Here is a 107583-nt window from a genome sequence, read left to right as displayed (position 1 = left end):
AGGGCCGCTAGCGCCATCTCCAGCAAAACTGAAGTGACTGGGTAGGTGCTGCCGCTGCCGGCTAGGGCGGGGACCCGCGTTGATAGCAGGGCTGCCACCGTGCCGCCGATGGCGAAGAAGCCCGGAGTGGCGAGGGAGAGCTGGCCGCAGCGCAGGGGCAGGTACACCGACAGGCCCAGTAGGGCCCCCAGCAGCATTTGTTCGAGCAGGCCGGCGTCCATGCTGATCAAACCTTGTTTGCCTGGGGTCGGCCCAGCAGACCCTGGGGCCTGATCAACAGCACCAGGAACAGGAAGCCAAAGGAGACCGCATCTTTGTAGCCCGATAGATCAGCGGGCACGCAGGCCTCGGCCAGGCCGATGATCAAGCCGCCAAGCACGGCCCCAGGCACGCTGCCGAGCCCGCCCAGCACCAGTACTCCCAGCCCCTTAAGCCCGTAGCCAATGCCGAAGTAAGGCCCGGCGATGCTGATGCTTAACCCCACCAGGCCGCCGGCCATGCCGGCCAGGAAGCCGCTGATGCCAAAGGCGATCTGGATCACGCGAGCGCTGTTGATGCCGAGCAGCTGGGCGGTGACCGGGTCTTCGGAAACGGCTTGCAGCGCCTTGCCGCTGCGGCTGCCGTTTATCCAGATCGAAAGGGCTGCCAGCAGCAGGCCGGAGATGGCCAGCAGCATCACCTGCACGGTGCGCACCTTGGCGCCGGCGATGCTCAGCGCCGCCGGCAGGGAGCCAAGGGTGCCCACAGGAATCGAATAGCTCTCGGCTCCCACCAGCAGCTGGATCAGGTTCACCAAAATCACACCGGCCCCAAGGCTGGTGATCAGGGCCAGCAGGGGATCCGAGCCTCGATCGCGCAGGGGGCGGAAGGCGATGCGCTCCACCACTAGGGCCACTGCGGCTGCGGCTATGCCCGCCAGTGGCAGAGCCAGCCAGAAGGGCAGGGCAAAGGGGAACTGCAGGCCGGCCAATAAACCATTAGCACCCACCGCGCCACCAATCAGCAGATAGGTGAAGTAGGCCCCCATGGTGAAGATCGCCCCGTGGGCGAAGTTAATCACCCCCAGTACTGAAAACACCAAGGTGTAGCCAAGGGCAAACAGGGCGTATACAGCTCCTACCGAAAGCCCGTTGAACAGCAGTTGCAGCAGGCCTTCCATGCCGCTTCCCTACGGCAGCAGGCTAAAGCGTCCGCTTTTGCCCCCAGCATTCATGCGCACCTGGGCGACAAAGAAGTTTTTCTGAATCACCTCGCCCTCGGGCGTGAAGCGGATTTCACCGAGGGGGGTTTGGTAGGTGCCGCCGAGGATTTCAGCCATCAAGGCCCGGCGGGCCTGGCTGACGCTGAGGCCCTTGAGCGGTTGGCTGCGATCGAGGCGAGCGAGCGCTTCGCCGATCACCTGCATGGCGGTGTAGGCCTGGGCGGTGAGCTGGGGTGGGATCGGGCTGACCTTGGGATTGCGGGCCTGGGCTGCAGCGAAGGCGGCATTAAAGCGCTGGTTGGCGGGCGTGGCCAGCTCCGGGCTGTAGGCCTGGGCGATCAAGATGCCGTCGCAATACTTCTGGCAGATCGGGTAGATGTTTGGCGTGTTCATGCCATTGCCCACCACGATCGCGCCGCGGTAGCCGAGCTCCCGCAACTGGCGGATCAGGTTGCCGCCATCCATCGCCTGCAGCGACAGCACCACCAGATCAGGCTTCTGATTCAGGGCGGCGGTGATCTGGCTTTGGAAGTCTTGGTCGTTGAGCTGGGTGCGTTGCACCGTGACTGGCTTGAGTCCCTTGGCTGTGAGGGCCTGCTGGAAGATCACCGTCTCTGCGGTGCTGTATGCGTCGTCTTGGGCGTAAAAAACCGCTGCCCGGCGGATGCCCGGGTTGAGTTGCAGGGCCTTGGCAATCGAGAGCGGCGCGATCACCGAGCTTTGGGCTGATACCCGGCTAATGAAATAGCCGATCTCCGGAATGCCGGTAGCGGTATTAGAAGGAGCCACCAAGGGCACGCCCCGGCGCTGGGCGATCGGACCGGCAGAAAATGATTGCTGGGAGAGGGTGGGGCCAATCAGGGCAAGTATGCCCCGGTTGATCTGCAAGGAGACGGCAGCGTTGGCACTGGGCTCCGCGCTGCCCCCGTCTTCGATGCTTAGGGATAGCGGTTTGCCGTTAACGCCGCCGGCGCCATTGAGGGCTGCCAGGGAGAGCTCGATGCCGATTTTCTGGTCTTGGCCGTAGACGTTGGCATTGCCGGTGAGTGCCAATACGGCCCCAACGGGAACGCCCTTGCTCAGATTGACTGGACCCTGATCCTCTGAGCCCTGGCAGGCGCTGAGTGCTGCCGCAGCAGAGAGCAGGGCGGCCAGGCTGGAGGCAAGACGACGCTTCATGGGAGCCAGGGTCAAGCCACCGCTGCGAAGCATGCGCGGAAGGCCGCGATGGTGGCATCGATGTCTGCGTCGGAGTGGGCCAGGGAGGTGAAGCCCGCCTCGAAGGCGCTTGGGGCCAGGTAGACGCCGCGCTCGAGCATGGCGCGATGCAGTTTGCCGAAACGCACGGTGTCAGACGCCTTGGCATCCTCGAAGTTGCGCACCGGGCCATCGCAGAGGAAGAAACCAAACATGGCGCTGATCGAGCCGCCGCAGATTGGCAGACCGGCGCTGCGGGCAGCATCAAGGATACCGGCGACCAACCGCTTGGTGATTACCTCTAGGCGCTCGTAGGTGCCGGGCTGCTGCAGCAGCTGCAGGGTCTTGATGCCGGCGGTCATCGCCAGTGGATTGCCGCTGAGGGTGCCGGCTTGATACATGGGGCCGGCTGGGGCCACCATCGACATGATGTCGGCTCTGCCGCCGTAGGCCCCCACGGGCAGGCCGCCACCGATCACCTTGCCCATGGTGGTGAGGTCGGGGGTAATGCCGAATTTGGCCTGGGCGCCGCCGTAGCTGATGCGGAAGCCGGTCATCACCTCGTCAAATACCAGCAGGGCGCCGTTCTCCTTGGTGAGCTCGCGGATGCCCTCGAGGAAGCCAGGCTCGGGGGTGATGAAGCCCGCATTGCCCACCACAGGCTCAAGAATCAAGCCGGCGATTTCACCGGGGTTCTCGGCGAAGAGCTGCTTGACGGCTTCCAGATCGTTGTAGGGGGCGGTGAGGGTGCTGGCGGCGGTGCTGCGCGGCACGCCAGGGGAATCGGGCAAGCCCAGGGTGGCCACCCCGGAGCCGGCCTTCACCAAAAACATGTCGGCGTGGCCGTGATAGCAGCCCTCGAACTTGATGATCTTTTCGCGGCCGGTGAAGGCGCGCATCAGGCGCAGCACCGACATGCAGGCCTCGGTGCCGCTGTTGACGAAGCGCACCATCTCTACCGAAGGCACGGCTGCAATCACCATCTCGGCGAGGGTGTTTTCCAGGGCGCAGGGGGCGCCGAAGCTGGTTCCCTTGTCGAGGGCCTCATGCAGGGCTGCGATCACCTCGGGGTGGGCATGGCCGCAGATGGCCGGCCCCCAGCTGCCGATGTAATCGATGTAGCGATTGCCGTCCACGTCCCAGGCGTAGGCGCCCTTGACCCGGTCGAACACGATCGGCTGACCGCCGACCGACTTGAACGCCCGCACCGGGGAGCTGACGCCACCGGGCATCAAGCTCTGGGCAGCATTGAAGAGCTCCTGGGAGCGGCTGGTGTTGTGGGCAGAACCCGAGGCCGGAGCGGAGGTGGCAGCCGAGGTCAAAGCGGAACCCGCAGAGGGACAAAACCGTCAACCATCCTGACCCAAAACAGACCCCTGGTGCTTGCTCGGTAAATTGAGCCTCTTGCGATGGGTCATCTGGGCATCAATTGGCCAGAGATGGAGCGGCAGTTACGCCAGTTCCTGCCACTCCGCGCCGTGGTGTCGGCGCGCCAGGAATTGCTTTCCTACGACTGCGATGGCCTCACCCTCAGCCGGCACCAGCCGCCTCTAGTGGTGCTGCCTGAGACGACTGCCCAGGTGGCTGCCGCGGTGAAGCTCTGCCATCAAAAAGGAGTGCCGTTTGTGGCCCGGGGCAGCGGCACCGGCCTCTCCGGCGGCGCCGTGGCTGAGATCGAGGCCCTGGTGATCGCCACCAGCCGCATGCGCCAGGTGCTGGCCATAGACCTGGAAAACCAGCGCATCACGGTGCAGCCCGGTGTGATCAACAGCTGGGTGACGCGGGCGGTGGCCGGCGATGGCTTTTATTACGCCCCAGATCCCTCCAGCCAGGTGGCCTGCAGCATCGGCGGCAACGTGGCCGAAAATTCCGGTGGTGTGCACTGCCTCAAATACGGCGTGACCAGCAACCACGTGCTGGGTCTGGAGGTGGTGCTGCCAGATGGCAGCACCACCTGCCTGGGCAGCGAGCTCGACGAAACCCCTGAACTCGATTTACGGGGCGCCTTTATCGGCAGTGAGGGCACCTTGGGTATCGCTACGGCGATCACCCTGAGGCTGCTACGGGCGCCCCAGAGCGTGGCCGTGCTGCTAGCTGACTTCACCAGCATGGAAGCGGCCGGCGAGGCGGTGCGTCAGGTGACTGCCGCCGGCTTGCTGCCTGCTGGCATGGAAATGATGGATCGCCTCACGATCGAGGCGGTGAACGACTACTTCGGCGTTGATGAATACCCCCGCGATGCGGCGGCACTGCTGTTGATCGAGCTGGATGGTCAGGAGGGGGAGGTGGCAGCGGCGGTGCAGCTCGCCACCCAGCTCTGCTCCCAGGCGGGCGCCCGCACCGTGCGCCAGGCCACTGATGCCCAGGAGCGCGCCCTGCTGTGGAAAGGGCGCAAATCGGCCGTATCAGCCTTGGGTCGCCGCTTCCCCAGCTACTACCTCCAGGATGGCGTAGTGCCCCGCAGTGCCCTGCCCCGGGTGCTGGCGGCGATTGAGCAGCTCAGCGCCAGCTACGGCTTGCCGGTGGCCAATGTTTTTCATGCCGGTGACGGCAACCTGCACCCCTTGATCCTTTACTCGGCCCAGGAGCCCGGCATCGAGGAGCGGGTGAAGGCCCTGGGCGCAGACATTCTGCGGCTGTGTGTGGATGAGGGGGGCAGCATCAGCGGCGAGCACGGCGTGGGTAGCGATAAGCGCTGCTACCTCGACTGGATGTACGGCCCCGATGACCTGGCCACGATGCAGCTGGTGCGCCGGGCCTTCGATCCGCTGAATATTGCTAATCCCGGCAAGATCTTCCCCACCCCAAGTAGTTGCGGCGAATCGGCTCGCAGGGTGGCGGTGTTGCAGGCCCAGGGCCAGGCGCTGCCCGATGAAGCGGTGGTGTTCTGAACGGGCTCAGCTCCAGTTCTTAGTTCCAGTTGTCGGTTTCAGGCGGCCACACCAGATTCACCACCACTGGGGCGTGGTCGCTGGGCTGCTCATTGCCGCGGGTGGCCTTGTGGATCACGCAGCTGGTGGCGCAGGCGAGCAGTTGTTCGCAGAGGTAGATGTGGTCGATACGCCAGCCCCGGTCCCGGTCCCAGGCGCCGGTGCGGTAGTCCCACCAGCTCCAGTGCCCGGCCTCTGGCTCGAACACCCGAAACACGTCTGTGAGCCGCTCGCCCAGCAGCAGCTGCAGGCCTGAGCGCTCCGCCGCGCTGGCCATGATGCCGCCGCTGAGTCGCTCCGGATCGTGGATGTCGCGGGCCTCGGGGCCGATGTTGAAGTCGCCCACCATGCAGAGGGGATCTCCCTGGCGCTCCTGCTCCTCCAGGTAGCGCCGCAGGCAGGCCAACCACTCAAGCTTGTAGGCGTACTTTTCGCTCTTGAGCGAGCTGCCGTTGGGTAAGTAGAGATTCAGCACCCGGATGCCGTCGATCAGGGCGCTGATCACCCGTTTCTGCTCGCTGAGACCGACCGCTTCTTGCTCGGCGGGCAGCAGGGCCTCAAAGCCGATCTGCACGTCCTCGAGGGGCAGCAGGCTGAGGATGGCGACGCCGTTGTAGGCCTTCTGGCCGCTGATGGCCACCGCGTAGCCAAGGGCCTCAAAGGCTTCACGCGGAAACAGCACATCGGTCACCTTGGTTTCCTGCAGGCACAGCACATCGGGGCGTTCCTGTTGCAGCCAGGCCAGCACCTGCTCGAGGCGGGTGCGCACCGAGTTGACGTTCCAGGTGGCGATCTTCATAGGTAGGGGGTCAGCAGGGAGGCGGCCGAAACCCACCCTGGGGAACGCACCTAGGATGGGGCTCGGAGAGTATCGGAGTGCATAACCCATGGCCGCTGATAGTTCGCCGCTGTCCAGCACCCGTTCTGCCAGTGCACTGGGAAGCAAGGCCCTGGGATGCAATTCCCTGGGCTACTTCGGCGCATCGGTTGCTTTGGCCGCGGCTGTTGCTTCGGTACTTGGAGTTGCTTCTGTAGTTGGAGTCGCTTCGGTAGCTGGAGTTGGAGCGGCCAGGGCCCAGGAAAAGGGCTACGGCCAAACGATCAGCAGCCCCCAGCAGGAGCGGGAGCTCGATTACGGCACCGGAACCAATCGAGGTGGTTCGGCGCTCGATTCCGCCAACCCAATCGACTTGATGAACAAGCTGCGCAAGGCCACCTCCATGGATAACGCCACCAACCCTGGCGATGCGGTGGACGCGGCCCTCAGGGATTTCCACTCTCCGCCTGCAGCGCCGGCGTCGGCTGCCCCGGCGGCAACGGTGAAGGGTCCCTGAGCGGCGCCAATCCCCAGGCGGCGGCAACCTGATCCAGGCGCGGGTCGCTTGGGCCAGGTTTACGGGAGCGTGCTAACGCCAGCGACTCCTGGGCCCCTTTGATATCGCCGCGCTCCTGCTGCAGCATCGCCCGCGCCAGCAGGGGGCGTTGGTCGGTGGGGAATTCTGCGGCCAATTTGAGCAGCACGGACTCGGCCTGGCCCGCTTGACCTCGCTTCTGCAGCAGGTTGGCAAGCAGCAGGCCGATCGGCAGGGCCTCCGGTTTCAGCTGGGGTTTGCTAGCCCTCTGCAGCGCCGCCTCCAGCTGGCTCTGGGCCTGGTCTCCACGCCCCATTTCCAGTTGCAGCAGGGCCATCAGCTGCAGGCCCTCGATCTGGTCGGGCCGCAGGTTGAGCAGTTGGCGCACCTCCCGCTCAGCGCCGCTGCGGTCCTGCTGGTCGCGGCGCAGCTCGGCCAGCAGCAGCCGCAGCGACCACTGCTGGGGTTGCTGGTCGGCTAGGCGCTCCAGCAGCGCTGTGGCCTCCGCTTTGCGATCCAGAGCTACCAGTAGCTCCAGCAGCCGCTGCTGTTCGGCCTGGCTGGCCTCGCCCTGGTTGAGCCGCTGCTGCAGGGAGGAGGCCTGACGCTCCAGGGCCGTGCGGGAGGGATCGGATCCAGCCGAACCGGCCTGTAGCTGTCCCAGCCACCAGCCAGCGGCGATGCACAGCGCTCCTGCCCCCGCAATGGCGAGCCCAGTCCAGATCCCGGAACGGTTGGGAGCGGCGGGCATTTGCAAGCGGCCAGCGATGGGCTGCCAGTCTGCCCTTTGTGCCTTTGCCCTGGGGCACTTAAAGTTCAGCCCATGCGCCAACACCCGATTTCTCCGGTAACCGAACCCACGCAATACCGGGCCATTGGCGTGGTGCGTGGTGTTTATGTGCCCACCGATGCTGAGCAGCTCACCCGGGGGGTGATCCGCACGGCTGATGGCACCGAGCTGGAGGCCGTGGTGCTGGGCCGGCTGCTCACTTTGATGCGCCGCCACCTCAACCTCGAAGAGCCCCATCTCTGGGTGGTTTACCCCCGCTCGAGGGAGGAGGAGGGGTTGCACCTGCAGATGGTGGGTGTGTGGGAGCCCAGCACCCTGGCCGCGGCTGAGGAAGCTGAATTACCTGTTGCCGAAAGTCCTGCTGCGGATAGCCCTGAAGACGCCCTGCCAGAGGGAGACGATTACTTCTCGGTGCGCGGTGAATTGATTTACACCCGCCCTGAAACCGGCGATCTGGTGGTGAAGGTGCGGGTGATGCCCCGCCCGGATGGCAGCCGCCCCGTGCCCTTCAAGCTGCAGCTGAAGGGTGATGTGCCCCTCGAGCATTTGCGCCACTTCGTGGCGCTCAACCTGCGCCGCCAGGCCCAGCAGCTGCAGCTGGAGAGCTTTGAAGTGATCGGCCCTGTGGCCCAGCGGGGTAACCGGGGCGGCAAGGGGCGCCGCGATGGTGCTGCAAGCAAGGGTGGTAAGGGAGGCAAGGCACGGCCGGCGGCGGCTGGTCAGGGCGGCCCGCGCCGGCCATGAACCAACCCCTGGCGGCTGGCCTGGCCGTGGGCTTGATCAGCTTGGCGGCGATTCTTGGCCCCGCCCTAGGCCTTTCGCCCTGGATTGTGACCCTGATAGCGGGCCTGGGCTTGGGCGGCCTCACCTTGGATGCGGCCCGCTTCGGTGGCCGCGGCGGCCATGTGCTGGCCGAAGCCCTGCCAGGGGGCCGCGCCCGCCTGCGGCGGATTGCGATTCATGAGGCGGGTCACCTTCTGGTGGCGCGTCAGGAGGAGATGGCGGTGCGTCAGGTGCTGGTGGGTTCCCTGGCCTGCCTGCGGGCCGGCCTCAACACCAGCGGCAGCACCGAACTGGAGCCGCCGGCCCATGCCAAGTTGCCGGCCGAGGAGCTGCGGCGCTGGAGCCGGGTATTGCAGGCGGGCATGGTGGCCGAGCAGCTCATCTACGGCCAGAGCGTGGGCGGCACGGACGACCGGGCCCTGCTGGGGAGGCTCTGGGGCCTCTCCGGCCAAGACGTTGACACCGCCCAGCGGGAACAGCGCCGGGCCCGCCGGGAGGTGGAGGCCCAGTTGCGCGCCAGTCAACAGCAATTACAGAGCGAGGCCGATGCCTTGCTGGCTCTAGCGCCAAGGCTGGGACGCCCCCTGGCTGGGGAGGCCTGAGGCGGTGCTGGCGCTGCTGGATGCGCCCACGGGCCTAGCCGGCAACATGCTTTTGTCAGCCCTGCTGGATCTGGGGCTACCGCAGGCGGAGATCCATGGCCCCCTGGCCGCCCTCGGCCTGGCCGGGACCTACCGCTTGGAGCTTGAAGAGCGCCGCAGCGGTGGCCTGCGCGGCCTGCATTTGGAGGTGGTGAGCCTGGAGCGCCAGCCGGCCCATCGGCTCTGGGGCGATCTGCGCCGGCAGCTGCAAGCTGCCCCTTGGCCCGAGCCCTTGCGGCAGCGGGTGCTGGAGGTGTTTGGCCTGCTGGCGGCGGCGGAGGCGGCGGTGCACGGCCACAGCCCCGAGCAGGTGCACTTCCACGAGGTGGGCGCCCTCGATGCCCTGGTGGATGTGGTGGGGGTGTGCGCCGGGCTGCTGCACTTCGGGGTGGAGCAACTGGTGTGCAGCCCGCCGCCGGCGGGTCATGGCCTGGTGGCAACGGCCCACGGCACCCTGCCCCTGCCGGCGCCTGCCGTATTGGAGCTGGCCCGCTTGCGGGCGATTCCCCTGGCCTCAGCCGAGGGCTTCCCCCCCGGTGAACTCACCACCCCCACCGGTCTGGCATTAGCGGCCTGCTGGGCGACGCGCTTTGGCCATGCACCCACCCACGTGCCTAAGCGGGTGGGCGTGGGGCTGGGCTCCCGCAGCCTGGATCGCCCCAACCTGCTGCGACTCACCCTGGCCGATTGCGGCGGCTCCGATCCTGCCCAGCTCGAAACCGTGCAGCAAGAAACCGTGCTGGTGCAGCAGGCCCAGATCGATGACGCCACGGCGGAGGATCTGGCTTTTCTGGCTGAGGAGCTGCGCCAGGCCGGGGCCCTGGAGGTGTTCAGCCAGGCGATCGCCATGAAGAAAGGACGCACCGCCCAGCTGCTTACGGCCCTTGTCGCCCCCGAGCAGGCCGAGAGGTTGCGCCGGGTGTGGTGGCGGCAGAGCACCACCCTGGGCTTGCGCGAACATTCCCAGACCCGCTGGGTGCTGCCGCGCCGCAGCCTGGAGCTGGCCACTCCCTTGGGGCCCGTGCGGCTCAAGCAGGCCCAGCTTCCCGACGGCCGCTGGCGCAGCAAGCCTGAACACGACGATCTGGCAGCTCTTGCGCGCCAGCACACACTGGGGATCGATCAGGTGCGGTTGGTTGTGCAGCAGGCCCTCGAGGCCCAGCCTGACGCCAACTTGCCCAGCGAGCCCTAAGCCAACCAGCCCCAAGCATGCCGACTTTTGCCCAAGCCCTGCTTCAGCGCTGCCGCCGCGGGCTGACTCGTTTGGCCGCCTGGTGGGAGGGCTTGCCGCCCCTGCCCGGCGGCTTGAAGCTGTGGATCAGCTTGCTGAGTTTCGGTTTTCTGCTGGCGGCCCTAGTGGGCCACGGGCGCCAGCTGCTGCAGCTCAGCCTCGATCGCCAGGGCTGGCTGTGGTTGCTGCTGGGGGTGGGCGTGAGTTTGCTGAGCCTGGTGGCCAACGGCCTGGCCTTCGGCGTGGTGTTGCGCTGGCTCGGGCTGCGCCCCCGCTGGGGCGAGCTGGTGCGGGTCTACCTCGATACCAACCTGCGCAAATTCCTGCCCGGTGGCATCTGGCACCTCACCAGTCGCGTGCAGCTGTTGCGCAGCGCTGAGGCCCCCTTGGCGGCCCCGGCCCCGGGCGCTCTGGCCCTGGTGGCGGTGCTGCTGGACCCCTTGGTGGCGGCGGTGGCGGCCCTGGCGCTGATGTCTGCGGGCGGCTGGCAACAGGGCCTGGCTTTGTTGGGGTTGTTGCCCTTGGCCTTGCTCTGGCCCAGTTGGCTTAACCCCCTGCTCAGTCGCCTGGAGCGCCGCAAGGTCTCGGCGCTGGGCATGGACATCGAGGCGGCCGCCACTGCGCCGATTCGCTCCTATCCCTGGCCGCCGCTGCTGGTGCAGTTTGGATTTGTGCTGCTGCGCTTTGGCGGCTTCGCCTGCTGCGTGCACGCCTTCGACCTCTCCTACAGCCTCAGCTGGGGCGGCTGGCTGGCGGGCTTCGCCCTGGCCTGGACCTCTGGGCTGGTGGTGCCCGGCGCCCCCGGAGGCCTGGGCGTGTTCGAGTCGGTGCTGCTGCTGCGCCTCGGCTTCGCCATCCCCGAGGCGCCGCTGCTGGCGATTGCGATCAGCTACCGGCTGGTTGTGACCATCGCCGATCTGCTGGCGGCGCTCACGGCCAGGCTGGATCGGCCGCGGCAGTCCCAGTTGTCGGCCTAGGGAGATGGGCTTGCTGCTGGATGGATCTTTGGTAGAGCCGGTGGCCCGGGGCCTGCTGGGATCTATCTCCTGCAGCGGCGGCCCGACCGTGGAGCAGCGGCGTCTACTGCAGGCACTGCTCAACCACCTTTGGGAGCGCCCAGACCTGCGCGTTTCAGCGCTGGAGCCGATCGCTCCCGAAGAACTGGCGGCAGCGCTGAATGATCTGCCGACGCGGCGGGTGGCCCATCTGCTGCAGATGACCCTCGAGTTTTGCCGACATCCGCAGACGGATGCTCAGCTCGCGCTGGGCTGGGCCTATGCCGAGGCGTTGGGGGTGAGCAGCGCGGTCCTGGAGGTGAGCCGTGATTGGTTGCGCCAGGGGGTCGACCAGGCGGCGGCGGATGTGGGCAGGATCTTCACGACCTTCCTGCCCTTGCGGAGTGAGCCCGGTCTGGCGGATCCGCTGGCTTCTGGTGACCAGCCAGAACCGGCGCTGGTGGCGCGGATTGAGGGCTTCGCCCAGCTCCCGGAGGCCAGCCTGGGTCGGGCGTTGCTCGTTTATTACGACCGCTTCGGTTTCCCCCTGCCCGGGCGGGATGCCTGCGCCCTCAATCACCTCTACCTGGCCCACGACATGACCCACGTGATTGCGGGGATTGCGGCGACCAGTGCCGGCGAGATCGCCCTCAGCGCTTTTCAGTGGGCGATGCAGGACAACCCCATCAATGAGAGTGCCCTACTGGCATCTTTGGTGACCCACGAAGCGGGCTTTGTGAGCGCCAATCCCACCCTGGCGCCCGATCACTCCAGCCTGGACAGCCCTTCGGCGGCCTATCTGCTGGCTTCAGAACTCAAGCGTGGCAGTGCCTGCAGCGCCGATTTCTCCCTGGTGGACCATTTCGCCCTGGCCCCCTTGCCGTTATCGGAGGTGCGGCAGCAGTTCAACGTGTGCCGGCCCCATCGGCGCAGCTCGGTGGATCACCTGTTCTGGGAGGACGAGGCGTCAGCAGCAGCTTCCTGAGTCCACCACGCCTGTGGTTTCTTTGGTTGCGGCGACGCCCGTGAAGGGCAGGCTGCTGCCGCAGCCGGGGAACAGGCCGAAGTGGCGGCTGAAGTCGCCGATGAACGTGAAATGGGGCGCAAACCGGGTGGCCTGCAGCATCCGGAAGCTGTTGCCGCACACCGGAAACACCCGGCCGGTTTCGATGGCGTGGTGGCCATCGAGGTCGAAGCGGTAGGGGTGATGGGGGATGGTGCCTCGGTAGATCACGGCCTGGCCGTGGTCTTCGCAGGCATCTTCCAGCTCGGCGATGTGGAACAGGCGGTAGGTGGCGGCATAGAAGCGGGCCTCGCCCACCAGCGGCGCCAGGGCTGGCTCAGTGATCTGGAGCTCGCGGTCGCTCACCAGCCGTGGGTCGGGGAAGCCGGCGCCCTTGGCGAGGCGCAGGAAGTCGTTCCAGTAGAGCGCTCCGCCCAGGCATTCGCCGTAGAGCACCGGATCGCGCCGAACCGCTTCAGGTAGGCGCCGATCGACGTACACATCGGAGAAGTACATCTCTCCGCCCGGCTTGAGCAGCCGTTTCACCCCCTGCAGCACCGCCGCTTTGTTTGTGGAGAGGTTGAGAACGCAGTTGCTCACCACCACATCGAAACTGCCGGGCTCCAGGGGCAGCGCCTCGAGGGCTTCGATCGTGCCTTCCTGAAACGACACGTTGGCGTAGCCGAACTGCTCGGCATGGAAGGCCAAGTGCTCGCGGGCCACCGCCAGCTGCTCCGCCGTCATGTCGACCCCCACCACCGAGCCGCTGGGGCCCACCAGCTGGGCCAGGGCGTAGACGTCCCGGCCCGTGCCGCAGCCCAGATCGAGGATGCGGCAGCCCTCCAGCAGGGGCGGGCACACCAGGCCGCAGCCGTAGTAGCGCGCCAGCACATCGGGGTGGATCCGGGCCAGCAGCGGCCGCAGCCAAGCCGGCACCGCGTCGGCATCGCAGCAGGCGCTGGTTTTGAGGTCGGCCGTGCCGGTGAGCTCCTGGCCGTAATAGGCCTGGACGGCGGCTTGGGTGGGCATGGCAGCTCGCGGCCTGCTGTAGATGGGTTCAGTTTGCCTTCGGCGCCTCGGCGGCGGTGCAAGCCCGATCCAGGGCCTGCAGGTAGCTATCCAGCCGTTCGCGTGCCATTAGGCGTGTCTCCGCCTCCCGCGGCCATTGGTCGGGGCGATAGAGCAGCTGCAGCTCGCGGCGATCCCGACGCCCCAGCTGGTGAAGTAGGGCATCGCTGCCCAGCAGGGGGGTGCCGCGCTGGCATAGCGACTGCACCGCATGCCAGCCCTCGTGCAGCCGGGCTTCCAGCTGGTTACCCCTGGGGCAGACCACCACCTCGCGCTGGCCGCGCACGTACAACCCAAAGAGCTGGGGCTCGGCGCAGCGGGGATGCTCCCGGCGGATCACGAACCCCCGCTGCTCAAAGGCGGCGATGGCCTCCTGCAGCTTTTCGCCCCTGGCGTTGGCCCCCAGGGGCTGCAGGAGCACCACTCCCAGCAGGGCGGCGCGGAATATCCCTGTACCCAGACTCCACCTTCGGCACGACATCTCAGTAGGTGTCGACCCGCATCGGCTTCAGCTGCCAGCTCGCCTCTCCCGGCACGAGCTTGTAGCTGATCTGCCGGGTGCCCCCAGTGGGCTTGGCATTGCTATCGCCAGGGCGGTAAATCGGGAATCGGCGGGCCAGGTTGAGCTCCACCACCGCGAATTCATCGTGGCCCTGGTAGCCCTGGGCCGCCTGCCCGCTGAGCTCCGGCATGTGAATCGTGGAGAGTGAGCGCCGCCCCTTGTTCAGGGCCCAACCCTCCACCGAGCCGTAGCTGCCACTGCCGGCACTGGTGATGAATACATACACCTCGGGCAGTCCGTTGGCATCGAGGTCGGCCCCCTCCACACCGCTGACGCTGCCGAGAATCTCCTGCCGAATCGGGGCAATGGCCTGGGGGGTGCCGCTGGTAGCGATGGTGAGTTGGCGCACCGAGCCCTTCCCCTTGCTGCTCACTGTGAAGGTGACTCCTTGAAGGGAGGCCCGGGTCGGGTTGGCGGGTGCGGCCAGTGCTCCACCGAGCAGGCGCGGATGGGAGTGGGTCATGGCAGGGGCATGAATTCCCTGCAGTGTTGGTGACCCGCTGCGGCCTGTCATTCCTTGTGGGGCGTCAGGATCAGATTTGGCACCTCTTCGCAACTGCACCTATTGTTGAGAAGCCCGGGATCCCGCTGTGACCGCCCGACTCAGCCCTGGAGCCCAGCCCCCCGCTGCAACCCTTCCCGCCGGTGGAGATGGCCTGCGCTCCAGCCTGCACGATCGCGGCCAGAGGCTGACGCCCCAGCGCCAGCGGGTGTTGGCCTTATTTGAGCGCATTGGTGAAGGCAGCCACCTGGGCGCTGAAGAGGTGCACCAGCGCCTGCTGCGCAGCGAGGAGCGGGTGTCGCTCGCCACCGTGTATCGCACTCTGCGGCTGCTGAGCTCCATGGGGCTGCTGCAGGAGCTGGAGCTCCCAGAGGGTGGTCGCCGCTTTGAGTTGGCCAGTGACGCCCACCGCGACCATCACCATCTGGTGTGTGTGCGTTGCGGCCGCACTGAGGAATTTGAAAATTCAGCGGTGCTCCAGGCTGGCGAGCAGGCCGCGGGCGCCTATGGCTTCCGCTTGCTTGAGTGCGTGCTCAACGTCCGGGCCCTCTGCCCCAGCTGTGCGGCGGCTGAGTAGTCCCGCATACACATAAAGGCAATCCCTAAGCGCAGCGTTTTGCAAATGCGTCGGCACAGCTGACGGCAGCGGCAGTGCTCCTTAGCTTTGGGAAAGCGAATGCATCCATGCTTGCCAGCTGCCTTCGATGCCTAGCTCCGAGCCCAGCTTGTTGGTTGTTTTTGATCAGGGACTTGCCACGTTGGCCATGGCCCTGCGCAGCGTGCTTGAGGCCCTCTCCCTGGGCACGGTGCTGCTCGGTTTGTTGATCACCCTGGGCCAAGCCTGGCAGGGCTGGCGTGCCCGGCGGCGCGGCTCCACTGCTTTTCAGGCGGTGAGGCTCACCTTCGGCAGCTGGTTGGCGATGGCCCTGGAGTTTCAGCTCGGGGCAGACATCGTGGCCACCTCCACTTCCCCCACCGGCGCCCATCTGGTGCAATTGGGCGTGGTGGCCGTGATCCGCACCTTGCTCAATGTGTTCTTGGCCCGTGATTTGGAGGCTGAAGCATCCCATCAATCCCTGAGCCCGGAGGGGCGCCGATGAATCTCACCAACGAACTTGCCAAGCAACGCAACCGGGATGCGGCCGAACGCACCCTCATGGCCTGGATCCGCACCTGTCTCTCGCTGATCAGCTTTGGCTTCGGCTTAGACAAGATCGTGGGAGCAATTGATCGTGCCGCAGGTGGCCAAGGTGCCCAGGTGGAGTGGGGAGTGCAGCTAGTGGCGGCGGCCTTCACGATCACCGGGATTCTCGCCATGGCGGGAGCCACGGTCCAATACCGCAAAGAGCTGCGCCGTCTCCATCAAGACGACTACGTCTACCGAGACAAGCCCCAAATAGCTGCCGCTACAGCTGTGATGCTCACTTTGATCGGTGTGCTGGCACTGGGGCTGATTGCTGCCCGCGCCGGCAGCTAGGCCCTAGCCCGCTTGCTCCTTTTGATCTGCTGTTCCGCGCCTTGCTCCGATGGCTCAATCCCCGCCCCTGTTGGTTACTGCCACCCTGTTCGCGATCATGTTTGCCCTGGGGGTGGGCTTGCCCCTCGATGGCTTAGGTCGCTGGCAGCAGCACCGGGGTCTGCTGCTGCGTGGTCTCATCGGCACCTGCCTGCTCGTGCCTGTGGCAGCTGTGCTGTTGCTGTTGCTGCCGCCCACCATGGCCCTCTCCCAGCCGGCTCGATTTTCTATCGCCCTGATGGCTGTTTGCCCTAGTGCCCCCCTGCTGATGCGCAAGGCAGGCAAGCAAGGAGGGGATCGGATCCTGGCCGCCCTGCTCCAAGTGGCCGCAGCACTGGCGGCGATCATCACCATTCCCCTGCTGGCGAGCGGCTTCACCCGCATCTTTGGAGTTGAGGGTTGGCAGGTTCAGTCGCACCATGTAGCCGCGCAGGTGGCTCTGGTTCAGCTGCTCCCCCTGTTGCTGGGCTTGTTAGTGAGGCGCTTTGCGCCCAGCTGGGCAAGCCGACTAGAGACCCCCCTCGATCGCCTCGCTAATGGGCTGCTGCTGCTGCTCGTGTTGGTGGTGCTCGGGAAAACGGCGCCGCTTTTGGTTACCTATGTGGGCGCCAATCTGATTGCCCTGCCGGTTATGGCGGCTCTGGTGTTGATCAGCCTGGCTTTGGGCTATGGCCTCGCTAACCGAGAGCCCTGCCTGGGGGTCACCCTGGCATTAGTAACATCAATGCGTAACCCGGGTCTTGCGTTGTTGCTGGCTGGCATTTATGCCCCGGAAATGCCAGCCGTCAAACTTGGAATTCTGGTGTATCTATTGATAACTGTGCTGCTATCGATTCCATTTCTGAGATGGCAGCGCAGTCTTCAGTCCTGAAATATGTTGGACGGCAATCGAGCTGGCGGATTTGCCCCTGGTATTGATTTTTTGCGTTTACGCCAATATTTGCATTTGCGCAAATAAATACTGGTCTGAATATTTGGGTGTGAAGAAGTGCATAGCTTTCCAGCGATGTGCTGCAGGCAATCCATCCTTTAAGCAGGCGTATTCGTCTTCTTGCTTCCCATGCCAAACGGAAAACCCAACGTTCTCATCCTCTGGGGTGACGACATCGGTCAAAGCAATCTGAGTTGCTACAGCGATGGCTTGATGGGCTATCAGACCCCCAATATTGACCGCGTAGCCAAGGAGGGTGGTCGCTTCATCCACTACTACGCCGAACAGAGCTGCACCGCTGGTCGTGCGGCTTTCATCTCCGGCCAGAGCGTCTTCCGCACCGGTCTCAGCAAGGTGGGGTTGCCTGGCGCCGAAGCTGGCTTTAAAGCGGAAGATCCCACCATCGCTGAACTGCTCAAGCCCCAGGGCTATCGCACCGGCCAGTTTGGCAAAAACCACTTCGGCGATCGCGATGAGCATCTGCCGACCATGCATGGTTTTGACGAGTTTTTCGGCAACCTCTATCACCTCAACGCCGAGGAGGAGCCGGAGCTGCGCGACTATCCCAAGCCTGAGGATTTCCCGAACTTCAAGGAGCGCTTCGGCCCCCGCGGTGTTTTGCATTGCTGGGCAAATGGTGATGGCAGCCAACGGATTGAAAACACCGGCCCCCTAACCCGTAAGCGGATGGAGACGGCCGATGATGAATTCATGGCTGAGGCAAAGCGTTTCATTCGCGATGCCGTTGCCTCTGGCGAGCCCTTCTTCGTCTGGTTCAACACCACCCACATGCACTTCCGCACCTATGCGCGTGCCCAGGATGTGGGCCGCAGCGGTCGCTGGCAGTCGGAGTATCACGACGTGATGATCTATCACGACGAGTGCATTGGTGAAATGCTCAACCTGCTCGACGAGTTGGGTGTCACCGACGACACCATCGTGATGTACGGCACCGATAACGGTCCCCACATGAACAGCTGGCCTGATGCCGGCATGACACCCTTCCGCAGCGAGAAGAACACCAATTGGGAAGGGGCTTATCGGGTGCCGGCCCTAGTGCGCTGGCCGGGGCACATCGCTCCAGGCACAATCTTCTCGGGTATCTGTAGCCACCTCGACTGGCTGCCCACTATCCTTGCCGCGGCCGGTGAGCCTGAGATCAAGGAGAAGCTAAAAGCGGGCTATCAGGTCGGTAGCAAGACCTTCAAGGTGCACCTTGATGGTTACAACATGCTCGACTACTGGACCGGCCAGGCGGATAAGAGTCCCCGGGTTGAGTTCTTCTACTTCTCCGACGACGGTGACCTCACAGGCCTGCGTTACGACAACTGGAAGTTTGTGTTCATGGAGCAGCGCTGCCAGGGCACTTGCCAGATCTGGGCCGAACCGTTTACGGCTCTGCGGGTACCCAAGATCTTCAACCTGCTCACCGACCCCTATGAGCGCGCTGATGTGACATCAAACACCTATTGGGACTGGATGTTTGATCACATTTTCCTTCTGGTACCAGCCCAGACCTACGTGGCCCAGTTCCTCGCCACCTTCGCAGAATTCCCACCCCGCCAAAAGGCTGCCAGCTTCTCGCTGCAGCAGGTGATGGAGAAGATGGTGAATACTGTCGGCGGACCCTGATCCTGCCGCCATGTCAGCCGGCACCGCCCGATCCCCCGGTCGTCCCCCATTCCCTGGAATGGTGTGGATACCGGCGGGCGGCTTCCGGATGGGGTCAGACCACCACTACCCCGAGGAGGCTCCGGCCCATGACGTCGAGGTGGCTGGCTTCTGGATCGATCGCACTCCCGTAACTAACGCCCAGTTTCGGAACTTTGTGAAGTCCACCGGCTACCGCACGCTGGCGGAGCAGCCAGCAAATCCCGCTCACTATCCCGGCGCCAATCAGGAACGATTGGCGCCGGCATCTATTGTTTTTGTTCCGCCTCCGGGCCCGCTGGGGCCTGGAAGCCACTACCGCTGGTGGCAATATCTTGCCGGAGCAAACTGGCGTCATCCGGAGGGACCGGGCAGCTCGATTAAGCGCCGCGAGCAGCATCCGGTGGTCCATGTCGCCTGGGACGACGTTTTTGCCTACGCCAGCTGGTGCGGCAAACAGCTGCCTACGGAGCAGGAATGGGAGCGGGCTGCTTGGGGCGGCCTGTGCAATGCCGAGTTTGCCTGGGGTGAAGAGCTCTATCCCGGTGGAGTTCCCCTAGCTAATACCTTTCAGGGTGATTTCCCTCACCACAACAGTCGCTTAGATGGCTACGAGCGCACCTCCCCTGTAGGTGCTTTTCCTACCAACGGCTATGGGTTAGTCGACATGATCGGCAATGTGTGGGAGTGGACCGATAGCTGGTATGGCCAGCACCAGCAGAGCACGGGAGCCTGTTGCGCCGATGCCGCCCAAGCCAAAGCGCGTGAAGCAAGCATCGATAGCCACTCCCAGCACGGCGAGCAACCACGCAAAGTGGTTAAGGGTGGTTCTTATTTATGTGCACCTAGCTATTGCCGTCGTTACCGACCAGCAGCCCGCATGGCCCAGGGGCTTGATACCTCCACGGGCCATATGGGTTTTCGCTGTGTGGTGAGGCCCTCAGAGCTGGCGACGCTCTAAAGCTTCTGCCAGGCGGGTAGCGGCAGCAGCGAGTTGAGCCTGGGGATCGGGAGCGGAGATCGGTCGTTCGCCACGCTTCATGGCTTCAATGCCGCGCACGATCAGGAACACCACGAAGGCGATCACGATGAAATTGATCAGCGCCACTATCACAGCTCCTGCTGGCCAAGCGCTGATAGCCGATACATTGGCAGCTTTCAAGGCAGGAGCAAGCAGTGAGGTCATCACAAGACTGACGACCGCATCGACTACTTTGCCAAAAGCTCCACCGATAACCACGGCAACAGCGAGATCTACAACATTGCCTTTGTTGACGAAGTCCTTGAAGTCTGAGAGAAAAGTGCTGCGGCGTTTCATTGAATTAGAAGAAGAATTTCAGACCAATTTCAAAGCCATTTCGATAGCTGCTGTAGCCACTATCGGGAATGTCGCCAGTATTGTAGTTGATCCCCGCATACCGCCAGGAAATATTTAGATCTGTGTTGTTGCCCACTGCATAGCCAAGGCCAACTTGGGCGTTTCCGGAAAGATCTTCTGATCCACTTAGCCCAAAGCCACCGATGTCGGCGCGGGCAAACGCGCGTAAGCGGGGAGACATGAAAATCGTAGCCTGGGTTCCCAAAAGAGGTTGAACCCAGGTGCGTCCAAAGTTGCCTTGTTGTTGGAAACTGACTCGACCTCCACTGCCTTGAATCTGGGCTGCCACATCCAACTGGGCATCGATTATGCGTATGCCGGCATAGGGGATTAGGCTGAATTGCCCCGGCTTGCCCACCGCAGCTTCTCGATCCCCAAAGCGATAGCGCAGGGCAAGGTCGTAAATACCCTGAGTAGCTGTGACTTCAGCGCTCCCCGTGAAGATTCCACGCCGGCCGGTCGTTGATTCGTATTGCCCAAGTTTGACGTAATCCAGATCGACCAAAAGACCAAGGCGATCCTTTTCGATGCTGCCGCGTAGGGAAGTGGCCCACTTCAGTTTTGAAAGAACATCACCAAGATTTAGATCGGTGTCGGCACTGAAGTTTCTTGTCCCATTTGAGACAGTAGTTGTTCCAGTAGTGCTGATCGGCGCAAAGCCATATAGCTCGATGGTGCTCGCCCAAGGGGAGGCGGGTTGCGCTGGCTGGTTGCTGGAGGCAGCGGGATCAGACGGCTGTGCACGTAGTTCACTTGTTAGGCCACCGACCAGGGTGAGCCCTATCAAGATGGGTATGGCTTTGCTCCGGTGCATGGCTTGCATTTTTGCCATCAAAATAATTGGATCTGCCGCTGCTAGGACGACAGATCCATGGTTTGTTAGCCGCTTAAACCGATCCGTATGCCACTTGGCAGGCGGCATTTAGCAGTTCGGCTTCTTCGGCGTTGCTGGGCTCTTGACCGTTGATTGTGCCCTGGTTGCAGTTGGCAGTCAGTTGGTAGTTGCTGCCATTGGCCTGCATTACAAAACTAACTGAATTGCTGCCGGATGGTTGAACCGTTCCGTATAGCAACTGGTAGTTTGTGTTGGGTACCACAATGTAAGTGGCATTGCTGCTAACAGCATTGTCAACGGCGTTGTTGATAACTGCTGCAGTGGCGAGAGTTGCCACGCCCCAGGCCGCTGCCCGAGCACCCCACCAGCCCCAAGTTGGGACGGGCCAGCCGCCGTACCAGCCGTGGTTCCAGGGCCGCGCCACTCCCCATCCTGCCCTTGCCCAGCCGGGACGAACGTTGACATTATTGATATTGACGTTGCGGTTCCAGTTGCGATTTACATCCCGGTTTACGTTCCGGTTTACATTTCGGTTTACGTCGCGGTTTACATCGCGGTTGAGGTTGCGATTGCCATCGCGGTTGGCCATCCGGTCACCTCCCTGGCCAGCGCCTGGTAGCTGACGTGTGCCTGCCGCCGGTCGGTTAACTGCCGCTGGTCGGTTCAAGGAAGGTCCCCCGGCCCCACCTGCGCCAGCACCAACTCTTGCGTTGTTGCTCCAGCCACCTGCTGGTTTGGTCGAACCGCGGTTAAGGCCCGCTCCGGCATTGCTGAAGCCGCTGTTGCCACCGGCGCGCATGCCACTGCCACCTCCACGGGAGCCACCACCGCCGCCGCCACGGGATCCACCACCACCTCCGCGGGCAAGCAGTTGGGCTGTGCCGCTATCCAGCATGGCGTTATTCAGCATGGACCGATCGAAGGCAAACGCTGTGCCGATCGGTAGGGCCAACACTCCCGCCAGCGCCAGTCCGAGGCCGCTCCACGGTGTGTTCAGAGCACGGGTCATTTGCCCACCCCCTTGCAGCCGTCGTCGTAGCAGGTGAGATCTATGCGGCCATCAGCGCCGAACTGGACCTTGATCAGGTCGCGGCCTGCCGTTGAGTCAGGGCGATCTTCCTTAACACTGTTGAGGTAATTGGGGTTGATCACGCACAGGTCACGCCCGTTAAAGCAGATCGTGTTCGTAGAGAAGCGGGCCGCTGCTGAGTCGAGGTTTTTCCAGGTTTTGGTGCTGTCAACCCAGACACTCATGCGCACTGGGCTATCGGTTATTCGAATCGTTTCGACGTTTTTGCCGATTCTGTGCCGGTAGAGGGTTGCCTTGCCCTCGTTTACTGCTTCCACCACGCAGGCCTGCGGTTCACCGCCTTTGATGCTGCACTTGGTGTCGAGTTTGTAGAGGGTTTCTGTTTGGGCCAGGGCTGGAGCTGCCGCCAGCAGGCTCGCGGCAGCGGCCAGCAGGCCGATGCGGCTGCACATGGGGTTGCGATTCAACATGAAGGGAAAATCCCCAACGTCGGTGGGAAGCAGTTCCAGGATGCCTATGGCCGAGGATTTTGGCCGCAAGTTGTTGCCCATAGCTACAAATGCTGACTTTGCATGCGCTACGGGATGCCATCGGTGAATAAGTAGACAAAAAGCGCAATTGCAAGTGTGCTGGCCTGGAGCGCGCGCTCGGCTCACTTGCAATTGCTTGTTGTTATTGAGAATCGCTTGCAAAAGGCGGCGTTCTTGTTTAGGTTGCGAGTCATTCGCAATAAGCCTTGCCGCGGCTATGAGTTTTCGCTTTCTGCCAACCGATTCCCTCACCGCCGTGCGCATGCCGGTTGGGCAAACCGTGCTGCTAAACCCCGCCCTGCTCCCCTCTGGCAGCTGCATTGAGGTGCTGGATGGTGTGGCTCGCGTTTATTGCCCCTGCGAGGAAACCGAGGGGATGACCTTGGCTTTCCTGCAGGCGGGGGATCAGCTGTGCACCGAGCGCCTCTGCAGTGAGGGCGTCTGCGTTGAGGCGCTCACGCCTTTGAGTTTCCGCAGTGACGCCACGCTCCGACAGGGCGATGGCTTTGATGCCGTCAATGAATGGACCTTGCAGCTACTGCGCATCCGTCACTTAGGCAGCGCTGATCAGCGGCTACATGCATTGTTTGGTCTGCTGGTGCGCCGACTCGGTCGTCGCTGCGGTAGCTGGTGTGATCTGCCGTTTCGTCTCACCCATGAACGGATTGGTGAATTGATCGGTACCACCCGGGTTACCACCACGCGGCTGATTTCGCGGATTCGCCAGGCCCAACTGCTCGAGGCCCCCGTTGGCGAGGCCGGCATGCGCCTGGCACCGGAATTAGTTGAATCCGCCCCTTTGGCTGCGGCCTGAGTCCTGCGATGACCAGTCGTTTGGCCCACGTCACCGCGCAGCCATCGGCCAGCCTGGTGGCCAGCCTGTGCCATGAAATGGATCAGCTGCGCTGCCGCGGCGCGCTGGTGATGGCCGATCTAGGTCGTTGTCGGGAGGAGCGCTTGGTGCAGCGTTTGAAGCGGGAGCTCCAGCAGCTGCAGGGCCGTCGCCAAGAGCTGCAGGCCTGCGCTAGCCAGATGCGCCGCAGCGTTGGACTTCGCGACAGTCTTGCTGTGGAGTTCCTTGAGGAACTGACCCGGCGCCCCTTGCCCTGCTGAGACTTACTCCCCCATTCTTTGGTGGTTTACGAAGCTAGCGATTCAGGAGCGTGCTTCCCTTCGCTTAGCTCCCCATCGATCACAAGCATGGCTGCGGGATTGCCCTGGGCGAAAAGGATCCGCCCCAGCAGGTGGGCGGCCTCGTTTTCGGAGTCGATCTGCCCCTGAACGATTGGATCGAGGAACACGGTGGTGCGCACATCGCCGGATCGCTCCGCTAAGGCATACAGCTGTTGGAGGGAGCTGGTTACCTCTGCCTCCATTTGGAAGATTGCGGAGAAAACCTCTTCGGCGCCTGACCAGTGCTGGCGGGGTGGTACCACCGCTTCCAGCAGCACGGTCTGGCCGCGGGCGACTAGATAGTCAGCAACAAGAGCGGCGTGGTGTTGCTCGTTGCTCGCCTCACCCTTTAGGTAGTGGCAGAAGCCCCGCAGCTCCCGCTCGCCAAACCAGATCGCCATGGCCCAGTACGCCGCACTGGCCTGGCGTTCCATCGTCAGGTGCTGCTGCAGGCCCTCCAGCAGGGCGCCATCCATTGGTTGGGCCATTGCCCGTCCGGCGGGCCCAGTGGCCACGGGGCTGCTGGTGGTAGTGCTGGTGGTGGACTGGACCATGGTGTTGTCGATTAGCTTTTGCACCGTAGCCACAGAGTTCCCAAAGGATTCAAAGGAAAGGTGTTGCAAATGGCACAACAGCAGGTAATTCTGCGTCCAATCAGCGCTGTTGGCCGTCCGTGGCAGGCATCAGCGTCCATAGGCTGATTCAAGAGTTAGACCTCACCGCAGAGGTTGTCGCCATGCCCAAGCCCATCGGCCCCAGCAACGACGCCCCTTCTCCCCTCGGCCAGCGCGGCCCCAGCGCTGACAAGAAAAAGGGCTGCAAGCAGAGCAAGTGCTCCCACTGGAAGGGCGGGAAATGCCGATGTGGCCGCGACTAGTCGTGCTGTTCCAGGGTTGGTACCAGCGCTAATGCCGCAATCAGCCCAAAAACCATAATTAATAATGCCGGCGCCATGGCTGAGCCCACTCGCTCATCACTGGCGTATTGGAACACCCGCACCGCCAGGGTGTCGAAATCGAACGGGCGCAGCGCCAGGGTGATCGGTAGCTCCTTCACTACATCAACAAACACCAGAAGCGAACCCACCATCAGGGGGCCTCTGAGCAGGGGCAGGTGAATGCGGCGCAGCACCCCCAGCCAGTCGCAACCCAGGCTGGTGGCTGTTTCGTCGATGCTCGGAGGGATTCGCTCCAGAGCAGCATCGAGCCCTTGTTTGGACACGGCGATGAAGCGATCGCCATAGCCCCAGAGCAGCAGTAGCACCGGGCTGAACCCCAGGGGGCCGCCCAGGATGATCAGACCAAGCGCCAGCACGCTGCCGGGAATGGCATAGCCGAGCCCGGCCACGAAGCTCAGCTGTCGCACCAGGGGTTGGGGGCTCCAGCGTCTGGAGATGGCCAGCAGCAGGGCGGCCAGGCCGGTGACGCCGGTGGCCAGCAGGGCCAGGCCCAGGCTGCGGCTTGCTAGTTGGCCCAGTTCGGTGATGGATTCGGCCTCAAGACCTTGCCAGCCCTCCTGCACCCAGAGCACTGGAATCGCCAATGCGCCAAGTGGTGGTAGGGCACAGAGGAGTTGGGCGAGCGCCGAGCGCCAGCCCGTTAAGGGCCAGACGTGCCCGCCACCGCCGCTGCCATCAAGATTCCAGCGGCGGCTGCGTTGGCGGAGCAGGCGCTCGGTGGCGATCAGCACAGCCACGATCCCCAATGCAACCAGCGACAGGAGGGCGGCGCCCTGGGGATCCCCATCCACCTGCCAGCGATCAAGGATTCCGGCCGAGAGGCTGGGCACCCCCAGCAGGCGTACAGCGCCTAACTCATTCACCACCTCCATGGCGCTGAGGGCGACGCCAGCTCCGATCGATGGCAGGGCGATCGGCAGGGCTACCCGAAAGAAGCTGCTCCACGGTCCCACCCCAAGGCTGCGGCTGGCTTCCAGTAGGCGCCGGCCACTCACCGAGAAGCTTTCGGTGCTCAGCAGAAAGACATAGCTGTAATTGGCAAGGGTGAGCAGCACGATGGCCCAGCCCAGGCCGTGAATGCGCATCCCTCGCTGGCTGCCCCAGTCGACCAGGCTTGCGGCCAGCAGGTAGGCCGGAAACGCCATCGGCACCAGCTGGGCAATGCGCAGCCAACGGCGGCCCGGGAAGCGGCAAACCGCCGTGAGCCAGCCAATGGCCGTTCCCAGAATCGCGCCTAGGAGGCCTTCGCCGGCAACCAGTTGCAGGGTGCCCTGCACCTGACGGGCCCCATCGAATCCGAGCGCCAATGGCGCATTGCCGCCACTGATCAGTGCATCCTTCAGCAGGGTCAGTAGTGGCAGCAAGGCAAGACCGCACGCCACCATGACAACCACAAAGAGCCCGGTCCGGCTGTTGGAGGGGACCGGGCTTTGGGATGTTGCGCCTTGGGTCGTGGAGGGCGTCAACGCTTTGAGCGCTCGTTACTCCCAGCCAGCCTCGGTCATCAGTTGCACCGCCTCGCGGTTGCGCAGACCTAATTGCTCCATCGATACCGTAGATGCCTTGAACGTTCCGAAGGCCTTGAGGGTGGTGTTGTTGCCCCAGCCCTTCAGGGGGTACTCGTTGTTGGCGGCGGCATAGCCCTCTCCTGAGGTGGGAGAAGCGAGGAATTCCAGCAGGCGACGGGCTGCTTCCGGGTTGCGGGAGCTGCGGGTGACTCCGCCGGCGGTCACATTGACGTGGGTGGGGTTGGGCCACACCACGCGCACCTTCTTGGCGGTTGCGCGGTCGGCTGTGTTGTCGCCGCTGAGCAGGCGGGCCAGGTAGTACTGGTTGGCGATGGTGGCCCCGCACTGCCCCTGGCCCACGGCCCGCACCATGGTGGTGTCGGAGGTGAAGAAGGGTTCCTTCATGTTGGCAACAACGCCTCGGACCCATTTCTGGGTTGCCGCTGCACCGCGACGCACCAGTTCATCGGCCACGAGCGACTGGCTGTAGACGCTGGCCCGGTTGCGAAGACAGAGCTTGCCCTTGAACTCGGGCTTGGCGAGATCGGCATAGGTGCGGATCGACTTGGGGTTCACCGCGGCCGTGTTGACCATCACTGGGCGGGCGCGGCGGGTCAGGGCAAACCAGCGCCCACCGGGATCCCGCAGGTTGGCGGGCACGTCCTTTTTGAGTTCCGGTGAAGAGATTGACCGAAACAGATTGGCCTCCTGGGCTCGATAGAGCCGGGCTGCATCCACAAGCACCAGCAGGTCGGCCTTGCTCTTGCTGCCTTCGCTCTTCAGGCGTTGAATAAGTTCGTCATCCTTCCCTTCGAGCAAGTTCACCTTGATGCCAGTGCGTCTGGTGAACTCGCTGTAAAGCTGTTTGTCGGTGTTGTAATGGCGACCCGAGTAGACATTCACTTCCTGGGGCCGGTTCTGGGCCATGCTGGCCACACCGATAGCACTGGCCAGGGTGGTAGCGGCGAGAGCTGTGGTGGCCAGAGCTGTGGTGGGAATGGCGGTGAGTTTGAAACGCATAACAACCAATGTCAGATGGGTTGAATCGGGACTATCTCAATCATGTCGAGTGCCGTCGGATAGCCCCGTAATGAATGCAAGGGGCCGGCGTAGCAATTGATACGCCGGCTGCGTCGTGACGCGATCAGAAGCGGAACGTGGTCTGAATTACGCCACCCCAGGTGCTGTCGCCACCAGCAGCTTGATAGCTGGGGGCATAGAAAATGCCCGGCGTGATCGAGATCTTGTCAGTAACTTGGTACTTATAGAAGATCTCCCAGAGGAAGCTTTCAGATGATTGCTTTGAGGTCGCATTGCTTGCAAACGGGGCTTGGCCGAAGGCAAAACCAGCGCTGTTGCCCTTCTGGAAGACATCCTTCCACTGGAAGCCAACCATCCAGGACTGGATATCGCCAGCGCTAGAACCACTCACATCAGAGAAGCCATAGCCGGCGGATATGGAGGGCATCCAGCTGGCATCAGTGGGCTGCCAGAACGCTCCAATGGAAACGCTGTTAGAGGTTTGACCAGTTGTTAGAGAAACCAGGCTGGAAGCCAGGTTACCGTCGCGACCCACCTGGGAACCTTCAGTTCCGTAGCGATAGGCAAGAGCAGCCCCCCAGTTTTCGCCACGGGCGCCTAACTGGGTTGTAACGTTAATTCCAGAGTCTTCGCTAAAAGCGCCAATCGAGGAATCGCCAAAGCCTCGAGACGAGATGTAGCTGGCGTCGAAGGTCAGGAAGGGATTTCCTTTCTTAACATTTTGCTTCCACTGGAACCCGAAGCCGGCGCCTGTGGCCTTGTTATAGGTGCCAGTAGCGCCCGACAGACCGAAGAAATCAAGTAGGCCTGAATCGTAAACCTGTGGACGGAAGGACAGTAGTTCGGTGTTGCGAACCAGAGCACCTGCTGTCAGTTTGACCTCGTTGCCCACCGGGAAGGTGTAGAAAAGACGGTCAATTCTGACGTCAGAATCTGTTCCAGTGGCTTTGTCAAGATGGAAGATATTGCTGCTGGAGCCGAAAGGGGTAGTAAAATTTCCACTACGAAGACGGCCCCGCAATAAGTCCTTGCCTGTATAGCTGGTGTCGAAGCTCAGGCGATAATCGTAGTTGAATGTGGTTGCGTTCCGACGATTATTCTTGTCGGCTCCTGTCCCACCCACTGTTGCATTGTTGTTAGGTAGGCCGGCAATTATGAAGCTGGCTTCACCACGCAACTTGGTGGTGGTAGAAAACTGCTGGCTCTCCAGAGTCCCCACCTTCGCCTCGAGGCCATCCACGCGGCCCTTAAGCACGGCGAGTTCTTTGTTGAACTCATCCATCAGGCGTTGCAGTTCATCGGTCACCTCGGTGACGCGGTCGAGGCAGGCGTTGAGCAGGGCAGCCGCTTCAAAGCGGGTCATGGCCTGGCCACCCTTGTAGGTGCCATTGGGATAGCCGGCCACGCAGCCGTATTTCTCCACCAGGTTGCTCAAGGCCTGGTAGGCCCAGTCGGTGGGCCGGATGTCGGAGAACTGGTTGACGCTGGTTACCTGATTTTTGGATCGCCAGGCCTTGAGTTCGTCGATTTCTTGCTGCTCCATGTAGGCGCTGATGTCCTCACGGCTATGCAGCGACGCGAATTCACCCGCGGCTGCGGTTTCGGGGGCGATGACGGCAGGCAGCACCAAGCCAAGGGCGGCCGGTGCTAGCAGCATGCGCTGGAATGGATTCATGAACTCCTCACAACAGAAGTAAGTAAGTCGATTCCCAACGGAAGGAAATCAACTGAGCTACTTCTATTGGATGCCACAGCATCGATGGACTGGTATTGATTCAAATCTGGGTATCAAAAGTCACCTATCCTGGTGCGGAGGGTTATCTGTGGACAATATTGCCTTTGTAACGCCATCTGCTTTTGCATCATGGTTGCGAGCTGCTGCAAGGCAGGCGTTCTGCCATGGATGTGTTGTGGAGATCAAAGTCGCTCAATCGGTGCTGCTGTCAACTGACACAGCGGGCACCTGGCTGCAACTTTCGTTCATCAGTGGTTTTGGCCGTCTGTCTGATTCAGAACTCACACTGGCCTTTGTTGGCCCTGGTGATCTGCAATTGATTCGGATCCCTGCGGGTTGTGCAGCTTGCCTGGAGGCGTTGACGGATCTGTCGGTGGTCTGGGGTGATTCGCCAGAGGTTTGCGGGCTTGGCGACGATCTGATCGGGGACTGGATGCTGCGTTTGTTGCGGCTACGCAGCCACTTCCAGGCTGATCGGCGTCTACAAAGTTTGTTTCAGGCGCTGATCTGGCAACACGGTTGCAGGATTGGCCAGGGATATTGGCTGCCGTTTCCTTTATCTCATGAGCGATTGGCCGAGCTGATCGGTTCAACGCGCCCGACGGCAACGAGAGCTTTGCAGCAACTGCGGCAATCTGGGCAGCTCTGGGATCACCCTGATCAGCCTGGCTGGTTGTTCCGACCGGAGTTTCTGACGCTGGCTTAGCGGCTGCGCTGGACGCGCACGGGCACCAGCACGGGTTGCATCAGGCCGCCACCACCGTTGTCATCATCGGAATCAGTGGCGAGCCAAAAAGCCAAGCCAAACAAGGCGACAACGCCGGAGAAAAGGATCAGCTCGGTCATGGCGTTTGATTTCGCTTTGCTAAGCGTAGCTAGCTCAGCGAGGTGTTTGTGTAACAAAAGCGTCCGCCTCGGACGGTTCTCACGCCAACGGCGCAAGCGCTAGCAGCGCTCCGCCGATGCTGAGGGCACCTGCCAGGCGCCGTCTCCAGCTGGGGGCCAGCTGGCGGATCACGGCGAAACTTGCACCCACCACCGCCGCTGAGCTGAGGCTCGCCCCCAGCCACCAGCCCAGCAGATCTGCGCTGCTGCCTGTGGCCTCCTGGCCATGCAGCATGGCGTGAATAGCCACTCCACTTGCCAGCACTACGGCCAGCAGCTGGCCCTGGCGAGCAGCCAGCGCTAGGCCAAGACCAGACACCATCAAGGCTGCTAACACCTCGGCGCCTGGCAGGTTGCCCCCTAAGGCCCCATACAAGCCGCCAGCAATCGCAGCGGCTAGGGCCACCAGCAATAGCGATGGGCCGGCCAAGGCTGCAGCGCCGCCAACGCCAAGTAGCAACAGCAGGTGGTCTAGCCCAAGCAGCGGGTGGCTTGCTCCTGCGGCCAAGCCCGCGCTTGCCAGGCCATGGGCACCCGCTGGCAGGGTCGACAACAGGCTGAGGGCCAGGCCAGCGGCGGCGGCCGGGGCCAGTTTGCGCAGGGTGGTGGACATCATGAAATTGGCTGGATCCTCTGAGTCAGTATTCCGCTCAAGCGAAGCCCTTGCCGGGATCTTTGGCAACGCACACCTGCAGTTGCCGGCGCAACTGGGCGTGGTCGAGATTTTTACCGATCATCACGATCTTATTCTTGTGTCCTGAGCCCTCTGGCCAGTCGGAATCGTCGATCGAGAAGCGCTTGCCAGCCAGGTGGAATACATGGCGGCGCTCACTTTCGTTGAACCAGAGGATCCCCTTGGCGCGAAACACCTCGGCTGGCAGCTGGTTGTCGAGAAAGTTCTGAAATTTGCGCAGGGCAAAAGGCCCCTCTGACGCAAACGACAACGAGGTGAATCCCTCGATGGCGGCGTGGTCGGGGTCATCGGCGTGATCGTGCTTGTGATGGTCGTGATCGTGGTGCTCATGATCATGCTCGTGCTCGCAGTGGCCGTGATCGTGGTCGCAGGAGCTGTGGTCTGGCTCGGCGCTGAGCTGCTGCTGGGCAACGATTTTGTCGCTTTCGAACAGCCCCACGCTGAGTAGTAGGGGCAGGGGCACTTCGCCCTTCACCGAGCGCAGGATGCGGGCATCGGTCTTGATCTCGCGCAACTGGGCCTCCAGGGCCGCCAGCCGCTCTTCAGCTACCAGGTCGCATTTGTTTAGCAACAGCATGTCGCTGTAAACGATCTGGGCTCGGGCCACCTCGCCCTCCAGCAGCTCGTCGCTGAAGTTTTCGGCGTCTACCAAGGTGATGATCGAATCGAGCCTGGTGGCATCTCGCAGGTCGCTGCCGAGGAAGGTCATGGCCACCGGCAGGGGATCGGCCAGGCCGGTGGTCTCCACCACCAGATAGTCCACCGGATCGGGGCGCTCCAGGATGCGGTACACCGCCTCGAGCAGTTCGCCGTTGATTGAGCAGCAGATGCAGCCGTTGCTCAGCTCCACCATGTCTTCGCCGGTGGCAACAATCAGGTCGTTGTCGATGCCGATTTCACCGAATTCATTGACCAGCACGGCGGTTTTGACCCCCTGCTGATTGCTGAGAATGTGGTTGAGCAGGGTGGTCTTACCCGCCCCCAGAAAGCCGGTGAGGATTGTCACGGGCAGGCCCGTGGGGGTGGCACTGGCGGTCATGGAATGGGGCATGGCTTGGCTGTGATGACCCTAGGAACCCTTTGCAACAATCCATTGGGGCAGGGGTTAGCTCGACTCAAAACTGGAAGCTGGTTTTGATCAGGGCGCCGAATTGGTTGGCACCACCCCCATTACCCCCAGGATTGTTGAGCACGAAGATCGCCGGAGTCACGGAGATGGCGTCGGTGACCTGCCACTGGTACCACCACTCCCAAGCCCACACGCCGGATTCGCTGGCAGCCCCATTGCGGGTGGCACTTGCAAAGGCGGGTTGGCCCACTCCCATGCCAAAGCTGTTGCCTTCAGCCAGCACATCGCTCCATTGCAGGCCCACCATCCACGACTGGCTGGTGCGCAGGTCTGAGCCGGAGCTGCCGTTGACGCCGTAACCAGCGCTGATCGAGGGCAGCCAGCCACTCTCGGCCGGCTGCCAGAAGCCGCTGATGCCAAAGGCATTGGTGTTGACGCCGTTCGCCTCGATCTCGGTGGTGATGAAGGGGGTGGCACCCGGCACACCCACACCGGCCTCGACATAGGAATAGAGCGCGGCGATGCCCCAGTTCTCCTGGCCGTAGCCCAACTGCACCGTGCTGGTGCCGGCTGAGCTGCTGCTGAACAGACCCTGGGAGGAATCGGCACCATTACCTGCCACGTAGTTAGCGCTCACGCTCCAGCCGTTGTCTTGCCACCACAGGCCAAAACCGGGGCCGAGGTTTTTGTTGTAGGCCAGCGGTGCACCGTTGAGGGTGAGCGCGTTGAGGATGGTGTCGGCTGGATAGGCGCTGGGCCAGAGGGCGAGCATGTCTTCTTGGCCCACCCGGCCGCCGAGGGTGGCGGTGAACTGACCACCGATCGGAGACTGCCCAAGCGGGAACTGGTAGAAGAGCTTGTCGATGCCCACCACGTCGGGGCCGCCCTCCTCCTGGAAGGCGATCTCCAGGGTGGAGAGGCCGCCACCGAAGGCATTGCGATCGCCATCGAAGTTGCCAGCCCGCAGCACCGTGCGCAGCAGATCCTTGCCGCTGAAGCTGGTGTCGAGGTTGAGCTGCAGGTCGTAGTTGAACGTGACCTGCTCACCGGCGGGGTTGTTGCTCACCCCACCCACCACAAAGGTGGCCAGGCCGGAGAGCTTGGTGGTGGTGGAGAACTGACTGGCTTCCAGTTCCCCAGCCTTGGCCTCGAGGCCATCGACGCGGCCCTTGAGGATGGCGAGTTCCTTCTCGAACTCCGCCATCAGGCGCTTGAGCTCGTCGGTGACTTCAGTGACGCGATCGAGACAGGCGTTGAGCAGGGCGGCGGCCTCAAAGCGAGTCATGGCCTGCCCACCTCTGAAGCTGCCGTTGGGGTAGCCGGCCACGCAGCCGTAGCGCTCGACCAAGTTGCTGAGGGCCTGGTACGCCCAGTCGCTCGGGCGCAGATCGGTGAATTGGCTGATGCTGCTCACTTGCTCCTGGCTGCGCGCGTAATGGTTGACGCGCTCAAGGTTGAGCTCGGCTGCTGCAGCCGCGTTAGGCGTCAGTAGGCCCAGGACTGCCGGTGCAGCCATTAGTTGTCGGATCGATGCCATTCCGTTGATCACCCAGGCTTGCGGACCCGCCACGAGGGGCGTTCCAGGGATGATAACGGTTCTCATTCATGTTTTGATCAAGTCGCGATCCGGTCGCGATCCGCGCTTCCGCCCTTGTTGTCCCCTTGTTTCAGTGAATCGCCTGCCAGCTTTGGATCAGGGCCTGTTGGCTGGCCCGGCAACATCCGCCCTGAAGGCCGTTCACGATCAGGCATGTGTTGGCGCTGAGGGTGGCCACCAGGCTGCTGGCGGAGCCATCGCCAGCTGGAGCCAGGCCGTCGGCCACCAAGGGCTCGGCTGAAAGGGGAACGCCGCTGAGGGAGCTGATGCGCTGCAGGGCCTTGCTGGGCGGCAGTTGTTCGCTGAACAGCATCGGAACCTGCTCCTGCTTGAGCTGCTGCACCACGGACTGGAAGGCCTGGGGCCGCAGGTTGTCGCTGCTGCTCATGGAGTCGACAAGGGGCAGCTCCTGGAGCCCGTAGGCCCGCGCCAGGCTGGCGAAGGCGCGATGCCCGCTGGCCAGGGGCCGGGCCACGGGGATGGTGGAAAACTGTTGGCGGTTCCAGCGGTCGAGCTGGCCGAGCACGGTTGTCATCGCCCTGGCCCGGGCGGTGATGCGGGGGCTGGCAGCGGGTTTGAGCTGCTCGAGCTGCTTGGCCACCAGCTGCACCATGGCGCTGGCCTGGCCGGGGTCGTGCCAAACGTGGGGATCCCGATCGCCGTGATCGTGGAGATCGGCGTGGGCGTGGCCAGCGGCGTGCCCTTCCTCCTGGTGGTCGCCTTGGCTGTCCTGCAGCACTTTGAGTTCGGGGCTCCCCGGGACGGCCCGCTCGGCCACCGCCACCGCCTTGCTTTGCTCGGCCAAGGAGGGGGTGAGTCCATACCCATTGATCAGCACCAGCTGGGCCTGGCTGAGGTCGCGGCTCTGCTGCGGTGTCAGCCGGAACTGGTGCGGGTCATCTCCCGGTTGCAGGAGGCAGCGCACCCGCAGGTCGTCTGCGGCTAGGCGCTGGGTGATGTCACAGAGCACGCCATCGCCGGCGATCACTTCGGCGGGTGGGGTGGATCCGCAGACGGCCAGGGCCAGAGCCCCGGCCAGAGGCAGCGCCAGAGCAACGGTGAGGCGGAGTGGCGTGTGAGATCGGTGCGTCACAGAGACAGACCAGCCAGGCCCAAAGTTTGTTGAATAATAAAATGATAATGGTTCTCAAGTTGTACCGGCTGCCCGCGGCTGGTGCTGGGGTGGCTGCTGATGGTGCATGGGTGGCTGTTGAAGGTGCGGGGACGGTGGGCCACGCAGAATCGACGGGTTTGCGTTCCCCCCGCCATGACCAGGCCCCACGCCTTGCTGATGGCCGGAGTGCTGCTCGTTTTCTATCTGGATGGCTTTGTGCTGGGGGCGCCCGTGGCTCTGCTGCTGGTGTGGGCTCTGCTGGGCGTGTTGGTGCTGGTTGGTTTTCTGCGGCATGCCGGCCATGGCCCTGCCGGCAGGGTTCAGTGGCCAGCAGTGGCCCTGGCGGCCCTGGCCGCCCTCGGGGTGCTGGCCCTGACGCGCGGCGCCTCTGCCTCGGTGGTGCTGGCCACCGCCCTGGTTGGGGCGGCCGGTGGAGCGCTGGAGGCGGCAGGCCGATCCAGGCACCGCTGGCAAGGGGTGGCAGCCCCGGTGTATTGCGGAGCCTTTGCCGGCATGACCTCCCAGCTGGTGCTGGGCCATCCGGCCTGGGTTGTTCTGGCAGGGGGCCTAGCTGGGCTGGTGTTGTCGGTTCTGAGCGACAGCTGGAGCGGCATCGGCGGCAAGCTTGGCACCACCGCATTCCTGGGGGTGGTTGGCGTCATGGGCCTGGCCGTGGCTGCTGGCGCGATGGGCTCGGGCGCCAGCCTGCATCCCTTCACTGCCGTCGAGCGCAGCTTGGTGCTGATCCTGTCACTGCTGTCCCCGCTGGTGACCCACGCCCTCAGCTACCGCTTGGGCCTGGGTGTGGTGCTCGGCTCGGCCCTGCCCTCGATGCTGCTGGCCATCCTGCTGGGGGCTCTGCCAGCTGCCCTCCAGCTGGAGCCGGTGCCCCTGAGTGATGCCTGGCTGGGCGCCAGTTTCGTCGGCATGACAGCTCCAGAGCAGCTCGCCCCGCGCCCGGTGCCCCTGCTGCTGGCGATGGGTCTGCTGTTCGCCCTGCTGAGCTTCAGCTTCGCTCCGCGATTGGCGGGGATCGGCGGAGACCTCGGGGTCACGGCGGCGGTGTCGGTATTTGCTGTGCTGGGAGCGCGGGTGCTGGTGCTCGACCGTCGTTAGGTTTGCGGTTGCCCTGATGGTGTTGCGTGTCGCTTGAGGTGAGTGAGCTGCGGGTGCGCCGCGGCGGCGAGCTGGCTCTCGACGGTGTGGCTTTTGAGCTCGAGCCCGGCACGCTCACCGCCCTGGTGGGCCCCAACGGCGCTGGCAAAAGCACCCTCCTGCAGGCCATTGAGGGTCAGCTGCCAATCGAGAGCGGTTCGATCCGGCTCGATGGGGTGCCCCTCACCTTGGCCCTGGCGCGGCAGCAGTTGGCCCTGATGCCCCAGCGGGGGGAGATCGCCTGGCACTTTCCGATCACTGTGCGGGAGTTGGTGGCCCTGGGGCGGATGGCCGCCAAGCGTCCTGGCTGCTGCGATGTGGAAGCCGCCCTGCAGCGGGTGGGCCTGGCTGGGTTGGCGGGCCGGCGCCTGGATCAGTTGTCCGGTGGCCAGCAGCAGCGAGCCCTGCTGGCCCGCACCCTGGTGCAGCCAGCCAGGCTGCTGCTGCTGGATGAGCCCTGCGCTGCCATCGACCCCCCTTCACGCACCCAGCTGCTCAAGGTGATGGGCCAGCTGCGCGATGCCGGTCTCACCCTGCTGGTGAGCAGCCACGACTGGGGCCGCGACCTCGACGCCTACGACCGGGTGCTGGTGCTCGATCGCTCCCTGCTCGCCGACGGCAGCCCCCAGCAAGTGCGCCAGGCCCTCGGCGACCTGCGGGTAGGCAACCACTGCTGCGGTTGATGGCCTGCTGCTGCTAGCTGGCCTGGCGCTGTTGACAGCTTCCGCAGAGCCCGAAAAATTCCAGGGTGTGAAATAGCAGCTGGAAGCCTGCGCTCTGGCCGCCGTCTAGGTGCACGTCGTGCATGGGGCAGTTATTAAGAACCACCGTGGCGCCGCAGTCGACACAGGTGAGGTGGTGTTCGTCGCGCTCTGTGGGGGCGAACAGAGCCTCGCCGCTGGGCAGGTGGCGGCAGCGGATCCAGCCCCGCTGCTGCAGCTGGCGCAGGTGGCGGTAAACCGTAGCCAGCCCCATGGGCTGGGAGCCTTGGCGCAGCAGGGCGTGCAGGTCCTGGCCGGAGAGTTCCCGGTCGGCTTGGCGCAACGCCGTAAGCAGTAGCTGCTGGCGGTCGCTTGACGCGGCAACCTGGGTGGGCATGGCCAGAGTGGCTGGGGCGTAGTTCGCTGATCCTATGGAGACTCTTTGGTGGCTGCTGCCCCTGGTGCTGGCGCTGGTGATCGGCGGCCTCTGCCCATTGGCCGGCACCTTGCTGCTGGTGCAGCGGCGCCTGTTCCTGGCCAATCTCGTGTCGCACGCGGTGTTGCCGGGTTTGGCCCTGGCGCTGGCCCTGCGGCTTGATCCGGGCCTCGGTGGGGTGATCAGCGGCCTAGCCGGTGCCCTGTTGGCGGAGCGGCTCAGCCGTGGTGATCGTTCTGGGGAAGGGGGCGATGAGGCGGTGCTCAACACCGTGCTGGCTGGCTTTCTCGGTTTAGGGGTGCTGTTGATTCCCCTGCTGCACATCCGGGTCGATCTGGAGGCGGTGCTGTTTGGCGATCTGCTGGCCGCCGCTCCTGCCGACCTGCTGCGCAGCCTGCTGGCCCTGGTGGCAGTGCTGCTGCTGCTCGCCTGGCGCTATCACCACTACGTGTATCTGGGGGTGGATCCCCTCGGCGCCGCCAGTGCTGGTTTGCCGGTGCAGCGGCTGCGGCTACTGCTCACCCTGGTGACGGCCTTCACGGTGGTGAGCGCCATGACCGCCGTGGGGGTGGTGCTGGTGATTGCCTTGATGGGTGCTCCGGCCCTAGTGGCTTTGGCTGGAGCCGCCAGCCTGCGCCGAGCCCTCTGGCGCTCAGCCCTGGTGGGTATGGGGATCAGCGGTGGCGGCTTTCTGTTGGCGATCCAGCCAGCTGTGAACCTGCCGCCCGGTCCCTTGATCGGGGTGCTGTGCATGGGCCTGCTGCCCCTGGCCTCACTGCAGCACCGGCGCCTATCAGCCAGCGGGTAGCCACAGGGCCAGGCGCACCGGCTTGGCCAGGGGTTGCAGGCTGAGGCTGCTGCCATCCACCAGCACCGGCTTGGCGTGGCTGCCTGAGCGCAGGGTGAGCAGCAGCTGCTGGCGGGTGGGATCAAACAACATCGGCGCTGCCGGCTCCACCTCCCAGCCCTTCAAGGAGCGTTGCTTGAGCAGTTGGCCGCGGCGATCGAGGGCCAGCATCAGGGGCTGGGATCCCTGCGCCCAGTTGCTCACTACCAGCCAGACCCGATCCCCACCCCGGTCGCAGGCGCTGGCCAGGACGGCTTCGCTGCCGATCCAAAGCTGCCGCGGCGGTTGACCCGGCTCCACCAGCTCTAGGGAGCGCCGGTAGTCGGGCCAGTGCCGCACAAGTAGGGCGCGGCCGCTCACGGGGCAGAAACTGCTGAGCTCCCTACTGCCGGGCAGCAGCTGGCGCCGGCGGGGCTGGCCCGGCAGGTTGTGCAGGGTGAGGCCTTCCAGTTCAGGCACCACCACCCCGCCTCCCTCGGGGATCAGCTGCATGGGGCCAGAAGCAGAGTGGGGCAGGGGCCATTGGCGCCCCTGGGCGGTACGCACGCTGGTGCTCCCCGGATCCAGGGCGGTGGTGGACGATTGCACCAGCAGGTCGCCGCGTCGGTTGCTACTCAGGTGGGCAAACAGCAGGGCTGCGTCGTCTAGGGGTTGAAGCCCACCCGCCACCGGTTCCGAGAGGCGCCGCGGTTCGCGCACCAGGTTGTGTTGCTGCAGCGGCAGCAGCCAGAGACGGTGGCTGCCCATGCCATCACCACTGAGCACGGCCACACCGGCACCGTTGCCGAGGGGCTGCACTTGGGCCAGCTGCGGCCACACCGGGGTTAGCGCCTGCCAGCTGCCATCGCGCCGTTGCAGCTGCAGCTGTTCGCCGCCGGCCACGGGCACCACCGCCAGCAAGCGCGGCCGGGGGTCCCAGAGCCACTGCTGGCGGCCCAGGGGCAGGTTGCGGCGGTCGACCCCTGCCAGCAGCAACCGCAATGGTCCGGGGATGGTTTGGCCTGGAAGCAGCAGCAGGCGCAGGGGGTTGCTTTCCCCCAGCCACATCCAGGCCAGCTGGGGCTGCAGGCTGCTGGAGCCCACCAGGCTGGATCTGCTCATCGGTCGGCTGAAGCGCAGGTCTAGGGCTGCTGGACCGGAGCTGGCGCTGCTTGACTCCAGCTCCAGCAGCCGTGGTGGGCGTCGTAGCAGTAGTTGTTGCTGCAGCAAGGCCAGGGCGACTCCTGCCGCCAGCACCAACGTGATCCGTTGCCCCGTTGCCGTCATGGTTCCAGGGGGCGCTTGGGCCGGGCAATCGGAGTGATTCGCTGCGCTACCACCACGCTGCGGCTCTGGCCGTTGCCTTCTTCAATAGCCATGGTGCCTTCCACCGCCAGCCATTGATCCGCCCGGGGCTGCCGGCCGGCCGGCCAGCGCACCGGCAGGCCCACCGGGGTGGCATCGGCGAGGCAACAGCGCACCAGCAGCCTGGCCAGCTGGGGGGGCTCACCTGGCTGGGGCAAGACAAAGCCGCTGATCCGCACGGGATCACCCGCGTAGAGGCTGGGGTCGGGTTGGCTGCGCAGCAAGCGCACCCAATCGGTGAGGCTGCGCTGGGCTGGCGGCAGCACGAAGCTCAGCTCAGTCTCATCGCCCAGCTCGGCGGGCCGGTTGGCGGCCAGGGTGCTGAAGGAGGGGTTGGGGGGAATCGCCAACACCAGCAAAGCCACTGCGGCGCTCAGCCACCAGGTTTTGGGGATGGCTTGGCGTCGCGATGGGGCTGGACTTTCCCGGCCCCTTAGCGCCAGTTCAGCCAGCAGCAGGCCCGCCAGCAGCAGCAATGCCACACCGCTCAGCGCCACCAGTGGGTGGAAAACGCCGCTGAGCAAGAGATCCAGCCTGCCGCTGAGGCTGCTTTGCAGCAGCACGGCTCCCCAGAGCCCCAGGGCGAAGGCGCGCATCACAGCAGCAGCAAATTGACCCATTGCCCCAGCACCAGCACGGCCACCGCTGCGGCGGCACTGGTGAGGGCGATGGCCTTGGGCTTAAACAGCACCCGGAACAGTCCCAGCAGCTTCAGGTCGACCACCGGGCCCAGCACCAGAAAGGCCAGCAGCGCTCCCGGGGTTACCTGGGCAGCGAAGCCCAAGGCGAGGAAGGCATCGACGCTGGAGCAAACCGAAACCACCACCGCCAGCAGCATCAGGCTCAGCACAGAGATGGTTGGTGCTCCCCCCACCGCCAGCAGCCAGCTGCGCGGCAGCAAGGTTTGCACCGTGGCGGCGATGGCACAACCCAGCACCAGCAGGGCGGCCAGATCGAGAAATTCGCGGCTGCCGTGCTGGAGCACCTCCTGCAAGGGCGGCCGCGCTACCTGGGCGGGCTGCACCTTGGCGCCGATGGCACCCACAAGCCCGCTGCGACGCTCCAGCAGCCCCACCTGGGCCAAGGGCTGGCTCAGCCGCCGTTCTTCGAGCAGCACTGGATCTAGTAATTCGGCCTCGGGCAGCAGGCGCAGCACCGTGGCCAGCAGCACCGCCAGCAGCAGGGCTGCTCCGGGGCGGGCCGCCAGCAGCCAGGGCTGGTTGGGGAAGGCTGCCCAGGTGCTGGCCAGCACAATTGGATTCAGCACCGGCGCGGCAAACAAAAAGCCCAGGGCCGTGCCAACCGGGGCACCACCGGCCAGCAGCCGCCGTGCCACCGGCACGTTGCCGCATTCACAAGCGGGTAGGGCAAAGCCAAGGGCGGCACCGGTGAGGGGCCCGAGCAGGGGGTGGGCGGGCAACTGCCGCAGCCAGGCACCTCCAGGGGCCAGCCAGCGGGCCAGGCTGGCGATACCGACGCCAATCAGCAGAAACGGCAGGGCTTCGAGCAGCAAACCCTGAAAAATTGCCCAGGCGGTGGCCAGCTGTGCCAAGAGCAACCCGCAGGGATGGCCATCATGGACGCTGATTCAGGGCCTTTGGCTTTGCGCAGCTGGGGGTGGCTCGAGCTCGGGATGGGTGGCGCAGGGCATCCACATCGAACCCATCGCATGGACGCCGTTGCAGCCCAGCTGTTTGGCTTTGATCAGGGCTTCCTGCTTGCTTGGGTAGGCGTAGATATTTGGGGTATGGGTTCCGGTGGCCGCTTGGTGGTGCTGGTGGGGGGTGCTGGCTCCGGGGTTCCAGATACCCATCACATTGACGCCAGCCACCACGATGCCCATGCCCACCACGCAGATATTGATCACCCCCATGCCCACGGCACCGAGGCTCAGCACGCCCATCGGCACCACCCCAATGCTCACGACCCCCATTGGCACGATGCCGATCGAGATGATGCCCAGGGGTGCGATGCCGATGGCCAGCAGCTTGGGTTTGTCGCCGCACTTGGGCATTAATGAGCCGGCGTATGGCTGCCATGGCCATCGCCATGTTTGGCGCAGGGCATCCATTTATCGCCCATCTGGTGCGCTCCGGTGCAGTGGAAATGTTTAGCGGCTTTTTCGGCCGCGGCCTTGCTGGGATATAGCGCCTGAACCCCACCTCCACCTGGGCTGGTCTGAGCCAGGGCGGCAGCGGGCAGCATCAGGGCAGCGGTCAGCAGTTGGAGCAAGCGGCCCATCGGGCGGTGGCGGTTCATTGAGGCGCAAGATAGGAGCCCCGCGCCCCTGGCCCAGTCGTTGCTGGCTTGATGTCAGGGTTTGAACCACCCGGGAAGGGCTTCAAAACAGGCGGCATTTTTCTCGTTTTCCCTCGCCTCCACCTTCCAGCAGCAGCTGCGGCCGCTGTCGCGGCCGTGCAGCAGTTCGTTTGCCCAGCCCCACACCAGCTCCGCGCTGGCCTCCATGCCCACATTGGCCATCACGCGCAGGTCGAGGGCGCCCTGGTCGTGCAGCTGGCGCCAGGTGGAGAGGAGGGGGTCATCGGCATTGGCCAGAAAGGTGTGGTCGAATTGATCTGCCAGCCGGGCTTCGAGCTCTTTCAGGCTGGAGAAATCCACCACAAATCCACAGTCGTCGAGTTCATTGGCCCGAAACCAGAAGCTAAAACTGCGGCTGTAACCATGCACGAAGCGGCAGTGGCCCTGGTGGCGCCATTGGCGATGGCAACAGGGATAACCGCTGAAGGTTTTACTGCAGCTGTAGGCCGGAGTGGGCATGGGTCAGGATCGGGACAGCAGCAGCGCAAGGGCCTTGTCAGCAGTATTTCAGCCCCCAGACCCTCAATTCATTGGGGCCTTGCGCTTCAACGAAGCTGGTTTGATCCCCGCGGTCGCCCAGGACTGGCTCGATGGCGCCGTGTTGATGGTGGCCTGGATGAACCAGGAGGCGATCGAGCGCACCCTCGCCAGCGGCGAGGTGCACTACTGGAGCCGCTCGCGCCAGGAGCTATGGCATAAGGGGGCTACCAGCGGCCATATCCAGCAGCTCAAGGGCCTGCGTTACGACTGTGACGCTGACGTGCTGCTGCTCAGCATTGAGCAGAGCGGCGATGTGGCCTGCCACACCGGTGCCCGCAGCTGCTTTTACGACAACGGTCCCGAGCCCACGGCCGGGGGGCCATCGGCCGCTCAGCCGCCGGCAGATGTTTGCACCGAACTAATGCGGGTGATCGAAGGGCGGCGCGACCTTCCCGAGCCCGGCAGCTACACCAACAAATTGTTGGAGGGGGGCGACAACCGCATCCTCAAGAAGATCGGGGAGGAGAGCGCCGAATTCGTGATGGCCTGCAAGGACGACAACGCCGCCGAGATCGCCGCTGAAGCGGCCGATATCGTCTTCCACCTGCAGGTAGCCCTTGCCCACCACGGAGTCAGCTGGCGGCAGGTGCAGCAGGTGCTGGCCGCCCGCCGCGGCGCGCCCCGGCGGGACTGAGGGCCGCCTCAGCCTGTGCTGAGCATGGCCGCAGCAATCCAGATCACCAGGCCGGTAAGCACGAAGCCTCCAGTTGCCACGGTGTATTGCCAGATAGCTTGGACCCTTGGTGTGGGCTGGCCTTCCAGCCAGGCTGGGCGGGCCCAGCCGCCGCCGTCTGTCCAGGGGTTTAATCCTCCAGTGGGCGCGCGCCTGGCCATTGCCTCACGCCAGTAGGAGTCGTATCGGGGGGCTTGCTGGTTGAAGGGCATGGTGCCTACGTCCTGGCCGGGAAGTACCCGCGAGCGCTGAAAAGGCACCAGGTTGTCGCCGAAGTTGTCGCGGTATTCGTCGGAATTTAGTAGCGCGTCAACAAACTTGGGCAGACCCTGCTCGGCGATCACGATCGACCAGGCGATCTGTTCAGCTTGGCCATGCACCGGTCGGCCAAATACCCGACCCACCACCTGTTCCACCACCCTGTAATTGCTATTGCAGCGATAAAAATCCCTCTGAAACTTCTCCGAGAGCAGGAGTTGGCGGATGAAGTCGCGGGTGCTGATCTGACCGGAGCGCAGCTGGGATTCCAGCACCGCATCACGGTCCACTTTGAAGGCGTGAAAGTAGATCTGACGGTAGGCCTGCTCAATCACAGCATCGGTGGCTGCCGGATCCCGCACCAGGCAAGTGGTGTCGATCTGGCGGGGGCTTTCCTCACCGGCGGCCAGAAAGCTGCTGACACGAGCGCTGTTGGTGAGTGGCTTGGTGGCCAGAACGGGCAAGGGCACAGGGCTGAAAAATCCTCAAGGCGAGCAACGTATAAGTTTTTTCAAGCGCTCTTTAAAAGATTCGTTGGATTATCAGACAACTTGACAATGCGCAACATTGCGCAATTAATGGCAGCCGACCTGGTCCCCGGCTGCAGTTGAGTCACTGCCTGGAAGACCGGGCTGCTGTTGCAGCCACATAAAAGTGGCCCGATCCCGGGCCGTGAGTTGCAGCACGGGGGTTGGCCCGGGCACGCCCGCCATGGCGTCTTGGGGCTGATCACTGTGTCCCCACATCCCGAAGGCGTGGCCAAGTTCGTGCAGGGCCGTGGCCTGGATGGCGTCCGGTCGCTGCCCAGGGCTGATGCTCACCAGTACCCGCGGTTCGATTTTTGGGGGGTCGCCTGGCTTGTTCGTCGCCAGAGCTAGCTCGGCTCGGCCATGGCTGGCCCGGCCCCGCTGCAGAGGTGGCCGGCGCCTCAATATCTGTACTTGGGCTGATTCCCTGCTTTCGCTGCGGTGAATCGTGACCAATTCAGCCCAGCTTGCCAGCGCCGCTTCCACGGCTTGCAGCCAAAGCTGATCCCAGCGGGCGGCAGGCCCGTCGGCTGCGGCGGGCTCGATCCACACGCACCAACTTTGACGCTTGGGCCAGCCGTGGGGTGTGGGAACCAGCAGCTGGCGGTAATCACCCCCAGCTGCTTCGGCTGTCAATGCCCTGGCTGGAAAAAGCGCCAGAGCAAGCACCAGGCCGCAAGCCGGGAGGCTCGCTCGATTTAATCGCCGGCTCAATCGCCGCAGCATCAGGCAGGCAGGCCGACGCCGCGGGCCATCAAGGTGGCTAGTAGGGGCACAAGGGCAAAGCCCACCAACTCAATATTGAGAATCCAGCCCAGACGGGTGGCGAGAGCTTCGCTTACTTGGGGCAGCTCGCCCTTGCGCAGCGGGATGGCCCAGAGGATGTAGGTGATGGTGGGGTACAGCGACAGCCCTCCCACCCCTAGATAGAGCCCAACCTTCCACCAGAACAGGGGGTTCTCCGTATAAAACTCGCTTCCCTGGCCGAAGTACAGAACCCGCAGAATCCCGCTCACAAGCAGGGCAAGGGCTGCCAGGCCATACACCACATCGGTGATCACCATCAAGGTGGCATCGGCCTTGTTTGGATTTGGCTTGATCAAGCGCCGCTCAAGCACCAAGGCGCCAAAACAGAGCATGAAGCTCACGTAGTGCACGTAGGCCACCCCAGCGCGGGAGAGCACTTCAGGGGGGATGGCAGCCAAGCCAGGCATATGTAGTAGGCAAATCTTGGCAACCGTAACCGGCCGGTCAGCTGGCCTGCTGCCCTGCCCAACAGGGAGCTGAAATCAGCAGCCATTGTGAAAGTTGAACAAGCACGGGAATTGAGGGGAATTTTGAAAGTCGGAAGCTTTTTTGTTAGTCCGTTTGTGCTTGCTGATTGCCCTTAGGTTCAATTCATTGCTTAGGTGATCTATGGCGAGCTCCTTGAGCGTCTTTTTAGGTGAAATTGGCCGTCATCAGTTGTTGACACCCGAGCAGGAGCTCACCTTGGGTCGCAAGGTGCAGGCCATGGCCCTTTTGCAGGAGCGCTGCCGTGATGCCGGTGGCTCGGGACCTGCTTGCGACTTCAATGATCTGGAGCGCTGCACCCTCAAAGCCGGTGAGCTGGCCAAAAACCAAATGATCACGGCCAACCTGCGGCTGGTGGTCAACCTGGCCAAGCGCTACCAGAACAAGGGCCTAGAGCTGCTGGACCTAATCCAGGAGGGCACCCTTGGTCTCACTCGCGCCGTGGAGAAATACGATCCCAGCCGCGGGCATCGCTTTAGTACTTACGCCTATTGGTGGATTCGACAGGGTCTAACCCGCGCCCTATCCACCCAGAGCCGCACCATTCGCATTCCCGTCAATGTGAATGAAAAGCTCACAAAATTGCGGGCTGCCAAAGCTCGCTATCTCCAGGCCAACGGAGTTGCACCTAGGCCAGCCCAGTTGGCCCAGATGATGCATCTGCCCCAGGCGGCAGTGGATGATTTGCTGGGCTGCGAACTACGCAGCATCACCGTGAGCCTGCAGGGGGTGGTGAAATCGAAGTCTGATCCCTTTGAGCTGGTTGATGTGTTGCCCAGCCCGGAGCTGCCGCCGATGGAGCGCGTTGAGCTTGCCGAGCGCACGGCCGCGGTGTGGACCCTGCTCGAATGCGCCAACCTCACCCCCAAGGAGCTCACGGTGGTGATGCAGCGCTTCGGTCTCGATAGCAGCCACGAATGGCGGACCCTGGCTGAAGTGGCCCGCCAGCTCGATTGCAGCCGGGAGTATTGCCGCCAGGTGCTGCAGCGGGCCCTGCGCAAATTGCGGAAAACCGGCATCGATAGCGGTTTGGTGGAAGCCGAGTAGCTGTCGTTTGCTCCTTGAATGAGCAAGTTGGCTGCAGTGCTGCCGTGACCGAGTTCGTAGATCCGACCTCAGGGGATGCTTCCGCAACGGATGCTCCCGTCGTTGATGCCCAGGTGTTGGAGAGCACCGAGGTGAATGAGGTGGTGTTGCTCAAGTTGTTGCGCCGGGCTGGCCGCACCCTGGCCAGGCCGGCCCTGGAATGTCTGGAGCTGTTGCTTGACCCCCAGACCCCTGCACCAGCCAAGCTCACCGTGCTGGCCGCGCTCACCTACCTGCTGGTGCCCTTAGATCTGATTCCAGATTTCATTCCGGCGGCGGGCTTCAGCGATGATCTTGTGGCCGTTACGGCGTTGCTTGGTTTGTGCAGTCGCCATCGCACCCCGGCGGTGCAGTTGCGGGCCCAGCGCAGACTGGATCAATGGTTTCCCCTGAACCGCTGATAGCGATGGCCAGCCTCACAGATGCAGAGCTCGATGATCTGCAGAGCTTTCTCAAAGACTGGCTGCGCCACACCGGACGCACCCAGGCGGATCTCAGGCGCGCTCTGCAAGCTGCTTCGATTCGGATGCCCGTCCTGCTTGAGGTGCTGCAACGCACTCACAACCGCGACGGGTTGCCTGGCCTCGCCAAGCAGCTGTGTGGCGTTGAGGAGCTCTGGCAAAACGAAGATGGAGCGGGCCAGAGCGAGGGTGCGGGTCGGCTGGGGTTGGAGGCTTCGCTGGGGCAGCTAGATCTGCTGTTGCAGGAAATTCGCCAAGACCAGCAAACCTGAGCATGGCCGTTCAGAGTGGCGAAATAACAGCTATTGCTTCGATGCAGCTCCCAGGCGTTTCTTTGGCAACCCTTGCCGCCAGCACCTTGCTCGCCATGGCTCCAGCCTTGGCCCAGTCTGAAAGTTTTCTTTTGGGCCCTGGCAGCTCCGTGGGGCCATCCACCAAGGTCAAGCCCAAAAATTGCGTCACAGCAGCGGATGGATCCATCACTTGTGACACCCAGCTGGAAAGCTCCCCCAGCGACACCCAAGCCCGACCTATCTATGAGCAGTTCAAGAATTAATTGGAGACTGTGATCAAAAAACTGCGCCGGCTCTGGCAAGACGCCACCTATCTCGAGCTGATCGATCGCAGCGAGCAATCCCTGGCCAAGCTGCTTGGCCTCGTGTTGCTGGTGGTGTTGGTAGCTGGCACCGTGCAGTTAACGATCGGTGTAACCGCGGCTGTGCTCCAGCCAGATACGCCCTGGCTTGGCAGCAAGATAAATGCGGTCTTGGGCGATCTGCTCACCCTGCTAATTGCGGTGGAGGTGCTCCAAAACGTGACCTCCTATCTGCGCCGTCATGTGGTGCAGATCGAGCTGGTGTTGCTCACAGCCATGACCGCTGTAGCTCGCAAGGTGATCGTGCTGCCCCCCGGGGCCGAAAACAAGCCCGAGCTTCTCGGCGGGCTAGGTATTGCGGTGCTCGCCCTAGCGGCGGCGTTCTGGCTGGTTCGCAGCGTCAACATTCGCCAGCCTCCCGCCAGAACAGGGCCAGCCATACGGTCCCCGGAGCAGGATCCGTAGCGAGCAGCCTGTGCCGTTGGTGGGCTGGAATCAGCAGGCTGTCACCTCGGCAGAGCTCTACAGGCACCGTCTCACCGTCGAACTCAAGTAGGGCGCTGCCTTGGAGCAGGGTTACCCACTCGTGATCCTCTTGGTCGTACCAAAAACCCTCAGGGCTGGCTGCAAGGCAGGAGTGGATCCGCTCAAGTCGCCAGTTTTTTTGATCCACTAATACGACGCTGATTTCCTGTCCCTCAAGAGGGCAGGGAGTAGCTAAGAGATTGGCTTCAGATTTACGGGGGGGATCGGTTTCACCCCAGCGCCGGCCGATCTCGAAGCCCCTGCTGCGGGCTAGTTCCACAACCGCGTGGTGATTGCTGCAGTCCCGCAGGGCCTGGCGCAGGGATGGCTCGGCCTCGCTGAGGGCCACGAAGGCATTCAGCTGGCGAACCTTCTCGAGAAATTGCTGCAATTGGGCTTCAGCCATCGCGGCCCCGTTCGTTTTGCTGGCTCAGGTCTTTGATCATCCGCCATCGCTGGAAGGATTCCCCAGCAAATATCACCTTCTCTTCGGCTTCGATCTGCCAGCCGAGCTGGAGCAAAAGCGGCTTAGAAAGCTGGCTCGCCTCGGTGTGCAATTGGCGGCACCCCTGTTGCCAGGCGTGGCTTTCAAGGGACTGCAGGATTAGGCGGCCCCTTCCCTGCCGGGAGGCTCTGCCGCGGCAATAGAGAAGCGATAGCCGTTGCGGCGGATCCAGCACCCCAAAAGCTTCAATAATGTTTTGGTTGTTGGCTGCGCAGCTGGCTAGGCCATAGCCCCTATGCAGGGCTTCGCGAACAGCATTGCTGGTGTGGGCATGGTTGGCCCATGCCGCAATCTGAGCTTGGCTATAGAGGCCTTTCGCCTGGCTGATCACGGCGTCGTGATACACCGCTGCTACTTGATCCAGATCGACGGGATGCAGCACCCGCAGGTTTTCCATCCCGTTGCTGGGTTCAGCCTGCTTTCTATCACCGCTGCCAGCCAGCATCGAAATGGGCTGAATGTTTAGGCATTGAATTGCCTGGCAAAGCTTGGCAGCTGCAGTTAATGGTGTAAATTCTGAATGTAATTCCCAGGGGCAAACCTCTTAAGCCCCGCCAATTCACCCACCAATCCCCTAAATCGATGCTCACAGGATCAGAACTGCTTGCCAAGGTCAAAGAGCTTGGCGATGTGGGTAAGTCGGAGATCGTCCGGGTCTGCGGCTATGTCTCCAATAAGAAGGATGGCGGCGAGCGCCTTAATTTCACTGCCTTCTATGAGGCCCTGCTTGAAGCCAAGGGCGTTGAGCTTGGCGGTGCTGGCAAGGTTGGCAAGGGCGGCCGCAAACTCAGCTACATCGCTACCGTGCAAGGCAACGGCAACCTGCTGATCGGCAAGGCCTACACGGCACTGCTTGATCTCAAGCCCGGCGATGAGTTCGAGATCAAGCTCGGCCGCAAGCAGATTCGCCTGATTCCCGCCGGTGCCACCGACGAAGACGAAGAGTGATAGCCGCGTCCCCATTTGACGCTGCTTAAGCATCTGTTAATTGTTTCCCCCGGCTGGTCCGGGGTTTTTTTGTCTTGCCGCCCACGACTCTCTGGTCAGGCGGCTAGGGCGATTTCACTGCCAAGCTCGGCAGCCAGCGCCTGATAGTCATTCGGGTTGCAGGACAGCAGGATCAGTTGCATGCCGTGGTTGGCCCCTCGGCGCAGCATCAGCTGCAGCGCTTGCAGGCGCTGTTGATCGCTGTTGGCAAAGGCGTCGTCGAATATCAACGGCAGGCAATCGTCGTAGGCGGGTTGGAGCACCTCCGCTATGGCCAAGCGCAGGGCGGCGGCTAATTGTTCGCGCATGCCTCCACTTAGCTGCTCGAAGCCAAAGCGGTGTTGGCCCTGTTGAAGTTCGAAATTGCCAAACCCACTTTTGGGGTCAAAGTCCAGGCTTGCCTGGTGCCTGCCGCTTTGCAGGTAGTGGAGGTAGGGCCCAATGGCCTGCTCCAGAGGTTCGCTGTAGCGCTGGGAGAAATCCTGGCGGGTCTGGTGAAACAGGTTCTGCAACATCTGCAATGCCTGGGTTTGGAGCTCTAGTGCCTCCAGATCTGCCTGGGCCGTCTCCCAGGCGGCCTGGCGATGTTCCACTAATGCCGCTGGATCATCCGAGCCAAGAGTGAGGCAGCGTTGCTCGTTTTGGCCGCGGCTGGTGAGCAGGGCGTCTTTCTCGCTATCTAGTAGGCGTAGGCGCTGCTCGATGGCGCCGCCAGCTGGCAGCTTGTCGAGCAGTTCGTTATCCAGGGCAGACAACTCCGCCTCTTGGATGAGCAGGGCCTGGCGGCTGTTGTTCACCGCATCAGTTAGTTGCTGCGCATCACCGTGACTGGCTTGTAGGGCTAGTTGGCGTTCCGCCAAGGTGCTCAGGGAGCCCGTGAGTTGCTCGAGGTTTCGCTCCAGTTCCTGGCTGCTTCGGTGCTGCTGCTCGAGCTGCTGGCGCCAGCTTGTGCGCCCGGCTTCGGCCTGCTGCTGCTTTTGACTGAGCTCGTTGGCTTGTCGCCGCAGCTCCTCGATCCAGGCCTCGAGCTCCGCGCGCCCCTGGGGCAGCTCGCCGCTTTCGGCCAGGCTCTGGCGCTGCAATTGATGGTGTGCCAGCCGGCTGAGCAGGCGCTGACGCCTCGGCTCGAGGGCGGTGATCTGCTCTTCCAAGCGACTCCAGGGGATGGCGCTGGCCGCTTGGCGCAGGTTGGCCAGCTCGAGCTCCAGGGCCTGGCGCTGCTGGGCAATCACTTCTGCCGCTTCGCTATTGGCCACGCCAATGGCGCTCTGCAGCTCGCGCAGAGCCGCGCCGCTGTGCTGCAGGGCCGCTGCAGCTTGGGCGGTCGCCTCCCCTCCTCCAGGGCTGATGCGCAGCCGAACCCCGCAGCCCACCGCCAGCTCGGCGCTGCCATTGAGCTGAACCGTTTCCCCAGGGGATAGGGGCTGGCCGGCGAGGCTTACGGGCTGATCTGTCTCAATCAAGCTGACCGCTGTTGCCATGGCCTGGCTGCGGGCTTCGGCCTGGGCCCATTGCTGTTCGGCCTGTCGCAGGGCCTTCACCGCGGCGACATCGATTGGGGCCAGCTGGGCAAGGCTTTGCTTGCACTGTTCCGCCTGGAGCTGGAGCCGTTGGAATTGTTGTTGATGCTCTAGGAGCTGCTGAGCCTCCCGCTCGAGGTTGGCTAGATCGAGCAGTTGCTGGGCCAGTTCGAGACGCTCGACCTGTTGCTGCTGCAGGTTTTTCAGCTCCTGGCAGGCCTGGTCTGAGCTTTGGTAATTGGCTTCCAAGCTGCGGAATTGCTGTTGCCGGCTGCTGCGTTGCAGCTGCCATTCCTGTTGCTGCGCTCCTAGCTCGCCCAGCTGCCGCTGCACCGCTTGCAGCTGCGCCTGGGCCTGCTCAAGATTGCTCAGTTGCTGGCGCAGGGGTTCGATCTGGGCTCGCCGCAGCCGCACCTGGGCCTCCAGCTGGAGAGCCCGCTGCAGCTGCGGCCGCTCCTGGGCTTCGATCAATTGCAACCGTTCACCTATTTGGCGCAGCTGCTCCATGGCCGCTTCCAGCTCAGCTTGGAGGGCTTGGGCCTGCTCCAGGTTCAGTAGGGCGTCTGAGCAGCGCTGGCGGGCAGCGGCCAGGGGGGAGCCAGCCTTCACCTTGCCAGTGGCCGTGAACTGCTGGTCGAGCCGGGCCTGCAGCTGCTCGCTTACCAGGCGGTCGAGGGGGGATTCCAGGGCTGCGGCAGCCGCGCCCCGCTGCTGCAGTTGTTGTACCAGCTGTTCAACGTCGTAGGCCTCGCTGGGGCTGCCCAGCAGGTTGGTGCCGGCCTCCCCCTGGCGCACCCAGAGGTGGGCCCAGCGCAGCGGCAACTGACTGTGGCGCCTGCCCTCGATTGGCCCATCCACCCCCAGTAGACGGGCCAGCTGCTCCTCCGCCGCCGCCCCCCGCAGGGCCAGGCCCGCATCGCTACTGAGCTGGCAGGTGCCACTTGCCCCGGAAAAGCGCTTGCGTAGCTCCCAGCGGGCGCCGGCCGCCTCGAAGCTCAGCTCCACCTCCGGCAGGCCGCTGTGCAGGCGGGAGCGCATTTCGTCTACCGCCCGGCCCGTGGCACTGGCCTTGAGGAACAGCACCTTGTGCAGGGCCTCCACGACCGTGCTCTTGCCCGCCTCATTGGGGCCGCCCAGCAGGGTGAAGCGGGGATCGAACTGGAGCTCGAGCTGCTGGTGCAGGCGCACCTGGCGCAGGGTGGCGTGGAGCAGGCGCATATTTAGACCTGCAACTGGGCCACGGTCTGGTGCAGCTCGCTGAGGGCTAGACGCAACACCGTGGGGTCGGCGTCGCCAGGGGCCTTAAGGCAGCGATGCAGCTCTTGGGCAACCCGGGCAACCAGGGGGTCGCCGGGGCGCTGGGTGAGCTCGGCTAGTTCGGCATCTCCGGGCGCCGCTTCACAGCGACCACGCAGTTTCAGGCGCAGCAGCTGGGCATCTAGGCGCTCCAGCAGTTCCGCGTAGCGGCGATGGCCAGCCAGGCTGAGGCTGCCGCCTACCTCCAGCAGCAGCAGGTCGCTGCCGATGCGCCCGCCAAGCAGGCGTTCCAGCTGGGCCTCGAGTCGCTCAAGGTCGCTCTCTTGCTGCAGTTGGATGCGCAGGGGATGCCAGTTCAGCGCTCCGGTGGCCAAGGGGCTCACCTGGGGCACCACGCCCCGCCCAAGCTGCACCTGCAACACCTGGCCGCAGCGGTAGTCGGCGCTGCGGGGAAAGCGATCTGCTTCGGGGGTGCCGCTGTACCAAACCTTCTCGGAGACCCGTTTGAGGCCGTGCCAGTCGCCTAAGGCCACATAGTCAACATGCTCCAACCAGGCTCCCTCCAGCCGCAAACGGTTGCTGGCATCGCCGGGGTTGTCGTCGTCTGGCTCGCCAGCGGCATCAAGGTCGGTGGCACCAAAGCCGTGAACCGAGCCATGGGCGAGCACCAACCGGGGCTTGTTTTTAGGCAGCTCATTCCAGTTGAGGCCGTTGAGCCAGCCGCAGGGATCGCATGCATCAGTGCGACGCAGAAGCGGGCAGGGCAGCACCACCACACTTGCCAGTTCGATGGGTGTGGCCTCCAGCAACACCTGCAGGTTGGCGGCGCGGCGCCCCTGCTCCGCCTGGAAATAGGGCGTATGCCACACGCTGCCTGGGGCACCGTGGTCGTGGTTGCCGGGGATCACCAGCACGGCACAAGGGATCGTGCCGATGGCGGCACACACGGCACTTACATCCGCTGCGCCAGGCGTGGGTGAGTCGAACAGATCCCCAGCTACCACTACTAAGTCAGCTGCTGTGGCGGCGGCGTGGGTTGCGATACGGCCGATTGCCTGGAGCCGCACCTGGCGCAGCAGGGCGCGTTTGTCTGGATCGCTGACCCGGGCATAGGGCTTGCCGATCTGCCAGTCGGCGCTGTGCAGCAGGGTGACGGGTGGCAAGGGGCTAGCCAGGACCCAGGTGGCGGCGTAAGACCCTGTTTAGCGCCTGCAGGCGCACACTGGAATCATCGATAGCAAGATTCCCACGGTGCTTCAGAAGCTGTTGCGGGGGTTGGGGTTGGCCAGATTGGCGTTGTTAGCCGTGGTGATGGCGGCGCTGGTCATCAGCGCAGAGCCGTCTTGGGCTGCCCCTGCGGCGGATGGGGCAGAGCTATTTGCCAACCATTGCGCTGGCTGCCACGTAAACGGGGGCAATATCATTCGCCGCGGCAAAAACTTGCACCTGGCGGCCCTAGAGCGCAATGGCATCGATGGTCCGGAGCGGATCGCCGTAATTGCCGCCGCCGGCCAGGGCCAGATGTCTGGTTATGCAGCCGTGCTTGGGGAAGGGGGAGCAGAGGCGGTGGCGGGCTACGTGTGGCTGCAGGCCCAGCTGGATTGGCCCAAGGTCTGAACTTGCTTCAGAAGGCCTGGATCCAGGGATACACCTGCACCTCAGTCCAGATGCCATTGCGCCAGTAGACATCTGCCTTGACCAGGGCTTCAACCTTCTCTTTGCTGTCGGCCTCGTAGATCCCGAACACATGGGTGCTGCCTTCGGTGGGGCCCAGGGTGATCAGGGTGCCGGCGTCTTTAAGGCTCTGCAGTCCGGCTAGGTGCTCTTCCCGATAGGGGCCGCGCTTTTCGAGGGCGTCATCGCAGTAGGTACCCCAGAGCACGAAGCGCATGATGTTGGGAGTTATCGGGGCCTGACATTACGGGGTTACCTGCTTTCTGGTTGCCGATCAGGGGTGTTAAGAAGGGTGTCTTAAGATCCCAAATTCCCGTGCTTCGCTCCTTTCTCGTTCTTGCTAGCGCTGCCTTTTTCGCGGCTCCTGCCCAAGCCAACATGATGAAGCAGATCATTGTTGGCAAATGCTCCAGCGCCATGCAGGATGAATTCAAGAAGGCAGGCAAAACACCACCTGCTGGCATGGTCGACGAGACCTGTGGCTGCATTGCCGACGGCTACAGCAAAGGCCAAAGCTTGGATCAGGCCAAGTCCGTCTGCGTTAAGCAGTCAACTGCCAAATACAACCCTTGAGTCTTAGGGCTGTGAGCTATCCCGCTTACCCCCTACCGGGCCCAAGCCAGCGGTTGGCGAAGGTACTCAGCCCAATCATTCCTGAGCTGGCTGCCCTGGTGCACCAGACCCCCGGCACCCTGTCGCTGGCCCAGGGAATGGTGGGCTGGGATCCGCCACCAGGCGTAGCCCTTGCCGTGGCCGAGGCCCTGGCGACCGGGGGGCCAGCGCTGCACCGTTACGGGCCACTCCTTGGTGATCCAGAGCTGCTGGCGGCAATCACCGCCAAGCTCACCAACCAGAACGATCTCGACCTCACAGGGGCTGAGCTGCTGGTCACAGCCGGCAGCAACATGGCTTTCAACGCGGTAGCTCAAGTGATCGCAGCGGGCCCCCCAGGGGAACCCAGCGAGGTGATCCTGCCTGTGCCCTTTTATTTCAACCACGTGATGGCGGTGCAGCTGGCCGGTGCGGTGCCAGTCCCGGTGCAGGCGGGCCTGATACCCGATCCAGAGAGGCTGGCGGCGGCAATCACCCCGCGCACCAGGGCCATCGTCACCGTGTCGCCAAATAACCCCAGCGGCGTGGTGATTCCGGCCCAGGTGTTGGCGGCGATCAACCAGCTCTGTGCGTTGCACGGCCTGTTTCACATCAGCGATGAGGCCTACGAGCAGTTCGTTTACGGCGAGGAGCCCCACTGGAGCGCCGGTTCCCTGCCGGGCAGCGCCGCCCACACCGTGTCGCTGCATTCGCTCTCGAAGGCCTACGGCCTGGCGGGCTGGCGGTTGGGCTACATGGCCGTACCGCAGGCGCTGCTGCCTTCCTTGTTGAAGGTGCAGGACACGGTGCTGATCTGTCCGCCCCGACTCACCCAGCACGCCGCCCGGGCCGCCCTAGCTGCCGGTCCGGCCTGGTGCGCGCCCCGGATCGCAGCCCTGGCGAAGCTGCGCCTGCAGCTGCTGGCTGCCGTGGCAGAGCAGCAGGCCCAGGGCTTGCCGGTGCGCTTGCTGGCCCAGCCCGATGGGGCCTTCTACGCCCTGCTGCAAGTTGCTGTGCCGTTGCCGTTCGATGCGGACACGCTGATGCGGCGGCTGGTGCTCGAGCACCGGGTGGCGACCCTGAGCGGCGGCAGCTTCGGGCTGGATTCAAGCGACGCTGGGCCGGTGTTGCGGCTCAGCTACGGCCTGCTCGACGCTGCGGATCTGGCTGAGGCCCTCGATCGCCTGTTCAGCGGCCTACGCCGCCTGGTGGCTACAGCTGGCGGGCTTAGGACGCTCCAGCACCAGCATTCGGTTGTTGGCCGGCAGGGGCAGATCGGCTAGGAGGTCGAGACCGAGGTTTTGGCCTTGCTGCACCAGCTCAATGGCATCACGCACCCCCATGGCTGGATCGAGACTGCGCAGGTGCTGGTCGAAGGCGGCGTTGCTGGCGGCAGTGTGTATGCCGCCGTACTGGAAGGGGCCATAGAGCAGCAGCAGCCCGCTAGGCCGCAACACCCGCGAGGCTCCGGCTAATAGATGGGTTACGGCCGCGGCCGACATTATGTGAGCCGTATTGGCACTAAATACAGCATCGAAGCTCTGGCAAGGCCACTGCCCAGCGTCCGTGACATCCAGGGCGATGGCGGCTGGCAGCGTGGGGCTCAGGGCCTCCAGCTGGGCCTGCAGATCCGTGAGGCTCTCTTGGCGTTCACTGGTCTGCCAGGTAAGGCCTGCGATCTGCTGGCAGAAGAAAGCTGCGTGCTGGCCGCTGCCTGAGCCGATCTCAAGTACTTGGGCGTGAGCCGGCAACCACTCTTTAAGCACAGCCAGGATCGGCCCTTTGTTGCGCTCGCAGGCGGGGGAAAAGAGCATGAGGGGCTTAAGCGTCGAGCCCGGCCCGCAACTCGGCGCAGAAGCGCCCGGCCGCGGCGGCAACGTCGCCCTGCTGGCCATGGGCGGCCGCCATCACTTTCACTAAGGCACTACCCACAATTGCTCCATCGGCGCCCCAGTCGCGCACCTGACGGGCTTGCTCGGGGTCGGAAATGCCAAAGCCCACGGCGATTGGCGTATCTCCCAGGGTCTTGAGCTGGCCCACCAGATCGCCCACCCGGGATTCAAGGTTTGTGCGCACCCCGGTCACGCCGGTGACGCTCACCAGGTAGGTGAAGCCGCGGCTTGCCTGATGGATTCTTCCCATGCGCTCGGCTGGCGTGGTGGGCGCCACTAGCAGCACCAGATCGAGGCCGGCAGCTGCTGCGATTGCTGAGAGTTTCTCGGCCTCTTCAAGGGGTAGGTCGGGCACCACCAAGCCGGCGGCTCCGGCGGTGGCGGCGGCGGCACAGAAGGCCTCCATGCCGCGGTTGAGCAAGGGGTTGCTGTAGGTGAACAGCACCACGGGCATGGTCAGTTCACCCTTGAGGGAGCTGAGCATCTCCAGCACCCCGGCTGGAGTGGTGCCAGCTTTCAGGGCTCGGCTGGCGGCGGCCTGGATCACCGGTCCATCGGCCAAGGGATCGCTGTAAGGAATGCCGAGCTCCACAAGGTCGGCGCCATTGGCCTGCAGGGCCAGCAGGCTGGCCCGGGTGTGGGCCAGATCCGGATCGCCCGCCATCAAAAACGGCATCAGGGCGCAACGTCCCTGTTGGCGAAGGGAGATGAAACGCTGCTGGATTTGGGTAGGGGCGGCAGACACAGCAGCGATAAGGGCTTCGGCCAGTGAGCCTATGTCTCGCCCTGGGGAGCTTCTGGCAGCTGGCCCGTTTCGCGCAGGAGTCGCTCCTGCTCTTCGGGGCTGAGGGCGTCAAACTTGCGCTGCAGAGCTGCCGTGGTGAAGGCGTCGTAGGCCTCGCGGTATTGGCGCCGCTGCTGGATAAAGGTCATTTTGCCTGTGACCACCCGAAATAGGTAGCTGCCCGTCCAGGCGAGTACCAGCACCATCAGCAGGGCAGAGGCGGCGATACCAGCAGAAAAGCCCTCAAAGCCTCCGGCCTGAAAAAGCCAATAACCGCCACCGCCCAAGCCAAATACCCCTAGGGCCAGCAGCAGGGCCCGTCCGTTGGTCATGAGAGCACGTTGCCCTGGCCTGCCATGCGCAGGTTGATGAAGGGAGCAAACAAAATCAGACCAGGGAAAAACAGAAACACCAGTCCGTAGACCCCGAAGCGCTCGAGCTTGCCCATCACTGTCCAACGCTTGATCATCCAGGCGTAAAGCAGCAGGGGCACGGCCACTAAATAGGCGCCTGCGATCAGGGCATAGGCCACCAGCACCAGCAGTAGATCAGGCGAAACGGATTGAAGAAACCCGGGCAGCTGCACGGCAAACCTTCTTGTTGCCACCAATTTAGGATGGCCAAGCAGGGGGCATGGCGGAATTGGTAGACGCAGCGGACTTAAAATCCGCAGACGGCAACGTTGTGGGGGTTCAAGTCCCCCTGCCCCCATCGATTTTGGTTGGACTTGCCTCGTGCTGATTCGAGAAGTTTTGAGTGGTCGCTGGAAGCTGCTGCTGCTGGTGAGCGCTGTGGCGATTGTGGTGCCGCCTGAGGCGGCGGGCCCTTTCAAGCTCCCCTATTTCCTGCTTTGCGGCCTGGCCCTGATCCCTCTGGCCCAGATCACAGCTGAGCTGGTCGATCGACTTGTGCACCGCGTTGGTGAGCGGTTGGGAGGTCTGCTGAACGTCACTCTGGGCAATTTGCTTGAGCTGGTGATCGCCCTGACGGCCTTGAAAAGCGGCCTCTACGACCTGGTGGTGTTGAGCATTGCCGGTGCCGTGATCACCAACAGTCTGTTGGTGCTCGGAATCAGCACGATCGTGGCTGGGAGGCGGGAGTTGGTGGTGGATCTCAATCGCCACAGTCGTGGCCTGAGCACCCGCCAGTTGCTGATAAGTGTGATTTTGATGTCGGTCCCCTCGATCTTTTTCTGGGACTCGATGCACCCGATCACCGAGGGCGGCAACGTATTTGATCTATTTGCTGTCTACTCCCTGGTCGTAGCGGTGATTGTGATGCTGGCTTATCTGCTTTCCTACCTATATCAACTGGGTACCCATCGGGGGCTCTTTGCTGTTGAGAGGGAGCTGGCAGAAGCTAGTGCTACCAGCGAGTCCCAGGCATCCCTGCCGGCAATTGTGGGGGTGCTGGTTTTGGTGGCCCTGGCCATTGCCGGGGTTTCGGAGCACTTGGTGGCTGGGCTCGAAGATCTGGTCAAAGGCAGTGCGGTCACCCCCCTATTTGTGGGCATGTTGTTGTTGCCGTTGTTTTCGGCAATCCCAGAAGCTCTGGTCGCCTTTCGGGCGGCCAGTCGAGGTCGCATGGCGCTGGCGATGGCCAGCACCGTCGAATCCAGCGTCCAGTTGATGTTGTTCGTATTGCCAGTCCTGGTGTTGCTCGGACCGCTAATGGGGCGTTTCCTACACCTCACCTTCCCGCCCCAGGCCCTTGCCTGCCTTGGGGCCACCGCCTTTGCAGTGCACTGGGTCACGGAAGGGGATTCCCTGACCTGGTACCAGGGTTTGCTGCTGCTCAGCATCTATACGGCCCTGTTCGTGGGTGCTTTGTTGCTTAAACCCATCATTTGAATTTCTCAAGCGAAGGGGTACCTGCTCTCGGGCTATGGTTGAGGGGTCTGGCAGAAGCCGGCTAGCTCTAAGAGCTTGCGCAGGCCAGAACAAGCACCATGCATCCCCTGCGCTTCCTGGGGAAGGCCGATCAGTCTGCCAAGTCAGATCTGTAGGCCAAGTCAGCTCAGTCCAGTTTGATTGTTCTGCTTAGCGATTGCTCCGTGTGAATTCCCCTTATGGGAATGGCAATCCTTCGGTGCGAGATCCATATCGATTCACTTTTCCATGTTTATTGTTTCCCCGTCCCTATCCCGCTCAAGCCGCACCAGCTATCCCAGCTGCCCGCTGCACTCCCGTCCCCAAGGACGTCCCCCCTCCCAACCGCTCACTTGGGAGGAGTTGCTAGGCCAGCGCTGAGCAGGGCCGCAAAGCGGCTGCCCTCGTCTCCAGGGGTGTCTAGGTGTTTAACAGCACATCCAGATGCTCGCCCCAGCGCAGCGTCAACTCATGCAGTGCGGCGTTTTGGTCAGAACCAGCGAGCCAGCTGATGTTGAGAAATACCGTTTGGCTGCTTTCTGAAAAATGGCTGCGGGCCCCTGGCAATTCGTCGTCTGCCATCAACTCCACCGTTGGCAGACCACTGAAATCGCCCTGGGCTAGGGCCTCAGCCAAAGTTGCCAGAGACCAAGCAGAGCTTGGCGTTTGGTTGCGGTCATGGGGCCTGCAGGCGCTGCCGCTGCAGGTAGACACGAATCAACTTTTCGTCCATCAGCCCCTGGCGCGCCAGAGGCGCTTCATTGCAGCGCTCGAACAGGCCCAGCAATGTGGAGGCCTGGAAGCTGAAGCCCTGATCGGCGGCTATGGCCACCACATCAGGAGCGGTAATCACATCGTTGAGCTGGTCGCGCAGGGCACCATCCTGCTGAATCTGGCCCAGAAAGGTAAAGAGGCTTTCGAGCTCGTCGGGCTGGGCCGAGGCAGCTGCGGCAATTGTGACGTCAGGATCAATCACTCGAAATGTCTGTCTAAGTTCTAGAGAAATCGTAGGTCGCAGTCCACGGCTTGGCCCCTGTCGGCGGCTCGATTGTACAAAATCCCTATATCGATTCTTCGGCAGCCCTCACCGAGGCCACTTTGGCCAGTGGCGAGTTGTTTGTGAGCGGCGGGCTCCTCTGCCTTGCCCTGTTGTTGAGTACTTACCAGATTGTGATCGCCCCAACGGTGGCTTCTCTAGGCACCAGCGTGCCAGGGCTTTTAGAGAGTTTGATCTCCACGATTCAAGACTGCGGCGATATCGCCATCAGCAAACTTCTGGATAACAATATTTTTAACGTCTTGGTGGTGGTCGGTCTTTGCAGTGTGGCCTCTGCTGGCGAGGGCCCCATGGTGCTTCCGTTAATAGTTAAACGCGATTTCCCGATTACGATGATCATTGTCCTGGCCCGGCTCGGTGGGCGTTGGGTGCCCCTGGATCGGATCCTCGAAGGGTGGGAGAGCAGCCAACTCGATTCAGGTAACGGTCTCTAACAATGGATCTCACCCCGCAGCAGCGGCGCGCCGCCACCCTGGCCACCCCACTTGGCCATGCCTTTTTCCCGGCCGAGGATCCGGGCCTGCAGGCATTGGCCGCCTTCGGCGTGTTTGCGGTGGGTTACCTAATGCGGCCCGTGGGCAGCCTGGTGCTCGGCCCGATCGGCGACCTGCTCGGCCGCCGCAACATGCTCAGCCTCAGCATCGTGCTGATGGGCGCCGCCAGCCTGTTGATTGCCCTGTTGCCGACTCATTCCCAGTGGGGTTCGGGGGCGGGGCTGGCCCTGGCTGGGCCTACTCATGGTGCAAGGGTTTTCGGTGGGCGGTGAATTCACCGGTTCGATGACCTACGCCACCGAAGCGGCCCCCCCTGGTCAGCAGGGCTTGCTGGCCAGCCTGGGATTCTTCACCGTGGCCCTGCTGGCCCGCTCCCTCGGCAATGCCGCCATGGATGCCTGGGGCTGGTGGAGGTGCGTCAGCAGGGTCCGCTGGTGCTGCGCATCATCGCGTTGGTGTCCTTCGCCAACGTCGTGTTTTATGTGCTGTTTGTATATCAGGTCGACTACAGCGCTCACCAGGCCGGCTCCAGCCTGGCCCAGGCAAATACCACCTCTACCGTGATCCAGACCCTGGGCCTGCCCTTAGTTCTACTGGGCGGCGTGCTGGCGGATCGCTGGGGCAAATTGCAGGTCAACCGTCTTGGCACGCTGCTGCTCGCCCTGGTGGCGCCGATCGCCTTGCCTGTGGTGCAGTTGGCTGGCCCCAGCGGCCTGGCTGTGGGTCAGCTGCTCGGGGTGTTGCCCGTAATGATCGCCATGGGCGGGCAGGGGGGTGCTGGCAGTGGAGTAGGTGTCAGTGCGGCAGCGCTGCACTGTTTTTTCGATCGCCTACAGCTTGGCGATGGCCCTATTTGCTGGCACCGCTCCAGTGGTGTGCAGCTGGCTGCTGGAGGAGCAGGGCTGGCAGTGGGGGCCGGCCCTCTATTGCTGTCTGTTTGCCCTGCCGGCTTGGTGGGCGCTGAAGGGCCAAGGCCCAAGGCCCTCACCTAGGCGTGGGGGGCTTTTTTGCCGCCAGCCACCAGCCAGGCGCTTAGGGCCAACAGCAACACACTGCCGCTGAATACCAGCAGGTTGGTGGTGCTGTTATGGATTGGGAAGATCAACATGGCCTTGAAGGCGGACACTATCAACGCCACCACGATCACCTTTACCAACTTTTCCTTGAGGTCATCGAGGCTGCGAATGTCGAGCAGGCCGCTGCCGCCGTCTTTGCCGTCCTCGTGCGCCGCTTCAATGTTGGAGATCAGCAGCTCATACACCCCGTAGCCAAAGATCATCAGGGCGATGCCGATCAAGTAAAGGTCGACTCCGCCCACCAACTTGCCCAGCTGCACGGCGATTGCGTAACTGGTGTCGCCAGAGCCTTTGAGCAGCGCTTTCAGGGCACTAAGCACCTCCAGGGTGCCGGCAAGGTATGCGGCTGCAGCACTGAGCAGGCTCATCACCACCGGCACAATCGCGATCAGCCGGAAGCGCCACAGCCAACGCTCAAATATCCACTCGAGGCGATGTGGACGGTGAGCCATGGCTCTGATTAAGCGCATTAGGGCGCCACACTAACCTTGAACTAGTACTGCGCCGTGAGCGGAATCATCCATGGCCCTGCTACACCGGCTTAATGCCGTCCTACCCCTGATCGCGTCCCTAGTCTTGGTTGGCTGCGCCAGTGATGGCGGCAGCGTTCAAAGCCAGAAAATGGCCGCTATCAAGGCTCGGGGCAGCTTGATCTGCGGCGTGGACGGCAAGCTGCCGGGTTTCAGTTTTGTGAGTCCTGACGGCAGCTACAGCGGCCTGGACGTAGACATTTGTAAGGCAACAGCGGCTGCGGTTTTGTCGGACCCCGCCAAGGTGAGTTTCCGCGACCTCAGTGCTACCGAACGCTTTGCAGCTTTAAGTAGCGGTGAAGTCGACCTCCTTTCCCGCAACACCACCATGAGCCTCAGTCGCGATGCGCCTGGGGGTAATGCTCTTGCCTTTGCCCCCACCACCTTCTTTGATGGCCAGGCCGTGATGGTGCCGGTTAGTAGCGGCATTCGATCCCTTAAGGATGTCGTCGGCAAGCCGATCTGTGTGCAGACCGGAACGGCATCAGAGCTCAACCTGGCTGACCGGATGCGGGAGCTCAATGCCGCCTATACGCCACTCAAATTTCAATCGGGTGAACAGACCTACGCCGCCTACCTGCAAGGGCGCTGCGTTGCCGTCACCACCGATCGCTCCGGGCTAGCTGCAAAGCGAACCGGTTTCCCAAGCCCTTCGGCGCACATCCTGCTTCCTGATGTGTTGAGCAAGGAGCCCTTAAACCCCGCCACTGTTAATTCCGATCCTGCCTGGGCTGATGCTGTGCGCTGGGTCGTATACAGCCTCATTCAGGCAGAGGAGATGGGCATCACTGCCGCCAACATCGACGCAAAGGTGGCAGAGGCCAAGGCAAACAAAAACCTCGCCCAGTTGCGTCGTTTCTTTGGAGTGGAGGGCGACCTTGGTAAGCAGCTGGGGTTGCCTGCTGATTTCGTGGTCCGCACGGTGAAGGCTGTGGGTAACTACGGCGAGGTGTTTGAGCGCAATGTGGGCACGGGATCACCCCTCAAGCTTGAGCGAGGTGTCAACAAGCAATGGCGCGAGGGTGGCCTGATGTATTCGCCACCCTTCCTGTGAGATTCGATAGCGCCGGCACGCTGCCATGACCAGCCGATCTGAAGTCACCCCCTGGTGGCGCAACCGCCGCTACCTGCCCTGGCTAGTCCAGGGCGTGGTTGCCCTGCTGGTGGTTGTGGTGGTGGCTTTTCTGTTCACCAACCTGTTGCTCAATCTCACCAGCAGGGGCCTGCTGCTCAGCTGGAGCTGGCTGGGGCAGCCAGCAGGATTTGATCTGGCTGAAACTATCCTGCCGTTTGATGCCAGCCTTCCCTACTGGCGAGCCATGCTGGCAGGGCTGGTCAACACCCTGCGGGTGGTGATAACGGGCTTAGTGGGTGCGACGGTATTGGGCACCCTTATCGGCACTGCTTCTTTCAGCAGCAATGGGCTGCTGCGAAGACTGGCGCGTGTGTATGTGGAGGTGATTCGCAATATTCCTCTGCTACTGCAGCTGATGTTCTGGTATTTCGTGGTGTTTCTGGCCTTGCCGAATGGCCGCGACGCACTGCAGCTGCCGGGCCTAGTGCTCGCCAAATCAGGACTTTATTTGGGCTCCCCCGAACTGGTAGATGGGGTATGGCAGGCCCCCCTGCGCTTCACCGTTGAATTTGGGGCTCTGCTCACCGGGTTGGTGGTTTATTCCGCTGCCTTTATTTCCGAGGTGGTGCGCGGCGGTATTGCCTCTGTGCCTAAGGGGCAGTGGGAGGCAGCCACCTCTCTGGGGTTTTCGCCCCTGCTGACCCTGCGGCGGATCGTTTTGCCCCAAGCCTTGCGCGTGATTGTGCCGGGACTCAATAGCCAATACATTTCACTTGCTAAGAATTCCTCACTGGCAGTGGCCTGCGGTTTCACCGACCTCTATTCCGTTTCCGAAACCACCCTCAATCAAACCGGCCGTGCAGTTGAGGTGATGTTGATCCTGTTGGGTTCTTACTTAGTGATCGACCTCGTGATTTCTGCATTGATGAACGCGCTAAATAGCCTGGTGCAGCTGAGAGAGCGCTGAAATGGCAAGTACAGCTCCCCTGGTGGTGCGAGCGAGTCCCTTTCGCAGATTGCAAAAGGAGCTCTTTGGCAGCCGAATCGATGGCCTGATTTCGATCGCCTTGCTGGCAGCCCTGCTGGCAGTAGGCCTCGGCTTTTTCCGCTGGGCCCTCTTCCAGGCCCAATGGGCTGTGCTCAGTGCCAACAGCACCCTGTTTGCTGTAGGTCGCTACCCAGTTGAGCAGCAGTGGCGCCTATGGCTGCTCACTACCTTGCTGGCCCTGGCAACCGGACTGAGTTGGGGTCTGTTTAGGGCTTTCCCAGGCTCCGGTGCTGTTCGTGCTCTTTGGCCCCGCAATGACCGCTGGGCCGCCACAATTTTGGTGGCGCTCGCCCTATGGCGGCCCATGGCCCTACAGCTAACCCTTGCAATCCAGGCGCGTTGGTGGGGTATTGCTGCCCTCTTGCTTCTCGCCCGCTTGGCCGCCGGGCGCTACGGCCCAGCCATTCCCCAGGCTTGCCGCCGGCTGATTCCCCTGTTTTGGCCCCTGCTTTATCTGGTGGGCATGATGCTGATTAGTGGCGGCCTGGGGCTGGTGCAGGTGCCGCCTTCCGAGTGGGGTGGCTTGCTGCTCACGGTGTTGATGGCCACCTTTGCCATCCTGTTGTGCTTTCCCCTGGGGGTGCTGCTCGCCCTTGGTCGCCGCAGCGAGCTGCCGCTGCTGCGCTGGGGCTCGGTTATTTACATCGAGTTCATCCGCGGGGCACCACTTATTACCCTGCTGTTTCTGGGGCAGAACATCCTCGGTTTCCTGCTACCAGGCGGCCTGGCTCCAGATCGGGTTTGGCGGGCTGCCTGGGTGCTCACCTTCTTCGCTGCTGCCTATGTGGCTGAGGCGGTGCGCTCCGGGTTGGCTGCCGTTCCTGCGGGTCAACTGGAGGCGGCACGCTCCCTGGGGCTGCCCATGCCGCTCGCCCTGATCCACGTGATGCTGCCCCAGGCCATACGAGTTGCCCTGCCAGCCACGGTGGGCCAATTCATCACCCTGCTGCAAGACACAACCGTGCTCTCCTTGATCGGCCTGCTTGACCTACTCGGCACCGCCCGTACGGTGATGGCCAACCCAATGTTTCTCGGTAAGAACGCGGAGGTGTATTTAGTGCTCGCTATTTTGTTTTGGACTTGCTGCGCTGCCCTTGGGCTGGGCAGTCGTGCCTTAGAAACTCGCCTTAACCCCCATTCCCCCTCTGCTCCACAGGCATGACCAGCTCACCCGCCCTGATGATCGAGGCCCGTGGGGTCGAGAAGTGGTATCCCAACGGCTTCCATGCCCTACGTGGTGTTGATCTATACGTGCACCAAGGTGAGGTGGTGGTGATCATGGGACCGTCGGGCTCGGGTAAGAGCACTTTTCTGCGCACCTTCAACGCCATGGAGGATTTTCAGAAGGGCTCAATCGTGGTGGATGGCATTGAAATCAGCGACGATTTGCGCCGCATAGATGCGATCCGCCGGGAGGTTGGCATGGTGTTCCAGCAGTTCAATTTGTTTCCCCACCTCACGGTGCTCGACAACCTCACCTTGGCGCCGGTGAAGGTGCGCAAGCGCCCTAAAGCTGAGGTGGAGCGCCAGGCCCTTGAGTTGTTGGAGCGGGTTGGGATCGCCGAGCAGGCCCACAAATTTCCAGGCCAGCTTTCCGGCGGCCAGCAGCAGCGGGTGGCGATTGCTCGCTCGCTTTGCATGGAGCCCCGCATCATGTTGTTTGACGAGCCCACCAGCGCCCTAGATCCCGAGATGGTGCAGGAGGTGCTGGCAGTTATGCAGGAGCTGGCCCGCGACGGCATGACCATGGTGGTGGTAAGCCATGAGGTGCGCTTTGCGCGTAAGGTTGCAAGCCGAGTAGTGCTTATGGCTGATGGCGAGGTGGTGGAGGAGGCGCCGCCGCAGCAGTTTTTTACTAATCCGCGCCATGAGCGCAGTAAGCAGTTCCTCAGTCAGATCAGCTGATTCCTTCCTAATTATCCATTCCAACTACTTCTGATTTCATGACAACTCCCATGCCCCAGAACTGGCATGCCATCGATGGGCAATCCTGCCTGCAGGAGCTGCAGTGCGGGGAGGCTGGGCTGAGCACGGCAGAGGTAAGCCGGCGTCTGGCCGCTACTGGCCCCAACCGGCTTGAACTTGCAGCTGGTCGCAGCAACTTGTTGATCCTGTGGGACCAGTTCAGCAACGTGATGTTGATCATGTTGCTGGCGGTTGCTGCTGTTTCCGCCGGTGTGGCCTATGTGGAGCAGAAGTTCCCTAAGGATGCGATCGCGATTGTGGTGATCGTTGCTCTCAATGGCCTGCTGGGCTATCTGCAGGAGAGCCGGGCCCAGAAGGCCCTGCTGGCACTGCGCGATATGTCCCAACCCCAGGTGCAGGTGCGCCGCGACGGCCAGTGGCAAAAGTTGTCGAGTGAGGAGCTGGTGCCGGGCGACCTGATCCGCCTCGAGGCCGGCGATCGGGTGCCGGCTGATGGGCGCCTACTCGAGACGGCTGATCTGGGAGTGAGAGAAGCCGCCCTCACTGGTGAGTCGGAGGCCGTGTTTAAGCGAGCCGAGTTGGTGCTGGATTCAGCCACACCGATGCTGGAGCGCCAGAACTGCATGTTCCAGGGCACCGAGGTGGTGCGGGGTCGGGGGGTGGCGGTAGTGACCTCTACCGGTATGGCCACTGAGCTGGGTCAGATAGCCACCCTGATCAACACCGCTGGCGGCGAGAGCACCCCCCTGCAGGAGCGGCTCGATGGTCTAGCCAAGGTGCTGGTTGGCACAGCCTTGGCTCTGGTAGCAGTTGTTGTGGGCCTTGGGTTGCTGCTGGGTCAAGACCCGTTCGACCTGCTCGAAGTTTCCCTATCGATGGCGGTGGCGATTGTGCCCGAGGGCTTGCCGGCCGTGATCACCGTCACCCTGGCTATCGGCACCCAGCGCATGGTGCGGCGTGCTGCCCTTATTCGGCGTCTGCCAGCGGTGGAGGCTTTGGGCTCTGTCACCGTGATCTGCTCCGACAAAACCGGCACCCTCACCCAAAATCGCCAGGTCGTTCAGGAGCTGCGCTTCGGCAATCAATCGGTGCTGGTGGGTGGCAACGGCTACGAGCCCACCGGCGAATTCACGACAGCACTCCTGGCAGCACCTGAGGCTCCCTTGGCCGGGGCCCATCCTGGTTTGCAGAATCTGCTGCTGCAGGCCGGTGTGCTCTGCAGTGATGCCGAGTTGCGCCAAGGAGCAGAGGGGGTATGGGAGGTGCTTGGCGACCCCACGGAAGGAGCCTTGGCCGTGGTTGCTGGTAAGGCTGGTTTCGACGATTTCGAGCTCAGGCAGCGCTATGCCCGCAAGGCCGAGATTCCTTTCAGCTCAGAGCGTCAGTTGATGGCGGTATGGGTGAATGATCCGGATGGCAGCCTCCAGGCTCCCCTCGGGGCAGCGGCAGAAGGCTCCCATCAGCTGATGATCAGCAAGGGTGCCCCTGAAGTGATCCTGGCTAGCTGCAGCAGCTGGCTGGATGGTTCCGGGGTAGTGGCGCTCAGCCCCAATCAGCTCCAGTGGTGGATCGATCAGGCCCGCGACCTCGCGGCTTCGGGTTTGCGGGTGCTGGCCTTTGCCTGTTCTCCCCACCATTCCAGTCCGGACCAAGACCTCTCTGGTTTGGTGTTGATTGGCCTGATGGCCCAGCTGGATCCGGCACGGCCCGAGGTAACTGAGGCGGTGGCGATCTGCCGCGGTGCTGGCATTCGGCCCGTGATGATCACCGGCGATCACCCGCTCACCGCCAGGGCCATTGGTTCAAAAATTGGTCTAACCACCCTCGATGGTGAGGTGGTGCTGGGGCGGGAACTGGAAGCTTGCAGTGATGAGGAGCTGCGCGCGGTGGTGGCTCGCTGCAGTGTCTATGCCCGGGTGCCGCCTGAGCAGAAGCTGCGCATCGTTAAGGCCCTGCAGGCCAATGGCCAGGTGGTAGCGATGACGGGAGATGGGGTTAACGACGCCCCTGCCCTTAAGCAAGCCCATATCGGTGTAGCCATGGGCATCACTGGCACGGAGGTGAGCAAGGAGGCATCCGACATGGTGCTGCTGGATGACAACTTCGCCACGATTGTTAGCGCGGTGGAGGAGGGGCGACTGGTGTACGCCAATATTCGCCGCTTCGTTAAATACATTTTGGGTAGCAATGTCGGCGAGTTGGTCACGATTTCGGCGGCACCCCTGATTGGTCTGATTGGCGTTCCTCTAACTCCTTTGCAGATCCTCTGGATGAATCTGGTTACAGACGGGGTGCCGGCCCTAGCTCTGGCCCTCGAGCCGGCGGAGGCCGGCCTGATGGACCGGGACCCTGCTCGACCGGGTGAATCGATCTTTGCCAGGGGCATTGGTCGCTACATCGTGCGAGTTGGTGTGGTGTTCGGCTTAATGACGATTGCCATGATGGTGTGGATATATCGCACCCAGGGCGTGGATGGCCCCTGGAAAACCATGGTGTTCACCACCTTATGCCTGGCCCAAATGGGTCATGCCCTGTCGGCTCGTAGTGATCGCCCCTTGTTGCAGGTGAACCCCTTCAGTAATCCCTGGCTGCTCTGGGCGGTGGTGTTCACCAGTGGCCTCCAATTGCTGCTGCTTTATGTGCCCTGGCTGTCCCGTTTCTTTGGCACAGAGCCCCTGGCCTTTGCCGATCTGATGGTGTGCGTTGGGGTGAGCCTGTTGTTCTTCATCTACCTCGAGGCTGAGAAGCTTTTGCGGCAATGGTTTGGTCGCCGCCGGGCTAACACCCCTGCCGCAATGAATTGATGGCCGATCTGTCCGCCTTGATGGAGAAGCTTCCCCAGCTTCTCCTGGCGGCGGTGGATGCCAACCCGCTTCTGGGATATGGGGCTATCGCCCTGGTGATGTTGCTGGAAAACCTGGTGCCACCTATTCCTTCGGAGGTGGTGATGCCGCTGGCAGGCTTTCTGATCCAGCAGGGAAGGCTGCAGCTGTTTCCTGTAGTGCTGGCTGGCCTGTTGGGCACGGTGCTGGGGGCTTGGTTTTGGTATGGAATCGGCCGTCTAATCAACGAGGAGCAGCTTGAGCAGTGGTTGGCAAACCATGGCCGCTGGTTTGGCTTGAGGCCTGCGGACCTAGCCCGCAGCCGCCGCTGGTTCAATCGCCACGGAGTAGCGGTGGTGTTTTGGGGGCGGATTATCCCCGGGGTCCGCACGCTGGTGTCGTTGCCAGCTGGCATCGAGATGATGCCCCAGCCTTTGTTTCTGATTTGGACTACGGCAGGCAGTCTGATTTGGATATTGTTGCTCACGCTTGCTGGTCAAACGCTGGGGGCTGGTTACGCAGGTGTTGCAGCTGCCCTTAAACCATTTACCAGCGTTCTAGTTGGGATATTTTTGACGGCTGCAGTTTGCGGATTGCTGTGGCTGCTTTTGAGGTGGATTGGCAAGAAATTCCGCTGGCGGTGAAATCAGTGTTTGATCAAGTTGAGCTTAGATCCCAAATTGGCGGCAGATCAGCCAGGGAACAACGATCGCAAGGCCGATTGTGAGTGGCGCCCCGTAGCGCGCCATGTCCAGAAAGCGATAGCGACCAGGCCCAAACACCATCAGGTTGGTTTGGTAGCCGATCGGGGTGAGAAAGCTCTGGCTGGCCGCGATGGTGATGGCAAAGATGAAGGCCATCGGTGGGAGCGAAAGACCCTGGGCTATGGCGGTGGCGATCGGCATCAGCAATACCACGGTGGTGCCGTTGCTGAGGGCTTCGGTGAAGAGTTGGGCGATCACGAAGACCACGAACAGGACCCCATAAGCCGACCACCCCTGAAGGCCATGCAGCAGATCCTGCGCTAGAGCCTCGGCCAGGCCAGTTTTCTGCATCGCTTCGCTGAAGCAGGAGAGGGAACCCAGCAGCAAGATCACGTCCCAACGGATGGATCGCTGCAGTTCCCCGGGTCGCAGGCAGCCAGTAGCCACCATCACCACCACTGCCAGGAGAACCGCTGCCATCAGGTTGAGCACTTTGAACAGAGGCAGGATGATCACCAGGGCTGCTACCAGAACCGCCACCCATTTGCGGTTGGTGGTGGGCATGTCCTTTTCCAGTTCTTCCAGCAGCACCAGATCGTTGTTGGCCTGCAGGCCACGAATGGCATCGAGGGGCGCCTGCAGCAGCAACACATCGCCGGCCTGAAGCACGACTTGACCGAGCAATTCACGCAGCACCTGGTTGCCGCGACGCACCGCCAGCAGGGTGGCGTTGTAGCGCTGCCGGAAGCGAAGGTCTCGCACGCTGGTGCCGGTGATCGTGGAGCCGTTCGGCAGAAGCACTTCCACCATGCGCATACTGGTGACCTCGGGATGCTTCAGTTCCTCAAGGGCTTCCTCCTGCTCCGCCGGCGGTGACACCACCACCGTGCGCTCCTGCTGAAGCCGCAGCAGGGTTTCCCGATTGCAACGCAGCACAAGGCGATCGCCCACCTGGAGAGTGCGGTCGGCTAATGGGGCGCTGTAGATCTCGCTGCCGCGCTGCAGTTCGAGCACGTCCACGTCGTAGCGGCGCTGCAGACGGCTGTTGTGCAGCGAATGGCCCGCCAGCTCGGAGCCTTCCGGCACCAGCACCTCGGTGAGATAGCCCTCCCGGGCGAGGGATCCCAGCAAATCGCCATCGTCGAGGCCGCGATCTGGCAGGAGCCGGTCGGAGGCCCACAACATGTAGAGGCCCCCTAGCAGCCAGACGGGGATGCCGATGGCTGTGAAGCTGAACAGCTCGAGAGGACCAAAGCCGAGTTGGCGACTCACATCGCTGGCCAGCAGGTTGGTGGAGGTGCCGAGCAGGGAGATGGTGCCGCCCAACACCGTTGCAAACGACAGAGGCAGCAACACCTTCGAAGGGGATACGCCGCGCCTGTGGCACCAGCCCTCAACTACTGGCAGCAGGGTCGCCACGATCGGGGTGTTGGGGATAAATCCGGAGATCGGCGCCACCACCCCCACCATCAGGGCGATCATTCGTTTGGGACTGCGGATGGCATCGCTAGCGATCAGGGCCCTCAGCCGATCCAGTGCACCGCTGCGGAACAGGCCCGCCGACACGGCGAAGAGGCCCATCAAGGTGATCAGGGCGGGGCTGCCGAATCCCTGCACGGCCTCATCGGGCTTGAGCACTCGGAAGGTCACAAGCAGGGCTGCCGCCAGCAACCCAGTGACTTCAGGGGCTAGCCATCCGGTCACGAACAGCAGGATCGCCAGGGCAAACACCGCCAGGGTGATGGCCCCAGCGGGCTCCATGGCGGCGGTAAGAAAAGCATCCATAAGGCACGACCCCAACACTCGAAAATATACATCGGTTACTAGATGGGATATAGGGAGATTGAGATTGGTTGGCCGGCCTCGGGTGTTTTTGCTCGCTTTCAGCCCCCGACAATTGATGTCATCGGCCAGCCAGTGGGTCTATCAGGCTTCAAGCTCATAGGGTTTGGGTACATTCATGGGCCGCCTGCTGCGCTATGTGCGTTTCCCGCTGCTGTGCTGTGCCGTGGGCCTGGTGGCAGTTTTCGTCAGCCATGGTGGTCTGAGCCCTGCGGGTCTTGAGGCCACCTGGCTCACCCTGGTGCTGCTGGCGCTGGAGATCAGCCTCTCCTTTGATAACGCGGTGGTGAATGCGCGGGTGCTGGAGCACCTCACCCCAGGCCAGCAGCGTTTTTTCCTCAGTTGGGGTCTGGTGATCCCGGTGTTTGGAGTGCGTTTTCTGGGGCCTTTGCTGCTGGTGAGCCTGGCTGGGGGGATCGGTCTGGGGCAAGCCCTCGACGCGGCTCTGCATCACCCCGAGCAATACCACGCGCTACTGGAGTTGGCTGAACCGCGGATCCTCGCCTTCGGGGGGATGTTCCTGTTGATGGTGTTTCTGCGCTATTTCATCGATGAGGCCAAAACACTGCACTGGGTGGAGGTGCTCGAGGTGCGTCTGAGCAGCGCCGGAAGGGTTCCCTCCCTGGAGGTCGCTCTGGGGTTAATTATTTTGATGGGTGTGGCCTTTGTCCTGCCTGGCAGTTTGCGCAGCGATGTTCTTTTTGCGGGTCTGATCGGCCTGCTGCTGCAGATCCTGAGCACTTCCCTGGCGGAATTCTTCGGCGGCGGAGATCCGGCGGCGGGAAGTATGGCTGCCAAGAGCGGTGTTGCCAGCTTGATCTACCTCGAGTTGCTTGATGCCTCCTTCAGCCTCGATGGCGCGATCGGCGCCTTTGCGATCACCACCGATCTGGCGCTGATCATCACAGGCCTTGGCCTAGGAGCGCTCTTTATTCGCTCGCTCACGGTGATGCTGAGCCGGGAGAAGGCCCTCGACCAGTTGATCTATCTGGAGCACGGCGCCCACTACGCCATCGGCGCGCTGGGGTTGTTGATGCTGGCCGGGATTCCCTTGGCCCAGCACAACGTGCATGTACCCGAATGGTGCGCCGGGCTGATCGGCATCGGCCTGCTCGTCGTAGCTTTCTGGGATTCCATGCGTCAGAGGCAGCGGGCCTGAGACTGCTCGCTCAGGCGCTCACCACCTCATCGGGTGCAGGCCATGGAGGCCAACTCTCCTGCCTAGGCCAGGAGGATGCCCGTTTTCAGCTGCCCGGCAGTTTGGCCAAGGCTTCACTGGCGCCCATCACCACCAGCAGCTCGCCCGCCTCGAGCACGTGGGAGGCGGGCGGGTTCACCGTGAGCTGGTTGTCAGGCCCGGCGGCCAGCACGCTCACATTGAAGTTCTTGCGCAAATTGATCTCGCGCAACGACTGGCCGATGAAGGCTTCGGGCACCCGAATCTCCTCGATGCTGTTGCGGTCGTCGAGGCGCAGGCGCTCCAACATGTTTGGCCGCACCAGTTCTATTCCTAAGCGTTGACCCTGCATCTTTGAGGGAAAAACCACCCGATCGGCGCCCACCCGCTGCAGCATTTTCACGTGTAGATCACTGGTGGCCCGTGCGACTACCTGCTTTACCTGGCTGCCGGGGCTGTCCTTAACGATCAAAGCAGCCGTAACGCTGGCCTCGATCGGCTCCCTCATGGCTATCACCACGGTGGTCATGTCGAGCACGCCGGCGGCCCTCAGGGCTTCTTCATCTGTGCAGTCCACAATCCGCGCCTCGATGGCTGGCTCGATTTGACGCAGCTCATCAATGGCTCGCTGGCTGAGATCGATCGCCAGCACTTCAGCGCCGGCCTTGATCAGTTCGCTGCATACGGCGGAGCCAAAGCGCCCCACTCCGATCACAGCGAAGCCACCTTTGACGGCGCCTTCAGACGGATTCCATTGCCACCAGTTCGTCATGGAGTCAACCTGTTCAGGGGATTCAGATGTAGATCTCTTCGCGCGGATAGCCCACGCGGGGTTGGGGCCGGCTGCCGTAGATCGCCGAAAGGAGCAGCAGGATGCCCAGTCTGCCGACAAACATGCCCACCATCAGCACCAGCTGGCCCCAACGGTTGAGCTGGGCGGTAACGCCCAGATCCAGGCCCACGGTGCCGAAGGCCGACATGCAGGTGAACAGCTTTTCGAGGAAGTTGAAGGTGGTGCGGGTGGGCTCCCCGGAGGTGGTGGGGCCAATCCCCAGCAGCAGGGCCATCAGAATCACGAAGATTGCTGATGCCATAGCGACCCCCACGGCACGCAGCACCACGGTGTCAGGGATCTGGCGCCGATGGATCACCACCGCCTCACGCCCTTGCAGGGTGGAGCGGGTAGCCCCCATCAAGGTGGCGAAGGTGGTGGTCTTGATGCCACCGCCGGTGCCGCCCGGGCTGGCACCAATAAACATCAGCACGATCAGCAGCAGCAGGCCCGCATCCGAGAAGGTCTTAATCGAGAGCGGCACGGTGTTGAACCCTGCCGTGCGCGCCGAGATCGACTGGAACAGGGTGACTTGAATATCCTGCCACCACTGCAGATTTTCGATTACGCCACCGGCGGCGAATTGTTCGGTGAACATCAGTCCCAGGGCCCCAAACACGATTAACAAGGCCGTGCTGCGCAGCACCAGCCGGGTATGCAGGCTGAGGCGGCGAAGCCCTTGCAGGCGAGCACGGTTGGTCCAGAGGTCGTTGATCACCCGCCAGCCGATGCCGCCCACCACGATCATCGAGGCAATGACGCCATTCACCACCGGGTTGTCCCGGTAGCGCACCAGGTTGTCGCCCCAGAGGCCGAAGCCGGCATTGTTGTAAGCGCTGATGCAGTGAAAAAGAGAAGCCCAGAGGCGCTCGAGTGGATTGGCGATGTCGGTGAAGCCGAAGGCGTAAAGCACCACAGTGCCGAGCCCCATCACGCAGAAGCCCGTGATCAGGATGCTGTTGAAGGTGGGGCCAATGCCGCCTACCCCGAATTCATCGAGGGCCCGGCCCTTGTCTAGCCGGTGGCGCAGCCCTGAATTTCCCTGCACGAAGCCCTGCAAAAAGGTGGTGATCGCCATTAGGCCAAGGCCACCGGTAATGATCAATCCCGCCAGTGTCAGTTGGCCGAAGGGCGTCAGATCGCGGCTCACATCGATGATCGAAAGGCCAGTCACCGTGATTGCCGAGGTCACGGTGAACAGGGCTTGCCATAGCCCCACGTCGTCCGTTGAGCAAAGCGGGCTTGCCAGCAGCACCGTGCCGACGGCGATCACCAGAGCACCGGTGACCACGGTGAATTGGGGCACCGTGAGGCGCTGGCGCAAGGCCTTAAGAGCGTTCCAGGGTGTGCTGGTCAGGCTGATGTTGCGTTGGTGATGCCTACCCTAATCACAGTCCTGTGCCGGGATTTCTCATTTGATTAAGCAGTTGATCGACGGGCTGCCAGACCTGATCAGCGCCGCGGTGGAGACCAACCCCCTGCTCGGTTATGGAGCGGTTGCTTTGGTGATGCTGCTGGAAAATCTCATCCCGCCCATTCCCTCAGAAGTTTTGATGCCCTACGCGGGCTATCTGGTGCATGCGGGCCGGCTGCAATTACTCCCCACGGTGGCGGCCGGACTGGTGGGCACCGTTCTGGGTGCCTGGTTTTGGTACGGCATTGGCCGCTGGATAAATGAGGAGCGGATCGCTGGCTGGCTGGCTAGCCGGGGCCGCTGGCTGGGCATCCAGCCAGATGACCTAGCCAGGAGCCGTCGCTGGTTCAATCGCCATGGTTCGGCGGTGGTGTTCTGGGGACGACTGATCCCAGGGGTGCGGACCCTGGTGTCCGTGCCGGCTGGCATTGAATTAATGCCCCAGGCGAAGTTTCTCGCCTGGACAACCGCGGGCAGCCTGATCTGGACCACCTTGCTCACCCTGGCGGGCAGGGAGATGGGCCAGGCCTACGACCAGTTGGAGGGGCTGCTCGCCCCCTGGGCCGGAGGGATCAAGCTGGTGTTGGAGATTGCGCTCGTCTCTGGAGTCGTGGCTCTGCTGCGGCTGTGGCAGCTGCGCAGCCGGGCCGCTGGCAGTGAGAGTTAGGGCCAAAACTCCGATGGAGCTGGCTAGTTGATCTTTTCTATTTGAGATTCCCTACTTAGTGGTGTGGACGTGGAGCTAACCATGCCTGAAACCAGGGTGTGAAACACAGGCACTCCAGCCACCATCAACACAAACATAAACGTGGAGAGCTGGCGCCACTGGGAGGCAAGCTGATCAGATGATGGTTCGAGTGGGTGGCTGCAATCGCTGCAGATCAGCATCTTCTTGGAGCGCCCCACCTTGGTGAGTAGGCGGCAGCCGCACTTTGGGCAAGCCATGGTTTTTACAAAGTGGAGAAGTTTTTACAGAGTGGAAGAGTATGGAGCTGAGAGGGACTCCAAGTGATCTCGACGATTGATAAGCACTTCTACTGACACTGATTGGATTTGATTTACTTTTGCCGCCCCAAGCCGATGCGTCTGTTTCTATCGTTACCGATCCGAAGGCATATTCGTCATCTTCCACATGTCTGAACTGTTGAGATTTCTATTGCCTGTTTGACACGATGACTGTTGCTCTGCTTCAAACCGCCTGGTTGGTTCCTTTCTATCCCTTGCTCGCGGCCCTTTTGTCGCTGGCCTGGTCGCCTGGGTTGATCTCCCGCACCGGCCCGCGCCCCTGCGGCTACCTCAACTTGGCCATGGTGGCGGTGGCCTTCAGCCACAGCTTGCTAGCGCTAACGGCCTTGCACACCAATGCCGCCGCTGGGGCCCAGGCCCTCTATAGGCCCGTGAGCTTCAGCTGGACCTGGCTCGAGACGGCAGGGCTAAGGGTCGGCTTCGACGGGCTGGTGACCGAGCCAGTACTGATCGCCATGACCGTGATCACCGGCTTGCACCTGCTGGTTCAGATCTACGCCATCGGCTACATGGAAATGGACTGGGGTTGGCCCCGCTTCTTTGGCTGCCTGAGCTTCTTTGAAGCGGGTCTGTGTGGTCTGGTGCTCACAGATTCGGTGTTCTTCAGCTACGTAATTCTCGAGTTGCTAACCCTGGGCACCTACCTGATCGTGGGCACCTGGTACAACCAACCCCTGGTGGTGAAAGGGGCTCGCGACGCCTTTCTCACCAAGCGCATCGGCGACCTGATCTTGCTAGCGGGGGTAATTGCCCTGTTGCCGGTTAGCGGCACCTGGAATTTTCATGGCCTGCAGGGATGGGCCGCCGATCTCACCAACAACGGCCAACCCCTGCCGGCTGGATTCACGTTGATCCTGCTAGCACTGATCGCCGGCCCCATGGGCAAGTGCGCCCAAATTCCTCTGCACCTCTGGCTGGATGAGGCCATGGAGAGCCCCCTGCCCTCCACCGTGCTGCGCAACTCGGTAGTGGTGGTTGGTGGCGCCTGGGTGCTGCTGCGCCTGGAGCCCCTCATCGAACTGAGCCCGCTGGTGCAGGCCGTGCTGGTTGCCGTTGGCGGCACCACGGCGGTGGTGGCCTCCTTGATCGCGCTGGCTCAGGTGGATGTAAAGCGAGCCCTCTCCTTCTTGGTGAGCAGCTGGCTTGGTTTGCTGTTTGTGGCGGTGGGTTTGGGTGGCACAGCGGTGGCCGATCACCTGCTGCTCGTTTATCCGCTGCCGATGGCCCTGATCCTGATGGCCATTGGCACCATCGTCATCAGCAACGTGACCCAGGACCTCACCCAGCTGGGTGGGCTTTGGAGCCGGCGGCCGCTTATGGGCCTGGCCTTCCTCACCGGGGCAGCTGGCCTGATGGGACTGCCTCCCTTCGCCAGTTTTGCCGCCTTGCGCGAGCTGCTTGCTCTCACAGCAGCCAGCGGCCATCCCTGGCTGCTGGGTGGCTTGGTGCTGCTCACCAATTGCCTGATCAGCGCAGGCTTGATTCGTGTATTCGGCCAAATCTGGGGCGGTCGCCCCACACCCTTCACCCAGCGATCTGCCGAGGTGTTGTGGTTGATGGTGTTGCCCACCACCGTGTTGATGGGTATGGAGCTGCACCTGCCTCAATTGTTGGTGCGCAATGGCGTATTCAGCCTCACTCCCCTGCCCGGTTGGGGGCCGCTGGCCTGGCCTCTGCTGGTATCGACCCTGGTGGGAGGGGGTTTCTCCGCTGCCTTCTACCTGCGGCCCCACGGCCTGGCCCGGCTGCCCCAGGCCCTCTCAGGCCTGCAGGAGTGGCTCGCCCACGACATGCAAACCGAGCGCTTTTATCACCGCACCGTGGTGGCTCTGGTGCTGGCCTTAGCCCGCTTTGGCGCCTGGAGTGATAGCCGCCTGGTGGATGGTTTCAGCGGTGGCACCGGTGCCGCAGCCATGGCAGGAGCCCGCCGGCTCAGCCTCACCACCTCAGGTCGCTCCCAGGCCTACGCCCTCAGCCTGGTGCTGGGGGTGCTGCTGATGGCGGCCTGGTTGTTGGCCAGCCCCGCTCCCTCTCCTCTGGCTGTGCTGCCGTGACCTCTGCCCCCCTGCTGCTGCTGTTGCTAATCCCCGGGTTTGCGGGTTTGCTGCTGTCCCGATTGCCGGAGGGGCGTCCGGCCCTGGTGCGCTCCCTGGCGGCACTGACAGCCCTGGCCCAGCTTTTAGTTGGGGGGTACTGCTGGCTGCGGCCCCCCGCCGACCTCAGCTTTACCTGGCTGCCTCGCCTGGGCCTTGCCCTGGAGCTCGGCCTCGACGGCATCTCCCTGCCCCTGGTGCTGCTCACCGCCCTGCTTACTGCTATGGCGGTGTTGGCCTCTCCTGCCGACCAGGGCCGCTCGCGCCTCTACTTCTCCTTAATTCTTGCCACCAACTTCGGGGTGGTGGGCGCCTTCCTCGCCCGCAATGCCTTGTTGTTTGTGCTCGCATTTGAGCTGGTGTTGATCCCCACCACGCTGCTGGTGGCTATCTGGGGAGGGGAGCGACGAGCAGGAGCTGCCACCCGCTTCCTGCTTTATGGCGCCGTTTCTGGCCTCAGCCTGTTTGCTGGGGTACTGGCCTTCGGTTGGTTGGGTCAGGGCGCTGCCACCAGCACCGTGAGCTTCAGTTTTGAGGCCCTGGCGGCAACGCCCCTCGCTCCAGCTGCCCAGGCCTGGGTGCTGGCCCTGCTGCTGCTTGCTTTTGGCCTGAAGTTGCCAGTGGTGCCGCTGCACGGTTGGCAGCCGTTCAGCTACAGCCAGGCCCCTGCTCCGGTGGTGATGTTGCTGGGTGGGGCCGTTTCCAAGCTTGGTGCCTACGGCCTGCTGCGCTTTGGTGTGGGCCTATTGCCAGGTGCCTGGACAGCTTTTTCCCCCTGGATCGCTGCTGCTGGTGCCGTTAGCGCCGTGTATGGCGCCCTTAACGCTGTTGCGGCTACAGATATGCGCCGCCTGATGGCCTACAGCTCGCTTGGCCATATGGGCTTGCTGGTATTGGCTCTGGCTGCCGCTACCCCCTTGAGCCTGCAGGGGGTGATGGCTCAGGTGATTGCTCACGGCTTAATAGTGGCCCTGCTATTTGCCTGCGTTGAGCTAATCCAGCGCAAGACCGGGACCACCGTTATTGCCGAGCTATCCGGCCTGCTCAATCCGATTAGGGGCCTGCCCTTCACGATGGGTTTGTTGTTGCTTGCCCTGATGGCCGCCGCTGGCATTCCTGGACTGGCTGGCTTCCCTGCAGAACTTCTTGTGTTTGAGGGCAGCTGGACCGTCTTTCCTAGGGCAACGTTGGTGTGCCTGGTGGCCTCTGGTTTTACTGCTGTTTATGCGGTGCGGCTATTCAATCGGGTTGGTTTTGGCCGGCTCGATAATTCCCGAGCTGACTGGCAGGGCACCAGCCTGGGCGAGCGATTGCCGGCCGTTGTGCTCACCCTGCTGGTGCTGCTCACCGGCCTATGGCCCCTAGGACTCACCGGCTGGAGTGAAACCGCCACCGCTGCCCTTGCCCTCCGCACCCAACTGCCCGTATGACACCCATCGTTTCGACCCCTGGTGTCCGCACACCCCTGATTCCTCCCTCAACCCATCCCTACGCAGAGGTGATCCACCGGCTTGAGGCGGGAGGATCAATGCTGCCTGATACCCCCGAGAACCTGCAGCAGATCATCGGTATCTATAAGGCCTACGCCGTGCCGATGGATTTTTATTGGCGCAATCTTTTGTATATAGCTGAGCGGGTATTTCTCAATCCGCTTCCCGCATTCAAGTATTTTATTTCTAAGGAGTATCTCGATCTCCCCAATAGCTACGCCGGTGATAAATCCAAGCTGAGGATCTGGCGTGGCGGTGAAAAGGCCCATCCGGAGCTACTGGAGTTTATGGAGCGGGGTGAGACCCGCCGCATGCCCAAGCTGCTGCATCACCTTTGGCACGACCGGGTGAATATGGAATTCGCCGAGGCCTGCATGCAGGCCATGTTCTGGCACCAGGGCATGGTAGGCCGCTTCAACGACTTCCTGGAGAGCGACGTCTACAAGGCCAATGCGGATCGGGCGATCAAGGCCTACTTCAAGGGCAATTTGGTGATGCTGGGGCTCTATAAGCTGTTCCCGGATATGTTTATGGAGCAGGTCAAGCAACTCTCCTTCTACGCCAACCTCGGTCTGTTCTGGGAGGTGATGGCGCCGGTGTTCTTCGAGATGAGCGACCTCTACGACGAGGGGAAGCTCACCTCCGTTCCCGAGGCGATGGACTTCCTCGTCAACGGCATCTTCGCGGTGGCGGGGCGGCCGATCTACCACCATGTGTTCATCCGGGGCGAGTGCTTCGAGATCATTCCCAAGAGCGAGGGCTTCACCTGGCTCTATGAGGCTGCGTTGCCCTATGTGGAGGCGGTGTTTTACCGCACCTCACCGTTCCGCGGCACCAAGAGCTACAACGCCCAGGCCTATCAGGTGCCTGCCGATCAAGCCGACTTCCACTACGGCATCCTCTATGCCGATGTGTTCCCAGTGGGATCCGCCGGCATTCCGCCCACCCTGCTGATGCAGGACATGCTGCATTTCCTGCCCCCCTATCTGCAGGAGCTCTACAAGCAGCATCGCCGCGGCGAAGAAGATCAACTGATCCAGTTGGGCATCACCTTCCAGCGCTCGATGTACAACGTCACCTCGGCCGTGATCCAGGCGTTGCGCTGTGCCCTGCTCTATCCCTTAGACGACACCGACCCGGAGCATCTTGCGGCCAACCGCCGCTTCTTCGAGGCCCAGATGGATCGCTTCCTGCGGCCCGAAGCGCGGCTTGCCGACATTCAAACCCAGGATTACCGCTAGGAGATACGCCATGGCCACGATTCTTGAAACCGCCCTCGCCGCCGGCGCCTTCAACACCCTGCTGGCGGCCGTCGATGCTGCCGGCCTGCGCGGCGCCCTGGAGGGCCCGGGCCCCTTCACGGTGTTCGCGCCGGTGGATGACGCCTTTGCGGCCCTGCCTCCCGGCACGGTGCAGACCCTGGTAGACAACCCACCCCAGTTGGCTCGGATCCTCAAATACCACGTGCTGGCTGGCGCCCATGGCCGCACCGACCTGGTGGCTCAGTCGGAGTGGCCGAGCCTGGAGGGGGCTCCGATCCCGATCCGTTGCAGCGAGCCGTTTGAGGTGAAAAACGCCACAGTGGTAACCGCAGACATTGCCTGCGACAACGGCATTGTGCACGTGATTGATCGCGTGATCCTGCCGGGCTGATCCACCTTCGCCACCCTCGCTCCGCTGGCTCCCTTGGGTTCCTCCCTGCTCACCACCCTGCTGCTGTTGTTGGTTGGTGCCCTGCTGGCCCGGTTGACGGCCACCCGGCTCGCCCGCTGGGCGGTGCCGGCGATCGTGCTGGAGCTGGGAGTGGGCTTTGCCCTGGGAAACACCGTGCTGCCATTCGAGCAGATCCGCTCCCTCTCCGGTCTGCTGGAGCTGGGGGTGCTCACCCTGTTTTTTCAGGTGGGTCTGGAGGTGCGCGGCGGCTTGTTGGGCTCCCGGCCAGCGGCAGTGCTGCGCACGGTGTTGCTGTCGGCGCTGACGCCGCTGCTGGCCTGGTGGCCGCTGCAGCAGGGCTTTGGTCTCTCCACGGCCACCACCTTGCTGTGTGTGGCCGTGCTCAGTGCCACCGGCACCGGGGTGACCCTGCGGGCCCTCCGCCAGCTCGGTGCCTTGAAAACCCCCTCCGGTCGCCTGCTGGTGGGTGTTTCGGTGCTAGACGATCTGCCTGCCATCGCCCTACTCACCGGCTCCATGCTGTTGGCGGGGGCCGGTAAGGGTGGTAGCACCGGTTTGGCCGGGTCAGGTTGGCTGGTGCTGCTCGGCCCGGTCCTGGCTCTGCTGAGCGTGCCGCTGTCGAGCTGGTGGTTGCGGCGCCACGGGCCCTGGCAGCCGGGGCCCCTAGGAATGTTGCTGCTGTTGATCGGCTGCAGCTGGATCGGTGAGGTCACCGGGGTGACCAGCCTGCTTGGGGCGCTCTGGGGTGGGGTGCTGTTCAATCGCCTGGCGCCGATGGGGGAAGGGAGCACCGAGGCCCGCGAGCTGCGGGGCAACCTGGCCATGCTGTCGGAGGTGTTTCTGCCCCTCTATTTCCTAGGGGTGGGGATGCGCATCCAGGCGGGCACCCTGTTGCAGCCCTCGGCCTGGTGGCTGGCCCTGGTGCTTTTGCTGCTGGCGATTGGCTGCAAGTTGATCTGCGGGCTTGGCATCAGCGGCCGGGATCAGGCGGCCGGGGTGGATCGCTGGGTTGTGGTGTTTGGCCTTATCCCCCGGGGCCTGCCTGGTCTGGTGTTTGCCTCCACGGCCCTGGCCAGTGGGGTGATCACCGCCGCCCAGTTCTCCGCCCTTGTGCTCATGGTGAGTGGTACCACCGTGCTGGGCCTGCTGTTGCTGGGCCGGCGTCTATCGAACCTGCAGGCTGGATAGCTAGGGGTTCAGACCGGCATCAGCTTGTCCATTGCCTGCTTCACCACTGAGTAGCAGCGATCAAGCTGGTCTTCGTTGATGCCCAGGGGCGGCAAAAGATACACCACGTTGCCCAGGGGGCGCAGGTACACGCCCTGTTGCAGGCAGTGGCGCTGGACCTGTTTGCCCACGGGATTGAGGTAGCTGGCTTCGCCGGCGTCCACATCCCAGGCCGCCATGGTGCCGACGCAGCGGGGGCGCCGCACCCGCGGGTGTCGCGCCAGATCTTCCAGCAGTGGCGTGTGGCGCACCTCGAACTGCTGGAAGCGCTCGGGGTTGGCCTGGAGCAGATCCAGGCTGGCCAGGGCCGCTGCACATCCCAGGGGATTGGCGGTGAAGCTGTGGCCGTGGAAGAAGGTGGCCTCCGGCCGTTCGCTGATGAACCCCTGGTAGAGGCGCTCGCTGGCCATCGTTGCCCCCATTGGCAGGAAGCCTCCGGTGAGGCCTTTGGAGAGCGCCATCAGGTCGGGCTGAATGCCAGCCCGGCGGCAGGCAAAGAGATCCCCGGTGCGGCCGAAACCTGTGAACACCTCATCGGCAATCAGCAGGGCTCCGGCAGCCTGGACCCGCTCGGCCACGGCCCGCAGGAAGGCCGGCCGCACCACCCGCATGCCGCTTGCCCCCTGGATCAAGGGTTCGAGGATCACTGCCGCGGTGGGCGTCTCTAGGGCCTGTTCGAGCTGGCGTAGGGCGACCTGTTCTCTTTGCTCCACCGCGTCGTCGCCCCAGTGGCTGTGGGGCCAGGCCACCCGGGCTACGGCAAATAGCAGCGGCTCATAGGGGTCGGTGAACAGGGAGCGCTCCCCCAGCGCCATCGCTCCGAAGGTGTCGCCGTGATACGCCCCCTCGAAGGCGATCACCTGGCGGCGTTCGCTGCCCTGGTTGCGCCACCACTGCCAGGCGATCTTGAGGGCAACTTCCACGGCGGTGGAGCCGTTGTCGGAGAAGAACAGCCGCTCGAGGCCCGTGAGCGCACTGAGTCGGGTGGCGAGCTGCTCGGCGGGTTCGTGGCTGAAGTTGGCGAAGATCACCTGCTCCAGCTGCTGGGCTTGACGGGCGATCGCCGCCGCAATGGCTGGCTCGGCATGGCCGTGCAGGGTGACCCACCAGCTGCTGATCGCATCAATCAGGCGGCGGCCATCGCTGAGCTCCAGCTCACTGCCACGGGCTGAGCGCACCTGCAGCGGCTCGGGGCTGCTGGCCACCTGGGTGGTGGGATGCCAGAGATGGGGGTGCCAGGTCACAGGGTCAGGCTTCAAGGTGATCAATGAAGCGCACCGAAAGTCTCCGGATAGTTGCGTTGGCCCTTCGTTCTAAACCTCGGGCCGTGTCTCGTGTGTCGCCCATCTGCCGGGCCGTGGAGCTCACGCTCAAAGGTTCCCCTGCTTCGATTCAGTAGCGCAATCGCTGCAGCTCGGCTTCCTGTTCTGGCAATTCATCAAGCAGCTGAAGCCGCCAGGGCATTGCTGATGGCGTCGCGAATCAACCAGGTGGCGTAGGTGGAAAAGCGGTAGCCCCGGCCGGGATAGAATCATTAAGGTGGAGCGACTCCGCCGAGATGGACTCTCCGCAGCCGATCCGGGCCACTGCCCGTGGTGCAATCCCTGAGGAATTTCAGCCGTTGCTGGAGTGACCCGGTGCCCATTGCTGGATCAGCTGTTCGAGGCGTACCAGCTGGTAGCGGGTCTGCTCATTGGGCTGATGGATGTAGGCGCTGCGCAGGTGATCCAGCTCCGCGTCAAGTGAGAGCAGCACGGGGTGGTTCTCGTTCACGGTGCAAATCCAGGACCTACCAGCAAATCCTAAGCCTTTATTAAATTTCGGGGATGGCCGGTCAGGTTCCGATTGGCTCAGGCTCCGATTGGCTCAGGTTCCGATTGGCAGTGGGCCGTCCCGGTCGGAGCGGAAGGTGAGAGGCATGGATGGCACATGCCGCTGAATCAACTCCAGCAGCAGTTTGAAAACCTCGCGGGTGTGGGGGGCGGTAGTGCCCATCGCTTCGCGACTCAGCAGCACCAGCTCCAGCACCTTGCCATCTGCTTTTGATTGCACATCGGCGAACAGCTGCATGCGCTGGGTTTCACCGCCACCGCGGATCATGGCGCTGAGGTGGGCTGGTGTGCGGTGCTCGATCTCCGCTCTGATCTCCTCTAATACAGGCTGGAGGGCCTCCAGCATGGCCGCGGCATCCAGCGGCACGCCGGGTTTGAGCACCACTAAAAATCGCGCCACAGCCACTCCCTTATCAATTCACGCTACCTGTTGCAGCCTGCCTAGCTGGTTGGTCTGGATCTAGAGGTAATCCCCGCACGGCCAGGGCGAGGCGCCGGCCCAGCAGCAGCACCGGGTACAGGCGCTTTGCTCTCCCCGGTGTGGCGAGGAGCGGGCCGAGCAGCTGCAGCAGGGGGGCGCTGGGCTCCAGCCGGCTGCAGATCCACTGAATCGCCTCGGCTCCATGCAGCGCCCGGCCCTCTGCCAACACCACGGCACCCCGGCTCAGGTCCCAGCCCTGTTGCCGCAGTTGCCGCCGCAGTTCGTGGTCGCTGCGGCCATCGCGGATTGCCAAGTTCGGGATGCCACTGCGCAGTTCCGCCAGCTCAGCGAAATGGCGGCAGAAGGGACAGCCGCCGTCAAACACCAGTACCGGATGGTTAAGTGCCGTCATCGGCTGCAGCCTTGGAGATCGCTGTCATCCTGAAGGCCTAGCGGTTTAGTTGTTGTGTATGCCCAGCTCGGGCCCGGAATCCATCGCCGTGGTCGGGGCCGGGGTATCGGGCTGCGCTTTCGTTGCCCAGCTGCGCCGCTTGGGTTACACCGGAGCCCTCAGCCTTTGGGAGACAGGGCGAGGTCCGGGCGGACGGGCCAGCACCCGTCGCTCTCGCCAGGATCATGGGCTGCGCATCGATCACGGCGCGCCCCTGCTCAACATCACCGGCGCAACGGAGCCGCTGTTGTTGCAGCCCCTGCTGGCGGGGGGCTGGATTGAGCCTTGGCCTGGTTTGATCGCCCAGCTCCAGGGGGAAGCGACCCTGCGGCCAGGCCAGGCTGATGCCCTGGGGCTCGGCCAGCTCTACCGGGGTCGGGGTGGCATGGATCATCTCTGCAAAGGACTGTTGAGCCTGGCCGGCGAGGCTGGCGAAGCGTGGCAGCCCCACTACGGCACCCTGGTGCGCCACCTCGATTGGAAGGATGGTCTCTGGCAGCTGCTGGATCGGGAGGGGGAGTTACTGGGGCAGGCCCATTGGCTTGTGCTGAGCAGCACCCTGCTGGCCCATCCGCGCAGCAGGCAGATCTTTGGCTGGGAGGAGGTGCCCCTCAAGCAGGCCGCAGAACGGCTGGGCGACCTCCGGCTGGAGCATGCCCTCACTGTGATCGCCGGCATCCGCGTTGAGGCCCGCAGCAATCTGCTGGTGCTGCTTGAGGCGGCCGCAGCAGGACCTTGGGCCAGTCTTCCTTTCAGCCTGCTCCATTTCGATGCTGCAGCCCAGCAGCGCTGGGGGCTGCAGAGGATCACCGTTCAGCCCTTGTTCGACGGTCGCTGCGCCGTGGTGGCCCATTCCAGCCACTCCTTTGCCGCCGATCACCTTGATGTCTATGGCACCCATTCCGCCGTGGCACGCATGCTTCAGCTGCCCCCCGATGAGGGCCGCGAAGATACGGTGATCGCTGCCCTCACCACCGCTCTTGAGCAGGTGATGGCCCCCTGGTTGCCTGGCCTAAACCTCGCCACGGCTGATCGCCAGCTGATGCGCTGGGGTGCCGCTTTTCCCCTGGCTCCTGGACTGCCCTCCGAACTCAGTTGCTGCCCAAGCAGCCGGGTGGGATTCTGCGGCGACTTCATTGCGGGGGTGGGGCTTGGGCGGATTGAGGGTGCCCTGCGCAGCGGCGAACAGCTGGCCCACGAGCTTTGTGCACTTGCCTAAAGCTGCGTGCTGCCGATCATTGCGATAGGTGCAGCCTTGCTACAGATCGCCCAAACGGTGTTGATTGCGATTGCAGCCATTGCTGCGGTGGGGCTATCAGTTGAGAGGTGAGACGTCTTGGATGTCTTGCAGGCGATCACCTTCCCGGACTGCGATGCGGCCCCTTTCACCACAAGCGGCAATCAGCAGTGCTGTTCACGGCCCGCCGCGCCGTTGCCGCAGCCTTCCCGTGGTTCCTGCCCAGCAACTTGAAGTGGTGAACCTGGCTGCCCACTACTTCGCCCATCATTTTTCCGAGCAGATCGAGTTGGAGGTGGTGGCTGATTCGATCGGGGTGAGTGCTGAGTGGCTCGATCTCTGCTTTGACCACTGCCGCGGTAAGACACCGTTTCAGACGCTCCAGCACATTCGACTCAGCCGGCTATTTGAGGGCATCGCAGCCCAACCGCAAACCACCCTTGAGCAGCAGGTGCACCGCTGTGGCCTGGCTTCGGTGATGGCAGCCAATCGGCTGTTTGAGGAGTTGTTCGGCATTGGCCTTGCACCCTTTCGTCGGGTTTGTCGCCGCGCCGATGCTGATCGCTTGCTACGACAGCGAAGCTGCTGAATCCTGGGACCTTCCACCTCCATCTGGATCGCGCTGGCCAGTGGCTAGGGGCTGGTGCAGCCGATCATCGCCAGCTTGCTGGGACTGGGTTTTCCAATTGAGCGCGCTAATGATCCCTGCGATCCCCTGGCCTTTGCGGCGGGTCCGTTTCTGCTGTTCCGCAGCCAGGCCTACAGAGCCATTGGTGGCCAAGCTGCCGTGGCCGGCGAGGTGGTGGAGGATCTCGTCCTGGCCTGGGCGATCAAGGGCCAGGGCATCAGGCTGCGCTATCTGCTGGGGCCGGGGATGGACCTGGCGGGGTCGCTCATTGCACATGTATCAATAGCCCCATACGTTGAGTGCCCACCGCCAGCGGGGTTTCCCCAGGCATGCCCAGCCCATTCAACGAATGGATGCCCGAAGTGGTGGTGTTTCACCCCACCCGCTTCGAGGAGGCGCAGTGGATCGTGCATCACCTGCGCGAGCGCAAGACCGTGCTGGTGCACGCCGGGGCGATGGAGCGCAGCGAGGCCCAGCGGTTGATTGATTTCGTGGCGGGTGGTGTCAGCGCTATCGATGGACAGGCCGAATGCCTCGACGAGCTCACCTTCGTTTTCGTCCCAGAGATGGTGGCCTTGCGGCGGGATCCCGCACCGCCGTGATCCAGGCTGCACCGCTCTGCCTCCTAGGCTCAAATCCATTCTGGGAGTGGGCTGAGTGCCCCGTCTACGTCGCTTTCTGTACTCCCTCGGCCCCGTCCTGACGATCGCGGCCCACCTCGGCTGCCTGCTGCTCTTTTGGACCGGTCTCAGCCTCGGTGCGGCCCTTTGGGCTTTGGGGCTCTACTTGGTGCGCATGCTGGCCACCACAGCCATCTATCACCGCCTGATCACCCACTCCAGCTATAAGGCGCCCCGTCCCGTTGCCTGGATCGGTGCCTTTGTGGGGGCTTCGGCAGGTCAGATGGGCCCTAGCTGGTGGAAGGCCCACCACCAAACCCATCACCGCCACGTCGACACTTGCTCCGACCCCCACACCCCCCTTGCTCCTTCAGCGGGATGGCGGGGCCTGTGGCGCTCCCAGGTTGGTTGGGTGTTGTCTTCAAGTTTTTTCCCCACAACCCTGCCGGCCGATGTGGAGGCCGATCCGGTGTTGCGCCTGATCGACAGGCTCCATTTTGTGCCGGTGCTGCTGCTGGCCTGCCTGTCTTGGCAGCTGGGCGGACTGCCTTGGCTGGCGGCCTTCTGCCTAAGCACAACTGTGCTTTATCACGGGGTGGCCAGCGTTAATTCCCTGGCCCACCTGCAAGGCGATCAGCCCTTCGCCACCGGAGATGCCAGCCGCAACAACCTGTTTGTGGCCGTGATCACCCTGGGCGAGGGCTGGCACAATCTTCACCACGCTTTCCAAGCTTCGGTGCGTCAGGGAATCACCCTGCGGCAAGGGCGAGTGCGTCTATTGCCAGATCCCACCTACCGCTTTATTCGCCTGCTGGAGCGTTGTGGCTTGGCCTGGGATCTAAGGATCCCCAGTAATCACGCCCTGCTTGCTCGCGGCGCTGAGAGCTAAAAAGCGCAGGCCACAAGGCTCAACTGCAGCCAGCAACCTCCTGGAGCCAGCTTTTCCACAACCACATTCTGGTGCCGATCGTGGGCTACCAAATGGGCGAAGGTTTCTGCGTCGTCTCTGGTGTTGAAGCGAGCTGCCTGCACCTGCAGCGGCACGCTTTGCTCGCGCTCTACGGCAGCGCGTACGCGATAACGACCCGAAGCGATGGGATCATCCATAGGTGGATTCTGGATCCAATTGCTGGAAATTGCGCCAACCTTCAGAGTTTCAGAGAAATTGATGGCTGGGGTGAGTAAGCCAGGGTGTGTAAGCCAGTTCAGGGGCGCAGCAATTCGGCAACCAGTGGCTCCAGCGCTGCGGGATGTTGCAGCAGCTGCTGGTGGGTGCGCACGGGCAAGGGCTGCCGCGGGCCCAGCGGTAATACGGCGCGCCAACCAGGCAGCACCATCAGGTCGGCAGCGCAGTAAAAGCTGCAGCATTGCACGCTGTCTAGCCCCTCGAGATTTGTGTTGAGCTGGCGCAGCAGCGGGCTGCCCCATTTCATGTCGGCAATGCCAGCCAGCAGCCAGCTTGGCCAGGGCTGAGCTGTGAGAGTGCCCTGCTGGGGGCTACCGACGCTGATGAAGCGGCGGGTGCGCGATCGGCCGCCCTGAAGTTGGATCCAGGTACGGCCGATCACGCCACCCATTGAGAAGCCCAGCAGGTCTATTTGGGTGTGGGGACCAAAGGTTGCTTCGATTTGTCGGCCCAGCCGGTGAGCTAACTCCAGGATCGGAGTGGCACCGAGGCGATTGGGTAGGTAGGGGATAAGCAGTGGAGATCGCCGCTCATCCAGCTGGATTTTGAGGCGATCAAACAGACGTGGCGTGTCCCACAGACCGTGCACCAGCACCAAGGGGGGAGCGCTTGCCATGGGCTCAGGCTAAGAAGCTGGTTGGTTTGCATCAAAAAGCCGCCCCCGAAGGGACGGCCAATGGATCACCGGAGTGACCCGAAAATCAGCTTTTGCTAGCGGAGCTCAGTAGCGGCTGCCGCCACCGCCGTAGCCACCACCGTTGTAGCCACCGCCACCGCCGAAGTCGCGGCGACCGCCGCCACCACCACCGCCGCCGCCGCCACCGCCACCACCGCTGCCGCGGGGCTCAGCTTTGTTGACGCGGATGGCGCGACCCATCCACTCAACATCCTGGAGATCTTCAATTGCCTTGGTCTCTTCTGCCTCGTTGGCCATTTCGACAAAGGCGAAACCGCGCTTGCGGCCGGTGTCGCGGTCGAGGGGGAGGCTGCACTTGCTCACCTGTCCGTACTGGCTGAACAGATGCTGGACATCTTCCGCTTCCGCATCGAAGGAAAGATTGCCGACGTAAATGGTCATGAACTCAGAGACTATGAATTGATCCTTCGACGTCCCAACAGAAAGTGGTCAGCTCGCTAGAGAGAAATCTTTGAATCACTTGGCACCATACACGGCCGCCTAACGCTTCGGTCGAAACCGCCCCGCCTGGGATGTGCCTTGACCAGCGGTGTGATGCCAAATCATCAAACCCTGGCTAGGGATGGTTGTTCCAAGCCTTGCATCGCCATGTCGAAAGCCCAGCTCACAGCCTTTATGGTCAAGGTTGATGCCGATACGGCCCTAAGGGCCCGGGTTGATGCCGCCGACAGTGTCGACGCGGTCGTGGCGATTGCCCTGGAGCAGGGCCATGCCTTTTCTCCAGCCTCCTGGTCCCGCGCCCAGCGTCCCTGAGCGCAGTCGCGCCTGCTTAGGGCCAGGGCGTGAAGGCGGCGGGCTGGTATTTGACGATGCCGATCCGCCAGCGCCGCTGGGCCAGTTGCTTCAGGTTGGCTAGCAACTCTTCAGTTGTGCCACCGGCGATCCAGTCAGCCTTGATCAATGGCAACCGCTCGCTCATCACTTCGAGCGGCATCTCCAACAGCAACAGGCTGTCTTCACCAACGGCCCGCCGCAGGGCACCCTCGTCACTGCGCTGCCACAGCCTCAGCAGCAGCTCCAGGGCAAGGGTGCGGCCTGCTTCGCCGGGTTCGCCGCCGCTGTCTTCCCTCTGGGACTTGCCGGTTAGGGGCAGGGCCCGCTTGCCATCGAGTTCGACTAGGGCCAGGGCCACCAGATATGGAGCGTCTGCCACGGAAATTTCTTTGAGTTGCCACACCATGGCGAGGGGCGCGGATTCAGTGTGGAAACTGACACGTATTAGGTCTTCTGTTGCCGTTGGCGGATGGGGCTGCCCCACAGGCATTTGCCGGGACTAAATTCTCAGCCGTTCGTTTACAACTCCTTTCCAGGGAGCCAGCGCCATGTCGAGCATTGTTGACCAGTTGGTGACCTATCGCTCAGCTCTGGCGGAGGCCACGGAGCGGGGAGATCAGGCCGTTGCCCGCAAGATCGAGCAGCAGATCAAGGAGCTGCAGGATTTTCAGGTGCGCCATCCGGAGGAAACCGAGGCTCCAACACCGTTTGAGGTGTTCTGTGACCTCAACCCATCGGATGTCAATTGCCTCGTCTACGACGATTGAGCCCTGGCTAAGTTGTTCGTTTTTGTAGATCTAACGGTTAGGTAGACATCACGTCCACACTTTTAAGGGCGGTGCCAAGCAGCCTCGTGAATAGGTCCAGCTGCTCTTGACTGCCCATCACAACAAGCATCTGGCCCGGGGCCAGGCGAGTGTCGCTACCGGGATTTGCCAGCAACTCCGGCCGCTGTTGGGAGTATTGGGAGCCCCGGTACTGCCTCGGCACATCGTTGGCTGCAGGCTGGGGCGGCACGATCGCCAGCACTAGGGCACCAGAGCGCGAGCCGAGCTGGAGCTCCGCCAGGGATGCTCCATTGAGGCTGCCCAGGTCGGCTGGGTCGCTACTCAGCAGAAATTCCTCCACCTCGCAGCCAGAGCCAGCCAAAAGATCCATGAAGGTCACCGCCAGGGGGCGTAGGGCGGTGGCGGCCATGGTGCGCCCCCCACTGACGTACGGGCTCACCACTTGATCTGCGCCCGCTAGGCGCAGCTTGCGTTCCGCTTCCTCGCTATCGGAACGGGCTATGAGCCGGCAGTTGGGCGCCATCCCCCGGGCGCTCAGCACCACGTAGAGGTTGGATGCGTTGTTGGGCAGGGCCGCCACCAGGGCACGGCAGCGGTGGATGCCTGCATCCAGCAGGGTTTCGTCGAGGGTTGCGTCGGCCATCAGCACGGCCAGCCCCCGTTCTTCGGCGGCCTCCCGCCGTTCTACATCCATCTCCACCACCAGCAGGGGAACGTTCTCTCGGGTGAGTTGTTCGGCGATTTCACGGCCGATGCGGCCATAGCCGCAAAGGATCACATGGTTATGCATGGTGGATAGCCAACTGCGGAATCGGCGCTCGCGCAGGCGCCGGAAGTACCCGGATTCAGACAGACCCAGCACCGCTTGGATACTGATCTGCACCACCACCAGGCCGCCAAGTATCAGCAGGGTGGTGACGACACGCCCGCTGGCGCTAAGAGTCTGGGTGTCCCCATCACTGAACCCCAGGGTGCTGAGCGTGATCAGCACCATCCAGTAGCAATCCCCCCAGTCCCAACCCTCACTGAGGTGGTAGCCGATGGCGCCAGCATTCACCAGCATTGCCAGCGACAGGGGAGCTCGCCAGGATTTGCGCGCTCGCCGAGAGGGTGGTCGTCTGGGGACTATTGACAGGAAGGGCTTAGGCATGGGACCTGGACCCGGTGCTCCAGATCACGAATCCCAGATTATCGGCTGCAATTAGTTACGGCCTGTGGGCTGATCCCGAACATTTGTAGTCGTTGTCGACAGTTGGCCTGCCAGCTCCGTTAACCCTTAAAGGTTCTTTCCGCAGGGGTCGCCTGGATGGGCGCGTCTTCGGTGATTGGTGACATGACAACTGGTTTGGCTGAGCAGCCGCCCCTACAGCTGTTTAAGGAGAGCGGTCAGCGGGAGGTGTTCTGCGGACTCACCTCGATTGTCTGGTTGCACCGGCGCATGCCGGATGCCTTTTTTCTAGTGGTGGGCTCCCGCACCTGCGCCCACCTAGTTCAGAGCGCCGCCGGCGTGATGATCTTTGCCGAACCCCGCTTCGGCACTGCGATTCTGGGGGAGCGTGATCTGGCCGGCCTGGCCGATGCCAATGATGAGCTCGACCGGCTGGTGAAGGATCTGCTGGAGCGGCGCCCCGAAATCCGCACCTTGTTTCTGGTGGGCTCCTGCCCCAGCGAGGTGATCAAGCTGGATCTCGCTAAGGCTGCCGAGCGGCTCAGTACCCAGCTAGCCGGCCGGGTGATGGTGCTGAACTACAGCGGCAGCGGCATCGAAACCACCTTCACCCAGGGGGAGGACCAAGCCCTGCTGGCGATGGTTCCCCTGATGCCCAGCAGCGAGCTCGATCAGCTTTTGATCGTCGGCACCTTGGCCGATGCGGTGGAAGACCGGCTGGTGCAGCTTTTTGGTCGCCTGGGTATTCCGGTGGTCACGAGCCTGCCGCCGCGGCGCTCCACCGAGCTGCCCCCGATTGGTCCCGGCACCCGGGTGCTGCTGGCCCAGCCCTTCCTCTCGGCCACGGCAAGGGCCCTGGTGAGCCGCGGCGGCCAGCTGCTTACGGCTCCCTATCCGTTTGGGGTGGAGGGCAGTCGGACCTGGATGGCGGCGGGCGCCGCTGCCTTCGGGGTGGCCCCGGCCCTGGTGGCCGAGGTGCTCGATCCGCTGGTGGAGCGGGGCCAGCGTGCCATCGCTCCCCACCGGGAGCTGCTGGCTGGTAAGCGGCTTTTTCTGCTGCCCGATTCCCAGCTGGAGCTCTCCTTGGCGAGGTTCCTGCAGCGCGAGTGCGGCATGGAGCTGGTGGAGGTGGGCACGCCCTACCTCGATCGCCAGCTGCTCGATGCGGAGCTGGCCCTGTTGCCACCTGGCACCCGTATTACCGAGGGGCAAGACGTGGAACGCCAGCTGGAGCGGGTCCGCGCTGAGCGGCCAGATCTTGTGGTGTGTGGCCTCGGGCTGGCCAATCCCCTGGAGGCCGAGGGCATCGCCACCAAGTGGTCGATTGAGCTGGTATTCAGCCCCATCCACGGTTGCGACCAGGCCGGCGATCTGGCCGAATTGTTTGCCCGCTCCCTGCGCCGCCGCGCCGCACTCTCCTTTTCCTGACCACCCGTCCCATTAATCAGTCATGGAACTCACCCTCTGGACCTACGAAGGCCCCCCCCACGTGGGTGCCATGCGCATAGCCGCCTCGATGGAAGGGGTGCACTATGTGCTGCACGCTCCCCAGGGCGACACCTATGCCGATCTGCTGTTCACGATGATTGAGCGGCGCGACCGGCGCCCGCCCGTTACCTACACCACCTTCCAGGCCCGCGACCTGGGTGGCGACACCGCCGAGCTGGTGAAGCGTTCGATCGCTGCAGCCGTGGAGCGCTTCCAGCCCGAGGCGCTGCTGGTGGGCGAGAGCTGCACGGCCGAACTTATCCAGGACCAGCCTGGCTCCCTGGCGGCGACCATGGACCTGGGCGGCATCCCGGTGGTGAGCCTGGACCTGCCGGCCTACTCCAAAAAGGAGAACTGGGGCGGCGCTGAAACCCTCTATCAACTGGTGCGAGGCCTGCTCAAGGCCCAGGTGCCCCCGCCCGGCGAGCCCAAGCCCGATCCGACTCGCTGGCGTGCCGAGGGCCGGCGGCCCCGGGTGAATCTGCTGGGACCAAGCCTGCTGGGTTTCCGCTGCCGCGACGATGTGCGCGAGATCAGCCAGTTGCTGGCTGGCTACGGCATTGATGTGGAGGTGGTGGCGCCCTTGGGGGCCCGTCCGGCCGACCTCATGCGTATCCCCACGGCTGATGCCAATGTGAGCCTCTATCCCGAGCTGGCGGGCCCGGTATGCAGCTGGCTGGAGCGCAGCTTCGGCATGCAGACGGTGAAGACGGTGCCGATCGGTATCGGCGCTACGGCAGCCTTTTTGCGCGAGCTGCACGGGGTGCTGGGTTTGGAGCTGCCCGCTGAGCTTGAAAGCGCAGCCGATGGCACCTGCGCCGCTGAACGGCGCTCGCGGCTGCCTTGGTATTCGCGCTCGGTGGATTCCACCTACCTCACCGGTAAGCGGGTGTTCATTTTTGGCGATGCCACCCACGCCATCGCTGCAGCCCGCATTGCTAGCCGCGAGCTTGGCTTCAAGGTGGTTGGCCTGGGGAGCTACAGCCGCGAGCAGGCAAGGGAGGTGCGGGCGGCCGCCCAGGAGCTGGGGCTGGAGGCGTTGATCTCAGACGACTACCTGGCCGTGGAGGCGGCGATGGCGGAGGCGGCTCCGGAGCTGGTGCTGGGCACCCAGATGGAGCGCCACAGCGCCAAGCGCCTCGGCATCCCCTGTGCCGTGATCAGCTCACCGCTGCACGTTCAGGATGTGCCAGCGCGCACCTCGCCCCAAATGGGCTGGGAGGGGGCAAACGTGATCTTCGACAGCTGGGTGCACCCGCTGATGATGGGTCTGGAGGAGCACCTGATCGGCATGTTCCGCCACGATTTTGAATTCGTGGATGGACACCTCAGCCACCTAGAGGGTGCCAGTGCCCCCGCCAAGCACCCCACTCCCACTGCCACGGCTACTGCTACTGCCACTGCGCCAGCCAGCATTCCCGGCGATGGGGTGGTCGTTTGGAGCCCGGATGGTGAAGCTGAGCTGGCCAAGATCCCCTTCTTTGTGCGGGGCAAGGTGCGTAAAAACACGGAGGCCTACGCCCGCGAGCAGGGCCTAGCTCTGATCGACAGCGAAGCCCTTTATGAGGCCAAGGCCTATTTCGCTCCATGATGGGTTGGATGGCGATAGCAGGCCCGCGCTGCGGGGGTGACCCTGACGCTCCTTCACTGATTCCAAAAGCCCAAGTCTAAGTCTTACGGTCCTCAATTATTTAGCTAAGAGTTTCAGTTCCGATCTTTCCTGTTTCCCCAACTCCAATGACCACAACACTCAATCCTCCAGCCACTTCCAAGCCCGATGGAGAGGGCAGCGTGCAGGTACACCTTGATCCCACCATGGCTATCGAGGAGGGTGCCTTGGTGCTGGCGGTTTATGGCAAAGGTGGGATCGGTAAATCCACTACCTCTTCCAACCTTTCGGCGGCCTTCTCGAAGCTGGGTAAGCGGGTGCTGCAGATCGGTTGCGATCCCAAACACGACAGCACTTTCACCCTTACCAAGAGGATGGTGCCCACCGTGATCGATATTCTCGAAACGGTTGATTTTCATACTGAAGAATTGCGGCCCGAAGACTTTGTGTTTGAGGGTTATAACGGCGTGATGTGTGTGGAGTCTGGTGGTCCGCCGGCGGGTACTGGTTGCGGTGGCTATGTCACAGGTCAGACGGTGAAATTGCTCAAGGAGCACCATCTGCTCGAAGAAACCGATGTGGTGATCTTTGATGTGTTGGGAGATGTGGTGTGTGGTGGCTTTGCTGCACCGCTTCAGCACGCCCACTACTGCCTGATCGTTACAGCCAATGATTTCGATTCGATCTTCGCGATGAATCGGATCATGCAGGCCATCAATGCCAAGGCCAAGAATTACAAGGTGCGTCTCGGTGGTGTGATTGCCAACCGCTCTGAGGAGACAGACGAAATCGACAAGTTCAATGCCCGTACGGGTCTGCGCACCATGGCCCATTTCAAGACCGTGGACGCGATTCGTAAATCCCGTCTCAAGAAGTGCACCATCTTCGAGATGGAAAGCACACCGGAAGTGGATGCGGTGCAGGAGGAATACCTCAAGCTGGCCCGCCGGATGCTCGATGACGTCGAGCCCTTGGAGGCCGAATCCCTCAAGGATCGCGAGATTTTCGACCTGCTCGGCTTCGATTGATGGATGGGGGATCTACCCCACGCCAGCAGAGCTACGGCCATCTGCTGAGCATCTGCCTGCTGTTGCTGGTCACTTTCACCCTGCCCGAGCCATGGAATAACTTTTCCTCGCTGGGCTATCTGCTCTTGGCTCTGGTGATGATCCGGGGCCTGGGCAATCCCACCGGCAGCCTGCAGTTCGGCACCGTGCCGCGCCGGCTGTTCAAGGGGCTAGGTGTGGCGGCCATTGCAGTGGGCGTGCTCTGGTATGTCACCCCGCTCGAACTGCGTAGCACCGGCATCCCAGTGATTGCCCTCTGGGCCCTGTTCAGTGGTTGGAGTGCCATTCGCCTGATCCGGGGCCTGGCCCAGGAGCGGCGCGTGTCGGATGTGGTGTTGCGGGGCGCGCTGGCGGGCTACCTGATGTTGGGGTTGGCGGCCGGCTTGCTCTGTTGTGCACTGGAGACCATCGATCCGGCCAGCTTTAGCAACGTAAACCTGTCGGCGCAGGATCTGGGCCATAGCAGCCCGGTGTGGGGCCTCAATTTCGTGCGACTCAATTACTTCGCCTTTGTGAGTCTCACCACGATGGGCTATGGCGATGTGATTCCCGAGAGCCCCCAGGCCCAGATGGTGAGCGTGGCCATCGCCATAGCGGGCACGTTTTATGTGGCCGCAGTGATGGGGGTGTTGATCAGCCGCCTTACGGTGCAGGAAAGCCAGCAGCCTTAGGGTTGCCCCGCTCCCAGCCCTTGATGATGCGATACATCACGGGAACAACAAACAGGCCCAGGAAGGTAGACACCAGCAACCCAAAGAACACCACCGTGCCGATGCTTACCCTGCCGCCTGAGCCGAAGCCATTGGCGAAGAGTAGGGGTATGCCTCCTGCAAGGGCGGCGAGGGCGGTGAGCAGGATCGGCCGCAGGCGGGCGATCGCCGCTCCGCGGATCGCCGTGTCTAGATCCAGGCCTTCGGCCATGCGCTGGTTGGCGAATTCCACTATCAGGATGGCGTTCTTGGCGGTAAGGCTCACCAGCATCAGCAGGCCCATCTGGCCGTACACGTCCAGGGGCAGGCCCCGCAGCAACAGGCCGACGACCGCTCCCAACATGGCCAGAGGCACGGTCACCAGAATGATGAAGGGGTCGGCGAAGTTTTCGTAGAGGGCTGCTAGCACCAGCACCATCACCAGGATTGCCAAGGCAAACACCCGAATGTTGCCGCCACCGGCGCGCGACTCTTCCCGAGCCAGGCCGGCCCATTCCAATTCTGTGCTGCCGCCGAGCTGCCGCTGCACTTCCATCAGGCTGGCCATGGCTTGGCCACTGCTCACGCCAGGGCGGGGCAGGGCCCGGATGCTGATCGAACGCACCAGCCGGGTGTGGTTGATTGAGGTTGGGCCAGTGTTTTGTTCGATCCGCACCAATTGGGCCAGGGGGATCAGCTGGCCATCGCGGTTTTTCACCTGCAGAGCGAGCACGTCATCGGCGCTGCGGCGCGAGGCGCCGTCAAGCTGCACGATTACCTTGCGCACCTGGTCGCTCTCAAAGCTGTCATTGACGTAGTCACTGCCGAAGCTGGCTCCGAGGGTGTCGACCACGGTGCTGAGATCCACCCCGAGCGAGGCCATCTGCAGCCGATCTGGCACCAGCTGCACCAGGGGTGCACCGGCGGTGAAGCGGGTTGAAACCCGTTCAAAGCGATTGGTGGCTTGGGCGGCGCGGATGAAGGACTGGGCTTGCTGCTCGAAGTCAGAGAGGCTGAGTTGACCGTTGCTGTTGTCCAGCAGTTCAAGCTCGAGCCCCCCTTCTGAACTGAAACCCCGCACGGAGGGTGCCTCGCTGAGCTGCACCACTGCACCGGTAATTCGGCGGCGCAACTCGCCCTTGAGTCGCTCTCCCACGGCCCGTGTAGCTGCCTCGGGGCTGCGGCGCTGCTCGATTGGCGCCAGGCGCAGGTAGAAGATGCCCTTGTTGGGGCTGCTATCGCCAAAGGAGCGCCCCGCATAGAAATTGGCGCGGGTGATCAGGGGTTCTTCAGCCACCACCTGGCGCACCTGCTCCAGCACCCGTTGGGTCTGCTGCAGCCCCAGGCCATCGGCCAAGATCACTACCCCCCGCAGCTGACCGTTGTCTTCCTGGGGGATGAAGGCTTTGGGCAGGGCTTGCAGGGCCAATCCCGTGATCAGTAGGCCGCCCAGTAGCAGGGAAACCACCAGCCGTCGCCGCTCCATAGTCCAGGCCAGCCAGCGCCCGTAGGGCACCTCCAGCCCCTCGAGCCAGCGCCGCGGCGGGTCTATCCATCGCAGCAACCAGGCCGGTTCGCGTTGCTGGGGGTTTAGTAGTCGGCTGCTGGCCACCGGCGTGAAGCTCAGGGCATTGAGGGTGGAGAAGGCGATGGCGCCGCTGATCGTGATTGCGATCGGGGCGTACAGCCGGCCCAAGCTGCCCCCCAGGCCAATCACCGGGATGAACACCACCACCAGGGCTATAGAGGTGGACACCACGGCCCCGCCGAGCTCGGCCATGGCTTCGCGGGCGGCCTGCAGGGGTGGCTTGCCAGCCTCCAGGCGGCGGCCAATGTCCTCGCTCACCACGATGGCGTCGTCCACCACCAGCCCAGAGGCCAGCACCAAGCCAAACAGGGTGAGGGTATTTAGCGATTGGCCGGCAAGCTTCAGCACGCTCAACGAGCCGATCAAGGCCACTGGCACTGCGGCAGCGGTGATCAGAGCCAGGCGGCTGTTGCCAAGGCCAAAAAGAAGCACCAAGAACACCAGCAACACCGCATCGCGCAGGCTGTCGAGGGTGCCCTGGATGCTGCCGCGCACAAAGTCGGCCTCATCAACAATCAGCTGCTGATCGACCCCCGGCGGAAATTGGGGTGCGAGCTCATCTAGGGCTGCATTCACCGCTTTACTCACGGTGATGGCGTTGCTGCCGTCGCGCTGGTAGATCACTACGGCTACCGCTGGCCTGCCCTGCAGGTTGGTGGCGATCGTGTCGTAGCTCTCGCTGCCCAGGCTCACCCGGCCCACATCCCTCAGCAGGGTGACGCCGCCATTAGCGCTGCGGGCCACCACCAGCTGTTCAAATTCCGCTGGACTGCGCAGGCGCCCTTCCATGCGCAGCGGCAGGGTGAGCTCCTGGCCGCTGGGGCTGGGGGCTTCGCCCGTTTGGCCCAAGGCAGCCAGCACGTTTTGCTGCTGCAGGGCCGCACGCACATCGGTAATTGTGAGGCCTCGCTCCTCGAGTTGGGCCGGGTTTAGCCAGAGCCTGAAGGCCAGGCTGTTGCCACCTGAAAGGGTGACGTTGCCCACTCCAGGCACCCGCTGCAGCCTCTCTTTCACCACCTGATCGAGCCAACCGCTCAAAAAGGTTTCGCCATAGAGCTTGGGATCAGCACTGAAGCTCAGCACCATCAGCAGGTCGTCGGAGCTGCGCCGCACCTGCACCCCGAAGCGCGCCACCGGTGCCGGCAGCTGGCGGGTTATCACCGCCACTTCGTTCTGGGTGTTGATCTGGTTGAGCTCGGGGTCGCCGCCCTCGAATCCCAGGGTGATGGAGCTGCCGTTGGCTGAGCTGGTGGAGCGGATGCTGTCTAGCCGCTCGAGGCCGTTTAGCTGTTGTTCCAGCAGGGCGGTGACCCCCTGCTCCACCACCTCTGGGCCGGCGCCTGGGTAGGTGGCCCGCACCGTGACTCGGCCGGGAGCAATCGGTGGCAGGTTTTCCACCTGCAGCAGCGGTAAACACACCAGCCCTATCAACAGAACCAGCAGGCTCACCACCAGGGTGAGCACGGGCCGGCGCAGAAAGGGATCTGAGATCGATTTCATGGGAGCCTTTGCGTTGCGCTGCTCGGGCCGGGATGAATGATCAGCCGAGATCGCGCTTCAGCACAACGCATAGATAGTCAGGTGCTTTATAGCGACTAGGCAGGCAGATATGAAGTTGCTCCAAGCGGCTCCAGCAGACGGTGCGTTGAATGGCGGCTACGGTTTTTCCTTCCTTTAGGAGCAGCCTCAGGGCCTTGCAATAAAGCGAATAATTGGCTTCGAGTTCCCCGATGGTGAGTCCCTGACTGCTGCTCATCGCACGGGTGGGCGTCCAAGAGTTGCAAAGACGCACTTATTACCCTACGGCTTCAGGTGGCGCCGAGATCAGGTTGAGCCGCCGGCAGAGCCGCGGCAGGGTGAGGCCTTGGGCTAGCAGGTTGATCAGCACTACAACGAACACGATGCTTTGGGCGTTGTGGGCTAGAGCAACGACGGAGCCTGGGTCGACACCACGTAGGTGACTGATCTGATCGACCGCGTTGTAAGAGAGGGCCAAAGGCACTGCCCCCCTTAGGCCACACCAAGACACCAACACGCTGTCCTTCCAGCGGAAGGGGGAGAGGGGTTGGAACACCAAAACGCTTATTGGTCGCACCACCAGCATCAACACCGCGGCGGTTATCAAGCCAACAGGCAGGGCGGGAAGCAGGCTGCTTGGATTCACTAGTAGACCAAATATTAAAAAGATACAAATCTCGGCCATGGTATTGAAGGGCAGCAGCACCTCCTGAATCGATTCATGGTTGATATCGGCTTGGCGGTAGATCATGTTGGTCATCATCACTCCAGTGATGTACACCGAAATCAATCCGGATCCGCCTAGAAAGTAGCTGCAGCCATAGTCCACAAAGGCAATAGACATGGCCACAATCAGTAGCTGGGATCTGTCGTGGGCCAGCTCATTGATCACGAATTTGGCCACATAGCCAAACAGTGCCCCTATGACTAGGCCGCCGCCTACCTGTTGCACGAAGCTGCGCAGGCCGTTGAGCATCACCCCAACAGGTGCTGCTTGCTCGAGGCTGGCGCCGGCGCTGGAGGTGCTGAACAGCCCCACGATCAAGCCGAATAGCAGCAGGGCCGTTGGGTCATTGACCGAGGATTCGAATTCGAGCAGGTGCTTGAGCCGTTCTGGCACCAGGTGCCGCACCGAACTCAGCACGTTGATGGTGGCTCCGGCATCGGTGGAGCCCAGGCAGGCGGCAATCAGCAGGGCAGCCCCCAGGGGCATGGCGTCGCTGAGTCCTGGCGCTAGTTGGTTTCCACCAGCGGAAGAAAGCAGCCAGATCAGGGCGGCCAGCAGACCCGTGGCAATCGCCACCCCCCCTACCGCCAGGGCCAGGCCATATTCCAAAAAGCCTCGAATGGTTTTGATATCCGTTTTCAGCCCCGCATAAAAAAGCAGCAGGGCTAGCGCGAATACATGAAGGCTTTCGGCCTGTTCATGGGTGACGTTGAGGCTTTGGATGTTGATCGCTAGGCCCAGCAGCAGCACCCCGAGAATCGCCGGGATCCCGATCTGGACCGAGAACCGGCTGATCGCCAACGTGCCTATAAACAGCAGGCCGATGAACAGCAGCTGGCCCTCCAAGGGCACCCCATTAAGACCTGGTGCCTGAGCAAAGAGGGGTGCCTGGGCAAAGAAGTGTGCGATCACGACCGGACTGAGTCGTCGTGACTCGATCCGAGGCTCGCGGCCTGGGCTTCGCTGAGGCGGCCGGCCCCCTGCAGCACAGCGGTGATCTGGGCGATGTCCAGTACTGAATGGCAGCTGTAGCCCGCCGCCGCCAGCCGCTCCCGGGCGCGGCGGTCATGGTCGCCGCCATGGTCGATGAACACCACCACGTCCTGCACCGTCAGGCCCGAGCTCTCCAGCTTGCCGATGCCCTCCAGGACGCTGCCGCCTGTGATCAAGATGTCGTCTACCACCACCACTCGGTCGCCCTCCTCAAAGTCGCCCTCGATCAGGCGCCGGGCGCCATGGGCCTTCACCTCCTTGCGGGGATAGATCAGCGGCTTGTGCAGTTGCAGTGAAAGCCCAGTGGCGGTGGGCAGGGAGCCGTAGGGGATGCCGGCGATGCGGTCAAATTCGAGGCCCTGCAGCTTGCCGGCATAGGCGTGGAGCACTCGGTGGAACAGGTTTGGGTCGGAGATGATCTGGCGCAGATCGACGTAGTAGTTGAAGACCGCACCCGAGGCTTGTACGTAATCGCCGAATAGCAGGCAGCCGATGTCGAACAGATCAACAATCAGGCTCTCGAGCGGGTCGGCGCTTGGTTGCTTCTCAGGTAGCCAGAGGGCACAGGTATCTGGGTTGCCCTTGTCGTGATTTTCCAGCCACTGTTGCCGCTTGGCCGTGATCTGCTGTTTGAGCGCCTCGGCTCGACTGGCCATGTCGTCCTCTACCAGCAGGTTTTGAGGTAAGGGCAGCAGCAGCCCATCGGCGGCGGCCCCCAGGCCGGCCTGCAGCATGGCGTCGAGCTTTTCCTCTTCCCCCCAGAGGCTGCGCAGGATCAAGAAGCGCTCCGGTGCTGCGGCCCGCACCCGCGCCAGGATTTGCGGATCACTGGTTCCCACCTCCAGCAACAGCTGGTCGGGGGTGGCCCACAGCTGGGTCTCGCGCACAATCTGCAGGTATAGGGGTGTCTCCTCATTTGGGTAGTGCTGGATCTGGCGCGCCGCCTGGTTTGAGCTGTGGCAGGTCATCACCACGGCCTTGTCTGGATAGAGCAGGAAGGGGGCTGCGATGTCCTGGCCAGCCAAGGGGGAGAGGGTCACCGCATCGGCGCCCAGATCTTTGAACAGGTAGTGGGCCAGGGCCGAGGAGGAGTTGAGATCGCCGTGTTTGGCGTCGATGATCAGGGGGAGATCGCGGGGCACCAGGTCGCGCACCTCCAGCAGCAGCTCCAGTCCCACCGGCCCAAGGGCCTGATAAAAACCAAGGCTGGGCTTGTAGGCGCACACATGGGGCGCTGTGGCCTCGATCACCGCCTTGATCCAGTGGCGGGCCTGGCTGAGGAAGGAGCGGCCCGCCAGGCCCCGCCGCGCTGCCCAGCTCTGCAGCATCTCCGGGTTGGGATCAAGCCCGGTCACCAGCAGCGACTGGCGGTCGGCGATGGCGTCGGTGAGTTTGACGAAGAAGCCCATCGCCCGCAGGCTGTTAGGGCTCGTTGTTAAGCCAGCCGTTGGCCTGTCCGCCGGCTGGTGACACAGCTCTTTGCAATCAGCCGCACCATCAACCCTTCCTCATCGGCGGCCACCCGCAGCCAGCGCAGCCCCGGCAACCAGGCCAGGGCCTGCTCCAGTTCCGTGGCGAGGGCGTCGTCGTGTTCGCCGATGCCGCCGCTGAGAGCGATGGCCTCCACTCCACCCAGGCTGGCTGCCATGGCCCCAATCCCTTGCAGTAGCCGGTGGCGGAACACCGCGATTGCCAGCTGGGCGCCGCGGTGCCCCCGCCAGCCTGGAGGCGCAGCTCCCGCATGTCTCCGCTGAGCTCGGACAGCCCCAGCAGGCCGCTCTGGCGGTTAAGGCCCGTATCCAGTTCGGAGACGCCAATTCCCTGGCGCATTAGGTGCAGCAGCAGCCCTGGATCGACGCTGCCGCTGCGGCTGGCCCTGGGGATCGATTTCGATCGCGCAGAGGGAGCAGCCGGCGCCGAGCTGGCAGCTGATCAGGCGGCGGATGTCTGGATCTCGGGCCGCGACCGTTTCGCCCACGTGCTGGTGGTTGAGGCCGTGGAAGCCAAAGCGGCGCAGGCCCTGCTGGCGCCAGGTTGCCGGGATGGCGTAGGTGGAGGCGGCTTCGCTGAGACTGGCGTGGAAGGCGGTGTCGAAGCAGGCCCATTGCTGGATGGCGCTGCCCTCCAGATGACCCTGCAGCTGGTCTTGCAGCCAGTTGATGGCCTCCAGCGCTGGGCCGTTGTGCAGTGGGGCCAGGGGCACCAGGTTTGCTAGCTCCGCCAGCACCTGCGGGCTTAGCAGGGTGGGAGCGCTGAAGTGGGCACCACCGTGCACGATCCGGTGAATTACAAGCTGGGGTAGGGGCTCAAGGGCAGCGAGCAGGGGGGAGAGCCACTGCTCCAGCAGTTCAACCAGTTGCTGGCTGCCCGAATCGGCCTGGGAAAGCCCCCAGCTGCGCTGCTCTTGCCAGAGCCGTCGGCCGCTCGAATCGCAGAGGGCCAGCTTGACGCTGGAGCTGCCCGTGTTCACCACCAGGGCGTGGGTCATGCGATCGGGTGCAGGCCTGTATTGGCCATAGCGTTGCAAATGTTGCCTTAACACTGCCGGCAGCTGCTCGGCCTTCAGTTCTTCCTGGGCACCATCTTCGGCGCCAACAAAGCCTCTCTAAAGCCGGATTCTCAGTGCAGCAACAATCGCCAGGGTAGGGTTTCGCCGGCATGGAAGGGCACCAGTTCGACAGCGGTGCCGGCCGCATCATTGAGGTGGAGGCGGCTGGGCACCTCCAACGGCTGCCGCTCCAGGGTGACCTTGGCCTCGTTGAGCGGTAGCCCGTAAAACCGTGGCCCAAACTCTGAGGCGAAGGCTTCGAGCCTCTCCAGGGCGTTCTCCTGCTCAAACACCGCCGCGTAGCTTTCAAGCGCAAATGGGGCATTGAAAATGCCAGCGCAGCCGCAGGCCGCTTCCTTAGCTGTGCGGGCGTGGGGTGCGGAATCGGTGCCCAGGAAAAACTTCGGGTTGCCGGAGGTGGCGGCGCCCCGCAGGGCGATGCGGTGCAGTTCCCGCTTGGCCACCGGCAGGCAGTAGAAGTCGGGCCGCAGGCCGCCGGCAAACATGGCGTTGCGGTTGATGTGCAGGTGGTGGGGCGTGATCGTGGCCGCCAGGTTGGCCGGGCCGCTGCGCACAAAATCAACCGCATCACTGGTGGTGATGTGCTCGAGTACCACTTTCAGGCCGGGGTGGCGCCGCAGTAGGGGCTCTAGGTGGCGCTCGATGAATACCGCCTCCCGATCAAAAATGTCGATATCGGCGCTAGTGACTTCGCCGTGGATCAGCAGGGGCATGCCGATGCGCTCAAGGGCGTCGAGCACGGGCGTTATCGCCTCGATTGAGCTGACCCCGGCGGCGGAATTGGTGGTGGCATTTGCCGGGTAGAGCTTGCAGGCCACCCAGGCCCCAGCGTTGAAGCCCCGTTCGATCTCGCCGGGATCGATGGCATCGGTGAGGTAGGCCGTCAACAGTGGTTCGAAGCGACTGCCGTCGGGCAAGGCTTCGCGGATGCGGCGGCGATAGGCCTCGGCTGCCGCCGCCGTGGTTACCGGCGGGTTCAGATTTGGCATCACGATCGCCCGGGCGAACTGGCGGGCCGTAGCCAGGGCGACGGCCTGGAGCATGGAGCCATCGCGCAGATGCACATGCCAGTCATCGGGTTGACGCAGGCTCAGCTGCTGGCTTGGCATGGCATGGCGCGGGATCGGGATCGGTTGGGGGCGGAACTGGTAAGGATTCGTGTCTTCACGGCATTGTTGCCGCGGGCACACAGTCCTCTGTTTAGCGTTGTATTTAGCTCGTCGGCGGGCTTCCTTCCGAACTTTCCCAGCATGACCGTTGCCCCCAAACCCACGATCGGAGCATTGGAAGCTGGTTACTCCGGCTGCTGCAAGGCCCTGCGGCTACTGATCCGGGAAGGGCGCAGCTTGGAGGCGATCAAGCGCACCGTGGCCTGGGACCGACTCAGCCTGCTCCACTCCTGCCTACCCACCCGCTACAAGGCACCCGACTATCTCTACGCCCTACTCAAACGGGAGGTGACCGAAGCGGTGTGAATCCTTAGCAGTGTGAATCTTTCGGGCTTGTCCATTTGACGCTTCCCGTCTAAAGCGGGAGGAATGGCATCCAGCCGCTGCTCCACCAGCGGCCCTTTTTATGGCCCATCATCAAATTTTGATTGTCGGCGGCGGCGCCGCCGGCATCACCGCCGCCGCCCAGCTGAAACGGGCCCGTCCGGCCCTTGCGGTGACGATTCTCGAGCCCTCCAGCGATCACTACTACCAACCGGGCTGGACCCTGGTGGGTGCAGGTGTGTTCAGCCTTGAGGAGACTCGCCGCGCTGAAGCCGATCTCATCCCAGCGGGGGTGACCTGGATCCGCGATGCGGTGGCTGGTTTTGATCCGGATCGCAACCTGGTGAGCACGGCCAGCGGCCAGAGCCTCAGCTACGACGTGCTGGTGGTGGCCACCGGCCTGCAGCTCTGCTGGGACAAGATCAAGGGTCTGCCCGAGGCCCTTGGCCAGGGCGGGGTGTGCAGCAACTACAGCCAGCACCACGCCACCTACACCTGGGACACGCTCCAGGCCTTCAAGGGCGGCCAGGGGGCGGCTGGCAATGCCGTGTTTACTTGTGCGCCGATGCCGATCAAGTGTCCGGGGGCGCCCCAGAAGATCGCCTATCTGGCTGCCGATGTTGTTGCCAAGAAGCGACTGGCGGCAAAGGTGATCTATGCCACCGCCACCCCTGGCATCTTCGGGGTGCCCGTATATGCCGCACCGCTGCGGGAGGTGGTGAAGCGCAAGGGTATTGATGCCCGCTACAACCACGTGCTTACGGAGGTACGTCCCCAGAGCCGGGAGGCGGTGTTCAAGGTGAGTGAGGGCGAAACCAGCCGCGAAGAAGTGATCGGTTACGGGATGCTGCACGTGACGCCGCCGATGGCTGCCCCCCAGGTGGTGGCCGATAGCCCGCTGGCAGCGGCGAGCGGCTTCGTCGAGGTCGACAAGTTCAGCCTGCAGCACACCCGCTACGCCAACGTGTTTTCGCTCGGCGATGTCAGTGGCATGCCGAACTCCAAGACGGCCGCGGCGGTGCGGGGCCAGGCGCCGGTGCTGGTGGCCAACTTGCTTGCCCTGCTTGATGGCCAGCCCTTAATGGCGGCCTACGACGGTTACAGCTGCTGCCCCCTGATTACCGGCTATGGCAAGGCGATCATGGCTGAGTTCAACTATGAGCAGCAGCCGGTCCCCTCCTTCCCGCTCGACCCCACTAAGGAGCGCTGGAGCATGTGGTGGATCAAGCGCAAGCTGTTGCCTGGGCTTTATTGGAATCGCATGCTCACCGGTGCCCAGCACGAGCGGCGTTTTATCCCCGGACTGAAGGGCTAGCCGTGTAGGCGCCGCCCTTCACGCAACATCTCTGAGGGGCGAATGCCATAGGTGTTGTGGAAGTCGCGGCTGAAGGCGGAGAGGTTGCTAAAGCCCAGTTTTGAGGAGATGCCGGCCACGCTGTCGCTCGGCGAGGGGTTGAGCAGGTGCTGCCGGGCCAGGCCAAGGCGCTCGCGGCGGACCCATTGGATTGGTCCGCAACCGAAGCGTTGGCTGAAGGCGAGCTGCAGGTTGCGCCTCGAATAGCCGCTGCGCTGCTCCAGCTGCGTGAGGTTGATTGGTGATTGCAGATTGGCTCCAATCCATTCCAGCAATTCTTCGAAGATCAGCTCCCTGGAGAGCCCCTCGCCATGCCCGCTACCCCGCTGCTCGAGTTGGGGGCAGAGGGCCAGGGCCAGGATGCGATAAATGAGATCGTCGAGCTGCAGCACCTCCAGATCGCCACGGGCTTGCAGCTCCGGCGCATCTAGCAGGGCAAAGGCCCGACGCAAGGTGAGCAGCAATTTGGCCTGCCGCTCCTCGGTCGTTGAGAGCACCTGGGGACGCTGTAGATCGGGGGCAAAGCGCCGACCGGAGAGCCCCATGCCGCCGATGGCAGCGGCCGTGTTCTGCAATCGCTGTAGATCTACGTGCAGTACCAGTCCGTTGTAGTGCCCACTTGCGTAGGTGTAAGAGAAGCCTGGGTTGAAATAGAGGGGTGCTTCAGCGTGAATTTGGAAGGTGTTCCCGTCCACTCCGTAGGAAGATTCCCCCTGATAGCAGATGTTGATTGCGCCTACGCCGGGATTATCACCGATGCAGCCATGGATAGGGCTTGTATATCCACAGGTGAGGGTGAGGTCTCCCGCTACGGCAGTGCTGGCCCGGTGCCGAAACGGGTTGAGCAAGGGGTTGCGAGGGGCAAAATCCTGGAGAGGAAAGTGCTGGGCCAGCTTGGTCGCCAGGGCCTGGGGATCTAAATCCACCACCGCTTGCTGGTCGTGGAACACCAGGGGGAACTGGGAGACAGGATCCAAGCCAAACCAAATCGATGCTCACACCCTATGGAAAGCCGGCTGCAGCGCAAGTAGCTGGGAAGCAGTACTAATGATTAGTGATTTAGGGCTCAGCCCTGCTCCGGGAGATTGAGCAGGGTGTCCTTGCTTTCCTTGAGATCCTTCCAGATGCGGCGGATTTCGTCGTAGGCCTGCTCCTGACTCATTTTGCCATTGCTTTGCAGGCCCACCACTAGCCCGACCCTCTCGGCAAATGATTCGAGGTTTTGGTGGAACATCAAACGCTCGGGAGTCCAATCGGAGCCCCGGTAGGCGGAATGGGGTTCCAAAGGCGAGCTAATGCCGTTGGCTATACCTTTCGGATCGGATGGGGTGGGCCGGGGCCCTGCACTGGACACTTGAAAATCTTGAACTCCGGTTAATTTACAAGGGGTTGGATTAAGGAGTGTTGAAGGGCGCTTCGGTGTCGTCAGGAGCACATGCGGC

At 62.9% G+C, this 107583-nt stretch carries 122 protein-coding genes, 1 tRNA gene and 4 pseudogenes (1 of these 127 only partly in view); 60 read left to right on the top strand and 67 right to left on the bottom strand.

What is annotated here, in order from left to right:
• The 4 genes in view from KBY85_RS00625 to hemL are tightly spaced (at most 11 nt apart) and all read right to left on the bottom strand, a layout consistent with a single transcriptional unit that may run on beyond the window.
• A protein-coding gene (locus KBY85_RS00625; protein WP_254959662.1) for a branched-chain amino acid ABC transporter permease crosses the window boundary here: on the bottom strand, positions 1–221 show its beginning. Its footprint begins 688 nt before the window's first position; the window shows 221 of its 909 coding nt (coding positions 1–221); the start codon lies at positions 219–221; its stop codon lies off the left edge, out of view.
• A 5-nt stretch (positions 222–226) separates the two neighbouring features.
• Complete coding sequence (locus KBY85_RS00620; RefSeq protein WP_254959661.1) at positions 227–1159, bottom strand: branched-chain amino acid ABC transporter permease; 933 nt, start codon at positions 1157–1159, stop codon at positions 227–229.
• 9 nt (positions 1160–1168) lie between these two features.
• Positions 1169–2380, bottom strand: coding sequence for an ABC transporter substrate-binding protein (locus KBY85_RS00615; RefSeq protein WP_254959660.1), 1212 nt, complete (start codon positions 2378–2380; stop codon positions 1169–1171).
• A gap of 11 nt (positions 2381–2391) precedes the next feature.
• Positions 2392–3630, bottom strand: a complete 1239-nt coding sequence (hemL, locus tag KBY85_RS00610) for a glutamate-1-semialdehyde 2,1-aminomutase (protein ID WP_254959753.1) — start codon at positions 3628–3630, stop codon at positions 2392–2394.
• A gap of 177 nt (positions 3631–3807) precedes the next feature.
• Between hemL and KBY85_RS00605 the strand changes: the two genes are divergently transcribed.
• Positions 3808–5289: an FAD-linked oxidase C-terminal domain-containing protein gene (locus tag KBY85_RS00605; RefSeq protein ID WP_254959659.1), complete on the top strand. Its 1482-nt coding sequence runs from the start codon at positions 3808–3810 to the stop codon at positions 5287–5289.
• Between the two features lie 19 nt (positions 5290–5308).
• Here KBY85_RS00605 and xth read toward each other — a convergent pair whose 3' ends face one another.
• The gene (xth, locus tag KBY85_RS00600) at positions 5309–6127 is read right to left on the bottom strand and encodes an exodeoxyribonuclease III (RefSeq protein ID WP_254959658.1); all 819 of its coding nucleotides are present in this window, start codon (positions 6125–6127) and stop codon (positions 5309–5311) included.
• Between the two features lie 88 nt (positions 6128–6215).
• Between xth and KBY85_RS00595 the strand changes: the two genes are divergently transcribed.
• Entirely contained in the window at positions 6216–6662 is a 447-nt protein-coding gene (locus tag KBY85_RS00595) for a hypothetical protein (RefSeq protein WP_254959657.1), read from the top strand.
• Here KBY85_RS00595 and KBY85_RS00590 read toward each other — a convergent pair.
• Entirely contained in the window at positions 6592–7431 is an 840-nt protein-coding gene (locus KBY85_RS00590; RefSeq protein WP_254959656.1) for a tetratricopeptide repeat protein, read from the bottom strand. The genes KBY85_RS00595 and KBY85_RS00590 overlap by 71 nt on opposite strands.
• Positions 7432–7503: 72 nt before the next feature.
• Here KBY85_RS00590 and KBY85_RS00585 point away from each other — a divergent pair, with 72 nt between their 5' ends.
• The 5 genes from KBY85_RS00585 to KBY85_RS00565 are packed head-to-tail and all read left to right on the top strand — an operon-like array spanning position 7504 to position 12105.
• Positions 7504–8214, top strand: coding sequence for a hypothetical protein (locus KBY85_RS00585; RefSeq protein ID WP_254959655.1), 711 nt, complete (start codon positions 7504–7506; stop codon positions 8212–8214).
• Positions 8211–8855, top strand: a complete 645-nt coding sequence (locus KBY85_RS00580; protein WP_254959654.1) for a hypothetical protein — start codon at positions 8211–8213, stop codon at positions 8853–8855. Before KBY85_RS00585 ends, KBY85_RS00580 begins: the two co-directional genes overlap by 4 nt.
• Positions 8856–8859: 4 nt before the next feature.
• Positions 8860–10086, top strand: coding sequence for a nickel pincer cofactor biosynthesis protein LarC (gene larC, locus KBY85_RS00575; RefSeq protein ID WP_254959653.1), 1227 nt, complete (start codon positions 8860–8862; stop codon positions 10084–10086).
• A 17-nt stretch (positions 10087–10103) separates the two neighbouring features.
• Positions 10104–11102 carry a UPF0104 family protein gene (locus tag KBY85_RS00570; protein ID WP_254959652.1) on the top strand — a complete coding sequence of 333 codons (999 nt, stop codon included), beginning with the start codon at positions 10104–10106 and terminating at the stop codon, positions 11100–11102.
• 4 nt (positions 11103–11106) lie between these two features.
• Entirely contained in the window at positions 11107–12105 is a 999-nt protein-coding gene (locus KBY85_RS00565; protein ID WP_254959651.1) for a hypothetical protein, read from the top strand.
• On the opposite strand, the gene KBY85_RS00560 is transcribed toward KBY85_RS00565, so the two are convergent.
• Genes KBY85_RS00560 through KBY85_RS00550 form a run of 3 tightly spaced genes read right to left on the bottom strand, consistent with a single transcriptional unit; the run spans position 12088 to position 14216 of the window.
• On the bottom strand, positions 12088–13152 hold the full coding sequence (locus tag KBY85_RS00560) for a methyltransferase domain-containing protein (RefSeq protein ID WP_254959650.1): 1065 nt from the start codon (positions 13150–13152) through the stop codon (positions 12088–12090). The genes KBY85_RS00565 and KBY85_RS00560 overlap by 18 nt on opposite strands.
• Positions 13153–13180: 28 nt before the next feature.
• Positions 13181–13672 (bottom strand): hypothetical protein, encoded by a 492-nt coding sequence (locus KBY85_RS00555; protein WP_254959649.1) that lies wholly within the window; start codon positions 13670–13672, stop codon positions 13181–13183.
• Position 13673: 1 nt separating this feature from the next.
• Positions 13674–14216 (bottom strand): hypothetical protein, encoded by a 543-nt coding sequence (locus KBY85_RS00550; RefSeq protein ID WP_254959648.1) that lies wholly within the window; start codon positions 14214–14216, stop codon positions 13674–13676.
• A 127-nt stretch (positions 14217–14343) separates the two neighbouring features.
• Here KBY85_RS00550 and KBY85_RS00545 point away from each other — a divergent pair, with 127 nt between their 5' ends.
• The 6 genes from KBY85_RS00545 to KBY85_RS00520 all read left to right on the top strand — a co-directional run bounded on the left by KBY85_RS00545 (position 14344) and on the right by KBY85_RS00520 (position 19313).
• On the top strand, positions 14344–14832 hold the full coding sequence (locus tag KBY85_RS00545; protein ID WP_396121787.1) for a Fur family transcriptional regulator: 489 nt from the start codon (positions 14344–14346) through the stop codon (positions 14830–14832).
• A 127-nt stretch (positions 14833–14959) separates the two neighbouring features.
• Entirely contained in the window at positions 14960–15355 is a 396-nt protein-coding gene (locus KBY85_RS00540; protein ID WP_254942528.1) for a DUF1622 domain-containing protein, read from the top strand.
• Complete coding sequence (locus tag KBY85_RS00535; RefSeq protein ID WP_254959647.1) at positions 15352–15732, top strand: YidH family protein; 381 nt, start codon at positions 15352–15354, stop codon at positions 15730–15732. The genes KBY85_RS00540 and KBY85_RS00535 overlap by 4 nt, the downstream gene beginning before the upstream one ends.
• Positions 15733–15781: 49 nt before the next feature.
• Positions 15782–16642, top strand: a complete 861-nt coding sequence (locus tag KBY85_RS00530; protein WP_254959646.1) for a bile acid:sodium symporter — start codon at positions 15782–15784, stop codon at positions 16640–16642.
• Between the two features lie 189 nt (positions 16643–16831).
• A complete protein-coding gene (locus tag KBY85_RS00525) occupies positions 16832–18334 on the top strand; it encodes an arylsulfatase (RefSeq protein WP_254959645.1) in 1503 nt (500 codons plus the stop codon).
• A 10-nt stretch (positions 18335–18344) separates the two neighbouring features.
• Positions 18345–19313 carry a formylglycine-generating enzyme family protein gene (locus KBY85_RS00520; RefSeq protein WP_254942524.1) on the top strand — a complete coding sequence of 323 codons (969 nt, stop codon included), beginning with the start codon at positions 18345–18347 and terminating at the stop codon, positions 19311–19313.
• On the opposite strand, the gene mscL is transcribed toward KBY85_RS00520, so the two are convergent.
• The 4 genes from mscL to KBY85_RS00500 are packed head-to-tail and all read right to left on the bottom strand — an operon-like array spanning position 19293 to position 22065.
• Complete coding sequence (gene mscL, locus KBY85_RS00515) at positions 19293–19670, bottom strand: large conductance mechanosensitive channel protein MscL (RefSeq protein WP_254959644.1); 378 nt, start codon at positions 19668–19670, stop codon at positions 19293–19295. The two genes, KBY85_RS00520 and mscL, sit on opposite strands and share 21 nt — an antisense overlap.
• Positions 19671–19674: 4 nt before the next feature.
• Entirely contained in the window at positions 19675–20562 is an 888-nt protein-coding gene (locus KBY85_RS00510) for a hypothetical protein (RefSeq protein ID WP_254959643.1), read from the bottom strand.
• 55 nt (positions 20563–20617) lie between these two features.
• Positions 20618–21574, bottom strand: a complete 957-nt coding sequence (locus KBY85_RS00505) for a hypothetical protein (protein WP_254959642.1) — start codon at positions 21572–21574, stop codon at positions 20618–20620.
• Positions 21571–22065: a hypothetical protein gene (locus tag KBY85_RS00500; RefSeq protein ID WP_254959641.1), complete on the bottom strand. Its 495-nt coding sequence runs from the start codon at positions 22063–22065 to the stop codon at positions 21571–21573. Before KBY85_RS00500 ends, KBY85_RS00505 begins: the two co-directional genes overlap by 4 nt.
• A 277-nt stretch (positions 22066–22342) precedes the next feature.
• Here KBY85_RS00500 and KBY85_RS00495 point away from each other — a divergent pair, with 277 nt between their 5' ends.
• On the top strand, positions 22343–22939 hold the full coding sequence (locus KBY85_RS00495; RefSeq protein WP_254959640.1) for a Crp/Fnr family transcriptional regulator: 597 nt from the start codon (positions 22343–22345) through the stop codon (positions 22937–22939).
• Between the two features lie 8 nt (positions 22940–22947).
• Complete coding sequence (locus KBY85_RS00490) at positions 22948–23238, top strand: hypothetical protein (RefSeq protein ID WP_254959639.1); 291 nt, start codon at positions 22948–22950, stop codon at positions 23236–23238.
• A gap of 26 nt (positions 23239–23264) precedes the next feature.
• On the opposite strand, the gene KBY85_RS00485 is transcribed toward KBY85_RS00490, so the two are convergent.
• The 4 genes from KBY85_RS00485 to KBY85_RS00470 all read right to left on the bottom strand — a co-directional run bounded on the left by KBY85_RS00485 (position 23265) and on the right by KBY85_RS00470 (position 28480).
• Complete coding sequence (locus tag KBY85_RS00485) at positions 23265–23852, bottom strand: ferritin (protein ID WP_254959638.1); 588 nt, start codon at positions 23850–23852, stop codon at positions 23265–23267.
• Positions 23853–24171: 319 nt separating this feature from the next.
• Positions 24172–25641 (bottom strand): iron ABC transporter permease, encoded by a 1470-nt coding sequence (locus KBY85_RS00480; RefSeq protein WP_254959637.1) that lies wholly within the window; start codon positions 25639–25641, stop codon positions 24172–24174.
• Positions 25642–25737: 96 nt separating this feature from the next.
• Complete coding sequence (locus KBY85_RS00475) at positions 25738–26784, bottom strand: extracellular solute-binding protein (RefSeq protein WP_254959636.1); 1047 nt, start codon at positions 26782–26784, stop codon at positions 25738–25740.
• 124 nt (positions 26785–26908) lie between these two features.
• Positions 26909–28480, bottom strand: coding sequence for an iron uptake porin (locus tag KBY85_RS00470; protein ID WP_254959635.1), 1572 nt, complete (start codon positions 28478–28480; stop codon positions 26909–26911).
• Positions 28481–28628: 148 nt separating this feature from the next.
• Between KBY85_RS00470 and KBY85_RS15915 the strand changes: the two genes are divergently transcribed.
• Positions 28629–29246, top strand: a complete 618-nt coding sequence (locus tag KBY85_RS15915; protein WP_254959634.1) for a Crp/Fnr family transcriptional regulator — start codon at positions 28629–28631, stop codon at positions 29244–29246.
• Here KBY85_RS15915 and KBY85_RS00460 read toward each other — a convergent pair.
• The 5 genes from KBY85_RS00460 to KBY85_RS00440 form a co-directional block, all read right to left on the bottom strand.
• Positions 29243–29386 (bottom strand): hypothetical protein, encoded by a 144-nt coding sequence (locus KBY85_RS00460; protein ID WP_254959633.1) that lies wholly within the window; start codon positions 29384–29386, stop codon positions 29243–29245. The genes KBY85_RS15915 and KBY85_RS00460 overlap by 4 nt on opposite strands.
• 79 nt (positions 29387–29465) lie before the next feature.
• A complete protein-coding gene (locus KBY85_RS00455) occupies positions 29466–30038 on the bottom strand; it encodes a HupE/UreJ family protein (protein WP_254959632.1) in 573 nt (190 codons plus the stop codon).
• A 37-nt stretch (positions 30039–30075) separates the two neighbouring features.
• On the bottom strand, positions 30076–31170 hold the full coding sequence (locus KBY85_RS00450; protein ID WP_254959631.1) for a GTP-binding protein: 1095 nt from the start codon (positions 31168–31170) through the stop codon (positions 30076–30078).
• Positions 31171–31234: 64 nt separating this feature from the next.
• A complete protein-coding gene (locus tag KBY85_RS00445) occupies positions 31235–32704 on the bottom strand; it encodes an iron uptake porin (RefSeq protein ID WP_254959630.1) in 1470 nt (489 codons plus the stop codon).
• 151 nt (positions 32705–32855) lie between these two features.
• The gene (locus KBY85_RS00440; RefSeq protein ID WP_254959629.1) at positions 32856–33878 is read right to left on the bottom strand and encodes a metal ABC transporter substrate-binding protein; all 1023 of its coding nucleotides are present in this window, start codon (positions 33876–33878) and stop codon (positions 32856–32858) included.
• A 174-nt stretch (positions 33879–34052) separates the two neighbouring features.
• On the opposite strand from KBY85_RS00440, the gene KBY85_RS00435 reads away from it, so the two are divergent.
• Entirely contained in the window at positions 34053–35015 is a 963-nt protein-coding gene (locus KBY85_RS00435; RefSeq protein ID WP_254929998.1) for a hypothetical protein, read from the top strand.
• 26 nt (positions 35016–35041) lie between these two features.
• Positions 35042–35737 carry a metal ABC transporter ATP-binding protein gene (locus KBY85_RS00430; protein WP_254929999.1) on the top strand — a complete coding sequence of 232 codons (696 nt, stop codon included), beginning with the start codon at positions 35042–35044 and terminating at the stop codon, positions 35735–35737.
• A 13-nt stretch (positions 35738–35750) separates the two neighbouring features.
• On the opposite strand, the gene KBY85_RS00425 is transcribed toward KBY85_RS00430, so the two are convergent.
• Positions 35751–36152: a transcriptional repressor gene (locus KBY85_RS00425; protein ID WP_254930000.1), complete on the bottom strand. Its 402-nt coding sequence runs from the start codon at positions 36150–36152 to the stop codon at positions 35751–35753.
• 34 nt (positions 36153–36186) lie between these two features.
• On the opposite strand from KBY85_RS00425, the gene KBY85_RS00420 reads away from it, so the two are divergent.
• Entirely contained in the window at positions 36187–36999 is an 813-nt protein-coding gene (locus KBY85_RS00420) for a metal ABC transporter permease (protein ID WP_254930001.1), read from the top strand.
• Here the strand turns inward: KBY85_RS00420 and KBY85_RS00415 are convergent.
• The 6 genes from KBY85_RS00415 to KBY85_RS00390 all read right to left on the bottom strand — a co-directional run bounded on the left by KBY85_RS00415 (position 36985) and on the right by KBY85_RS00390 (position 41160).
• A complete protein-coding gene (locus KBY85_RS00415) occupies positions 36985–38304 on the bottom strand; it encodes a hypothetical protein (RefSeq protein ID WP_254959628.1) in 1320 nt (439 codons plus the stop codon). The genes KBY85_RS00420 and KBY85_RS00415 overlap by 15 nt on opposite strands.
• Positions 38301–39002: a TIGR03943 family putative permease subunit gene (locus KBY85_RS00410; protein WP_254959627.1), complete on the bottom strand. Its 702-nt coding sequence runs from the start codon at positions 39000–39002 to the stop codon at positions 38301–38303. The genes KBY85_RS00415 and KBY85_RS00410 overlap by 4 nt, the downstream gene beginning before the upstream one ends.
• A complete protein-coding gene (locus tag KBY85_RS00405) occupies positions 38978–39934 on the bottom strand; it encodes a permease (protein ID WP_254959626.1) in 957 nt (318 codons plus the stop codon). The genes KBY85_RS00410 and KBY85_RS00405 overlap by 25 nt, the downstream gene beginning before the upstream one ends.
• Before the next feature lie 36 nt (positions 39935–39970).
• Positions 39971–40396: a hypothetical protein gene (locus KBY85_RS00400; protein WP_254930005.1), complete on the bottom strand. Its 426-nt coding sequence runs from the start codon at positions 40394–40396 to the stop codon at positions 39971–39973.
• Entirely contained in the window at positions 40396–40623 is a 228-nt protein-coding gene (locus KBY85_RS00395; RefSeq protein ID WP_315859955.1) for a hypothetical protein, read from the bottom strand. The genes KBY85_RS00400 and KBY85_RS00395 overlap by 1 nt, the downstream gene beginning before the upstream one ends.
• Before the next feature lie 72 nt (positions 40624–40695).
• Positions 40696–41160 carry a 6-carboxytetrahydropterin synthase gene (locus KBY85_RS00390; RefSeq protein ID WP_254930006.1) on the bottom strand — a complete coding sequence of 155 codons (465 nt, stop codon included), beginning with the start codon at positions 41158–41160 and terminating at the stop codon, positions 40696–40698.
• On the opposite strand from KBY85_RS00390, the gene hisIE reads away from it, so the two are divergent.
• Positions 41159–41875: a bifunctional phosphoribosyl-AMP cyclohydrolase/phosphoribosyl-ATP diphosphatase HisIE gene (hisIE, locus tag KBY85_RS00385; protein WP_254930007.1), complete on the top strand. Its 717-nt coding sequence runs from the start codon at positions 41159–41161 to the stop codon at positions 41873–41875. The genes KBY85_RS00390 and hisIE overlap by 2 nt on opposite strands.
• 8 nt (positions 41876–41883) lie before the next feature.
• Here the strand turns inward: hisIE and KBY85_RS00380 are convergent, their stop codons facing one another.
• The 3 genes from KBY85_RS00380 to KBY85_RS00370 form a co-directional block, all read right to left on the bottom strand.
• On the bottom strand, positions 41884–42642 hold the full coding sequence (locus tag KBY85_RS00380) for a phycobilisome rod-core linker polypeptide (protein WP_254930008.1): 759 nt from the start codon (positions 42640–42642) through the stop codon (positions 41884–41886).
• Between the two features lie 105 nt (positions 42643–42747).
• Complete coding sequence (locus KBY85_RS00375; RefSeq protein WP_254930009.1) at positions 42748–43335, bottom strand: peptidase; 588 nt, start codon at positions 43333–43335, stop codon at positions 42748–42750.
• A gap of 89 nt (positions 43336–43424) precedes the next feature.
• Complete coding sequence (locus KBY85_RS00370) at positions 43425–43913, bottom strand: DUF2214 family protein (protein WP_106502844.1); 489 nt, start codon at positions 43911–43913, stop codon at positions 43425–43427.
• Positions 43914–44115: 202 nt separating this feature from the next.
• Here KBY85_RS00370 and KBY85_RS00365 point away from each other — a divergent pair, with 202 nt between their 5' ends.
• The 4 genes from KBY85_RS00365 (at position 44116) to KBY85_RS00350 (ending at position 46599) form a co-directional block, all read left to right on the top strand.
• Positions 44116–45039, top strand: a complete 924-nt coding sequence (locus KBY85_RS00365; RefSeq protein ID WP_254959625.1) for a sigma-70 family RNA polymerase sigma factor — start codon at positions 44116–44118, stop codon at positions 45037–45039.
• Positions 45040–45083: 44 nt separating this feature from the next.
• Positions 45084–45479, top strand: coding sequence for a DUF1232 domain-containing protein (locus tag KBY85_RS00360; RefSeq protein WP_254941783.1), 396 nt, complete (start codon positions 45084–45086; stop codon positions 45477–45479).
• Positions 45458–45811 carry a hypothetical protein gene (locus KBY85_RS00355; protein ID WP_396121786.1) on the top strand — a complete coding sequence of 118 codons (354 nt, stop codon included), beginning with the start codon at positions 45458–45460 and terminating at the stop codon, positions 45809–45811. The genes KBY85_RS00360 and KBY85_RS00355 overlap by 22 nt, the downstream gene beginning before the upstream one ends.
• A gap of 284 nt (positions 45812–46095) precedes the next feature.
• Positions 46096–46599: a phosphate-starvation-inducible PsiE family protein gene (locus tag KBY85_RS00350; protein ID WP_254959624.1), complete on the top strand. Its 504-nt coding sequence runs from the start codon at positions 46096–46098 to the stop codon at positions 46597–46599.
• Here the strand turns inward: KBY85_RS00350 and KBY85_RS00345 are convergent.
• Both KBY85_RS00345 and KBY85_RS00340 read right to left on the bottom strand, forming a co-directional pair.
• On the bottom strand, positions 46535–47065 hold the full coding sequence (locus KBY85_RS00345; protein ID WP_254959623.1) for a Nif11 domain/cupin domain-containing protein: 531 nt from the start codon (positions 47063–47065) through the stop codon (positions 46535–46537). The two genes, KBY85_RS00350 and KBY85_RS00345, sit on opposite strands and share 65 nt — an antisense overlap.
• Positions 47058–47609: a GNAT family N-acetyltransferase gene (locus KBY85_RS00340; protein WP_254959622.1), complete on the bottom strand. Its 552-nt coding sequence runs from the start codon at positions 47607–47609 to the stop codon at positions 47058–47060. The genes KBY85_RS00345 and KBY85_RS00340 overlap by 8 nt, the downstream gene beginning before the upstream one ends.
• A gap of 137 nt (positions 47610–47746) precedes the next feature.
• Here KBY85_RS00340 and KBY85_RS00335 point away from each other — a divergent pair, with 137 nt between their 5' ends.
• Entirely contained in the window at positions 47747–48112 is a 366-nt protein-coding gene (locus tag KBY85_RS00335; RefSeq protein ID WP_254959621.1) for an AbrB family transcriptional regulator, read from the top strand.
• 95 nt (positions 48113–48207) lie between these two features.
• On the opposite strand, the gene KBY85_RS00330 is transcribed toward KBY85_RS00335, so the two are convergent.
• Both KBY85_RS00330 and KBY85_RS00325 read right to left on the bottom strand, forming a co-directional pair.
• A complete protein-coding gene (locus KBY85_RS00330; protein WP_254959619.1) occupies positions 48208–50889 on the bottom strand; it encodes an AAA family ATPase in 2682 nt (893 codons plus the stop codon).
• A gap of 2 nt (positions 50890–50891) precedes the next feature.
• A complete protein-coding gene (locus KBY85_RS00325; protein WP_254959618.1) occupies positions 50892–52091 on the bottom strand; it encodes a metallophosphoesterase in 1200 nt (399 codons plus the stop codon).
• A gap of 88 nt (positions 52092–52179) precedes the next feature.
• Between KBY85_RS00325 and KBY85_RS00320 the strand changes: the two genes are divergently transcribed.
• Complete coding sequence (locus tag KBY85_RS00320) at positions 52180–52545, top strand: c-type cytochrome (protein WP_396121785.1); 366 nt, start codon at positions 52180–52182, stop codon at positions 52543–52545.
• Positions 52546–52552: 7 nt separating this feature from the next.
• Here KBY85_RS00320 and KBY85_RS00315 read toward each other — a convergent pair whose 3' ends face one another.
• Positions 52553–52819 (bottom strand): YciI family protein, encoded by a 267-nt coding sequence (locus KBY85_RS00315; RefSeq protein WP_254932341.1) that lies wholly within the window; start codon positions 52817–52819, stop codon positions 52553–52555.
• A 98-nt stretch (positions 52820–52917) separates the two neighbouring features.
• Here KBY85_RS00315 and KBY85_RS00310 point away from each other — a divergent pair, with 98 nt between their 5' ends.
• Together KBY85_RS00310 and KBY85_RS00305 are read left to right on the top strand one after the other, a co-directional pair.
• Complete coding sequence (locus KBY85_RS00310; RefSeq protein ID WP_254959617.1) at positions 52918–53175, top strand: hypothetical protein; 258 nt, start codon at positions 52918–52920, stop codon at positions 53173–53175.
• On the top strand, positions 53172–54476 hold the full coding sequence (locus tag KBY85_RS00305; protein WP_254959616.1) for an aminotransferase class I/II-fold pyridoxal phosphate-dependent enzyme: 1305 nt from the start codon (positions 53172–53174) through the stop codon (positions 54474–54476). Before KBY85_RS00310 ends, KBY85_RS00305 begins: the two co-directional genes overlap by 4 nt.
• On the opposite strand, the gene KBY85_RS00300 is transcribed toward KBY85_RS00305, so the two are convergent.
• Genes KBY85_RS00300 through KBY85_RS00285 form a run of 4 tightly spaced genes read right to left on the bottom strand, consistent with a single transcriptional unit; the run spans position 54390 to position 56455 of the window.
• Positions 54390–55007, bottom strand: coding sequence for a DUF938 domain-containing protein (locus KBY85_RS00300; protein ID WP_254959615.1), 618 nt, complete (start codon positions 55005–55007; stop codon positions 54390–54392). The genes KBY85_RS00305 and KBY85_RS00300 overlap by 87 nt on opposite strands.
• Before the next feature lie 7 nt (positions 55008–55014).
• Complete coding sequence (trpA, locus tag KBY85_RS00295) at positions 55015–55830, bottom strand: tryptophan synthase subunit alpha (protein ID WP_254959614.1); 816 nt, start codon at positions 55828–55830, stop codon at positions 55015–55017.
• Positions 55831–55859: 29 nt separating this feature from the next.
• Positions 55860–56201 carry a DUF3007 family protein gene (locus tag KBY85_RS00290; RefSeq protein ID WP_254959613.1) on the bottom strand — a complete coding sequence of 114 codons (342 nt, stop codon included), beginning with the start codon at positions 56199–56201 and terminating at the stop codon, positions 55860–55862.
• Positions 56198–56455 (bottom strand): NAD(P)H-quinone oxidoreductase subunit L, encoded by a 258-nt coding sequence (locus KBY85_RS00285; RefSeq protein WP_254941772.1) that lies wholly within the window; start codon positions 56453–56455, stop codon positions 56198–56200. The genes KBY85_RS00290 and KBY85_RS00285 overlap by 4 nt, the downstream gene beginning before the upstream one ends.
• 41 nt (positions 56456–56496) lie before the next feature.
• Here KBY85_RS00285 and KBY85_RS00280 point away from each other — a divergent pair.
• From KBY85_RS00280 to KBY85_RS00270, 3 genes are all read left to right on the top strand, one after another.
• A tRNA-Leu gene (locus tag KBY85_RS00280) sits at positions 56497–56580 on the top strand.
• Positions 56581–56621: 41 nt separating this feature from the next.
• Positions 56622–57719, top strand: coding sequence for a calcium:proton antiporter (locus tag KBY85_RS00275; RefSeq protein WP_254959612.1), 1098 nt, complete (start codon positions 56622–56624; stop codon positions 57717–57719).
• Between the two features lie 267 nt (positions 57720–57986).
• Positions 57987–58118 (top strand): hypothetical protein, encoded by a 132-nt coding sequence (locus KBY85_RS00270; protein ID WP_254959611.1) that lies wholly within the window; start codon positions 57987–57989, stop codon positions 58116–58118.
• A gap of 39 nt (positions 58119–58157) precedes the next feature.
• Here the strand turns inward: KBY85_RS00270 and KBY85_RS00265 are convergent, their stop codons facing one another.
• Both KBY85_RS00265 and KBY85_RS00260 read right to left on the bottom strand, forming a co-directional pair.
• Positions 58158–58373, bottom strand: coding sequence for a hypothetical protein (locus KBY85_RS00265; protein WP_254959610.1), 216 nt, complete (start codon positions 58371–58373; stop codon positions 58158–58160).
• 40 nt (positions 58374–58413) lie between these two features.
• Positions 58414–58713, bottom strand: coding sequence for a Nif11-like leader peptide family natural product precursor (locus KBY85_RS00260; protein WP_254959609.1), 300 nt, complete (start codon positions 58711–58713; stop codon positions 58414–58416).
• 50 nt (positions 58714–58763) lie between these two features.
• On the opposite strand from KBY85_RS00260, the gene KBY85_RS00255 reads away from it, so the two are divergent.
• From KBY85_RS00255 to KBY85_RS00245, 3 genes are all read left to right on the top strand, one after another.
• Positions 58764–59228, top strand: coding sequence for a hypothetical protein (locus tag KBY85_RS00255; protein WP_254959608.1), 465 nt, complete (start codon positions 58764–58766; stop codon positions 59226–59228).
• A 2-nt stretch (positions 59229–59230) separates the two neighbouring features.
• Complete coding sequence (locus KBY85_RS00250) at positions 59231–59560, top strand: hypothetical protein (RefSeq protein ID WP_254959607.1); 330 nt, start codon at positions 59231–59233, stop codon at positions 59558–59560.
• Positions 59561–59695: 135 nt separating this feature from the next.
• Positions 59696–60280, top strand: a complete 585-nt coding sequence (locus tag KBY85_RS00245) for a hypothetical protein (RefSeq protein ID WP_254959606.1) — start codon at positions 59696–59698, stop codon at positions 60278–60280.
• On the opposite strand, the gene KBY85_RS00240 is transcribed toward KBY85_RS00245, so the two are convergent.
• Positions 60277–60816, bottom strand: coding sequence for a YqhA family protein (locus tag KBY85_RS00240; protein ID WP_254959605.1), 540 nt, complete (start codon positions 60814–60816; stop codon positions 60277–60279). The two genes, KBY85_RS00245 and KBY85_RS00240, sit on opposite strands and share 4 nt — an antisense overlap.
• A gap of 70 nt (positions 60817–60886) precedes the next feature.
• On the opposite strand from KBY85_RS00240, the gene KBY85_RS00235 reads away from it, so the two are divergent.
• Genes KBY85_RS00235 through KBY85_RS00210 form a run of 6 tightly spaced genes read left to right on the top strand, consistent with a single transcriptional unit; the run spans position 60887 to position 68409 of the window.
• The gene (locus KBY85_RS00235) at positions 60887–61948 is read left to right on the top strand and encodes an amino acid ABC transporter substrate-binding protein (protein ID WP_254959604.1); all 1062 of its coding nucleotides are present in this window, start codon (positions 60887–60889) and stop codon (positions 61946–61948) included.
• A 25-nt stretch (positions 61949–61973) separates the two neighbouring features.
• A complete protein-coding gene (locus KBY85_RS00230) occupies positions 61974–62936 on the top strand; it encodes an ABC transporter permease subunit (RefSeq protein WP_254959603.1) in 963 nt (320 codons plus the stop codon).
• Between the two features lies 1 nt (position 62937).
• A complete protein-coding gene (locus KBY85_RS00225) occupies positions 62938–64179 on the top strand; it encodes an amino acid ABC transporter permease (RefSeq protein ID WP_254959602.1) in 1242 nt (413 codons plus the stop codon).
• On the top strand, positions 64176–64922 hold the full coding sequence (locus tag KBY85_RS00220) for an amino acid ABC transporter ATP-binding protein (protein ID WP_315859516.1): 747 nt from the start codon (positions 64176–64178) through the stop codon (positions 64920–64922). The genes KBY85_RS00225 and KBY85_RS00220 overlap by 4 nt, the downstream gene beginning before the upstream one ends.
• 38 nt (positions 64923–64960) lie before the next feature.
• A complete protein-coding gene (locus KBY85_RS00215; protein WP_254959601.1) occupies positions 64961–67747 on the top strand; it encodes a cation-transporting P-type ATPase in 2787 nt (928 codons plus the stop codon).
• A complete protein-coding gene (locus tag KBY85_RS00210; protein ID WP_254959600.1) occupies positions 67747–68409 on the top strand; it encodes a DedA family protein in 663 nt (220 codons plus the stop codon). The genes KBY85_RS00215 and KBY85_RS00210 overlap by 1 nt, the downstream gene beginning before the upstream one ends.
• Positions 68410–68433: 24 nt before the next feature.
• Here the strand turns inward: KBY85_RS00210 and KBY85_RS00205 are convergent, their stop codons facing one another.
• Positions 68434–70254, bottom strand: coding sequence for an SLC13 family permease (locus KBY85_RS00205; protein ID WP_254959599.1), 1821 nt, complete (start codon positions 70252–70254; stop codon positions 68434–68436).
• A gap of 175 nt (positions 70255–70429) precedes the next feature.
• On the opposite strand from KBY85_RS00205, the gene KBY85_RS00200 reads away from it, so the two are divergent.
• Entirely contained in the window at positions 70430–71470 is a 1041-nt protein-coding gene (locus tag KBY85_RS00200) for a DUF475 domain-containing protein (RefSeq protein WP_254959598.1), read from the top strand.
• Between the two features lie 85 nt (positions 71471–71555).
• Here the strand turns inward: KBY85_RS00200 and KBY85_RS00195 are convergent, their stop codons facing one another.
• Together KBY85_RS00195 and KBY85_RS00190 are read right to left on the bottom strand one after the other, a co-directional pair.
• Positions 71556–72260: a TrkA family potassium uptake protein gene (locus KBY85_RS00195; RefSeq protein ID WP_254959596.1), complete on the bottom strand. Its 705-nt coding sequence runs from the start codon at positions 72258–72260 to the stop codon at positions 71556–71558.
• Positions 72261–72282: 22 nt separating this feature from the next.
• On the bottom strand, positions 72283–73644 hold the full coding sequence (locus KBY85_RS00190) for a TrkH family potassium uptake protein (RefSeq protein ID WP_254959595.1): 1362 nt from the start codon (positions 73642–73644) through the stop codon (positions 72283–72285).
• Positions 73645–73735: 91 nt separating this feature from the next.
• On the opposite strand from KBY85_RS00190, the gene KBY85_RS00185 reads away from it, so the two are divergent.
• Positions 73736–74401, top strand: a complete 666-nt coding sequence (locus KBY85_RS00185) for a DedA family protein (protein ID WP_254959594.1) — start codon at positions 73736–73738, stop codon at positions 74399–74401.
• A 23-nt stretch (positions 74402–74424) separates the two neighbouring features.
• Here the strand turns inward: KBY85_RS00185 and KBY85_RS00180 are convergent, their stop codons facing one another.
• Positions 74425–74679 (bottom strand): hypothetical protein, encoded by a 255-nt coding sequence (locus KBY85_RS00180; protein ID WP_254959593.1) that lies wholly within the window; start codon positions 74677–74679, stop codon positions 74425–74427.
• A gap of 227 nt (positions 74680–74906) precedes the next feature.
• On the opposite strand from KBY85_RS00180, the gene KBY85_RS00175 reads away from it, so the two are divergent.
• Genes KBY85_RS00175 through KBY85_RS00155 form a run of 5 tightly spaced genes read left to right on the top strand, consistent with a single transcriptional unit; the run spans position 74907 to position 81205 of the window.
• Entirely contained in the window at positions 74907–76814 is a 1908-nt protein-coding gene (locus tag KBY85_RS00175) for an NAD(P)H-quinone oxidoreductase subunit F (protein WP_254959592.1), read from the top strand.
• Positions 76811–78283 (top strand): NADH-quinone oxidoreductase subunit M, encoded by a 1473-nt coding sequence (locus KBY85_RS00170; protein WP_254959591.1) that lies wholly within the window; start codon positions 76811–76813, stop codon positions 78281–78283. The genes KBY85_RS00175 and KBY85_RS00170 overlap by 4 nt, the downstream gene beginning before the upstream one ends.
• Positions 78280–79584: a CO2 hydration protein gene (locus KBY85_RS00165; RefSeq protein WP_254959590.1), complete on the top strand. Its 1305-nt coding sequence runs from the start codon at positions 78280–78282 to the stop codon at positions 79582–79584. The genes KBY85_RS00170 and KBY85_RS00165 overlap by 4 nt, the downstream gene beginning before the upstream one ends.
• Before the next feature lie 10 nt (positions 79585–79594).
• A complete protein-coding gene (locus KBY85_RS00160) occupies positions 79595–79996 on the top strand; it encodes a fasciclin domain-containing protein (RefSeq protein WP_254959589.1) in 402 nt (133 codons plus the stop codon).
• 33 nt (positions 79997–80029) lie between these two features.
• Positions 80030–81205 (top strand): cation:proton antiporter, encoded by a 1176-nt coding sequence (locus KBY85_RS00155; protein WP_254959588.1) that lies wholly within the window; start codon positions 80030–80032, stop codon positions 81203–81205.
• An 8-nt stretch (positions 81206–81213) separates the two neighbouring features.
• Here KBY85_RS00155 and bioA read toward each other — a convergent pair whose 3' ends face one another.
• The 4 genes from bioA to KBY85_RS00135 form a co-directional block, all read right to left on the bottom strand.
• Positions 81214–82488 carry an adenosylmethionine--8-amino-7-oxononanoate transaminase gene (gene bioA / locus KBY85_RS00150; protein ID WP_254959748.1) on the bottom strand — a complete coding sequence of 425 codons (1275 nt, stop codon included), beginning with the start codon at positions 82486–82488 and terminating at the stop codon, positions 81214–81216.
• A gap of 370 nt (positions 82489–82858) precedes the next feature.
• The gene (locus KBY85_RS00145; RefSeq protein ID WP_254959587.1) at positions 82859–83017 is read right to left on the bottom strand and encodes a hypothetical protein; all 159 of its coding nucleotides are present in this window, start codon (positions 83015–83017) and stop codon (positions 82859–82861) included.
• A 93-nt stretch (positions 83018–83110) separates the two neighbouring features.
• The gene (locus tag KBY85_RS00140; protein ID WP_254959586.1) at positions 83111–83476 is read right to left on the bottom strand and encodes a hypothetical protein; all 366 of its coding nucleotides are present in this window, start codon (positions 83474–83476) and stop codon (positions 83111–83113) included.
• Between the two features lie 13 nt (positions 83477–83489).
• A complete protein-coding gene (locus tag KBY85_RS00135; RefSeq protein WP_254959585.1) occupies positions 83490–83909 on the bottom strand; it encodes a DCC1-like thiol-disulfide oxidoreductase family protein in 420 nt (139 codons plus the stop codon).
• Positions 83910–83967: 58 nt separating this feature from the next.
• On the opposite strand from KBY85_RS00135, the gene KBY85_RS00130 reads away from it, so the two are divergent.
• The 5 genes and pseudogenes from KBY85_RS00130 to KBY85_RS00110 all read left to right on the top strand — a co-directional run bounded on the left by KBY85_RS00130 (position 83968) and on the right by KBY85_RS00110 (position 87322).
• Positions 83968–85167 carry an NAD(P)-binding protein gene (locus KBY85_RS00130; RefSeq protein WP_254959584.1) on the top strand — a complete coding sequence of 400 codons (1200 nt, stop codon included), beginning with the start codon at positions 83968–83970 and terminating at the stop codon, positions 85165–85167.
• Between the two features lie 229 nt (positions 85168–85396).
• A complete protein-coding gene (locus tag KBY85_RS00125) occupies positions 85397–85774 on the top strand; it encodes a hypothetical protein (protein WP_254959583.1) in 378 nt (125 codons plus the stop codon).
• A 51-nt stretch (positions 85775–85825) separates the two neighbouring features.
• A pseudogene (locus tag KBY85_RS00120) lies at positions 85826–86053 on the top strand (glycosyltransferase); the annotation flags it as partial.
• Between the two features lie 89 nt (positions 86054–86142).
• Positions 86143–86415, top strand: coding sequence for a cell division protein SepF (locus tag KBY85_RS00115; protein ID WP_106501508.1), 273 nt, complete (start codon positions 86143–86145; stop codon positions 86413–86415).
• 55 nt (positions 86416–86470) lie between these two features.
• On the top strand, positions 86471–87322 hold the full coding sequence (locus KBY85_RS00110) for an acyl-CoA desaturase (protein WP_254959582.1): 852 nt from the start codon (positions 86471–86473) through the stop codon (positions 87320–87322).
• Here KBY85_RS00110 and KBY85_RS00105 read toward each other — a convergent pair.
• The 3 genes from KBY85_RS00105 to KBY85_RS00095 all read right to left on the bottom strand — a co-directional run bounded on the left by KBY85_RS00105 (position 87319) and on the right by KBY85_RS00095 (position 88697).
• Entirely contained in the window at positions 87319–87540 is a 222-nt protein-coding gene (locus KBY85_RS00105) for a hypothetical protein (RefSeq protein WP_254959581.1), read from the bottom strand. The genes KBY85_RS00110 and KBY85_RS00105 overlap by 4 nt on opposite strands.
• A gap of 98 nt (positions 87541–87638) precedes the next feature.
• A complete protein-coding gene (locus tag KBY85_RS00100; protein WP_254959580.1) occupies positions 87639–88235 on the bottom strand; it encodes a triacylglycerol lipase in 597 nt (198 codons plus the stop codon).
• Positions 88236–88340: 105 nt separating this feature from the next.
• Positions 88341–88697, bottom strand: coding sequence for an RNA-binding protein (locus tag KBY85_RS00095; RefSeq protein WP_254959579.1), 357 nt, complete (start codon positions 88695–88697; stop codon positions 88341–88343).
• 207 nt (positions 88698–88904) lie between these two features.
• Between KBY85_RS00095 and KBY85_RS00090 the strand changes: the two genes are divergently transcribed.
• Positions 88905–89069, top strand: a complete 165-nt coding sequence (locus KBY85_RS00090; protein WP_106501513.1) for a Nif11-like leader peptide family natural product precursor — start codon at positions 88905–88907, stop codon at positions 89067–89069.
• Positions 89070–89085: 16 nt separating this feature from the next.
• On the opposite strand, the gene KBY85_RS00085 is transcribed toward KBY85_RS00090, so the two are convergent.
• Positions 89086–89496 carry a hypothetical protein gene (locus KBY85_RS00085; protein ID WP_254959578.1) on the bottom strand — a complete coding sequence of 137 codons (411 nt, stop codon included), beginning with the start codon at positions 89494–89496 and terminating at the stop codon, positions 89086–89088.
• A gap of 142 nt (positions 89497–89638) precedes the next feature.
• On the opposite strand from KBY85_RS00085, the gene KBY85_RS00080 reads away from it, so the two are divergent.
• Positions 89639–89857 (top strand): CP12 domain-containing protein, encoded by a 219-nt coding sequence (locus KBY85_RS00080; protein ID WP_106501514.1) that lies wholly within the window; start codon positions 89639–89641, stop codon positions 89855–89857.
• A gap of 37 nt (positions 89858–89894) precedes the next feature.
• Here KBY85_RS00080 and KBY85_RS00075 read toward each other — a convergent pair whose 3' ends face one another.
• Complete coding sequence (locus KBY85_RS00075) at positions 89895–91028, bottom strand: TrkA family potassium uptake protein (protein WP_254959577.1); 1134 nt, start codon at positions 91026–91028, stop codon at positions 89895–89897.
• 183 nt (positions 91029–91211) lie between these two features.
• Here KBY85_RS00075 and KBY85_RS00070 point away from each other — a divergent pair, with 183 nt between their 5' ends.
• The 4 genes from KBY85_RS00070 to KBY85_RS00055 all read left to right on the top strand — a co-directional run bounded on the left by KBY85_RS00070 (position 91212) and on the right by KBY85_RS00055 (position 95881).
• Entirely contained in the window at positions 91212–92474 is a 1263-nt protein-coding gene (locus tag KBY85_RS00070; RefSeq protein ID WP_254959576.1) for a ferredoxin:protochlorophyllide reductase (ATP-dependent) subunit N, read from the top strand.
• Between the two features lie 22 nt (positions 92475–92496).
• Positions 92497–94125: a ferredoxin:protochlorophyllide reductase (ATP-dependent) subunit B gene (locus tag KBY85_RS00065; protein WP_254959575.1), complete on the top strand. Its 1629-nt coding sequence runs from the start codon at positions 92497–92499 to the stop codon at positions 94123–94125.
• Positions 94126–94271: 146 nt separating this feature from the next.
• Positions 94272–95171, top strand: coding sequence for a ferredoxin:protochlorophyllide reductase (ATP-dependent) iron-sulfur ATP-binding protein (bchL, locus tag KBY85_RS00060; RefSeq protein ID WP_254959574.1), 900 nt, complete (start codon positions 94272–94274; stop codon positions 95169–95171).
• Positions 95171–95881 carry a potassium channel family protein gene (locus KBY85_RS00055; protein ID WP_254959573.1) on the top strand — a complete coding sequence of 237 codons (711 nt, stop codon included), beginning with the start codon at positions 95171–95173 and terminating at the stop codon, positions 95879–95881. The genes bchL and KBY85_RS00055 overlap by 1 nt, the downstream gene beginning before the upstream one ends.
• Here KBY85_RS00055 and KBY85_RS00050 read toward each other — a convergent pair.
• The 8 genes and pseudogenes from KBY85_RS00050 to pyrC form a co-directional block, all read right to left on the bottom strand.
• Positions 95853–98987: an efflux RND transporter permease subunit gene (locus KBY85_RS00050; protein WP_254959572.1), complete on the bottom strand. Its 3135-nt coding sequence runs from the start codon at positions 98985–98987 to the stop codon at positions 95853–95855. The two genes, KBY85_RS00055 and KBY85_RS00050, sit on opposite strands and share 29 nt — an antisense overlap.
• Positions 98988–99027: 40 nt before the next feature.
• Complete coding sequence (locus KBY85_RS00045; protein WP_094561403.1) at positions 99028–99243, bottom strand: DUF3136 domain-containing protein; 216 nt, start codon at positions 99241–99243, stop codon at positions 99028–99030.
• Between the two features lie 39 nt (positions 99244–99282).
• Positions 99283–100644, bottom strand: a complete 1362-nt coding sequence (locus KBY85_RS00040) for a cation:proton antiporter (RefSeq protein ID WP_254930624.1) — start codon at positions 100642–100644, stop codon at positions 99283–99285.
• The gene (locus KBY85_RS00035; protein WP_254959570.1) at positions 100641–102134 is read right to left on the bottom strand and encodes a bifunctional orotidine-5'-phosphate decarboxylase/orotate phosphoribosyltransferase; all 1494 of its coding nucleotides are present in this window, start codon (positions 102132–102134) and stop codon (positions 100641–100643) included. Before KBY85_RS00035 ends, KBY85_RS00040 begins: the two co-directional genes overlap by 4 nt.
• 26 nt (positions 102135–102160) lie before the next feature.
• A pseudogene (locus tag KBY85_RS15910) lies at positions 102161–102427 on the bottom strand (acetate kinase); the annotation flags it as partial.
• Between the two features lie 83 nt (positions 102428–102510).
• Positions 102511–102555: pseudogene (locus KBY85_RS15905) on the bottom strand (hypothetical protein); the annotation flags it as partial.
• A 70-nt stretch (positions 102556–102625) separates the two neighbouring features.
• Positions 102626–103213 (bottom strand): annotated as a pseudogene (locus KBY85_RS15900) (acetate kinase); the annotation flags it as partial.
• A gap of 131 nt (positions 103214–103344) precedes the next feature.
• Positions 103345–104403 carry a dihydroorotase gene (gene pyrC, locus KBY85_RS00025; RefSeq protein ID WP_254930622.1) on the bottom strand — a complete coding sequence of 353 codons (1059 nt, stop codon included), beginning with the start codon at positions 104401–104403 and terminating at the stop codon, positions 103345–103347.
• A 141-nt stretch (positions 104404–104544) separates the two neighbouring features.
• On the opposite strand from pyrC, the gene KBY85_RS00020 reads away from it, so the two are divergent.
• Both KBY85_RS00020 and KBY85_RS00015 read left to right on the top strand, forming a co-directional pair.
• Positions 104545–104769, top strand: coding sequence for a DUF3136 domain-containing protein (locus tag KBY85_RS00020; RefSeq protein ID WP_254930621.1), 225 nt, complete (start codon positions 104545–104547; stop codon positions 104767–104769).
• A 100-nt stretch (positions 104770–104869) separates the two neighbouring features.
• The gene (locus KBY85_RS00015; protein WP_254959569.1) at positions 104870–106102 is read left to right on the top strand and encodes an FAD/NAD(P)-binding oxidoreductase; all 1233 of its coding nucleotides are present in this window, start codon (positions 104870–104872) and stop codon (positions 106100–106102) included.
• Here the strand turns inward: KBY85_RS00015 and KBY85_RS00010 are convergent.
• Positions 106099–107118, bottom strand: coding sequence for an AraC family transcriptional regulator (locus KBY85_RS00010; protein WP_254959568.1), 1020 nt, complete (start codon positions 107116–107118; stop codon positions 106099–106101). The two genes, KBY85_RS00015 and KBY85_RS00010, sit on opposite strands and share 4 nt — an antisense overlap.
• An 89-nt stretch (positions 107119–107207) precedes the next feature.
• Entirely contained in the window at positions 107208–107426 is a 219-nt protein-coding gene (locus KBY85_RS00005; protein ID WP_254959567.1) for a hypothetical protein, read from the bottom strand.
• Positions 107427–107583 lie beyond the last annotated feature (157 nt).

Source organism: Cyanobium sp. BA5m-10, from assembly GCF_024346255.1.
Taxonomy (GTDB): domain Bacteria; phylum Cyanobacteriota; class Cyanobacteriia; order PCC-6307; family Cyanobiaceae; genus Cyanobium_A; species Cyanobium_A usitatum.
The sequence above is the reverse complement of the archived record's forward strand: the minus strand, read 5'-3'. Positions and strand labels throughout refer to the sequence as shown.

What these genes read in the sequence shown, in the direction of transcription:
- KBY85_RS00620 (WP_254959661.1), bottom strand. Translation starts at nt 1,159, where the DNA reads ATGGAAGGCCTGCTGCAACTGCTGTTCAACGGGCTTTCGGTAGGAGCT.
- KBY85_RS00615 (WP_254959660.1), bottom strand. Translation starts at nt 2,380, where the DNA reads ATGAAGCGTCGTCTTGCCTCCAGCCTGGCCGCCCTGCTCTCTGCTGCG.
- hemL (WP_254959753.1), bottom strand. Translation starts at nt 3,630, where the DNA reads ATGCCCGGTGGCGTCAGCTCCCCGGTGCGGGCGTTCAAGTCGGTCGGC.
- KBY85_RS00605 (WP_254959659.1), top strand. Translation starts at nt 3,808, where the DNA reads ATGGGTCATCTGGGCATCAATTGGCCAGAGATGGAGCGGCAGTTACGC.
- xth (WP_254959658.1), bottom strand. Translation starts at nt 6,127, where the DNA reads ATGAAGATCGCCACCTGGAACGTCAACTCGGTGCGCACCCGCCTCGAG.
- KBY85_RS00595 (WP_254959657.1), top strand. Translation starts at nt 6,216, where the DNA reads ATGGCCGCTGATAGTTCGCCGCTGTCCAGCACCCGTTCTGCCAGTGCA.
- KBY85_RS00590 (WP_254959656.1), bottom strand. Translation starts at nt 7,431, where the DNA reads ATGCCCGCCGCTCCCAACCGTTCCGGGATCTGGACTGGGCTCGCCATT.
- KBY85_RS00585 (WP_254959655.1), top strand. Translation starts at nt 7,504, where the DNA reads ATGCGCCAACACCCGATTTCTCCGGTAACCGAACCCACGCAATACCGG.
- KBY85_RS00580 (WP_254959654.1), top strand. Translation starts at nt 8,211, where the DNA reads ATGAACCAACCCCTGGCGGCTGGCCTGGCCGTGGGCTTGATCAGCTTG.
- KBY85_RS00570 (WP_254959652.1), top strand. Translation starts at nt 10,104, where the DNA reads ATGCCGACTTTTGCCCAAGCCCTGCTTCAGCGCTGCCGCCGCGGGCTG.
- KBY85_RS00565 (WP_254959651.1), top strand. Translation starts at nt 11,107, where the DNA reads ATGGGCTTGCTGCTGGATGGATCTTTGGTAGAGCCGGTGGCCCGGGGC.
- KBY85_RS00560 (WP_254959650.1), bottom strand. Translation starts at nt 13,152, where the DNA reads ATGCCCACCCAAGCCGCCGTCCAGGCCTATTACGGCCAGGAGCTCACC.
- KBY85_RS00555 (WP_254959649.1), bottom strand. Translation starts at nt 13,672, where the DNA reads ATGTCGTGCCGAAGGTGGAGTCTGGGTACAGGGATATTCCGCGCCGCC.
- KBY85_RS00550 (WP_254959648.1), bottom strand. Translation starts at nt 14,216, where the DNA reads ATGACCCACTCCCATCCGCGCCTGCTCGGTGGAGCACTGGCCGCACCC.
- KBY85_RS00540 (WP_254942528.1), top strand. Translation starts at nt 14,960, where the DNA reads ATGCCTAGCTCCGAGCCCAGCTTGTTGGTTGTTTTTGATCAGGGACTT.
- KBY85_RS00535 (WP_254959647.1), top strand. Translation starts at nt 15,352, where the DNA reads ATGAATCTCACCAACGAACTTGCCAAGCAACGCAACCGGGATGCGGCC.
- KBY85_RS00530 (WP_254959646.1), top strand. Translation starts at nt 15,782, where the DNA reads ATGGCTCAATCCCCGCCCCTGTTGGTTACTGCCACCCTGTTCGCGATC.
- KBY85_RS00525 (WP_254959645.1), top strand. Translation starts at nt 16,832, where the DNA reads ATGCCAAACGGAAAACCCAACGTTCTCATCCTCTGGGGTGACGACATC.
- KBY85_RS00520 (WP_254942524.1), top strand. Translation starts at nt 18,345, where the DNA reads ATGTCAGCCGGCACCGCCCGATCCCCCGGTCGTCCCCCATTCCCTGGA.
- mscL (WP_254959644.1), bottom strand. Translation starts at nt 19,670, where the DNA reads ATGAAACGCCGCAGCACTTTTCTCTCAGACTTCAAGGACTTCGTCAAC.
- KBY85_RS00510 (WP_254959643.1), bottom strand. Translation starts at nt 20,562, where the DNA reads ATGGCAAAAATGCAAGCCATGCACCGGAGCAAAGCCATACCCATCTTG.
- KBY85_RS00505 (WP_254959642.1), bottom strand. Translation starts at nt 21,574, where the DNA reads ATGACCCGTGCTCTGAACACACCGTGGAGCGGCCTCGGACTGGCGCTG.
- KBY85_RS00500 (WP_254959641.1), bottom strand. Translation starts at nt 22,065, where the DNA reads ATGTTGAATCGCAACCCCATGTGCAGCCGCATCGGCCTGCTGGCCGCT.
- KBY85_RS00495 (WP_254959640.1), top strand. Translation starts at nt 22,343, where the DNA reads ATGAGTTTTCGCTTTCTGCCAACCGATTCCCTCACCGCCGTGCGCATG.
- KBY85_RS00490 (WP_254959639.1), top strand. Translation starts at nt 22,948, where the DNA reads ATGACCAGTCGTTTGGCCCACGTCACCGCGCAGCCATCGGCCAGCCTG.
- KBY85_RS00485 (WP_254959638.1), bottom strand. Translation starts at nt 23,852, where the DNA reads ATGGTCCAGTCCACCACCAGCACTACCACCAGCAGCCCCGTGGCCACT.
- KBY85_RS00480 (WP_254959637.1), bottom strand. Translation starts at nt 25,641, where the DNA reads ATGGTGGCGTGCGGTCTTGCCTTGCTGCCACTACTGACCCTGCTGAAG.
- KBY85_RS00475 (WP_254959636.1), bottom strand. Translation starts at nt 26,784, where the DNA reads ATGCGTTTCAAACTCACCGCCATTCCCACCACAGCTCTGGCCACCACA.
- KBY85_RS00470 (WP_254959635.1), bottom strand. Translation starts at nt 28,480, where the DNA reads ATGAATCCATTCCAGCGCATGCTGCTAGCACCGGCCGCCCTTGGCTTG.
- KBY85_RS00460 (WP_254959633.1), bottom strand. Translation starts at nt 29,386, where the DNA reads ATGACCGAGCTGATCCTTTTCTCCGGCGTTGTCGCCTTGTTTGGCTTG.
- KBY85_RS00455 (WP_254959632.1), bottom strand. Translation starts at nt 30,038, where the DNA reads ATGTCCACCACCCTGCGCAAACTGGCCCCGGCCGCCGCCGCTGGCCTG.
- KBY85_RS00450 (WP_254959631.1), bottom strand. Translation starts at nt 31,170, where the DNA reads ATGCCCCATTCCATGACCGCCAGTGCCACCCCCACGGGCCTGCCCGTG.
- KBY85_RS00445 (WP_254959630.1), bottom strand. Translation starts at nt 32,704, where the DNA reads ATGGCTGCACCGGCAGTCCTGGGCCTACTGACGCCTAACGCGGCTGCA.
- KBY85_RS00435 (WP_254929998.1), top strand. Translation starts at nt 34,053, where the DNA reads ATGACCAGGCCCCACGCCTTGCTGATGGCCGGAGTGCTGCTCGTTTTC.
- KBY85_RS00425 (WP_254930000.1), bottom strand. Translation starts at nt 36,152, where the DNA reads ATGCCCACCCAGGTTGCCGCGTCAAGCGACCGCCAGCAGCTACTGCTT.
- KBY85_RS00420 (WP_254930001.1), top strand. Translation starts at nt 36,187, where the DNA reads ATGGAGACTCTTTGGTGGCTGCTGCCCCTGGTGCTGGCGCTGGTGATC.
- KBY85_RS00415 (WP_254959628.1), bottom strand. Translation starts at nt 38,304, where the DNA reads ATGACGGCAACGGGGCAACGGATCACGTTGGTGCTGGCGGCAGGAGTC.
- KBY85_RS00410 (WP_254959627.1), bottom strand. Translation starts at nt 39,002, where the DNA reads ATGGGTCAATTTGCTGCTGCTGTGATGCGCGCCTTCGCCCTGGGGCTC.
- KBY85_RS00400 (WP_254930005.1), bottom strand. Translation starts at nt 40,396, where the DNA reads ATGCCCAAGTGCGGCGACAAACCCAAGCTGCTGGCCATCGGCATCGCA.
- KBY85_RS00395 (WP_315859955.1), bottom strand. Translation starts at nt 40,623, where the DNA reads ATGGGCCGCTTGCTCCAACTGCTGACCGCTGCCCTGATGCTGCCCGCT.
- hisIE (WP_254930007.1), top strand. Translation starts at nt 41,159, where the DNA reads ATGGGTCAGGATCGGGACAGCAGCAGCGCAAGGGCCTTGTCAGCAGTA.
- KBY85_RS00390 (WP_254930006.1), bottom strand. Translation starts at nt 41,160, where the DNA reads ATGCCCACTCCGGCCTACAGCTGCAGTAAAACCTTCAGCGGTTATCCC.
- KBY85_RS00370 (WP_106502844.1), bottom strand. Translation starts at nt 43,913, where the DNA reads ATGCCTGGCTTGGCTGCCATCCCCCCTGAAGTGCTCTCCCGCGCTGGG.
- KBY85_RS00365 (WP_254959625.1), top strand. Translation starts at nt 44,116, where the DNA reads ATGGCGAGCTCCTTGAGCGTCTTTTTAGGTGAAATTGGCCGTCATCAG.
- KBY85_RS00355 (WP_396121786.1), top strand. Translation starts at nt 45,458, where the DNA reads ATGGTTTCCCCTGAACCGCTGATAGCGATGGCCAGCCTCACAGATGCA.
- KBY85_RS00345 (WP_254959623.1), bottom strand. Translation starts at nt 47,065, where the DNA reads ATGGCTGAAGCCCAATTGCAGCAATTTCTCGAGAAGGTTCGCCAGCTG.
- KBY85_RS00340 (WP_254959622.1), bottom strand. Translation starts at nt 47,609, where the DNA reads ATGCTGGCTGGCAGCGGTGATAGAAAGCAGGCTGAACCCAGCAACGGG.
- KBY85_RS00335 (WP_254959621.1), top strand. Translation starts at nt 47,747, where the DNA reads ATGCTCACAGGATCAGAACTGCTTGCCAAGGTCAAAGAGCTTGGCGAT.
- KBY85_RS00330 (WP_254959619.1), bottom strand. Translation starts at nt 50,889, where the DNA reads ATGCGCCTGCTCCACGCCACCCTGCGCCAGGTGCGCCTGCACCAGCAG.
- KBY85_RS00315 (WP_254932341.1), bottom strand. Translation starts at nt 52,819, where the DNA reads ATGCGCTTCGTGCTCTGGGGTACCTACTGCGATGACGCCCTCGAAAAG.
- KBY85_RS00300 (WP_254959615.1), bottom strand. Translation starts at nt 55,007, where the DNA reads ATGCTCTTTTCCCCCGCCTGCGAGCGCAACAAAGGGCCGATCCTGGCT.
- KBY85_RS00290 (WP_254959613.1), bottom strand. Translation starts at nt 56,201, where the DNA reads ATGACCAACGGACGGGCCCTGCTGCTGGCCCTAGGGGTATTTGGCTTG.
- KBY85_RS00270 (WP_254959611.1), top strand. Translation starts at nt 57,987, where the DNA reads ATGTTTATTGTTTCCCCGTCCCTATCCCGCTCAAGCCGCACCAGCTAT.
- KBY85_RS00250 (WP_254959607.1), top strand. Translation starts at nt 59,231, where the DNA reads ATGGATCTCACCCCGCAGCAGCGGCGCGCCGCCACCCTGGCCACCCCA.
- KBY85_RS00240 (WP_254959605.1), bottom strand. Translation starts at nt 60,816, where the DNA reads ATGGCTCACCGTCCACATCGCCTCGAGTGGATATTTGAGCGTTGGCTG.
- KBY85_RS00235 (WP_254959604.1), top strand. Translation starts at nt 60,887, where the DNA reads ATGGCCCTGCTACACCGGCTTAATGCCGTCCTACCCCTGATCGCGTCC.
- KBY85_RS00230 (WP_254959603.1), top strand. Translation starts at nt 61,974, where the DNA reads ATGACCAGCCGATCTGAAGTCACCCCCTGGTGGCGCAACCGCCGCTAC.
- KBY85_RS00225 (WP_254959602.1), top strand. Translation starts at nt 62,938, where the DNA reads ATGGCAAGTACAGCTCCCCTGGTGGTGCGAGCGAGTCCCTTTCGCAGA.
- KBY85_RS00220 (WP_315859516.1), top strand. Translation starts at nt 64,176, where the DNA reads ATGACCAGCTCACCCGCCCTGATGATCGAGGCCCGTGGGGTCGAGAAG.
- KBY85_RS00215 (WP_254959601.1), top strand. Translation starts at nt 64,961, where the DNA reads ATGACAACTCCCATGCCCCAGAACTGGCATGCCATCGATGGGCAATCC.
- KBY85_RS00210 (WP_254959600.1), top strand. Translation starts at nt 67,747, where the DNA reads ATGGCCGATCTGTCCGCCTTGATGGAGAAGCTTCCCCAGCTTCTCCTG.
- KBY85_RS00205 (WP_254959599.1), bottom strand. Translation starts at nt 70,254, where the DNA reads ATGGATGCTTTTCTTACCGCCGCCATGGAGCCCGCTGGGGCCATCACC.
- KBY85_RS00200 (WP_254959598.1), top strand. Translation starts at nt 70,430, where the DNA reads ATGGGCCGCCTGCTGCGCTATGTGCGTTTCCCGCTGCTGTGCTGTGCC.
- KBY85_RS00195 (WP_254959596.1), bottom strand. Translation starts at nt 72,260, where the DNA reads ATGACGAACTGGTGGCAATGGAATCCGTCTGAAGGCGCCGTCAAAGGT.
- KBY85_RS00180 (WP_254959593.1), bottom strand. Translation starts at nt 74,679, where the DNA reads ATGGCTTGCCCAAAGTGCGGCTGCCGCCTACTCACCAAGGTGGGGCGC.
- KBY85_RS00175 (WP_254959592.1), top strand. Translation starts at nt 74,907, where the DNA reads ATGACTGTTGCTCTGCTTCAAACCGCCTGGTTGGTTCCTTTCTATCCC.
- KBY85_RS00165 (WP_254959590.1), top strand. Translation starts at nt 78,280, where the DNA reads ATGACACCCATCGTTTCGACCCCTGGTGTCCGCACACCCCTGATTCCT.
- KBY85_RS00160 (WP_254959589.1), top strand. Translation starts at nt 79,595, where the DNA reads ATGGCCACGATTCTTGAAACCGCCCTCGCCGCCGGCGCCTTCAACACC.
- KBY85_RS00135 (WP_254959585.1), bottom strand. Translation starts at nt 83,909, where the DNA reads ATGACGGCACTTAACCATCCGGTACTGGTGTTTGACGGCGGCTGTCCC.
- KBY85_RS00130 (WP_254959584.1), top strand. Translation starts at nt 83,968, where the DNA reads ATGCCCAGCTCGGGCCCGGAATCCATCGCCGTGGTCGGGGCCGGGGTA.
- KBY85_RS00115 (WP_106501508.1), top strand. Translation starts at nt 86,143, where the DNA reads ATGCCCAGCCCATTCAACGAATGGATGCCCGAAGTGGTGGTGTTTCAC.
- KBY85_RS00105 (WP_254959581.1), bottom strand. Translation starts at nt 87,540, where the DNA reads ATGGATGATCCCATCGCTTCGGGTCGTTATCGCGTACGCGCTGCCGTA.
- KBY85_RS00100 (WP_254959580.1), bottom strand. Translation starts at nt 88,235, where the DNA reads ATGGCAAGCGCTCCCCCCTTGGTGCTGGTGCACGGTCTGTGGGACACG.
- KBY85_RS00095 (WP_254959579.1), bottom strand. Translation starts at nt 88,697, where the DNA reads ATGACCATTTACGTCGGCAATCTTTCCTTCGATGCGGAAGCGGAAGAT.
- KBY85_RS00090 (WP_106501513.1), top strand. Translation starts at nt 88,905, where the DNA reads ATGTCGAAAGCCCAGCTCACAGCCTTTATGGTCAAGGTTGATGCCGAT.
- KBY85_RS00085 (WP_254959578.1), bottom strand. Translation starts at nt 89,496, where the DNA reads ATGGTGTGGCAACTCAAAGAAATTTCCGTGGCAGACGCTCCATATCTG.
- KBY85_RS00080 (WP_106501514.1), top strand. Translation starts at nt 89,639, where the DNA reads ATGTCGAGCATTGTTGACCAGTTGGTGACCTATCGCTCAGCTCTGGCG.
- KBY85_RS00075 (WP_254959577.1), bottom strand. Translation starts at nt 91,028, where the DNA reads ATGCCTAAGCCCTTCCTGTCAATAGTCCCCAGACGACCACCCTCTCGG.
- KBY85_RS00070 (WP_254959576.1), top strand. Translation starts at nt 91,212, where the DNA reads ATGACAACTGGTTTGGCTGAGCAGCCGCCCCTACAGCTGTTTAAGGAG.
- KBY85_RS00065 (WP_254959575.1), top strand. Translation starts at nt 92,497, where the DNA reads ATGGAACTCACCCTCTGGACCTACGAAGGCCCCCCCCACGTGGGTGCC.
- bchL (WP_254959574.1), top strand. Translation starts at nt 94,272, where the DNA reads ATGACCACAACACTCAATCCTCCAGCCACTTCCAAGCCCGATGGAGAG.
- KBY85_RS00055 (WP_254959573.1), top strand. Translation starts at nt 95,171, where the DNA reads ATGGATGGGGGATCTACCCCACGCCAGCAGAGCTACGGCCATCTGCTG.
- KBY85_RS00050 (WP_254959572.1), bottom strand. Translation starts at nt 98,987, where the DNA reads ATGAAATCGATCTCAGATCCCTTTCTGCGCCGGCCCGTGCTCACCCTG.
- KBY85_RS00045 (WP_094561403.1), bottom strand. Translation starts at nt 99,243, where the DNA reads ATGAGCAGCAGTCAGGGACTCACCATCGGGGAACTCGAAGCCAATTAT.
- KBY85_RS00035 (WP_254959570.1), bottom strand. Translation starts at nt 102,134, where the DNA reads ATGGGCTTCTTCGTCAAACTCACCGACGCCATCGCCGACCGCCAGTCG.
- pyrC (WP_254930622.1), bottom strand. Translation starts at nt 104,403, where the DNA reads ATGCCAAGCCAGCAGCTGAGCCTGCGTCAACCCGATGACTGGCATGTG.
- KBY85_RS00020 (WP_254930621.1), top strand. Translation starts at nt 104,545, where the DNA reads ATGACCGTTGCCCCCAAACCCACGATCGGAGCATTGGAAGCTGGTTAC.
- KBY85_RS00015 (WP_254959569.1), top strand. Translation starts at nt 104,870, where the DNA reads ATGGCCCATCATCAAATTTTGATTGTCGGCGGCGGCGCCGCCGGCATC.